The 111,535-nt window shown below is 66.2% G+C and carries 107 protein-coding genes and 2 pseudogenes (2 of these 109 only partly in view); 58 read left to right on the top strand and 51 right to left on the bottom strand.

Features of this window, described 5'->3' with window-relative positions; genetic code table 11:
• Positions 1–489: the beginning of a branched-chain amino acid ABC transporter substrate-binding protein gene (locus QYL93_RS09715; RefSeq protein ID WP_305743532.1), read on the bottom strand. The gene continues 627 nt to the left of window position 1, outside the view; only the first 489 of its 1,116 coding nucleotides appear in the window; the start codon lies at positions 487–489; its stop codon lies off the left edge, out of view.
• A gap of 59 nt (positions 490–548) precedes the next feature.
• Positions 549–1,463 carry a dihydrodipicolinate synthase family protein gene (locus QYL93_RS09710; RefSeq protein WP_305743458.1) on the bottom strand — a complete coding sequence of 305 codons (915 nt, stop codon included), beginning with the start codon at positions 1,461–1,463 and terminating at the stop codon, positions 549–551.
• Between the two features lie 484 nt (positions 1,464–1,947).
• On the opposite strand from QYL93_RS09710, the gene alaS reads away from it, so the two are divergent.
• Together alaS and QYL93_RS09700 are read left to right on the top strand one after the other, a co-directional pair.
• On the top strand, positions 1,948–4,581 hold the full coding sequence (alaS, locus tag QYL93_RS09705) for an alanine--tRNA ligase (RefSeq protein ID WP_305743457.1): 2,634 nt from the start codon (positions 1,948–1,950) through the stop codon (positions 4,579–4,581).
• A gap of 22 nt (positions 4,582–4,603) precedes the next feature.
• Positions 4,604–5,542 carry a dienelactone hydrolase family protein gene (locus tag QYL93_RS09700; protein ID WP_305743456.1) on the top strand — a complete coding sequence of 313 codons (939 nt, stop codon included), beginning with the start codon at positions 4,604–4,606 and terminating at the stop codon, positions 5,540–5,542.
• Positions 5,543–5,576: 34 nt separating this feature from the next.
• Here the strand turns inward: QYL93_RS09700 and QYL93_RS09695 are convergent, their stop codons facing one another.
• The 5 genes from QYL93_RS09695 to QYL93_RS09675 all read right to left on the bottom strand — a co-directional run bounded on the left by QYL93_RS09695 (position 5,577) and on the right by QYL93_RS09675 (position 10,527).
• The gene (locus QYL93_RS09695; protein WP_305743455.1) at positions 5,577–6,620 is read right to left on the bottom strand and encodes a GGDEF domain-containing protein; all 1,044 of its coding nucleotides are present in this window, start codon (positions 6,618–6,620) and stop codon (positions 5,577–5,579) included.
• Positions 6,621–6,656: 36 nt separating this feature from the next.
• Positions 6,657–7,460: a tRNA (guanosine(46)-N7)-methyltransferase TrmB gene (gene trmB / locus QYL93_RS09690; RefSeq protein ID WP_305743454.1), complete on the bottom strand. Its 804-nt coding sequence runs from the start codon at positions 7,458–7,460 to the stop codon at positions 6,657–6,659.
• A complete protein-coding gene (gluQRS, locus tag QYL93_RS09685) occupies positions 7,418–8,359 on the bottom strand; it encodes a tRNA glutamyl-Q(34) synthetase GluQRS (protein ID WP_305743453.1) in 942 nt (313 codons plus the stop codon). Before gluQRS ends, trmB begins: the two co-directional genes overlap by 43 nt.
• The gene (locus QYL93_RS09680; RefSeq protein WP_305743452.1) at positions 8,356–9,513 is read right to left on the bottom strand and encodes an NAD(P)/FAD-dependent oxidoreductase; all 1,158 of its coding nucleotides are present in this window, start codon (positions 9,511–9,513) and stop codon (positions 8,356–8,358) included. The genes gluQRS and QYL93_RS09680 overlap by 4 nt, the downstream gene beginning before the upstream one ends.
• A gap of 75 nt (positions 9,514–9,588) precedes the next feature.
• Positions 9,589–10,527: a LysR family transcriptional regulator gene (locus tag QYL93_RS09675; protein ID WP_057269757.1), complete on the bottom strand. Its 939-nt coding sequence runs from the start codon at positions 10,525–10,527 to the stop codon at positions 9,589–9,591.
• A 105-nt stretch (positions 10,528–10,632) separates the two neighbouring features.
• Here QYL93_RS09675 and QYL93_RS09670 point away from each other — a divergent pair, with 105 nt between their 5' ends.
• From QYL93_RS09670 to QYL93_RS09655, 4 genes are all read left to right on the top strand, one after another.
• Positions 10,633–11,334 (top strand): pirin family protein, encoded by a 702-nt coding sequence (locus tag QYL93_RS09670; protein WP_305743451.1) that lies wholly within the window; start codon positions 10,633–10,635, stop codon positions 11,332–11,334.
• A 52-nt stretch (positions 11,335–11,386) separates the two neighbouring features.
• Positions 11,387–11,800 (top strand): DoxX family protein, encoded by a 414-nt coding sequence (locus QYL93_RS09665; protein ID WP_305743450.1) that lies wholly within the window; start codon positions 11,387–11,389, stop codon positions 11,798–11,800.
• A 51-nt stretch (positions 11,801–11,851) separates the two neighbouring features.
• Positions 11,852–12,406 carry a flavodoxin family protein gene (locus QYL93_RS09660; RefSeq protein ID WP_305743449.1) on the top strand — a complete coding sequence of 185 codons (555 nt, stop codon included), beginning with the start codon at positions 11,852–11,854 and terminating at the stop codon, positions 12,404–12,406.
• A gap of 83 nt (positions 12,407–12,489) precedes the next feature.
• Complete coding sequence (locus QYL93_RS09655) at positions 12,490–13,389, top strand: pirin family protein (RefSeq protein WP_305743448.1); 900 nt, start codon at positions 12,490–12,492, stop codon at positions 13,387–13,389.
• A 274-nt stretch (positions 13,390–13,663) separates the two neighbouring features.
• Here the strand turns inward: QYL93_RS09655 and QYL93_RS09650 are convergent, their stop codons facing one another.
• The 4 genes from QYL93_RS09650 to QYL93_RS09635 all read right to left on the bottom strand — a co-directional run bounded on the left by QYL93_RS09650 (position 13,664) and on the right by QYL93_RS09635 (position 17,966).
• Positions 13,664–14,410: a sulfurtransferase gene (locus tag QYL93_RS09650; protein WP_305743447.1), complete on the bottom strand. Its 747-nt coding sequence runs from the start codon at positions 14,408–14,410 to the stop codon at positions 13,664–13,666.
• 142 nt (positions 14,411–14,552) lie between these two features.
• On the bottom strand, positions 14,553–15,407 hold the full coding sequence (locus QYL93_RS09645) for a MinD/ParA family protein (protein WP_305743446.1): 855 nt from the start codon (positions 15,405–15,407) through the stop codon (positions 14,553–14,555).
• A gap of 10 nt (positions 15,408–15,417) precedes the next feature.
• On the bottom strand, positions 15,418–16,185 hold the full coding sequence (locus QYL93_RS09640) for a GGDEF domain-containing protein (protein ID WP_057203757.1): 768 nt from the start codon (positions 16,183–16,185) through the stop codon (positions 15,418–15,420).
• A gap of 83 nt (positions 16,186–16,268) precedes the next feature.
• On the bottom strand, positions 16,269–17,966 hold the full coding sequence (locus QYL93_RS09635; RefSeq protein ID WP_305743445.1) for a SulP family inorganic anion transporter: 1,698 nt from the start codon (positions 17,964–17,966) through the stop codon (positions 16,269–16,271).
• A gap of 129 nt (positions 17,967–18,095) precedes the next feature.
• Between QYL93_RS09635 and QYL93_RS09630 the strand changes: the two genes are divergently transcribed.
• From QYL93_RS09630 to QYL93_RS09615, 4 genes are all read left to right on the top strand, one after another.
• A complete protein-coding gene (locus QYL93_RS09630) occupies positions 18,096–18,554 on the top strand; it encodes a BON domain-containing protein (RefSeq protein WP_305743444.1) in 459 nt (152 codons plus the stop codon).
• A 281-nt stretch (positions 18,555–18,835) separates the two neighbouring features.
• Positions 18,836–20,062: a PLP-dependent transferase gene (locus tag QYL93_RS09625; protein WP_305743443.1), complete on the top strand. Its 1,227-nt coding sequence runs from the start codon at positions 18,836–18,838 to the stop codon at positions 20,060–20,062.
• Positions 20,063–20,153: 91 nt separating this feature from the next.
• The gene (locus QYL93_RS09620) at positions 20,154–21,002 is read left to right on the top strand and encodes a DUF2189 domain-containing protein (protein ID WP_305743442.1); all 849 of its coding nucleotides are present in this window, start codon (positions 20,154–20,156) and stop codon (positions 21,000–21,002) included.
• Positions 21,003–21,060: 58 nt separating this feature from the next.
• Positions 21,061–21,246: a hypothetical protein gene (locus QYL93_RS09615; RefSeq protein ID WP_305743441.1), complete on the top strand. Its 186-nt coding sequence runs from the start codon at positions 21,061–21,063 to the stop codon at positions 21,244–21,246.
• A gap of 69 nt (positions 21,247–21,315) precedes the next feature.
• Here QYL93_RS09615 and QYL93_RS09610 read toward each other — a convergent pair whose 3' ends face one another.
• Positions 21,316–21,990: an arylesterase gene (locus QYL93_RS09610; protein WP_305743440.1), complete on the bottom strand. Its 675-nt coding sequence runs from the start codon at positions 21,988–21,990 to the stop codon at positions 21,316–21,318.
• Between the two features lie 15 nt (positions 21,991–22,005).
• On the opposite strand from QYL93_RS09610, the gene QYL93_RS09605 reads away from it, so the two are divergent.
• From QYL93_RS09605 to QYL93_RS09590, 4 genes are all read left to right on the top strand, one after another.
• Positions 22,006–22,701: an ABC transporter ATP-binding protein gene (locus tag QYL93_RS09605; RefSeq protein WP_007859298.1), complete on the top strand. Its 696-nt coding sequence runs from the start codon at positions 22,006–22,008 to the stop codon at positions 22,699–22,701.
• A 73-nt stretch (positions 22,702–22,774) separates the two neighbouring features.
• On the top strand, positions 22,775–23,521 hold the full coding sequence (rlmB, locus tag QYL93_RS09600; RefSeq protein WP_305743439.1) for a 23S rRNA (guanosine(2251)-2'-O)-methyltransferase RlmB: 747 nt from the start codon (positions 22,775–22,777) through the stop codon (positions 23,519–23,521).
• A gap of 8 nt (positions 23,522–23,529) precedes the next feature.
• Entirely contained in the window at positions 23,530–24,267 is a 738-nt protein-coding gene (locus QYL93_RS09595) for an NAD-dependent deacylase (RefSeq protein WP_305743438.1), read from the top strand.
• Between the two features lie 140 nt (positions 24,268–24,407).
• Positions 24,408–25,574, top strand: a complete 1,167-nt coding sequence (locus tag QYL93_RS09590) for an ABC transporter substrate-binding protein (RefSeq protein WP_305743437.1) — start codon at positions 24,408–24,410, stop codon at positions 25,572–25,574.
• Positions 25,575–25,600: 26 nt separating this feature from the next.
• Here QYL93_RS09590 and QYL93_RS09585 read toward each other — a convergent pair whose 3' ends face one another.
• Positions 25,601–26,203: a hypothetical protein gene (locus QYL93_RS09585; protein WP_305743436.1), complete on the bottom strand. Its 603-nt coding sequence runs from the start codon at positions 26,201–26,203 to the stop codon at positions 25,601–25,603.
• Between the two features lie 148 nt (positions 26,204–26,351).
• Between QYL93_RS09585 and QYL93_RS09580 the strand changes: the two genes are divergently transcribed.
• The 4 genes from QYL93_RS09580 to QYL93_RS09565 all read left to right on the top strand — a co-directional run bounded on the left by QYL93_RS09580 (position 26,352) and on the right by QYL93_RS09565 (position 32,880).
• The gene (locus QYL93_RS09580) at positions 26,352–28,190 is read left to right on the top strand and encodes a PAS domain-containing sensor histidine kinase (RefSeq protein WP_305743435.1); all 1,839 of its coding nucleotides are present in this window, start codon (positions 26,352–26,354) and stop codon (positions 28,188–28,190) included.
• A 2-nt stretch (positions 28,191–28,192) separates the two neighbouring features.
• Positions 28,193–28,588: a response regulator gene (locus QYL93_RS09575; protein WP_305743434.1), complete on the top strand. Its 396-nt coding sequence runs from the start codon at positions 28,193–28,195 to the stop codon at positions 28,586–28,588.
• Between the two features lie 25 nt (positions 28,589–28,613).
• A complete protein-coding gene (locus QYL93_RS09570) occupies positions 28,614–32,267 on the top strand; it encodes an EAL domain-containing protein (protein WP_305743433.1) in 3,654 nt (1,217 codons plus the stop codon).
• Positions 32,268–32,340: 73 nt separating this feature from the next.
• Complete coding sequence (locus QYL93_RS09565) at positions 32,341–32,880, top strand: TIGR02281 family clan AA aspartic protease (protein WP_305743432.1); 540 nt, start codon at positions 32,341–32,343, stop codon at positions 32,878–32,880.
• Positions 32,881–32,921: 41 nt separating this feature from the next.
• Here the strand turns inward: QYL93_RS09565 and mmsB are convergent, their stop codons facing one another.
• From mmsB to QYL93_RS09535, 6 genes are all read right to left on the bottom strand, one after another.
• Positions 32,922–33,809, bottom strand: coding sequence for a 3-hydroxyisobutyrate dehydrogenase (gene mmsB / locus QYL93_RS09560; RefSeq protein ID WP_305743431.1), 888 nt, complete (start codon positions 33,807–33,809; stop codon positions 32,922–32,924).
• 40 nt (positions 33,810–33,849) lie between these two features.
• Positions 33,850–34,242 (bottom strand): DUF488 domain-containing protein, encoded by a 393-nt coding sequence (locus tag QYL93_RS09555; protein ID WP_305743430.1) that lies wholly within the window; start codon positions 34,240–34,242, stop codon positions 33,850–33,852.
• A 24-nt stretch (positions 34,243–34,266) separates the two neighbouring features.
• Positions 34,267–34,722, bottom strand: coding sequence for a TfoX/Sxy family protein (locus QYL93_RS09550; RefSeq protein WP_305743429.1), 456 nt, complete (start codon positions 34,720–34,722; stop codon positions 34,267–34,269).
• Between the two features lie 13 nt (positions 34,723–34,735).
• Positions 34,736–35,902, bottom strand: a complete 1,167-nt coding sequence (locus QYL93_RS09545; protein ID WP_305743428.1) for an acyl-CoA dehydrogenase family protein — start codon at positions 35,900–35,902, stop codon at positions 34,736–34,738.
• 41 nt (positions 35,903–35,943) lie between these two features.
• A complete protein-coding gene (locus QYL93_RS09540; RefSeq protein ID WP_305743427.1) occupies positions 35,944–36,351 on the bottom strand; it encodes a lysozyme inhibitor LprI family protein in 408 nt (135 codons plus the stop codon).
• Positions 36,352–36,533: 182 nt separating this feature from the next.
• The gene (locus tag QYL93_RS09535) at positions 36,534–38,057 is read right to left on the bottom strand and encodes a CoA-acylating methylmalonate-semialdehyde dehydrogenase (protein ID WP_179680955.1); all 1,524 of its coding nucleotides are present in this window, start codon (positions 38,055–38,057) and stop codon (positions 36,534–36,536) included.
• A gap of 165 nt (positions 38,058–38,222) precedes the next feature.
• Between QYL93_RS09535 and QYL93_RS09530 the strand changes: the two genes are divergently transcribed.
• The 5 genes from QYL93_RS09530 (at position 38,223) to QYL93_RS09510 (ending at position 41,263) form a co-directional block, all read left to right on the top strand.
• On the top strand, positions 38,223–39,143 hold the full coding sequence (locus QYL93_RS09530) for a LysR family transcriptional regulator (RefSeq protein WP_305743426.1): 921 nt from the start codon (positions 38,223–38,225) through the stop codon (positions 39,141–39,143).
• On the top strand, positions 39,140–39,688 hold the full coding sequence (locus tag QYL93_RS09525) for an NUDIX hydrolase (RefSeq protein WP_305743425.1): 549 nt from the start codon (positions 39,140–39,142) through the stop codon (positions 39,686–39,688). The genes QYL93_RS09530 and QYL93_RS09525 overlap by 4 nt, the downstream gene beginning before the upstream one ends.
• Positions 39,685–40,137, top strand: coding sequence for a YiiD C-terminal domain-containing protein (locus tag QYL93_RS09520; protein ID WP_305743424.1), 453 nt, complete (start codon positions 39,685–39,687; stop codon positions 40,135–40,137). Before QYL93_RS09525 ends, QYL93_RS09520 begins: the two co-directional genes overlap by 4 nt.
• Positions 40,138–40,175: 38 nt before the next feature.
• Complete coding sequence (locus QYL93_RS09515; RefSeq protein WP_305743423.1) at positions 40,176–40,553, top strand: PH domain-containing protein; 378 nt, start codon at positions 40,176–40,178, stop codon at positions 40,551–40,553.
• 152 nt (positions 40,554–40,705) lie between these two features.
• Positions 40,706–41,263: a hypothetical protein gene (locus QYL93_RS09510; RefSeq protein WP_305743422.1), complete on the top strand. Its 558-nt coding sequence runs from the start codon at positions 40,706–40,708 to the stop codon at positions 41,261–41,263.
• A gap of 88 nt (positions 41,264–41,351) precedes the next feature.
• Here the strand turns inward: QYL93_RS09510 and QYL93_RS09505 are convergent, their stop codons facing one another.
• The 5 genes from QYL93_RS09505 to QYL93_RS09485 form a co-directional block, all read right to left on the bottom strand.
• Complete coding sequence (locus QYL93_RS09505) at positions 41,352–41,510, bottom strand: DUF3309 family protein (RefSeq protein WP_007856361.1); 159 nt, start codon at positions 41,508–41,510, stop codon at positions 41,352–41,354.
• Positions 41,511–41,713: 203 nt separating this feature from the next.
• Positions 41,714–43,345: a DHA2 family efflux MFS transporter permease subunit gene (locus QYL93_RS09500; RefSeq protein WP_305743421.1), complete on the bottom strand. Its 1,632-nt coding sequence runs from the start codon at positions 43,343–43,345 to the stop codon at positions 41,714–41,716.
• A gap of 15 nt (positions 43,346–43,360) precedes the next feature.
• Positions 43,361–44,671 (bottom strand): HlyD family efflux transporter periplasmic adaptor subunit, encoded by a 1,311-nt coding sequence (locus QYL93_RS09495; protein ID WP_305743420.1) that lies wholly within the window; start codon positions 44,669–44,671, stop codon positions 43,361–43,363.
• A gap of 67 nt (positions 44,672–44,738) precedes the next feature.
• Entirely contained in the window at positions 44,739–46,211 is a 1,473-nt protein-coding gene (locus tag QYL93_RS09490; protein WP_305743419.1) for an efflux transporter outer membrane subunit, read from the bottom strand.
• Between the two features lie 42 nt (positions 46,212–46,253).
• Positions 46,254–46,799, bottom strand: coding sequence for a MarR family winged helix-turn-helix transcriptional regulator (locus QYL93_RS09485; RefSeq protein ID WP_305743418.1), 546 nt, complete (start codon positions 46,797–46,799; stop codon positions 46,254–46,256).
• Between the two features lie 159 nt (positions 46,800–46,958).
• On the opposite strand from QYL93_RS09485, the gene QYL93_RS09480 reads away from it, so the two are divergent.
• Both QYL93_RS09480 and QYL93_RS09475 read left to right on the top strand, forming a co-directional pair.
• Positions 46,959–47,903 carry a ketopantoate reductase family protein gene (locus QYL93_RS09480; protein ID WP_305743417.1) on the top strand — a complete coding sequence of 315 codons (945 nt, stop codon included), beginning with the start codon at positions 46,959–46,961 and terminating at the stop codon, positions 47,901–47,903.
• A gap of 119 nt (positions 47,904–48,022) precedes the next feature.
• Entirely contained in the window at positions 48,023–49,312 is a 1,290-nt protein-coding gene (locus tag QYL93_RS09475; RefSeq protein WP_305743416.1) for a M20/M25/M40 family metallo-hydrolase, read from the top strand.
• Positions 49,313–49,384: 72 nt separating this feature from the next.
• Here the strand turns inward: QYL93_RS09475 and QYL93_RS09470 are convergent, their stop codons facing one another.
• The 4 genes from QYL93_RS09470 to QYL93_RS09455 form a co-directional block, all read right to left on the bottom strand.
• Positions 49,385–50,341, bottom strand: a complete 957-nt coding sequence (locus QYL93_RS09470) for a 2-hydroxyacid dehydrogenase (protein WP_305743415.1) — start codon at positions 50,339–50,341, stop codon at positions 49,385–49,387.
• 93 nt (positions 50,342–50,434) lie between these two features.
• On the bottom strand, positions 50,435–50,896 hold the full coding sequence (locus tag QYL93_RS09465; protein ID WP_305743414.1) for a nuclear transport factor 2 family protein: 462 nt from the start codon (positions 50,894–50,896) through the stop codon (positions 50,435–50,437).
• Positions 50,897–51,029: 133 nt separating this feature from the next.
• Positions 51,030–51,941, bottom strand: coding sequence for a 5-dehydro-4-deoxyglucarate dehydratase (kdgD, locus tag QYL93_RS09460; protein WP_305743413.1), 912 nt, complete (start codon positions 51,939–51,941; stop codon positions 51,030–51,032).
• A 37-nt stretch (positions 51,942–51,978) separates the two neighbouring features.
• Positions 51,979–52,956: a tripartite tricarboxylate transporter substrate binding protein gene (locus QYL93_RS09455; protein WP_305743412.1), complete on the bottom strand. Its 978-nt coding sequence runs from the start codon at positions 52,954–52,956 to the stop codon at positions 51,979–51,981.
• Between the two features lie 433 nt (positions 52,957–53,389).
• On the opposite strand from QYL93_RS09455, the gene QYL93_RS09450 reads away from it, so the two are divergent.
• Together QYL93_RS09450 and QYL93_RS09445 are read left to right on the top strand one after the other, a co-directional pair.
• Entirely contained in the window at positions 53,390–54,487 is a 1,098-nt protein-coding gene (locus QYL93_RS09450) for a beta-propeller fold lactonase family protein (RefSeq protein WP_305743411.1), read from the top strand.
• Between the two features lie 41 nt (positions 54,488–54,528).
• Complete coding sequence (locus QYL93_RS09445; RefSeq protein ID WP_305743410.1) at positions 54,529–55,521, top strand: tripartite tricarboxylate transporter substrate binding protein; 993 nt, start codon at positions 54,529–54,531, stop codon at positions 55,519–55,521.
• A 26-nt stretch (positions 55,522–55,547) separates the two neighbouring features.
• Here QYL93_RS09445 and QYL93_RS09440 read toward each other — a convergent pair whose 3' ends face one another.
• Entirely contained in the window at positions 55,548–55,880 is a 333-nt protein-coding gene (locus QYL93_RS09440) for a DNA-binding transcriptional regulator (protein WP_305743409.1), read from the bottom strand.
• A 185-nt stretch (positions 55,881–56,065) separates the two neighbouring features.
• Here QYL93_RS09440 and QYL93_RS09435 point away from each other — a divergent pair, with 185 nt between their 5' ends.
• The 10 genes from QYL93_RS09435 (at position 56,066) to QYL93_RS09390 (ending at position 71,036) form a co-directional block, all read left to right on the top strand.
• Positions 56,066–56,455, top strand: a complete 390-nt coding sequence (locus QYL93_RS09435; protein WP_305743408.1) for a thioredoxin family protein — start codon at positions 56,066–56,068, stop codon at positions 56,453–56,455.
• Between the two features lie 314 nt (positions 56,456–56,769).
• Positions 56,770–60,348 (top strand): DEAD/DEAH box helicase, encoded by a 3,579-nt coding sequence (locus QYL93_RS09430; protein ID WP_305743407.1) that lies wholly within the window; start codon positions 56,770–56,772, stop codon positions 60,346–60,348.
• 251 nt (positions 60,349–60,599) lie between these two features.
• The gene (rimP, locus tag QYL93_RS09425; protein WP_305743406.1) at positions 60,600–61,193 is read left to right on the top strand and encodes a ribosome maturation factor RimP; all 594 of its coding nucleotides are present in this window, start codon (positions 60,600–60,602) and stop codon (positions 61,191–61,193) included.
• Between the two features lie 88 nt (positions 61,194–61,281).
• Positions 61,282–62,769 (top strand): transcription termination factor NusA, encoded by a 1,488-nt coding sequence (nusA, locus tag QYL93_RS09420; protein WP_305743405.1) that lies wholly within the window; start codon positions 61,282–61,284, stop codon positions 62,767–62,769.
• Positions 62,770–62,793: 24 nt separating this feature from the next.
• Positions 62,794–65,667 carry a translation initiation factor IF-2 gene (infB, locus tag QYL93_RS09415; protein ID WP_305743404.1) on the top strand — a complete coding sequence of 958 codons (2,874 nt, stop codon included), beginning with the start codon at positions 62,794–62,796 and terminating at the stop codon, positions 65,665–65,667.
• Between the two features lie 3 nt (positions 65,668–65,670).
• Positions 65,671–66,045 carry a 30S ribosome-binding factor RbfA gene (gene rbfA / locus QYL93_RS09410; RefSeq protein ID WP_057203714.1) on the top strand — a complete coding sequence of 125 codons (375 nt, stop codon included), beginning with the start codon at positions 65,671–65,673 and terminating at the stop codon, positions 66,043–66,045.
• A gap of 3 nt (positions 66,046–66,048) precedes the next feature.
• The gene (truB, locus tag QYL93_RS09405) at positions 66,049–67,041 is read left to right on the top strand and encodes a tRNA pseudouridine(55) synthase TruB (protein ID WP_305743403.1); all 993 of its coding nucleotides are present in this window, start codon (positions 66,049–66,051) and stop codon (positions 67,039–67,041) included.
• Complete coding sequence (gene typA, locus QYL93_RS09400; RefSeq protein WP_057268817.1) at positions 67,038–68,858, top strand: translational GTPase TypA; 1,821 nt, start codon at positions 67,038–67,040, stop codon at positions 68,856–68,858. The genes truB and typA overlap by 4 nt, the downstream gene beginning before the upstream one ends.
• A 145-nt stretch (positions 68,859–69,003) precedes the next feature.
• Positions 69,004–69,921 (top strand): DMT family transporter, encoded by a 918-nt coding sequence (locus tag QYL93_RS09395; protein ID WP_370876954.1) that lies wholly within the window; start codon positions 69,004–69,006, stop codon positions 69,919–69,921.
• An 11-nt stretch (positions 69,922–69,932) separates the two neighbouring features.
• The gene (locus QYL93_RS09390) at positions 69,933–71,036 is read left to right on the top strand and encodes an enoyl-CoA hydratase/isomerase family protein (protein ID WP_305743402.1); all 1,104 of its coding nucleotides are present in this window, start codon (positions 69,933–69,935) and stop codon (positions 71,034–71,036) included.
• A gap of 41 nt (positions 71,037–71,077) precedes the next feature.
• Here the strand turns inward: QYL93_RS09390 and QYL93_RS09385 are convergent, their stop codons facing one another.
• The 5 genes from QYL93_RS09385 to QYL93_RS09365 all read right to left on the bottom strand — a co-directional run bounded on the left by QYL93_RS09385 (position 71,078) and on the right by QYL93_RS09365 (position 74,227).
• Positions 71,078–71,287, bottom strand: coding sequence for a hypothetical protein (locus QYL93_RS09385; RefSeq protein WP_305743401.1), 210 nt, complete (start codon positions 71,285–71,287; stop codon positions 71,078–71,080).
• A gap of 112 nt (positions 71,288–71,399) precedes the next feature.
• Entirely contained in the window at positions 71,400–72,293 is an 894-nt protein-coding gene (locus QYL93_RS09380) for an anti-sigma factor (RefSeq protein ID WP_305743530.1), read from the bottom strand.
• The gene (locus QYL93_RS09375; RefSeq protein WP_305743400.1) at positions 72,293–72,865 is read right to left on the bottom strand and encodes an RNA polymerase sigma factor; all 573 of its coding nucleotides are present in this window, start codon (positions 72,863–72,865) and stop codon (positions 72,293–72,295) included. The genes QYL93_RS09380 and QYL93_RS09375 overlap by 1 nt, the downstream gene beginning before the upstream one ends.
• 19 nt (positions 72,866–72,884) lie before the next feature.
• On the bottom strand, positions 72,885–73,253 hold the full coding sequence (locus QYL93_RS09370) for a hypothetical protein (RefSeq protein ID WP_305743399.1): 369 nt from the start codon (positions 73,251–73,253) through the stop codon (positions 72,885–72,887).
• A gap of 104 nt (positions 73,254–73,357) precedes the next feature.
• Positions 73,358–74,227, bottom strand: coding sequence for an AraC family transcriptional regulator (locus tag QYL93_RS09365; protein WP_305743398.1), 870 nt, complete (start codon positions 74,225–74,227; stop codon positions 73,358–73,360).
• 102 nt (positions 74,228–74,329) lie between these two features.
• On the opposite strand from QYL93_RS09365, the gene QYL93_RS09360 reads away from it, so the two are divergent.
• Entirely contained in the window at positions 74,330–75,274 is a 945-nt protein-coding gene (locus QYL93_RS09360) for an alpha/beta fold hydrolase (protein WP_305743397.1), read from the top strand.
• A gap of 70 nt (positions 75,275–75,344) precedes the next feature.
• On the opposite strand, the gene smpB is transcribed toward QYL93_RS09360, so the two are convergent.
• A complete protein-coding gene (gene smpB, locus QYL93_RS09355) occupies positions 75,345–75,818 on the bottom strand; it encodes an SsrA-binding protein SmpB (protein ID WP_305743396.1) in 474 nt (157 codons plus the stop codon).
• 148 nt (positions 75,819–75,966) lie between these two features.
• Here smpB and QYL93_RS09350 point away from each other — a divergent pair, with 148 nt between their 5' ends.
• A complete protein-coding gene (locus QYL93_RS09350) occupies positions 75,967–76,407 on the top strand; it encodes a type II toxin-antitoxin system RatA family toxin (RefSeq protein ID WP_057203708.1) in 441 nt (146 codons plus the stop codon).
• On the top strand, positions 76,400–76,759 hold the full coding sequence (locus QYL93_RS09345) for an RnfH family protein (protein WP_305743395.1): 360 nt from the start codon (positions 76,400–76,402) through the stop codon (positions 76,757–76,759). The genes QYL93_RS09350 and QYL93_RS09345 overlap by 8 nt, the downstream gene beginning before the upstream one ends.
• A 61-nt stretch (positions 76,760–76,820) precedes the next feature.
• On the opposite strand, the gene QYL93_RS09340 is transcribed toward QYL93_RS09345, so the two are convergent.
• Entirely contained in the window at positions 76,821–77,363 is a 543-nt protein-coding gene (locus tag QYL93_RS09340; protein WP_305743394.1) for a DUF4124 domain-containing protein, read from the bottom strand.
• A 140-nt stretch (positions 77,364–77,503) separates the two neighbouring features.
• Between QYL93_RS09340 and guaB the strand changes: the two genes are divergently transcribed.
• The 4 genes from guaB to guaA all read left to right on the top strand — a co-directional run bounded on the left by guaB (position 77,504) and on the right by guaA (position 81,472).
• The gene (gene guaB / locus QYL93_RS09335) at positions 77,504–78,979 is read left to right on the top strand and encodes an IMP dehydrogenase (protein WP_305743393.1); all 1,476 of its coding nucleotides are present in this window, start codon (positions 77,504–77,506) and stop codon (positions 78,977–78,979) included.
• Positions 78,980–79,089: 110 nt separating this feature from the next.
• Complete coding sequence (locus tag QYL93_RS09330; protein ID WP_057203704.1) at positions 79,090–79,362, top strand: type II toxin-antitoxin system Phd/YefM family antitoxin; 273 nt, start codon at positions 79,090–79,092, stop codon at positions 79,360–79,362.
• On the top strand, positions 79,359–79,793 hold the full coding sequence (locus QYL93_RS09325; RefSeq protein ID WP_057268806.1) for a type II toxin-antitoxin system VapC family toxin: 435 nt from the start codon (positions 79,359–79,361) through the stop codon (positions 79,791–79,793). The genes QYL93_RS09330 and QYL93_RS09325 overlap by 4 nt, the downstream gene beginning before the upstream one ends.
• A gap of 59 nt (positions 79,794–79,852) precedes the next feature.
• Positions 79,853–81,472 carry a glutamine-hydrolyzing GMP synthase gene (gene guaA, locus QYL93_RS09320; RefSeq protein ID WP_305743392.1) on the top strand — a complete coding sequence of 540 codons (1,620 nt, stop codon included), beginning with the start codon at positions 79,853–79,855 and terminating at the stop codon, positions 81,470–81,472.
• 116 nt (positions 81,473–81,588) lie between these two features.
• Here guaA and QYL93_RS31935 read toward each other — a convergent pair.
• Positions 81,589–81,744 (bottom strand): annotated as a pseudogene (locus tag QYL93_RS31935) (IS481 family transposase); the annotation flags it as partial.
• Positions 81,745–81,846: 102 nt separating this feature from the next.
• On the opposite strand from QYL93_RS31935, the gene QYL93_RS09315 reads away from it, so the two are divergent.
• Positions 81,847–82,833, top strand: coding sequence for an AAA family ATPase (locus tag QYL93_RS09315; protein ID WP_305743391.1), 987 nt, complete (start codon positions 81,847–81,849; stop codon positions 82,831–82,833).
• An 84-nt stretch (positions 82,834–82,917) separates the two neighbouring features.
• The gene (locus QYL93_RS09310) at positions 82,918–85,404 is read left to right on the top strand and encodes a S8 family peptidase (protein ID WP_305743390.1); all 2,487 of its coding nucleotides are present in this window, start codon (positions 82,918–82,920) and stop codon (positions 85,402–85,404) included.
• A 286-nt stretch (positions 85,405–85,690) separates the two neighbouring features.
• Here the strand turns inward: QYL93_RS09310 and QYL93_RS09305 are convergent, their stop codons facing one another.
• Positions 85,691–85,837: a hypothetical protein gene (locus QYL93_RS09305; RefSeq protein WP_305743535.1), complete on the bottom strand. Its 147-nt coding sequence runs from the start codon at positions 85,835–85,837 to the stop codon at positions 85,691–85,693.
• A gap of 209 nt (positions 85,838–86,046) precedes the next feature.
• Between QYL93_RS09305 and QYL93_RS09300 the strand changes: the two genes are divergently transcribed.
• The 4 genes from QYL93_RS09300 to QYL93_RS09285 all read left to right on the top strand — a co-directional run bounded on the left by QYL93_RS09300 (position 86,047) and on the right by QYL93_RS09285 (position 88,343).
• Positions 86,047–86,430, top strand: coding sequence for a hypothetical protein (locus QYL93_RS09300; protein WP_305743389.1), 384 nt, complete (start codon positions 86,047–86,049; stop codon positions 86,428–86,430).
• A gap of 82 nt (positions 86,431–86,512) precedes the next feature.
• Positions 86,513–87,565, top strand: coding sequence for a hypothetical protein (locus QYL93_RS09295; RefSeq protein ID WP_305743388.1), 1,053 nt, complete (start codon positions 86,513–86,515; stop codon positions 87,563–87,565).
• Between the two features lie 371 nt (positions 87,566–87,936).
• Complete coding sequence (locus QYL93_RS09290; RefSeq protein WP_057268797.1) at positions 87,937–88,215, top strand: hypothetical protein; 279 nt, start codon at positions 87,937–87,939, stop codon at positions 88,213–88,215.
• Positions 88,212–88,343, top strand: a complete 132-nt coding sequence (locus QYL93_RS09285) for a hypothetical protein (RefSeq protein ID WP_305743387.1) — start codon at positions 88,212–88,214, stop codon at positions 88,341–88,343. The genes QYL93_RS09290 and QYL93_RS09285 overlap by 4 nt, the downstream gene beginning before the upstream one ends.
• A 77-nt stretch (positions 88,344–88,420) precedes the next feature.
• Here the strand turns inward: QYL93_RS09285 and QYL93_RS09280 are convergent, their stop codons facing one another.
• Complete coding sequence (locus QYL93_RS09280) at positions 88,421–89,065, bottom strand: protocatechuate 3,4-dioxygenase (protein ID WP_305743529.1); 645 nt, start codon at positions 89,063–89,065, stop codon at positions 88,421–88,423.
• Positions 89,066–89,111: 46 nt separating this feature from the next.
• Positions 89,112–89,972 (bottom strand): MurR/RpiR family transcriptional regulator, encoded by an 861-nt coding sequence (locus QYL93_RS09275; protein ID WP_305743386.1) that lies wholly within the window; start codon positions 89,970–89,972, stop codon positions 89,112–89,114.
• A gap of 125 nt (positions 89,973–90,097) precedes the next feature.
• Between QYL93_RS09275 and QYL93_RS09270 the strand changes: the two genes are divergently transcribed.
• Together QYL93_RS09270 and QYL93_RS09265 are read left to right on the top strand one after the other, a co-directional pair.
• Complete coding sequence (locus tag QYL93_RS09270; protein ID WP_305743385.1) at positions 90,098–91,102, top strand: tripartite tricarboxylate transporter substrate binding protein; 1,005 nt, start codon at positions 90,098–90,100, stop codon at positions 91,100–91,102.
• 4 nt (positions 91,103–91,106) lie between these two features.
• The gene (locus QYL93_RS09265) at positions 91,107–92,063 is read left to right on the top strand and encodes a succinylglutamate desuccinylase/aspartoacylase family protein (protein WP_305743384.1); all 957 of its coding nucleotides are present in this window, start codon (positions 91,107–91,109) and stop codon (positions 92,061–92,063) included.
• A 6-nt stretch (positions 92,064–92,069) separates the two neighbouring features.
• Here QYL93_RS09265 and QYL93_RS09260 read toward each other — a convergent pair.
• Positions 92,070–92,390: pseudogene (locus QYL93_RS09260) on the bottom strand (helix-turn-helix domain-containing protein); the annotation flags it as partial.
• 35 nt (positions 92,391–92,425) lie between these two features.
• Between QYL93_RS09260 and QYL93_RS09255 the strand changes: the two are divergent.
• On the top strand, positions 92,426–92,584 hold the full coding sequence (locus tag QYL93_RS09255; RefSeq protein ID WP_305743383.1) for a hypothetical protein: 159 nt from the start codon (positions 92,426–92,428) through the stop codon (positions 92,582–92,584).
• Between the two features lie 18 nt (positions 92,585–92,602).
• Here the strand turns inward: QYL93_RS09255 and QYL93_RS09250 are convergent, their stop codons facing one another.
• The 3 genes from QYL93_RS09250 to QYL93_RS09240 form a co-directional block, all read right to left on the bottom strand.
• Positions 92,603–94,237 (bottom strand): methyl-accepting chemotaxis protein, encoded by a 1,635-nt coding sequence (locus QYL93_RS09250; RefSeq protein WP_305743382.1) that lies wholly within the window; start codon positions 94,235–94,237, stop codon positions 92,603–92,605.
• 206 nt (positions 94,238–94,443) lie between these two features.
• On the bottom strand, positions 94,444–96,159 hold the full coding sequence (locus QYL93_RS09245; RefSeq protein WP_305743381.1) for a PAS domain-containing methyl-accepting chemotaxis protein: 1,716 nt from the start codon (positions 96,157–96,159) through the stop codon (positions 94,444–94,446).
• A gap of 48 nt (positions 96,160–96,207) precedes the next feature.
• Positions 96,208–96,927 (bottom strand): helix-turn-helix domain-containing protein, encoded by a 720-nt coding sequence (locus QYL93_RS09240; protein ID WP_305743380.1) that lies wholly within the window; start codon positions 96,925–96,927, stop codon positions 96,208–96,210.
• Between the two features lie 153 nt (positions 96,928–97,080).
• On the opposite strand from QYL93_RS09240, the gene QYL93_RS09235 reads away from it, so the two are divergent.
• From QYL93_RS09235 to QYL93_RS09220, 4 genes are all read left to right on the top strand, one after another.
• Entirely contained in the window at positions 97,081–98,631 is a 1,551-nt protein-coding gene (locus QYL93_RS09235; protein WP_305743379.1) for a PAS domain-containing sensor histidine kinase, read from the top strand.
• Positions 98,628–99,269, top strand: coding sequence for a response regulator transcription factor (locus tag QYL93_RS09230; RefSeq protein WP_057203681.1), 642 nt, complete (start codon positions 98,628–98,630; stop codon positions 99,267–99,269). Before QYL93_RS09235 ends, QYL93_RS09230 begins: the two co-directional genes overlap by 4 nt.
• 219 nt (positions 99,270–99,488) lie before the next feature.
• Positions 99,489–101,456 (top strand): bifunctional diguanylate cyclase/phosphodiesterase, encoded by a 1,968-nt coding sequence (locus QYL93_RS09225; protein WP_305743378.1) that lies wholly within the window; start codon positions 99,489–99,491, stop codon positions 101,454–101,456.
• Positions 101,457–101,497: 41 nt separating this feature from the next.
• On the top strand, positions 101,498–101,830 hold the full coding sequence (locus tag QYL93_RS09220; protein WP_305743377.1) for a hypothetical protein: 333 nt from the start codon (positions 101,498–101,500) through the stop codon (positions 101,828–101,830).
• 65 nt (positions 101,831–101,895) lie between these two features.
• Here QYL93_RS09220 and QYL93_RS09215 read toward each other — a convergent pair whose 3' ends face one another.
• From QYL93_RS09215 to QYL93_RS09190, 6 genes are all read right to left on the bottom strand, one after another.
• Positions 101,896–103,185: an HD-GYP domain-containing protein gene (locus QYL93_RS09215; RefSeq protein WP_305743376.1), complete on the bottom strand. Its 1,290-nt coding sequence runs from the start codon at positions 103,183–103,185 to the stop codon at positions 101,896–101,898.
• A gap of 44 nt (positions 103,186–103,229) precedes the next feature.
• Positions 103,230–104,852, bottom strand: coding sequence for a chemotaxis protein CheW (locus QYL93_RS09210; protein WP_305743375.1), 1,623 nt, complete (start codon positions 104,850–104,852; stop codon positions 103,230–103,232).
• 4 nt (positions 104,853–104,856) lie between these two features.
• Positions 104,857–106,218 carry a PAS domain-containing methyl-accepting chemotaxis protein gene (locus tag QYL93_RS09205; protein WP_305743374.1) on the bottom strand — a complete coding sequence of 454 codons (1,362 nt, stop codon included), beginning with the start codon at positions 106,216–106,218 and terminating at the stop codon, positions 104,857–104,859.
• A gap of 151 nt (positions 106,219–106,369) precedes the next feature.
• On the bottom strand, positions 106,370–108,121 hold the full coding sequence (locus tag QYL93_RS09200) for a methyl-accepting chemotaxis protein (protein ID WP_305743373.1): 1,752 nt from the start codon (positions 108,119–108,121) through the stop codon (positions 106,370–106,372).
• An 85-nt stretch (positions 108,122–108,206) separates the two neighbouring features.
• Positions 108,207–108,725 carry a chemotaxis protein CheW gene (locus tag QYL93_RS09195; RefSeq protein ID WP_305743372.1) on the bottom strand — a complete coding sequence of 173 codons (519 nt, stop codon included), beginning with the start codon at positions 108,723–108,725 and terminating at the stop codon, positions 108,207–108,209.
• 335 nt (positions 108,726–109,060) lie between these two features.
• The gene (locus QYL93_RS09190) at positions 109,061–110,641 is read right to left on the bottom strand and encodes a PAS domain-containing sensor histidine kinase (protein WP_305743371.1); all 1,581 of its coding nucleotides are present in this window, start codon (positions 110,639–110,641) and stop codon (positions 109,061–109,063) included.
• 138 nt (positions 110,642–110,779) lie between these two features.
• On the opposite strand from QYL93_RS09190, the gene QYL93_RS09185 reads away from it, so the two are divergent.
• A complete protein-coding gene (locus tag QYL93_RS09185; protein ID WP_305743370.1) occupies positions 110,780–110,977 on the top strand; it encodes a hypothetical protein in 198 nt (65 codons plus the stop codon).
• A 191-nt stretch (positions 110,978–111,168) separates the two neighbouring features.
• Here the strand turns inward: QYL93_RS09185 and QYL93_RS09180 are convergent, their stop codons facing one another.
• On the bottom strand, positions 111,169–111,535 hold the 3' portion of the coding sequence (locus QYL93_RS09180; protein WP_305743369.1) for a hypothetical protein. It continues 50 nt past the right edge of the window; the window shows 367 of its 417 coding nt (coding positions 51–417); its start codon lies off the right edge, out of view; the stop codon is at positions 111,169–111,171.

The raw sequence follows: 111,535 nt of genomic DNA, 5'->3' as shown, positions 1-111,535 counted from the left end.
CACCTGCTTGACCTTGAGCACCTGGGCGGCATACACGGCCATGTTCGAGCCGATCTGGGTGTCGCTGGCGATGATGCGAAACAGGTTCTTGTAGCCGCCCTCGGTGACCTTGGGGTTGGTGCCCACGGTGGAGACCATGGCCCCGCCGTCGCTGTAGACGCGCGAGGCGGGGATGGCCACGCCCGAGCAGTACGGCCCCATGACGAACCTGACGCCGCTGTCCACCAGCTTCTGCGCCACGCTCACGCCGGTGCGGGCGTCGCACTGGTCGTCCTCGGACACCAGTTCGAACTTGATCGTCTTGCCCCCCACCACGATCTTCTTCGCATTCAGTTCCTCGACGGCCAGGCGCACGCCGTTCTCGTTGTCCTTGCCCGCGAACGCATTCGGGCCCGACAGCGGGCCGCTGTGGCCGATCTTGACGACCTGCTCCTGCGCGAATGTCGGTGCAGACAGCAGCACGAGGGCTGCCAGCGCCGAGGGGGTCATGAGTCTGGATGTCATGGGAAGCCTTTGAGAAGAGGAGGGGAGTGGGGGAAGGCGGGCTGTCAGGCGACCGACCGGTACTCGGTGGGGCGCGTGTCCAGCGCCTTCTTCACGACGCGCTCGATGAAGGCACGTTCCTCACCGATCAGCGGCAGGCGCGGGCGGCGCATGTGCTCGGTGCCCACGCCCACCAGCACGTCGATGAGCTTGAGGTTCTGCACCAGCTTGGTCGATACGTCGAGGTGCAGCATGGGGGTCATCCACTGGTAGAGCTTCAGGGCTTCGGCGAAGCGGCCGGCCTTCATCAGGTCGTACAGCGCCACGGTCTCGCGCGGGAAGGCGCAGCCCACGCCGGCCAGCAGGCCGTCGCAGCCCAGTGCCAGGCCTTCGTAGGCCAGGTCGTCCACCCCCAGGAAGAGCTGGTAGCGGTCGCCCACGGTGTTGCGCAGGTCGGTGATGCGGCGGATGTTGTCCGTGCTTTCCTTGATGGCGGCGATCCACTCGCAGTCGGCCAGCTCCAGCATGTGCTCTGGCTTGAGGTCCACGCGGTAGGCCACGGGGTTGTTGTAGACCATGAGCGGCTTTTGCGCCACCTTGGCCATGGCGCGCACATTGGCCATGGCTTCGCGCGCATCGGCCACGTAGATCACCGAGGGCATCACCATGTAGCCGGCCACGCCAAGCTTGTTGCCGCCGTCGATGTAGCGCAGCGCTTCGCGGGTGCTGGTCTCCGACACGTTGGCCAGTACGGGAACGCGGCCGTCGGCGGCTTCCAGTGCGATCTTCGCGACCTGCAGCTTTTCTTCCAGCGTGAGGGTGCTGGCCTCGCCCAGCGAGCCGCAGGTCACGAGGCCGTGTATGCCGTTGCGGATCTGGAAGTCGATGTGGCGCGCCGTGCCCTCGGCATCGATGCTCTCATCGGCGTGGAACTTGGTGGTGATGGCGGGGAAGATGCCTTGCCAGCGGGGATTGCTCATGGGGTGAACTCCTGGGGAAGAAAGAAGGAAGGAACGAAGGGGGTGAAGGAAAGCAGTGGCTGGGATGGATTGGTGTCGTTGTTAAATATATTAAGAAAATATTTGAAATATCTTGCGAGGGTATTTAGCAGCTTGCGTGCCAGCCGAATTTGCGCTTGGATGGGCTGCATCCGGGTTTTCGGGGGCTGAAGAGGACCTGCCAGGGGGCTTTATGCATCGTTGTTGGGCGCAGTGGCACTGCAATAGGGCACGCACTGGGTGCGGCCGGATGTGAAGGCCCCCAGACCCGCAACTCCGTCGCGACAGTGCTGCAGGGCCCCTTGCCAGCCGCGTTCGATGCATTCAAGTGCAGTGTCTCTACAGGCCGCAAGCCGTTTCAGCTTGCTGCCTCGATAGAATCTGTGGTTATCTCCAAAAAATGGGGTTGCCGCGCCCTGCGCGAGCGGCCCATCATTCGTTCCAGGCCCGTTGCCCCTTTTCGCCCATGACCAACAACACCACGCCTTCGATCTCGGTTGCAGACATCCGCAAGTCCTTCCTGGACTTTTTCGCCTCCAAGGGCCACACCATCGTGGCCTCGAGCTCGCTGGTGCCGGGCAACGACCCGACGCTGATGTTCACCAACTCCGGCATGGTGCAGTTCAAGGACGTGTTCCTGGGCACGGACAAGCGCCCCTACAACCGCGCGGTATCGGTGCAGGCCTGCCTGCGCGCCGGCGGCAAGCACAACGACCTGGAGAACGTGGGCTACACCGCGCGCCACCACACCTTCTTCGAGATGCTGGGCAACTGGAGCTTTGGCGACTATTTCAAGCGCGAGTCGCTGCACTGGGCCTGGGAGCTGCTGACCACCGTGTACAAGCTGCCGCCCGAGCGCCTGCTGGCCACCGTCTACCAGGAGGACGACGAGGCCTACGACATCTGGACCAAGGAGATCGGCCTGCCGCCCGAGCGCGTGATCCGCATCGGCGACAACAAGGGCGGCCGCTATAAGTCCGACAACTTCTGGATGATGGCCGACACCGGCCCCTGCGGCCCCTGCAGCGAGATCTTCTACGACCACGGCGACCACATCCCCGGCGGCCCCCCGGGCAGCCCCGATGAAGACGGCGACCGCTTCATCGAGATCTGGAACAACGTGTTCATGCAGTTCGACATGGCCGAAGACGGCTCGGTCAGCCCGCTGCCCGCGCCCTGCGTGGACACCGGCATGGGCCTGGAGCGCCTGGCCGCCATCCTGCAGCACGTGCACAGCAATTACGAGATCGACCTGTTCGACGCACTGATCAAGGCCGCCGGCCGCGAGACCGGCGTGGCCGACCTTAACAACAAGAGCCTGCGCGTGATCGCCGACCACATCCGCGCCACCGCCTTCCTGGTGAGCGACGGTGTGATCCCCAGCAACGAAGGCCGCGGCTACGTGCAGCGCCGCATCGTGCGCCGCGCCATCCGCCACGGCTACAAGCTGGGCAAGAAGACCCCGTTCTTCCACAAGCTGGTGGCCGAACTGGTGCGCGTGATGGGCGACGCCTACCCCAAGCTGCGCGAGCAGGAGCAGCGCATCACCGAGGTCCTCAAGGCCGAGGAAGAGCGCTTCTTCGAGACCCTGGCCAACGGCATGGAAATCCTGGACACGGCCCTGGCCGGTGATGCCAAGGTGCTGCCCGGCGACGTGGCCTTCAAGCTGCATGACACCTACGGCTTCCCGCTGGACCTGACCAACGACGTCTGCCGCGAGCGCGACGTCGAGGTGGACGAGGCAGGCTTTCGGGTCGCCATGGAAGAGCAAAAGCGCAAGGCCCGCGCGGCCGGCAAGTTCAAGATGGACAAGGCGCTGGAGTACACCGGCGATGTGAACCGCTTCACGGGCTACGAGCAACTGGCCGAGACCGCCAAGATCACCGCCATCTACGTCGATGGCACCAGCACCGCCGCCCTCAAGGCCGGCCAGAACGGCGTGGTGGTGCTCGACACCACCCCCTTCTACGCTGAAAGCGGCGGCCAGGTGGGCGACGAAGGCAACATCACCAGCGGCTCGGCGCGTTTTTCGGTGGGTGACACGCTCAAGATCAAGGCCGATGTGTACGGCCACCACGGCACGCTCGAAGAGGGCACGCTGAACGTGGGCGACACCGTGCAGGCGGAGGTCAACACGGCTGTGCGCGCGGCCACGGTGCGCAACCACTCGGCCACCCACCTGATGCACAAGGCCCTGCGCGAAGTGCTGGGCACGCATGTGCAGCAAAAGGGGAGCCTGGTGAACGCCGAGCGCACGCGCTTCGACTTTGCCCACAACGCCCCCGTGACCGACGCCCAGGTGCGCGAGATCGAGCGCCTGGTGAACGAGGAAGTGCTGGCCAATGTGCCCACGCAGGCGCGCGTGATGGACATCGAATCGGCTCAGAAGACCGGCGCCATGATGCTCTTTGGCGAGAAGTACGGCGAGACCGTGCGCGTGCTCGATATCGGCACCAGCCGCGAGCTGTGCGGCGGCACGCATGTGCAGCGCACGGGCGATATCGGCCTGTTCAAGGTGGTGGCCGAAGGCGGCGTGGCTGCGGGCGTGCGCCGCATCGAGGCGGTGACCGGCACCAACGCGCTGGCTTACCTGCAGCAGCTCGAAGACACGGTGAACCAGGCAGCCGGCACCTTCAAGACCCCGGTGGCCGAGCTCAACCACCGCATCGGCCAGACCCTGGATAGCGTGAAGGCGCTGGAAAAGGAAATCGCGGCCTTGAAGGGCAAGCTGGCGTCGAGCCAGGGCGATGAGCTGGTGGGCCAGGCGGTGGACGTGAACGGCATCAAGGTGCTGGCTGCGGCCTTGCCCGGTGCCGACGCCAAGACCCTGCGCGACACCATGGACAAGCTGAAAGACAAGCTCAAGACCGCTGCCATCGTGCTGGCCGCCGTCGATGGCGACAAGGTGCAGATCGCCGCGGGCGTGACGGCCGACAGCATCGGCAAGGTCAAGGCTGGCGAGCTGGTCAACTTCGTGGCCCAGCAGGTCGGCGGCAAGGGCGGCGGCAAGCCCGACATGGCCATGGCCGGTGGCACTAACGCGGCCGGCGTGCCTGCCGCGCTGGCCAGTGTCGAGGCCTGGGTGCGCGAGCGCGCCTGAGGTTGATCGGCAGGTACACCGGATGGACCTGCCTGTGCTGATCTTCAAGCCGGGCCGGTGCCTGCTCGCCATGGCTTTGGGGCTATGGGCGGCCTGTGCCTCAGGCGCCCCTTCGGATGCCGTCGAGCGCGTGCAGTTCCAGGCGCCTGCCGGTGACTCGGGTGGCACGGTGACCCTGCAGGCCTGGTGGTACCGCCCGCCCGTAGCACTGGCCCCGGCCACCGGCAAGGACACCAGGCCCCTGCCTGCCGTGGTCATGCTGCACGGCTGCGGCGGCATGCTCAACCGGCGCGGCCAGCCAGCCGAGCGCATGCGTGAGTACGCCGACCTGCTCAACCAGCAGGGTTGGCATGCGCTGGCCGTGGATTCGCTGACACCGCGCGGCGAAAAGGAGTTGTGCACCCAGCGCGTGGGCACGCGCAAAATCACCCAGAACGACCGCCGCCGCGATGCGCTGGCCGCCCTGCAGTGGCTGGCCGCCCAGCCGGGTGTGGACGGCCAGCGGCTGGCGCTGCTGGGCTGGTCGCACGGCGGCAGTGCCGTGCTGGCCGCCAGCAACCTGCGCCATGCCGACGTGGCGGCGGCAAAGGTGCTGCCCCGCCTTGCCGTGGCGTTCTACCCCGGCTGTGGCTCCGACCTGCGCGGCGGCTACCGGCCGGCGACCGACACGCTGATGCTGGTCGGCAAGGCCGACGATTGGACCCCCGCCGCACCCTGCCAGGCCCTGGCTGCGCCGCGCGGCACACCACGCGACGATATCCCGGGCAGCCGCGAGGTGCGGGTGGTGGCCTACGAAGGCGCCTACCATGGCTTCGATGGCACCGTGCCCTTGCGCCTGCGCACCGACGTGCCCAACGGGGTGTACCCGGGGCAGGGCGTGCATGTGGGTGGCCACCCGGTGGCGCGCGAGCAGTCGCGCAAGGAGTTGCGGGCCGCCCTGGGCAAGGCGTTCAGCCGCTGACCAGCACAAAGGCCTGCTGTAGGCCCTCGGCGGGTCAGAACAGCTCTACATCGTCGTTGGAGACCTTGGCCGTGAGGTGCCCGCCTGCGATCAGGTCTTCGTAGAAGCAGACCTGATTGCGGCCGTGCTCCTTGGCGTAATACAGCGCCTGATCGGCCTGGCCCAGAATTTCGACCGGCGAGCCACGCGAGGTGCCCACGAAACCCAGGCTCACCGTCACGCGGCCCACCTGCGGAAAGTCGTACTCCTGCACGGTCTCGCGGAAGCGGTTGAACACCTTGTGCGCCCGTGCCAGCGTGATGTTGCGCAGCAGCACCACGAACTCCTCGCCACCAAAGCGGAAGATGCGGTCGTGCGAGCGGAACGAGGTGCGCAGGATGTTGGCGATCAGGATCAGCACCTCATCGCCGTAGAGGTGGCCGAAGCGGTCGTTGACCAGCTTGAAGTGGTCGATGTCCACCACGGCCAGCCAGTTCTGCGCGGGCTCGCTGTCGGAGGCCACTTCTTCGGTGACCAGCGCTTCTGCGCTTTGCGGGCGGTTGCTGCTCAGGCCGCTGGCGGTGCGGGAGAACTGCTCGTCGAAGGTCTTGCGGTTGAACAGGCCGGTCAGCGCGTCGCGCTCGCTGTAGTCCAGCAGGTTCTGGTAGTTCTGGTAGACCAGGAACACGCCCTTGATGACCTCGAGCTTGTGGGCAGAGAACGGCCGCGACTGCGTGATCTCCAGGCAGGTGCTGACCTTCTCGTGCATCCATACCGGCAGCCACAGCGTATGGCGCCCGGGGCGGTGCGAAAGCGCGCTGTCGCCCTGGCTCTTCACGCATTCGCACAGCTCGGGGTACTGCTCCAGCAGTTCGCGCCGGGGGTCGGCGGCAGCCTCGGAGTCGGTGGAGACCAGTTGCCCGTCCTCCACCCAGGTGCGTGGGCGCACATGGGCCACACCCTTGTCGGTGAACAGCTCCAGCGCCCGGACCGCCTTGATGCCGCTGAGTTTTTGCAGGGTGGAGAGCACCGACACCTCCAGCCGCAGGTGGTCGCGGTGGCCGGTCATTTCAACCAGGTGTTGCAGGATGGGCTTCATAGGCGCGGTGATGGCGGTCGTCCGGTGGAGGGGGCGCTAATTGCGTCGCACAAACACAATATCCCACACACCATGCCCGAGGCGCAGGCCGCGGTTCTCGAACTTGGTCAGTGGGCGGTAGTCCGGCTGCGGCGCAAAGCCGCTGGCGGTGTTGGCCAGCAGGGGCTCGGCACCCAGCACCTGCAGCATCTGTTCGGCGTAGGGTTGCCAGTCGGTGGCGCAATGCAGGTAGCCGCCGGGCTTGAGCCGGGCGGCCAGCTTGGCCACCAGCGGCGACTGGATCAGCCGGCGCTTGTTGTGCTTGGTCTTGTGCCAGGGGTCGGGAAAGAAAATGTGCACGCCATCGAGGCTGGCCGGTGCCAGCATGTGGTCGATGACTTCCACGGCATCGTGCTGCAGGATGCGGATGTTGCCGATCTCCTGCTCGCCGATGCGCTTGAGCAGGGCACCCACACCGGGCTCGTGCACCTCGCAGCACAGAAAGTTGTCATCGGGGCGCACACGCGCAATGTGGGCTGTGGCTTCGCCCATGCCAAAGCCGATCTCCAGGATCAGCGGGGCCGTGCGGCCAAAGGCGGCAGCGGCGTCGAGCGGCGCGGCGGTGTAGGGCAGCACGAAGCGCGGGCCCAGGTCTTCGAAGGCCTTGGCCTGGCCCGTGGTGGTGCGCCCGGCGCGGCGCACAAAGCTCTTGATGGTCTTGGGGTGGGCAACGCCAGCGGGCGCGGTGTTGCCGACTTGGGGGCCCCTGGCGGCGGGCGCCGCACTGTCGGGGGCGGGGGAAAGGGATGGCAGTTCGGTCACGATGGGCCATTGTAGTTTCTGAACCACGCCTTGGCCCATTGCGCCAGCGCATCCCCCGTGCAAGTGTTGTGCGGATGTGCCAGCGCAGGCAGCCCCAGGGCCTGTGCCGCCTGGGCCAGGGCCTGCAGGGGATCGTGCAGGTCCAGGGCCTGGGCGCCATTCTGCTTGGAGAGTTTCTCCCCGTTGTCGCCACGGACCAGGGGGGTATGCAGGTACTGCGGCGTGGGTGCGCCCAGGGCGTGCTGCAGAAGGATCTGGCGCGGGGTGTTGTCGGCCAGATCCTCCCCACGAACGATGTGGGTAATGCCCTGGGCCGCGTCATCCACCACCACGGCCAGTTGGTAGGCCCACAGGCCGTCGGCGCGGCGCAGCACGAAGTCGCCGATCTCGCCCGCCACCTCTTGTCGCTGTTCACCCAGGCGCCTGTCGTTCCAGCGCGTGGGCAAGAGGCCTTCGGGCACCCGAAACCGCCACGACCGGCCGCCCCGCCCATTCAGGCCATGGCGGCAGGTGCCGGGATAGGGCAGGGCCGCATGGCGCTCGCGCGCATGGCCGAGCGCGAGCTGCGCCTCCTCGATGTCCTTGCGTGAGCAGGCGCAGGGGTAGGCCGCGCCTTCGGCCACCAGGCGATCCAGTGCCTGCTGGTAGAAGGCACCGCGCGCGGACTGCCACAGCGGCGGCTCGTCGGGCACCAGCCCGCAGGCGGCCAGCTGCTGCAGGATGATCTCGCCCGCGCCCGAGATGCAGCGCGGGGTGTCGACATCCTCGATGCGCACCAGCCAGCGTCCGCCGTGCCCGCCGTTGAAGGCCCGAGCGTCGAGCCAACTGGCCAGGGCGGCAACCAGCGAGCCTGCATGCAGGGGCCCTGTCGGCGACGGCGCAAAGCGGCCGATGTAGCCGGACCCGGGGCCCTGCACAGGGTCCTCGCCTTCTTTCATGCCACGGCCAGGGCCAGCTCCAGTCCGGACACGAAGGCATCTTCCAGGCGGTGGCCCAGGCACCAGTCGCCGCAGGCACCGAGGCCCAGCTGGGCGTCCCACAGGTGGCTGCGGCCCAGGGGGTGGGTGGTCTGGGCATAGCGCCAGCGCTGGGTCTGGGCGTGCGCGGGTTGCGCGCGGATGCCGGTCACTTCGGCAAAGGCCTTGATCAGCTTGGCCTGCACGCGCTCGGCATCGTCTTCGAGGTGCTCGGCCGACCAGGCGGGGCTGGCCTGCACGGTCCAGCGCTCCACGCTGGGGCGGCCGGGCTTGGAGGATTCCCGGGCCAGCCAGGCAATGCGGTGGTGCGTGCTGCGCGCGGCATTCCACTGCGGGCCCAGGGTGGTCAGGCCCGGGCGCACGGCCTGCGGATAGGCCAGCATCAGCGTCCAGCAGGGGGCGATGGCAACGCTGGACAGGGCCGCTGACAGGCTGCTGTCGATGGCCGAGGTGGACAGCAGGGCCTGCGCGGGCGTGGCGGGCTGGGCCAGCAGCACGGCGTCGAAGCCGGCGTACACGTGGTGGCCGCCGTCGGGCCCTTCGGTGCGCAACTGCCAGCCGGGGGCGTTCAAGGCGTCATGCTCGATGCGCGTGACGCGGGTGTCGGTGATCAGCCGGCCGGCCTGGGCCAGCGGTTCGGCCCAGGTGGCCACCAGCGATTGCATGCCGGGGCTGGCGACCCAGTGGGCTTCGCGCGTGGGCAGGCCGGCGGCGGTCACGCGGCCGGCAGCATCGAGCACGCGCACGGAATTGGCGCTCCAGCGCTTGCACACGCCGGGCACGGTGTCGATGGCGCGCGCAAAACGCGCATCGCGCACGGTGAAGTACTGCACACCGGCATCGAAGCCGCCAAAGGGTGAGTCGATGGTGGTGGTGCGCCCGCCAGCGGCGGAGGATTTCTCGAAGACGGTGACCTGGTGGCCCGCCTGCACCAGGGTGCGGGCGCAGGCAATGCCGGCCATGCCGGCGCCGATGATGGCGAAGTGCCGGGGGGCCTTGGCACTGCCGGCGGGTTGGCGGGTGGAGGGGGTTGTCGTCGTGGTCGCCGCAGCAGCCACAGGGCTGGATGCAGGGCGTCGGGGCCGTTTGGCAGGGCGAGAAACAGGTTTGCTCATGGGAGGCCTTTCGGGAACGGTTGGCAGGAAAACTCCGACACCGACCACTCTACACGCCCCGCGCAGGGCTGCGCATCAGAAATGATGGTGGTTTTCCAGCAGTGCGCGGCGTGTGGCGGGGCTTTGCAGCTGGTTGAGCCACCACTGCAGCGCGCGGCCGGGCGCGGTGAAGCCTGGGCCTCCCCAGGCGTAGTGGATGGGCACGCGGCGTTCGGGCCGCGCCACCTTGCGTGTCACCAGCCGGCCGGCTTCGAGGTAGGGGCGCACCATGGGTTCGGGCAGAAAGCCGCCGCCCAGGCCGCGCAACTGGGCGCGCACCTTGGCCTGCATGGTGTCCACCGTGAGCACGTCCTGCCCGCCCAGCAGGCCCATGGTGGCGCCGCCGCGCAGGGCCGAGTCGGCCACTGCCACCGCGCGGTGCTGCAAAAGGGTGGCATCGGTGATGGGCTCGGGCACCGAGGCCAGTGCATGGTGCGGCGCCACGACGTAGATGAACAGCAGGTCGCCCAGCGTGGCCTGCTGCAGGCCTGCGACGCTGGATCCTGCAATGGTGACGCCGATGGCTAGGTCCGCCCGGCCCGAGGTCAGGGCCTCCAGCGTACCGGTCATGATGCCGTCGCGCAGCTTCAAGCGGGTGGGGGGCGCCATGGCGTAGAACGCATCCACCAGCTCCATCATGGTGTGCGGGGAAATGGCACCATCGACCGAGATCGTGAGCTGCGGCTCCCAGCCCGTGGCCACGCGGCGCACGCGGTGGGCCACGGCGTCGATGTCCTGCAGCAGCCGCGCGCCCTCGCGCAACAGCTCCACGCCGGCCTCGGTGGGGCGGGCCTGGCGCGCGCTGCGGTCAAAGAGCAGCACGTCCAGCGCATCCTCGATCTGGCGCACGCGGTAGGTCAGCGCGCTGGGTACCAGGCCCAACTGGCGCGCTGCGGCCGCAAAGCTGCCGGCCTCGGCGATCACCTGCAGCATGGCCAGGCTGTCGGGGGTCAGCACATCGCGTGGGTTTTGCATGGTGGTGCCATGGTAGTTCAATTTTTTTGAATCGTGCCATCAATGCGCCAGCGCCCGGAACAGGGTGCACGGGCCTAAAGTTGCGTCTTGAAAGGGCTACACACCATGTTGACTGTTCGCAAATCCCAAGACCGCGGCTACGCCGACCATGGCTGGCTGTATTCGTACCACAGCTTTTCGTTCGCCGGCTACCACGATCCCGAGCACATGGGTTTTGGCAACCTGCGCGTGATCAACGAAGACCGCATCGCCGCGGGCATGGGCTTTGGCACCCATGGCCACCGTGACATGGAGATCATCAGCTACGTGCTGTCAGGCGAGTTGGCCCACAAGGACAGCATGGGCAACATCAAGGGCATTCCGCCCGGCGACGTGCAGCGCATGAGCGCGGGCACGGGCGTGCAGCACAGCGAGTTCAACCATGCACAGGGTCAGACCACGCATTTCCTGCAGATCTGGCTGCTGCCCGACGTGCAGGGCATTGCACCCGGCTATGAGCAAAAGGCCTTTACCGATGCCGAAAAGCGCGGCACGCTGCGCCGGGTGGCCTCGCCCGATGGGGCCGAAGGCTCCGTGACCGTGCACGCCGACGCCACGATCTACGCGGGCCTGTTCGACGGCGGTGAGTCGGCCACCTTGGCGCTCGACCCGGCCCGCAAGACCTATGTGCACCTGGTGCGCGGCGCGCTGCAGGTCAACGGGCAGGCGCTGTCGGCCGGTGATGCCGCGCTGATCGAGAAGGAAACGGCCCTGGCGCTGGCCGAAGGCCGCGATGCCGAAGTGCTGGTGTTCGATCTGGCCCCCTGACCCGTTTTTTGTTCGCCCCCTGTTCTTTACCTGTTACCTCAAGGAGTCCACCATGTTCAATTCCCTGCAAAACCCCCTGGCCCTGGCCTCGCGCCTGCTGCTGGCCGCCCTGTTCCTGCCTGCCGGCATCGGCAAGCTCACCGGCTTTGCCGGCACCGTGGGCTACATCACCTCCGTGGGCCTGCCCATGCCCACCGTGGCGGCCGGCCTGGCTGCTGCCGTAGAAGTGCTGGGTGGCCTGGCGCTGGTCTTCGGCTTCGGTACCCGGTTCGCGGCCTTGGCCCTGGCGTTCTTCACGCTGGTGGCCAGCTTCTTCTTCCATGCTTACTGGGCCCTGCCGGCCGACAAGCAGATGATGCAGCAGCTGATGTTCTTCAAGAACGTGGGCGTGACAGGTGGCCTGCTGGCCCTGGCGGCCTTCGGCGCCGGTGGCTGGAGCGTGGACGCACGCCGTTCTTCCAACTGACATCGCCATCCTGCGGCATGATGGCGTCTTAACCTTGCAAGGAACCGCCGCATGCTGCAGATCGCTGTCGTCTACCACTCGGGCTACGGCCACACCCAGCGCATGGCCCAGGCCGTGGCCGATGGCGCGGGTGCGCAGCTGATCGCCATCGATGCGGACGGCAGCCTGCCCGAAGGCGGCTGGGAAGCCCTGGCCGCCGCCAGCGCCATCATCTTCGGCTCACCGACCTACATGGCCGGGCCCAGCTGGCAATTCAAGCGCTTTGCCGACGCATCGTCCAAGCCCTGGTTCAGCCAGGCCTGGAAGAACAAGCTGTTCGCCGGCTTCACCAACAGCGCCGCCACCAATGGCGACAAGCAGATCACGCTCGACTACCTGTTCCACCTGGCCATGCAGCATGGCGGCCTGTGGGTGGGGGCGGGCGTGCTGCCATCGAACTCCAAGGCCGCCACGCGCAACGACGTGAACTGGCTGGGCGCTTACAGTGGTGCCATGGCGCAATCCCCGTCCGACGCTTCGGCCGGCGAGATGGCGCCGGGCGACCTGGACACCGCGCGCGTGCTGGGACAGCGTGTGGCCGAGCTGGCTGCGCGCTTTCAAGACTGACGATCCATCGCTGCCATCCCCACAGGAGCCCCCATGACCCGACACCTCCATCACCTTCCCGTCCAGCGCTCTGGAGCATCGTCATGAGCGGCGTGCTGCGGCTGTCCGGCCATGCCAAGGACCTGGGCGGCGGCTTCACCGTGCGCCGTCTGCTGCCTGCTGTGCAGTGCCGCTCGGTCGGGCCGTTCATCTTCTTCGACCATTTCGGCCCGGTGTCGGTGGTGCCCGGCGCGGCGCACGATGTGCGGCCCCATCCGCACATCGGCCTGGCCACGGTGACCTACCTGTTCTCCGGCGCCATCATGCACCGCGACAACCTGGGCTATGTGCAGCAGATCGAGCCCGGCGCCATCAACTGGATGACGGCCGGCAACGGCATCGTGCACTCCGAGCGCCGGCCCGAGAGCCTGGCCGAGACGACCTATGTGAACCACGGCATCCAGCTGTGGGCGGCGCTGCCGGTGGCGGCCGAGGAGGTCGATGCCTCCTTCGTGCACACGCCGGCCGCTGCCATTCCCGAGGCGCAGGTGGGTGATGCGGTGGTGCGCGTGCTGATCGGCACGGCCTTTGGCCAGACCTCGCCCGTGGCCACCTATGCGCCCACGCTGTACCTCGACGTGCAGCTGCCTGCGGGCGGCGTGCTGGAGCTACCGGCGGCCCTGGCGCAGGAAATGGCCCTCTACCCCGTGGATGCCGAGCTGCTGCTCGATGGCGAGCCCTTGCCCGACCACACCCTGGCGGTACTGCCCGCAGGTGCTGCGGCGGCCCCCGTGCGGCTGCAGGCCGGCGACAGCGCTGTGCGCCTGATGGTCATCGGTGGCGACGCGCTCGACGGGCCGCGCCACATGTGGTGGAACTTCGTCTCCAGCCGCAAGGAGCGCATCGTGCAGGCCGCCGGGGACTGGGAAGCAGGGCGCATGAAGGTGGTGCCAGGCGAGATGGAATTCATCCCGCTGCCGGAGCACCGTTTCCGCGCGGACTGAGCAAGGGTCCACTGAAACCGAGAAATCGGCGGTGCGTGAGGGCCTGGCAGGGCCGCAATCTAGGCGGCGGGCGCAGCCGGGTTGTGCACCCGGCGAGCACGGCAACGACGAGTGCGGCCCTGCCAGGCCCTCACCCTGCGTGCCGGGGTGGCAGCGGGCGCATCGCGGAGTTGCAGGCTTTGCCAAGGTGGCCAGCCTTGGCAAAGCCCGCGCCTTGCGCTGCATCCCGCTGCCACCCCGGCGCACTGCCGATTTCTCGGTTTCAGTGGACCAGTCAGGCCCCTTCCGGCTTGTCGGTGGACAGGTCGGCGGCCAGCACCCGGCGCTCGTCGAAGACGAAGCAGCCGCCATGGTAGTGGGCGCCATCGGTTTCCTCGAAATACTTGAGGATCCCGCCTTCGAGCTGGTAGACATGCGGCAGGCCTTCCTCGCGCATGAGGATGGCGGCCTTCTCGCAGCGGATGCCGCCCGTGCAAAAGCTCACCACCGTCTTGTCGGCGAGTTCCTCCTTGTGGGCACGCAGGGCGGGGGGGAACTCGGTGAACTTGTCGATGCGCCAGTCGATGGCGTTGTCGAACGTGCCGTGGTCCACCTCGAAGGCATTGCGGGTGTCGAGCGTCACCACCTCGCGGCCTTCGTCGTCGTGGCCTTGCGCCAGCCAGCGGTGCAGCGTGGCCGGCGTCACCGCCGGGGCGCGGCCTGTGGAGGGCTGGATGGTGGGGTGGTCCATGCGGATGATCTCGCGCTTGACCTTGACCAGCATCTTGCGAAAGGGCACCGTGTCCGACCAGCTCTCCTTGGGGGCCAGGTCGGCAAAGCGCGCGTCGGTGCGCAGTGCATCCACGAAGCCGCGCACCGCTGCGGCCGGGCCCGCCAGGAAGAAGTTGATGCCTTCTTCGGCCAGCAAGATGGTGCCCTTGAGCTGCGCCGCAGTGGCGCGTTCGTGCAGCAGGTCGCGCAGCGCATGCGCGTCGGGCAGCGGCACGAATTGGTAGCAGGAGATATTGAGGACGTCGTTCACGGCGATGGCCTGTTTACACGGGTTCGGGGAAGGGAGTGTTCGCCGGGGGGGGCGACTCTCCGGGCGGGCGTGGTCACGGCCCCGATTGCGATTGTCGCGCGGCTGCCGGCCTGTAGCCTGGCGGGTTGCCCGCCAGGCTCCCTCAGGGAGCCGGTACCAGCAGCGTGGTCTCGATCTTGTTGGCCAGCTGGGCGATGGCCAGTGACGCGGGGCAGCCCGGCGTATTGAGCAGCAGCAGCTGGCGGCGCATCACGGCGTCGCGCACCGACGGGTCGGCCGGGATGTCGCCCATGTGGATCAGGCGCACGGCCCGGCCCGACTCGGTGCTGACGAAGCGGTCCAGCACCTGCTGCAGTTGGCTGGTGATGGCCCGGCCGTCGCCCGGGCGCGCGGCCTGGTTGATCACCATGCGCACATGCTGGCGCTTTTGCTGCATGGCCAGCACCTTGATGGCGGCGTAGGCGTCGGTCAGCGAGGTGGGCTCGGGCGTTGCCACGATCAGCACCTCGGAGGCCAGCGAAATGGAGAACAGCACCACGTCCGAGATGCCGGCGCCGGTGTCCAGCAGGATCACGTCGTAATTGGGCGCCAGTGCCTGGATCACGTTCAGGAACTGGTTGCGCACCTCGGGCGTGAGGCGCGAATACTCCACCATGCCCGAGCCGGCCAGCAGCACCGAGAAGCCGCCGGGCGCCTGGATCACGGCGTCTTCGAGCAGCGCCTTGCCGGTGAACACGTCGTGCAGGGTGATCTTGGGGTGCAGGTTGAGCACCACGTCCAGGTTCGCCAGGCCCAGGTCGGCATCGAGCACCAGCACGCGCTGGCCGCGCCGCGTGAGCGCCGCCGCGAGGTTGGCCGAGACGAAGGTCTTGCCAACGCCGCCCTTGCCGCTGGTGACGGCAATGATGCGCGCACCGGTGGCCGCAGCGCCAGGTGGGCGGCCGGGCGAGGGTGGGGCGTCGGAGGATGTGGGTGGGGGGGACAGCGCGTCGCTCATCTTCTAACTTTCAGTTGGCGCTGCCTGTTGGGTCCAGCGGGGGCAGATCGCCCCAGCCCGAGGGGGTGTACAAGGGGCCGAACAACAGGCTCTTTTCTTCGGCACTGACGGTGCTGTCGGGCTGCTCTTCGATGCTCACCCGGTTGCGGCCCGACGATTTGGCCTGGTAGAGCTGGTGGTCGGCCCGATCGGTCCACAGCAGAGTGGTCGAGCGGATCCATTGCAGGGCGAAGGCCCCGCCAACGCTCACCGTGACATTCAGTTCCACGGAAGGCGAGATTCTGACAGGTGTGTTGGCCACTGCACGGCGGATGCGTTCTGCCACCACCTTGCCAAAGGCGGCCTGGCAGGCAGGCAGCACCACGGCGAACTCCTCGCCGCCGTAGCGCGCCAGGGTGTCCATGGGGCGTACGCAGGCGCTCAGGGTGCGCGCCACCGACTGCAGCACCACGTCACCGGCCAGGTGGCCATGGGTGTCGTTGACCGCCTTGAAGTGGTCGATGTCCAGCATCAGCAGCAGGGCAGCCTCGCCCGAGCGTGTCACGCGGTCGATCTCGCGCTCGAGCACGGCGCGAAAATGCCGACGGTTGGCCAGCCCGGTGAGGGGGTCCTTGAGGGAGAGCTCGCACAGACCGTCGATCAGGCCCTGGAGATAGCGCGACGGTGCTTCGCGTTGCAGGGAGGCTTCGCTGCCTGCCGCCTGCGCCACGAGGGCGTGTGCAATGTCCAGACGCAGATCGCGCAGGTCTACGAGATGAGAGGCCGCAGAGTCAGACACAAATGGATAAGGCAGAGTTCGTTGAGTGTAGCAGCGGGACGGCCTGAAATGCAGCTTCTGGGCGGGCCGTGGGGTGATACGGCTCAGGTGGCTGCACCTTCGGGGGCGGCAGGAGGTATCTGTTGCAGCGCCTGCAGGGCCTCGGCGTCGGTGCGGTACATCTGCAGCCCCGGGCCGGGTTCGAGCAAGCCGGCGCGGCGCAGCACCTGGTCCACCGGCAGTTTCATGCCGCTCACGTGCAGTATGCCGCCACGCGCCTGCATCAATGCGCGCAGCGCGGCAAAGGTCTCCACACCGGTGATGTCGATGCGGTTGATGGGCTGGGCCATGAGGCACAGGTGGACGATGGCGGGGTCGGCGGCCAGGTGGTCGGTCACATGCCGCTCCAGCGCGCTGGCCGAGCCGAAATCGAGCTCCGCATCCATGCGCAGTGCCAGCAAATGAGGGGCCAGGGGCGGCAGGTGCCACAGGTGGCGGTCGCGCAGGCTGCCATCGGGGTGCAGGCCGACCTCGATGATGCGCGGGTGCAGACGCTGGTACAGAAAGTGGCTCAGGTTCATCACCAGACCCACCAGCACACCCCAGTACATGCGCGGCGCGGTGGCCAGCGTCAGCGCAAAGGTCACGCCGGCCATCACGGCCTCGACACGCGAGATGCGCCACAGCCGCAGCAGGGTGGCGGGCTTGATGAGGCTGGTTACCGCCGTCACCACCACCGCCGCCAGCACCGACTGCGGCACGTGGTAGAGCGCCGGCGTGAGCCACAGCAGCACCACCAGCACCAGGGCGATGGCGAACACCGTGGCCCAGCCGGTGCGGGCACCGGCATACAGATTGATGGCCGAGCGCGAGAACGAGGCGCTGGTGGCAAAGCTGCCGCACAGCCCGCTGCTGATCTTGGCCAGGCCCTGGCCGATCAGGTCCTGGTTCTCGTTCCAGCGCTCGCCCGAGCGCTGGCTCTCCACCTTGGCGCTGGAGGCGGTTTCGAGAAAGCTCACCAGCGTCACCACCAGCACCGGCATCACCAGGGCGGAAAACTGCGACCAGGACAGCAGGCCCGGCCAGTACAGGGACGGCAGCCCCTCGGGCAGCGTGCCGACCACCGAACCGCCACTGTCGGCATAGCCCAGCGCCCAGCTCAGCGCCCCGGCAGCACCCACGACCACGATGGCGGCCGGAAAGTTCGGGCGCCAGCGCCGGGCAAGCACCAGCAGCGCCAGGCTGCCCAGGCCGAAGGCGGCAGCGATCAGGTCGAAATGGCCCAGCGACGGGGTGGACCACAGGGCCCCGAGGTCCGAGCGCAGGCCGGTGAAGGCGCGCAGCTGCGAAGCCAGGATCAGCAGCGCCGCTGCCTGGGTGAAGCCGCTGAGCACCGGGGAGGTCACCAGGTTGAGCAGCCAGCCAAAGCGGGCCACTCCCATCACCAACTGCAGCAGGCCCGAGAGCAGGGCCATCCAGGCCGCCAGGGCCACCCATTGCGCGCTGCCCGGCTCGGCCAGCCCGGTCAGGGAGGCGCCGATCAGCAGGCTGGTGAGCGCCGTGGGCCCCACACCCAGCCGGGTGGAGGAGCTGAACAGCACGGCCACCAGGGCCGGGATCAGCGAGGCATAGATGCCGGTCACCAGCGGCATGCCGGCCAGGGCCGCGTAGGCCACGCCCTGGGGCACCAGCATCAGCCCCACGGTCATGCCGGCAGAAAACTCGCCCTTCAGGAGGTGGCGATCGGGGCGGGGCCAGGCAAGAAACGGAAACCAGCGGGACAGGGAAGACAAGGAAGGCATGGCCCCGATTGTCGCGCGCCTGAGCGAGGCTGCCTTGCGTCCTACAGCCACTTCGGAGCTCTCTGACTCCCGGCGCGGGCCAGGGTGCCTAAAGTACCAACCATGTTCCCAAACGCAAGGAGTTATTCCATGAACACCGCAACAACCGCTCAGCGCCCCCTTCACCGCATCGCCAGCGTGCTGGCCGTCAGCGCCCTGGCGCTGGGTCTGGCTGCTTGCAGCAAGACTGAAGACGCCACCGTGGGCCAGCGCCTGGACTCGGCCGTTGACCGCACCGAACAGGCCGCCACCGAAGCCCGCGTCAAGGCCGAAAGCGCCATGCAAAGTGCCGGCAACAAGATGGAGCAAGGCTCGCAGACCGCGATGGAAAAGGTCGATGACGCGACCATCACCGCCCAGGTGTCCGCTGGCCTGGCCAAGGACCCTGACCTGAGCGCCATCAAGATCAATGTGGACACCGTCAATGGTTCCGTGACGCTGAACGGCCCCGCCACCACGCCTGCCGCCAAGGAGCGCGCACAGACGATTGCCAGCGCCGTCAAGGGCGTGACCTCGGTCAACAACCAGTTGACCGTGACACCGAGCTAAGGCACAGCCTTATCTGACGGCTTGCACCGGGCCCCGGGACTGTAAAGATACCGGACCCCACGCGCACCGGGCAGGGATGGACTTGCGACCCGCCAGTCGGGCAGCGAGCAGGCTGCCTCCTTCATCTTCATTGCGAGGACTGGCATTCGAAGACCGCCCATGCAAGTGATGCGTGCAATGCAAGCCATCGGCCATGCCTTTGCCTGGCCCCGAACAGGGGCCGTGGCAAAGGAGCCGCGCCGCACAAGGTGACCCTTGTGCGGCGCGCTACCATTGGCTGCATGCAAGACCATGCCACCGACATCGCCTCCCGCCTCGTCCACCACGACTACCTTCCGCCTGCGGGCTTTCAGGCTCCCCAGACTGCCGTCTACAAGGCCTCGACCGTGATCTTCCCCAACGTGGCCGCCATGCGCAGCCGCGAGTGGAAGGACAAGAGCGGCTACACCTACGGCCTGCACGGCACCCCCACCACCTTCATCCTCGAAGAGCGCCTGTGCGCCCTGGAGGGCGGCCTGCAGTGCCTGCTGGTCCCCAGCGGCCTGGCGGCGATTGCCAACGTGGCGCTGGCGCTGCTCAAGCCCGGCGATGAACTGCTGATTCCCGACAATGTCTATGGCCCGAGCAAGGACCTGATCCACGGCGAGTTGCGCCGCTTCGGCATCACGCATGCGGTCTACGACCCGCTCGATCCGTCCGATCTGGCCGCGCGCATCACGCCTGCCACCCGCCTGGTGTGGCTTGAAGCGGCCGGCTCGGTCACCATGGAATTCCCCGATCTGTGTGAGCAGGTGCGCATCTGCCGCGCGCGCGGCATCACGACGGCGCTGGACAACACCTGGGGTGCGGGCCTGGCGTTCGCGCCCTTCGACCTGCTGGGAGACGGCAGCCTGGGCGTGGACATCTCGGCCCATGCCCTCACCAAATACCCCAGCGGAGGCGGTGACGTGCTCATGGGTAGCATCGTCACGCGCGACGAGGCGCTGCACATGCAGCTCAAGCTCACCCACATGCGCCTGGGCCTGGGCGTGGGGGGCAACGATGCCGAGGCGGTGCTGCGCTCGCTGCCCAGCATCGGCCTGCGCTACCGCGCGCACGACGAGGCGGCGCGCTCCCTGGCGGCGTGGTTGCAGCAGCAGCCGGCCATCGCCCAGGTGCTGCACCCGGCATTGGCCGGTGCGCCGGGCCATGACCACTGGAAAGCGCTGTGCGGCGCGGCCTATGGCGGCGCGGGCGCGGCGGCCGGCCTGTTCAGCGTGGTGGTCGATGCGCGCTTCGGTCAGCACCAGGTCGACGCCTTCTGCGACGGCCTGCGCCTGTTCAAGCTGGGCTACAGCTGGGGTGGGCCCATGAGCCTGGTGGTGCCCTATGAGCTGGCGCGCATGCGCGGCCGGCCCACGGCGCACCTCCAACCCGGGACGCTGGTGCGGTTTTCCATCGGACTGGAGGCTGTGGACGATTTGCGCCAGGATCTGCAGCAGGCCCTCGAACGGGCGTTGTCGGCCTGAGCCCGCGCGCCTCGCGTCTTGATCCGCATCAAGGTGGGGGTGGTGGTTTCCGCACTGGCGGGTTGGGCTGGACAGGCTTAGCGTGGAGCCCATGACAAACACGCCCATCAAGCCTGCGCCCGAGGCTGCAGCCTCCTCGCCCTCCCTTGCCCCGGACGCGCACGCAGCCCAGCCTGTGCAGGTGCAGGTGCAGCGACTGGGCTTTGCGGATCCGTTTCGCTGGCTGGCCAAGGGCCTTCAGGACCTGCGTGCCGCCCCGGGCATTGCCGTGTTCTACGGGACGGCCTTCTGGGGCATGGCGCTCGTACTGGGTTGGGTATTTCGCACCCGGCCGGAATACGCCATGTCCCTGGCCAGTGGCTGCCTGCTGATCGGCCCGTTCCTGGCCATGGGCCTGTACGACACCAGCCGCCGCCGCGAGGCAGGGCTTGCCCCCGAGCTCAGCGAGTCGCTTACCTGCTGGGATAGTCACATCGGCAGCATGGGCATGCTGGTCCTTGTGCTGGTGGTGCTGGAGCTGCTGTGGGGCCGGGCCTCGCTCGTGGTGTTCGCCGTGTTCTTCCACACCGGCATGCCCTCTACCACCGGTGTGCTGCAGGCCATCTTCCACCCGCAGAACTGGAGCTTCGTGGTGGTGTACACGGCGGTAGGTGGCGTGTTTGCCGCACTGGTGTTCTCCACCACGGTCGTCTCCATCCCCATGGTGCTGGATCGCGGCACCGATGCGCTGACGGCTGGCATCACCAGCCTGCGCGTGGTGGCGGACAACACGGCGGTGATGCTGCTCTGGGGCGCACTCATCGCCGCCCTGGTGACCGCCTCGCTCTGGTTCTGGGGTGCGCCGTTGCTCCTGGCAGGGCCCTGGTTGGGCCATGCCAGCTGGCATGCCTACAGGGCCTCGGTTTCTCCCTCTCCAGCGGCTGCCGCAGCAGGCCCTTGAATGGCCCGCAAGGGGGCCATGCTGTTACAGTGGGCCTCTACTTCAGGAAGCAAACACCTTGGCAACACCCAACTACGGATACGAAAAGCGCCAGCGCGAGCTCGCAAAAAAGCAAAAAAAAGAAGAGAAGCTGCGTTCCAAAACCCAGCGCAGGCCGGATGACCCACAGGGTGACCAGCCTGCCGGTGGCAATGGCGATGGCGCACCGGGCGGCAACCAGCCCACGGGCGCACAGGGCGGCTGAGCCTTCGATCGCCGTGTCCGGCACCCTGCCGCGCCGCAAAGGCTGCAGGCAGGCCCGCAGACACGGCGCTCAGCGCAGCAGCTTTTTCAGCTCTGGCCACACGTTGGCCAGCATCTGCGGGTGCGCCTCTGCACGCGGGTGAATGCGGTCCGCCTGGAACAGGCGGGTAGGGTCCGGGCCATCGGCCACGCCCTTGAGGAAAAACGGCACCACGGCCACTTTTTTGGCCTGGGCCACGGTGGTGAACAGGCCGGCAAACCGGTTCGCGTAGTCGGTGCCATAGTTCGGCGGCACCTGCATCCCCACCAGCAAGACCTTGGCCCCGGCCTTGAGCGCCGCATCGGTCATGGCCGTCAGATTCTCTTGGGTGTTCTTGAGCGGCAGACCGCGCAGCGCGTCATTGCCGCCGAGCTCGATCACCACCACGGCGGGCTTGTGCTGGGTCAGCAGGGCGGCCAGGCGCGAGCGCCCGCCCGAGGTGGTCTCGCCGCTCACGCTGGCATTGACCACGCGGCGCTCGATCTTTTCCTCCTGCAACCGCTTTTCCAGGAGGGCCACCCAGCCGGCGCCGCGTGCCAGGCCGTACTCGGCGCTCAGCGAATCGCCCAGCACCAGAATGGCCGGCGCGCCTGGCGCGGAAGATGCAGGCGCCTGGGCCCAGGCAGCAGGGGCACAAACCCCTGCCAAACCCAGGATGCCCGCCGAGAGGATAAAGTGGCGCCGATACTGCAGATGTCGAATCAAAGCAAAGAACCTTTCATGTCCGAATCTTCCCCATCGCCCGTGACCCCCATTATTGCCGTCGAGCATGTCTTCAAGTCGGTCACGGATTCGACCGGTACGCTGGACATTCTGCGGGATATCGATTTCCGCCTGGCGCCAAGGGAAACTGCGGCCATCGTGGGGGCTTCGGGCTCTGGCAAGAGCACGCTCCTGTCCATCATCGCCGGGCTCGATACGCCCACGCGCGGCACGGTGCGCCTGGACGGCCATGACCTCTTCGCCATCGACGAGGACGAGCGTGCCGCGCTGCGCGCGCAGAAGGTGGGCTTCGTGTTCCAGAGTTTCCAGCTCATGGGCAACCTCACCGCGCTGGAGAACGTGATGCTGCCGCTGGAGCTGGCCAACCGGCGCGACGCGCGCAAGGCCGCCGCCGACATGCTGGCCCGCGTGGGCCTGGGGCAGCGCCTGTCGCACTACCCCAAGGTGCTCTCGGGTGGCGAGCAGCAGCGCGTGGCGCTGGCGCGCGCCTTCGTGGTGCACCCGGCCGTGCTGCTGGCCGACGAGCCCACGGGCAGCCTGGACTTTGCGACGGGCGAAACCATCATGCAGCTCATGTTCGAGCTCAACCGCGAACAGGGCACCACGCTGGTGTTGGTCACGCATGACCGCGGCATTGCCGCGCGCTGCGAGCGGCGCATCACCATCGATGCAGGCCAAGTGGCCGAGAACTGATTCTTGGGGCTGAGAAAAGGCCTGCCCGGCGCTATTAAAAAGATAGTTCCTCCGCGCAGCCGATAATCGGAGCATGTCTTCCCCCAAAGTTCTTTTCGGCTTCCACGCCGTGGGCGTGCGTCTGAAGACCGCGCCCAAATCCGTCATCGAGATCTACTACGAGGTCACGCGGCGCGATGCGCGCATGCGCCAGTTCCTCGACCGGGCCCGCGAGGCCGGTGCCCGCCTGATCGAAGCCGACAGCGAGCGCATCGCCAAGCTGGCCGGCAGCCATGGCCACCAGGGCGTGGCGGCGCGGGTGGAACCCGTGGCCCAGATCACTTCGCTCGACGAGCTGCTGGAGAACCTCGAAGCCGCCGGCATCGAGAACCCGCTGCTGCTGGTGCTCGACGGCGTGACCGACCCGCACAACCTGGGCGCCTGCCTGCGCGTGGCCGATGGTGCCGGCGCCCATGCCGTCATCGCCCCCAAGGACCATGCCGTGGGCATCAACGCCACGGTGGCCAAGGTGGCCAGCGGAGCGGCCGAGACCATGCCGTATTTCATGGTCACCAACCTGGCGCGCACGCTGGGTGAGCTCAAGGAGCGCAACATCTGGTGCATCGGCACGAGCGACGATGCGCCCAAGACCGTCTACCAGGTGGACCTCAAGGGCCCCGTGGCCCTGGTGCTGGGCGCCGAAGGCGACGGCATGCGCCAGCTCACGCGCAAGACCTGCGACGAACTGGTCAGCATCCCCATGAAGGGCGCGGTGGAGAGCCTCAACGTGTCCGTTGCCAGCGGCGTCTGCCTTTACGAGGCCCTGCGCCAAAGGACCTGACAATAGCCATGCAGGAGGATCGCCTGGACACCGTGCGCACCTGGGTGCAGGAGGCCCGGCACATCGCCGTGCTCACCGGCGCGGGCGTGAGCGCCGAGTCGGGCGTGCCCACCTTCCGCGATGCGCAGACGGGCTACTGGGCCCAGTTCCGCGCCGAGGACATGGCCACCGAGGAGGGCTTTCGCTCCCACCCGGAGCGGGTCTGGAACTGGTACCAGCACCGGCGCCAGCTGATGGAGGGTGTGAAGCCCAACGCCGGGCACCTGGCGCTGGCGGCCTTCCAGGCGGCCCACCCGGGGCGGCTCACGCTGATCACCCAGAACGTGGATGGCCTGCACCAGCGCGCGGGCAGCACCGGCGTGCTGTGCCTGCATGGCGACCTGTTCGCCAACCGCTGGCTCGACACGCCGCGCAACTGCTGCCACATCGACGATGCGGTTGCCGGCAGCCCGCCGCATTGCGACCGCTGTGGCAACCGGCTGCGCCCCGGTGTGGTCTGGTTTGGCGAAATGCTGCCGCTGGCCGTGTTCGAGGCCGCTGAGCGGGCAGCGCAGGATTGCGACCTGATGCTGGTCGCCGGCACAGCGGGGGCTGTGTACCCGGCTGCGGGCCTGGCGCGCCAGGCGCGTGCGGCCGGTGCCCGTGTGGTCGTGGTCAACCCGGCCCCCAGCGAACTCGACGATGCCGCCGATGCCGTGCTGCGCGGTACGTCGGCAACCCTGCTGCCGCAGTTGCTGCAAGCCTGATCGGGCCACGCCGGGTCCGGGGGGGCATGCCCCAAAGTTGTGCGCTTTGTGCGACAGACTGTCGCAGACCGGACAAGTTGTCACTGGCCCTGCCTGTAGCCTGCGCCACCTTTGCACAATTCTCCGGGCACCTTCACACCATGAGCCGTCGTCACTTTCTCCTGCGCGCCACCCAGATGGCTGCGGCCACCAGCCTGCCTGTGTGGGCTTCCACAGCGAGCGCTGCCGAAGAGCCGATGTCGGCCAGGCACATCAACCTGGGCTGCTCCATTGCCCTGACCGGGCCTCTGGGCCAGGCCGGCATCGAGCAGGTGGCGGGCATGAAGGCCGCGTTTGCCGAGCTGAACCAGGCCGGCGGCGTGCACGGCCGGGAGATCCGCATGGACGCCAGGGACGATGCCTACGTCGCCAGCCGCACCCTGCAGAACGTGACGCAGATGCTGGAGGCGCAGTCCATCTTCGCGCTGATCTCGCCCCTGGGCACGGCCAACACGGCCGCCATCCTGCCGCTGATCGAAGGTAAGGGCATCCCCACCGTGGGCCCCATCACGGGCGCGCCCTCGCTGCGTTCGGCCGAGCAGCGCAACGTGTTCTTCGTGCGCCCGAGCTACCGCGACGAAACCCAGCGCCTGGTCAAGCAGGTGGTGGAGATGGGCCTCAAGCGCATTGCCGTGGTCTACCTGGACAACCCCTTCGGCAAGGAAGTGCTCAAGGACATGTCGCGCGCACTCGACGAGATCAAGGTCGAGCGCGCCGGTGAATTCGCCCTGGCGGTGGATGGCAAGAACGGTGCCGAGCTGGCCGAGAAGGTGGCCGCCGAGCGCCCGGGCGCCGTGCTGCTGGCCACCACCGGCACGGCCAACACCGCCTTCGTGCTGCCGTTCCGTGCCAAGGCGGCCGGCGTCCCGCTGGCCGGCATCTCGGTCACGGTGATCTCGTCGGAGCTGCCCAAGCTGGCGGCCGCCACGCGCGGCATGGCCCTGGTGCAGGTGTTCCCGGACGCGAATTCGCAAAAGTCGGTGGTGGTGCGCAAGTTCCAGAGCACCATGAAGGCCACAGGGGCCAATACCGCCTTTATCAACAGCGGCAGCTCCCTGGAAGGCTGGGTCAATGCCCAGATCATGATCGAAGGCCTGAAGAACGCGGGCAAGGATCTGACCCGCGACAAGCTGCGCAATGGCCTCGCGGGCATCCGCTCGCTCTCGTTCGGCGACTTCAATGTCGGCTTTGGCAGCAAGGCACCCTACGTGGGCTCCGACTCGATCTACCTGGCCATCTACGCCGAGAACGCGCGCCGACTGAGCTGAGCCAAGACCTTTCCCCTGCTGCACCCTCACAGGTACCACCGCCACGCCTGCAGCATGCCTTGCGCGGTGTCTTCACTGCCCGTGAAGGCCGCGAGCGCGCGGGCCACCTGCGCGCGGCTGCTGGCCTTGAGCTCATAGGTGTCGTCGAACGCATCGTCGCCCAGGGCCGCCAGGGCGTTGGCCACCGTGGCGATGGCGCCCAGCGCGGTGGGCAGGTTATCGGCAAACCGGCTCGGGTCGTTGTAGTGCCCCCGGCCGGCCAGGTCGAACCAGACGCTGCCGTCGTTGCGGTCCAGAATGAACGGGTTGGCGCCTTCCTGCGCGATCACCAGCCAGTGTGCAGGCCAGCCCGTGATCGGGTTGTCGGGGTTGCGTGACCAGGCATAACCGTCCTGCCGGGCCCAGAGCTTGTGCAATGGCGGCACATCCACCGGATTGCCCCCCGCGTTGATGGTGAGGCCCACCGGGCCGACCGACCCATGCCAGGTCTCGCCCCAGGGACCCACCTCGCGGTAGAAGGCCTCCACGATGGCGGGCAGAGGGAAGGGCCCTTGCCAGTCGCTGGCGGGCTGGGGCTGCAGGCGGCCCCAGGGGGCGAGCAGCGGGCGTATGCGGTCGAATGGTGCCATGGGTCACTCCGAATGTACGCCGGTGAAGCCGCTCCGGTCGGGGAATATTTGGCTTGGAGTTTGCCTGCCCCATGCCTAAGATGCTTCAAAAGGGGCGGGAGCCGGGTGGGCGCAAGCGATGGCGAGGCCCCTTCACGAAAAGGGCTGTATGGCATCTGATTTCTCCGGGGCCTACTGGGAGCACAACCCTGACGCGCTGCTGGTCATCGCGCCAGACGGTGCTGTCCTGCACTGGAACCCGGCAGCGGAAGCCACCTTCGGCTACACCGAGGCCGAGGCCCGCGGCCGCAGCCTCGCGCAACTGATCGTGCCGCCGGACCAGGTGCACGATGAAGAGTCGATCTGCGCCGAGGCCCTGCAGTCCGGGGTGGCCGTGCACGAGTCGGTGCGCCGGCGCAAGGACGGCTCGCTGGTCCATGTGAACGTGTCCACCCGGGCCGTCTTTGGCGAGGGCGGCCAACTGGCGTACTTCCTGTCGAGCATGAAGGATGTCACCCAGCTCAAGGTGCTGCGCGATGCCAAGCTGGTCGAAGCGCGCTTTCGCGACCTGCTCGAATCCACGCCCGATGCCATCGTGATGGTCAACGCCACCGGGCGCATCGTGCTCGTGAACTCGCAGGCCGAGCGCGTATTCGGCTATCCCCGGGCCCAGTTGCTGGGGCAGGCGGTCGAGGTGCTGTTGCCCCAGCGCTACCGCAGCGCCCACCTGGGGCACCGCAGCGGCTATTTCGTTCAGCCACGCACGCGCACCATGGGGGCGGGCCTGGAGCTCAATGGCGTGCGCAGTGATGGCAGCGAGTTTCCGGTGGAAATCAGCCTGAGTCCGCTGGAAACGGAAGAGGGCACGATGGTGATGAGCGCGATCCGCGACATCACGGCGCGCAAGAAGGCCGACCAGAAGTTCCGCGACCTGCTCGAATCGGCGCCCGATGCCATGGTGATCGTGAACCGGGATGGGCACATCGTGCTGGTCAACTCCCAGGCCGTCAAATTGTTCGGCTGGGCGCGCGAGGAACTGCTGGGCCAGCCGATCGAGCTGCTGGTGCCCACGCGCCACCGCGGCCAGCACCCGCAGCACCGGGGCGGTTTCTTCACCGAGCCGCGCACCCGCTCCATGGGCGCGGGTCTGGACCTGTACGGCTTGCGCAAGAATGGCTCCGAATTTCCGGTCGAGATCAGCTTGAGCCCGCTGGAGACCGAGGAGGGGCTGTTCGTCTCCAGCGCCATCCGCGACGTGACCGAGCGCAAGCGCTTCGAGCAGGCGCTGCGCGACAAGAACCTGGAGCTGGAGAACGCCGCGCTGGTCAAGGACCGCTTCTTGGCCAGCATGTCGCACGAGCTGCGCACGCCGCTCAATGCCGTCATCGGTTTCACCGGCACCCTGCTCATGCGCCTGCCGGGGCCCCTCAACACCGAGCAGGAAAAGCAGCTGCGCATCGTGCAGACGGGCGCGCGCCACCTGCTGTCGCTGATCAATGACCTGCTGGACGTGGCCAAGCTGCGCGATGGCAAGCACGCGTTGCAGTGGGAGATGGTGGATTGCCGCGCGGTGGTGGAGGAGGTGGCTGCGACCCTGGGCCCTGATGCGCAGCGCAAGGGCCTGGCCTTCGTGGTGAGCATGCCCGAGCAGGCAGTCCTTGTCCGCACCGACCGGCGCGCCCTCGCCCAGGTGGCCATCAACCTGGTGGGCAATGCCATCAAGTTCACGGGCGAGGGGCGCGTGCTGGTGCAGCTCGATGCGCCGGACCCGGCGAGCCCGCGGCTGAGCCTGCGCGTGCAGGACACCGGCCCCGGCATCCCTCTGGCGGACCAGTCGCGGCTGTTCGAGCCGTTCTCCCGGGTGGAGGGTGCCGAGCGGAACCAGGAGGGCTCGGGCCTGGGCCTGCACCTGAGCCGCAAGCTCGCCCAGGCGCTGGGCGGCGACATCACGCTGCACAGCCGGCCCGGCGAGGGCAGTACGTTCACCCTCGAACTTCCAGGTACATAGCCATGGTCGCCTGCATCCTGGTCATAGAAGACGACGAAGCCAGCCGCATGCTGCTGGTGTACCTGCTGGAGGCCGATGGCTACCGCGTGCACAGCGCGTCCAACGGTCGCGAGGGCGTGCGCGCCGCGCTGGAGCATTGGCCCGATCTCATCCTGTCGGACCTGCAGATGCCGGTCATGGATGGCTACGAGGTGGCCCGGCTGCTGCATGCGGACCCCGGCTGGCGCCGGGCTCCGCTGGTCGCCGTGACGGCTTTTTCCATGCCCGGAGACCGGGAGAAGGCGCTGGAGGTGGGCTTCCAGGACCACATCTCCAAGCCCATCGACCCGGAGCGCTTCGTGCGCCAGGTCGAGGCCTATCTCTCGCCGGCATCGCGGGCGGTACGCCCGCCGCGATGATCAACAAGCAAGGAGGGCGGCAGCCATGGCAAAGATCCTCGTCGTGGACGACCAGGCCCCCAACCGGGCCCTGATCGTCACGCTCGTGCGGCATGGCGGCCATGAGGCCCTGGAGGCCGTGGACGGTGCGCAGGCGTTGGCCCTGGCGCGCGCCGAGCGGCCGGCGCTGGTGATCTCGGACATCCTTATGCCGACCATGGATGGCTACGAGTTCGTGCGCCAGCTGCGAGCCGACGCTGCGCTGGCGGGCACGCGCGTCATCTTCTACAGCGCCCACTACCAGGGCGAGGAGGCGCGCAGCCTGGCACTGGCGGGAGGCGTCTCGGAGGTGCTGGTCAAGCCCTGCGAGCCGCAGGACATCCTGCGCGCCATCGAACGCACGCTGGCGCAGGCGGAACGCGGCCCCGAGGGCGCGCCCCGGGTAGTGGAGCCGGCCTTCCGATCCCAGCACCTGCGCCTGGTGACCGACAAGCTGCGGGGCAACGTGGTGGAGCTGGAGGCCACCAACCGCCGGCTGGCGGCGCTCACCGAGCTCAATCTGCAGCTGGCGTCCGAGCGTGACCCGGCCATGCTGCTCAACAAGGTCTGCACCGGGGCGCGCGAACTCATCGGCGCCCAGTACGCCGTGCTGTGCGCCGTGCGCAAGCCGGGCGATGCGTCGTTGGTGTGCACCAGTGGCATCGACCCGGTGCTGGCACGGTCGCTGCCTGCGCCCGATGCCTCGTCAGGCCTGCTGGGGCGGCTGCAGACGGAGCGCCGCTCGCAGCGGCTGCTCAACCCCGGCGGCGACCCCACCATGGCGGGCCTGCCGCCGGGCTACCCGCCGCTGTACTGCGCCCTGGAGGCGCCGGTCACCTCGCTGGCCTCGTCCTACGGCTGGATCTGCCTGGCCAACAAGGAGGGGGCCGACCACTTCAGTGCCGAGGACGAGCGCATCCTGTCCATCCTGGCGGCCCAGGTGGGGCGCATCTATGAAAACGGCAGCCTCTACCTGGAGGTGCAGCGCCATGCAGAGCAGCTGCACATCGAGGTGATCGAGCGGCGCCGGGCGCTGGAGGAACTGCGTGCCAGCGAGGCCGGGCTGCACCGGGCCCAGTTGCTGGCCAAGATCACGCACATCATCAGCGGACCGGGCGGCCAGTTCGAGAGCTGGCCCGCCACGCTGGCGCAGATGCTGCGGCGCGATCCGAACACCATGCCGGCATCTGCTCGGGAATGGATCGGCATGGTGTATGCCGACGACCGTGCTCTGGTGCGCAGCATGGCCTTGCAGGCGGTGCGCGAAGGCCTGCGCATGGACTTCACCTACCGCCTGTGGCGCGCCGATGGGGCGCTCTTGCACCTGCGCCAGGTGATGGACCCGCTGCCGGGCGAAGGCGGCGCTGGCGAAGGCCTTCGCTGGTTCAACACCATCCAGGATGTCACGGCGCAAAAGCGGGCCGAAGAAGCACTGCGCGAGAGCGACCGGCGCTTCAACGAACTGCTCGACAAGGTCGAGATGGCCTCGCTGATGCTGGACCGCAACGGCTGCATCACCTACTGCAACGACTGCCTGCTGCGCCTGACGGGCTGGGAGCGCGGCGAGATCTTCGGGCGCAACTGGTTCGAGCTGTTCCTGCCGCCGGGCATGGACGGCATGCAGCGGGGGTTCGAGGACATGCTGGCCGACCGGCCGGCCGTCTGGCATTTCGAGCAGGAAATCCTTACGCGGTCCGGCGGGCGCCGGCTGGTGTACTGGAACAACACGGTGCTGCGCTCCGTCGATGGCGAGGCCATGGGCATCGCCTGCCTGGGCGAGGACATCACCGAGCGGCGCGAGGCCGAGCACAAGATCAAGCGCCTCAACCGGGTCTATGCGGTGCTCAGTGGCATCAGCACGCTGCTGGTGCGCATGCGCAGCCGCCAGGAGCTGTTTGCCCAGTCCTGCGACATCGCGGTACGGCACGGGCAGTTCCGCATGGCCTGGATCGGCCGGGTCGACCGGGCGGCGCAGCAAGTGATTCCCATGGCCATCGCCGGCACCGACCCAGACTTCTTCGACGACCTTGCCGGCCGCCTGTCGTATGCGGACGAGCCCTCGGGCATCTACAGCCTGACGGCCACGGTGGTGCGCGAAAAGCGCGCCGTGGTTTGCGACCGGGTCGAGGGCGATCCCCGCGTGCTGCTGCCGGCCAGGCTGCTGGCCCGCTCGGTGGCCTCCCTGGCAGTGCTGCCCTTGTTGGTGGCACACGAGGTGGTGGGCGTGATGGCGCTGTTTTCCGACGAGGCCAGCTTCTTCGATGCCACCGAGATGAAGCTCCTGGGTGAGCTGGCCGGCGACATCAGCTTTGCGCTCGACCACCTCGAGAAATCCGATCGCCTGAACTACCTGGCCTACTACGACGACATCACCACCTTGCCCAACCGCACGCTGTTTCTGGACCGCGTGAACCAGCACATGCGCGCGCGCGAGGGCCACCGGCCGCAGGGTGCTCCCTTCCTGGGGGTGGCGCTGATCGACGTGAACCGCTTTCGCATCGTCAACGACACGCTGGGGCGCTCGCTGGGCGACGAGCTGCTCAAGCTGGTGGCGCAGCGCCTGCAGTTGCATGCCAGTGCGATGGACATGCTGGCGCGCATTGGCGTCAACAGCTTCGGCGTGGCCGTGTGCGAGGCGCGCGATGCGAGCGCGGTGGCCATGGCCGTGGACCACCTGATGCGCGCCTGCTTCGATGAGCCCTTCCAACTGGGCACGCAGGAGCTGCGCATCACCGCCAAGGCGGGCGTTTCCCTGTTCCCCATGGATGGTGGTGATGCCGAGGCGCTGCTGCGCAATGCCGAGGCCGCGCTCAAGAAGGCCAAGGCCTCGGCCGATGCTCTGATGTTCTACACCTCGGAGATGAACCTGCGCGTGGCCGAGGCGCTGAGTCTGGAGAACCACCTGCGCGAAGCGCTCGAGCGCGGCGAGTTCGTGCTGCACTACCAGCCCAAGCTCCACCTGGCCAGCGGCGAGGTGACCGGTGCCGAGGCCCTGATCCGCTGGAACGACCCGCGGCGCGGCCTGGTGCCGCCGGGGCAGTTCATCCCCATCCTCGAAGAGACCGGCCTGATCTACGACGTGGGCCGCTGGGCCCTGGGCCAGGCGCTGGCCGACAACCTGCGCTGGCGCGCCGCAGGCCTGGCGCCGATACGGGTGGCGGTGAACGTCTCCTTCCTGCAACTGCGCCACCGGGGCTTCATCGAGCAGGTGCGCTCGGCCGTGGCGCACGGCCCACAGGCCGCTGCCGGGCTGGAGCTGGAGATCACCGAGAGCATGGTGATGGACGACGTGCAGCACAGCACCCAGAGCCTGCATGCCATCCGCGAGATGGGCATCACCGTGGCCATGGACGACTTCGGCACCGGGTTTTCCTCGCTGAGCTACCTGGCCCGGCTGCCGCTCGACACGCTCAAGATCGACCGCTCGTTCATCCTGCACATCGCCGCCGGCCCCCAGGGCAGCGCGCTGGTGTCCACCATCATCAACCTGGGCCATTCGCTGGGGCTCAAGGTCGTGGCCGAGGGGGTGGAGACCGAGGAGCAGTCGCGCCTGCTGGCACTGCTGGGCTGCGACGAGATCCAGGGCTTTCTCTACAGCCGGCCCGTGCCGGCCGATGTGTTCGAGCAGCAGTTCCTGCGCGGCCTGCAGCCCACCAACTGATGAGGGCATTGCCGCCCGGCGGCGGTCCGCACCTGCCCTATGATTTGGGGCTCTGCATTTGAATGCCAGGCCCATGGGCGAAGAACACGACTACCAGCGACCATCCCCAGCGGACGACCAGACGCGCCGCGCACTGCGCACCAACACCCTGGCCATCCTGGCCTTCTGGCTGGTGGTCATGGGGCTTCTGTACTTCGGCATGAAGCAGTTCATGGCGCCGCGCGGCGCCACGGTCACCTCCACCGGCTCGCTGGTGATACCGCGCCACAACGATGGCCATTTCCGCGTGGCGGGCACCGTCAACGGGGTGCCGGTGAACTTCATGGTGGACACGGGCGCGAGCCTGATCGCAGTGACCGATGCGGTGGCCAAGAAGGCAGGCCTCACGGGCGGTGTGCCTACCACCTTCCGCACGGCCAATGGCAACCGCGAGGGGAGGGTGACCCCATCGCAGTCGGTGACGGTGCGCAACCTGGAGGTCGCTGGCCTGCGCGTGGGCACGGGCTATACCGGCGAGAGCGAGGACGATGCGCTGCTGGGCCAGAACTTCCTGCGCCAGTTCGACGTGGAGATCAAGCGCGACAGCATGGTGCTCAACCCGCGCGGGGGCTGAGCTGCACCGGACAAGGCTGGCCGGCGCAGTCCGTCAGGACATCAGCCCTTTTTCTGCACCGACTTGATGATGCTCGAGAAGTCCAGCGCGCCATGGCCCGCCAGGCTGTGCGCCGCATACAGGTTGCGCGCCAGGCCACCCAGGGGCGTGGCAGCCTTCACGGCGGCGGCGTTCTCCTGTGCCAGGCCCAGGTCCTTGAGCATCAGGTCGGTGCCGAAGCCGCCGGCGTAGCCCTTGCTGGCGGGTGCGGTCTCCATCACGCCGGGCATGGGGTTGTACTTTTCCAGCGCCCAGTTGCCGCCCGAGCTGCGGCGCATGATCTCCGACAGCACTTTGGGGTCCAGGCCATTGGCGACACCCAGGGCAATCGCTTCGCTGGTGCCTGCCATCAGGATGCCCAGCAGCATGTTGTTGCAGATCTTGGCCGTCTGGCCCGCACCCACGCCACCGGCGTGGAAGATATTGGCGCCCATCTTCTCGAGCACGGGGCGAGCACGCTCCAGGTCGGCCTCGTCGCCGCCGACCATGAAGGTCAGCGTGCCGGCAATGGCGCCGCCCGTGCCGCCCGATACCGGCGCGTCGATGAAGGCCACGCCCTTGGCCTTGGCGGCCTCGGCCACCTTGCGCGAGGTCGCGGCGGCGATGGTGGAGCAGTCGATCACCAGTGTGCCGGCCGGCAGCTGGGCCAGCAGCGCGCCCTGGCCCAGGAACAGGCTGTCCACATGCTGACTGGCGGGCAGCATGCTGATGACGACTTCGGCGCTCTGCACGGCGGCTGAGGCATCGGCTGCGATGGCCACGCCATCGGCGGCCAGCTTGTCGCGCGCGGGCTGCGAAAGGTCGAAGGCCCGGACTTCGTGGCCTGCCTTGTGCAGGTTGACGGCCATGGGGCCACCCATGTTGCCCAGACCGATGAATGCGATTTTCATGTTCGTATCTCCTTGGTGTCGTTGTGATGTGGAAAGGGGGTCAATCCGTGGCGATGTCCGCGCCCCGGCTGGCAAGTTCCTCACGCAGCACGGAGCGGTGGCAGCGCGCCTCGCTCTCGCAGTAGCAGCCGACCGACATGGCGCCGTGGTGCGACAGGGTGGCCAGCAGGTCCAGCGTTCGGCTGGCCTCGGGCTGGGCGAGCTCCTTGCGGAAGTGTTTGACGAAGGCTTGCCACTCCTGGTCGCTCTGCGCCTGCTGCCCCTGGGCCATGAGTTCGGCGCTCGGTGAGAGCAGCGGGTACCACACGTCGTACCAGTTCTGGCTGCCGAACTCGGCCTTGGGCACGCCGCGTGGCGGCCGGCGCACGGTGCCGATGCGGGTGCCTTCACTGGGGGCGCGCGGCGTGCCGAGGCGAACGATGCGAAGTGGCATGGTGGTGGCTTCCTGGGCGGCGGTTCAGTCGTCGGCCTCGAAGATGCTGTGGCGCTTGGCCGCAGGCTTCTTCTTGGTGGCAGGGCTTTGCTTGGCTGCGGCCTTGGTCGTCTTCACCGCTGCGGGCTTGCGTTTGGGTGTGGCCTTCGCCAGCGGGTTGTAGGCCAGGGCCTCCTGCACCCAGAAGTTCCACTGCGCCCGCGTGGCGTAGCCATTGGGCTCGATCCAGAAATAGCCCTTCATGCCGCCGCCAGGCGAGAGCTCGCGCGTGTTCTGCATCTCCTGGAACTCCTGGTGGAGACTGGGTGGCAGGCGCACCAGCAGCTCGTCGCCCTTGACGCCGATGCACAGCTTGCCGTCCACGAAGAAGCAGTGGCAGCCGAACATGGTGCGCTCATCCACATCGCTGCGCGCTTCGAGCGCGGTGCGCACGGCGTCGATCAGGTGCAGGGTCTCGTCGGAGAGCGGGCGGGCTGGCATGTTGCGTGGGGGCTCAGCGGATCACGTCAGGGGCATCGCCGTCGAGCATGCGGCGCGCAATGATCACGCGCATGATCTCGTTTGTGCCCTCCAGGATCTGGTGCACGCGCGCATCGCGCAGCAGGCGCTCCAGCGGGTACTCGCGGATATAGCCGTAGCCGCCATGCAGCTGCAGGGCCTCGTTGCACACTGTAAAGCCCGCATCGGTGGCAAAGCGCTTGGCCATGGCGCAGTAGGTGCTTGCATTCGGGTCGCCGGCATCGAGCTTGCTGGCGGCCATGCGCACCATCTGGCGCGCGGCCACGAGTTCGGTGGCCATGTCGGCCAGCTTGAACTGCAGCGCCTGGAAGCTCGCGATCGGCTTGCCGAACTGCTTGCGGTCGTGCATGTACTGCTGGGCCTGCGTGAGCGCGCCCTGGGCCGCGCCCACCGAGCAGGTGGCAATGTTGATGCGCCCGCCGTCCAGGCCCTTCATGGCGATCTTGAAACCCTCACCCTCGCGGCCGAGCAGATGGTCGGCCGGGATGTGCACGTTGTCGAAGCTGATGGTGCGCGTGGGCTGGCTGTTCCAGCCCATCTTCTCTTCCTTCTTGCCGTAGCTGACGCCCGGCGCATCGGCCGGCACCACGAAGGCCGAGATTCCCCCCGCGCCCGAGGCCGCATCGCCGGTGCGCGCCATCAGCACCAGCACATCGGTGGCGCCCGCGCCCGAGATGAAGGCCTTGGAGCCGTTGATCACATACTCGTGGCCCACCAGCTCGGCCCGGGTCTTGAGCGAGGCCGCGTCCGAGCCCGCTCCGGGCTCGGTCAGGCAGTAGGAGGCGAGCTTTTCGCCCGTGGTCAGCAGGGGCCCCCAGTGGTCGCGCACGGCCGGCGTGGCCCAGGTGCCCAGCATCCAGGTGGCCATGTTGTGGATGGTGATGAAGGCCGTGGTGGACGGGTCCACGGCCGCCATTTCCTCGAAGACCAGCGTGGCATCGAGCCGGGGCAGGGCCAGGCCACCGGCAGCCTCGGGCGCGTACAGGCCACAAAAGCCCAGCTCGCCGGCCTTGGCGATGGCCTCCTTGGGGAAGATGCCTTCGGCGTCCCAGTGCGCAGCATACGGCGCGAACTCGGCCCGCGCAAAGTCGCGGGCCGTCTGGGCAAATGCGCGTTGTTCTTCGGAGAGCTCAAAGTCCATGGTGTCTGTCTCGCTGTCGTCTTTGTTGTTCTGTGCATGCGTCAGGGCTTTGCCGGGCTGTCCATGCTCAGCCAGCGCATCAATCCTTTGCGGCGCTCCTGCGTCTCGCGGGTCAGGCACTCGTGGTAGAGCCGCGGGCCCTCGGGCTGCTGCTCCACTGCTCGCGTGGCCTGCTTGCACTGCGTGGTGCGCGCGCGCAGCCAGGCCGTGTGTTCCTGGCGCAGCTGGGGGCGCTCATGCGCCGACAGGGCGCGCATCACATCGCCGTAGAGCACGGCCATGGTGGTGTCGGCCGCCTGAAAATCCTGTACTGCACAGGCATTGGTCTCGGCCACCGTACCGCCTTGCCGGCACGCGGCGCCGGCCTGGGCGAAGGCGGTGGAAGAGCCCATGAGCAAGGGCAGGCTGCAGGCTGCGGCGCGCAGCAAGGAGGGGAGATCACGGTGCATGCACCGATTTCACCATGCCCCTTAAAAGCCCTTGATTCACTTCGGTTCTCCACGGCGCCACGCACCATCGGCGGGCCTTGGAACCGGCACGGCCCAGGCCAGTGCCGCCGCGCAAGGGCCGCCCCGCCGCGCTGGCGGCGTCCCCCTGAGGGGGAAGGCGCGAAGCGACTCAGGGGGCTGCTTCACTTCAGGCTGATGGTGGTGTTCACACCATGCGAGGTCGTGCTGTCGTCGAACCAGCGGGCCGTCACGGTCTTGGTCTGGGTGTAGAACATCACCACCTGCTTGCCGTAGGGGCCCAGGTCGCCGAGCTTGGAAGCGCGCGAGCCCGTGAACGAGAACAGGGGCACCGGCACAGGGATCGGCACGTTGATGCCGACCTGGCCCACGTCGATCTCTTCCTGGAACTTGCGCGCTGCGGCACCCGACTGCGTGAAGATGGCCGTGCCGTTGCCGTTGGGGTTGCTGTTGATGAACTCGATGGCTTCGTCGATGTCGGCCGCAGGCACCAGGGCCAGCACCGGCCCGAAGATTTCCTGGTCGTAGATGGCCATGCCGGGCTGGACGTTCGAGAAGATGGTCGGGCCCACGAAGTTGCCCTTTTCGTAGCCGGGCACCGTGGGCTTGCGGCCGTCCAGTTCCAGCGTGGCGCCGTCGGCAATGCCGCGCGCGATCAGGCTCTCCACGCGCTCCAGGGCGGCGCAGGACACCAGCGGGCCCACGTCGGTGCCCTTTTCGGTGCCGCCGTTGATCTTGAGCGTCTTGGCCTTGGCCACCAGCTCGGGAATCCACTTTTGCGACTCACCCACCAGCACCACCACGGGCAGTGCCATGCAGCGCTGGCCGGCAGCACCGAATGCGGCGCCGGCGATGGCGTTGAGCGTCTGCTCCTTGTTCGCGTCGGGCAGGATGATGGCGTGGTTCTTGGCGCCCATCATGCACTGCGCACGCTTGCCGGCCAGGGTGGCGCGGTTGTACACATGCGTGCCCACCTTGGTGGAGCCCACGAACGATACGGCCTTGATGTCCTTGTGGTCGCAGATCGCGTTCACGGCCATTTCGCCGCCGTGGATCACGTTGAGCACGCCCGGGGGAATGCCGGCTTCCAGTGCCAGCTCCACCAGGCGCATGGTCACCATCGGGTCCTGCTCGGAGGGCTTGAGCACGAAGGTGTTGCCCGTGGCGATCGCCATGGGGAACATCCACAGCGGGATCATGGCCGGGAAGTTGAAGGGCGTGATGCCGGCGCACACACCGAGCGGCTGCAGCAGGGTGTAGGTGTCCACGCCACCGGCCACGTTGTTGGCCAACTCGCCCAACTGCAGGTTGCCGATGCTGGCGGCGTGCTCCACCACTTCCAGGCCACGGAACACATCGCCTTCGGCGTCGGGCAGGGTCTTGCCTTGCTCGGCCGTCAGGATGGCGGCCAGCTCGGCCATGTTCTCGCGGATCAGCTGCTGGTACTTGAGGAAGATGCGGGCGCGTGCGCCGATGGGGGTCTTCTTCCAGGTCTTGAAGGCGTCCTTGGCCGAGGCCACGGCGGCATCGATCTCTTCGGCCGTGGCAAACGGCACACGGGCCAGCACCTGTTGCGTGGCCGGGTTCACCACGTCACGCCACTCGGTGGTCTTGGACTCGACGAACTGGCCGCCGATCAGCAGCTTGACGGTAGGGGCCAGTACGGCCGAAGAGGTAGGTGCGTTCATCGGGTTGTCTCCTGAAAAATAAGGGGCGCGAAAGCGTGCAACCTGCGCATGGTAGCTGTGCAAAATTGTGAAGACAATAGACAATACTGCGCACGAGGTTTGCAAAAATGCACATGATGCGTTTGCCGCTGTGCATGTGCACCCGCACGCTTGACGAGAGCTTCCATGGACTGGGACAACCTGCGCTATTTTCTGGAACTGGCCCGTGCCGGCACCCTGGTGGGTGCGGCGCGCCGCCTCACCGTGGACCACACCACGGTGGCGCGCCGCATCCAGGTGCTGGAAAAGCAGGTCGGCTCGGCGCTGTTCGCGCGCGAGGCCGGCGGCCACCGGTTGACCGAGGCAGGCCGCGCACTGTTGCCCCAGGTCGAGGCCATGGAGGCCGCCTTCCTCGCGGTGGAAAACGCCGCCCCCGGCGTGCGCCAGGGCCTGCAGGGCCTGGTGCGCATCGGCACCACCGAGGGCTTTGGCAACCTGGTGCTGGCGCCGCAACTGGCGCACTTTGCCCTGCAGCACCCGGGCCTGGTGCTTGACCTGCTGGCCCTGCCGCGCCTGGTGCACCTGTCGCGGCGCGAGGCGGACATCGTGATCTCGCTGGAGCGCCCCGCGCGCGGCGCGGTGCTGGTGGTGAAGCTCACCGACTACGTGCTGCAACTCTACGGCACGCGCGACTACCTGGCCCGCCACGCGCCCATCCGCACGGCGGACGACCTGCGCGGCCACAGCTTCATCAGCTATGTGGACGACCTGCTGTTCACCAAGGAGTTGCAGATCCTCGATGAGCTGCACCGCCCCGCACGCTTTGCGCTGCGCAGCACCAGCATCCTCGCGCAGTACGAGGCGGTACGCGCTGGCGCTGGGCTGGCGGTGCTGCCGGCCTTCGTCGCCGCGCAGGATCCGGCCCTCACGCTCGTGCTGCCAGGCAAGGCTCGCTTCACGCGCACCTTCTGGATGTCCATGCCCGAGGAGAACAAGCATGTGGCGCGCATGCAGGCCACCTGGGCCTTTCTGCGCGAGACGGTGGCGGCGCAGCAAGCGGTGCTGCTGCCTGGGCTGGGGGATTCCAGCGATAGCATCGGCCCATGACCCTGTCTGCCGTCGTCTCCACCCCTGCCACGCCCCTGCAGCCCCTCATGCGCCTGCGCGCCGCGGCCATCATCACGCGCCCCGGGCAGGTGCTGCTGCACCGCGCCGAGGGCGATGCCTTCTGGGCACTGCCCGGTGGCGGCATTGAGCCCGGCGAGAGCGCCGGCGAGGCCCTGGTGCGCGAGATGCAGGAAGAACTGGGCCTGGCGGTGGTGCCCGGCGCGCTGGCTTGCGTGGTCGAGAACTTCTTTGTCTATGCCGGCGTGGCCTACCACGAGACCGGCCTGTACCTGCATGTGCACCCCGCGCCGCAGGGCCTTCTGGACCAGTCCGCAGGCCCCTATGAAGGTGTGGAGGGACGGCGCAGGCTGGAGTTCGCCTGGTTCGAGCGCGCCGAACTGGCGGGGATCGACCTGCGCCCACCCTTCCTGTGCGATGCCCTGGCGCGCGACACCGCGCAGGTGCTGCACATCGTCTACCGCGACCCGCTGCCCCCAGGGGTGCTGCCGTCTCCTTCGCCATCCCCCTCGAAAGCCCCAGCGTGAGCCCCAACGACCTGCAGGACTACCTGCACCAGCACATTCCCCTGTCCAGCGCGATGGCCGTGTCCGTGATGGAGGCATCGATCGAGCGCGTGGTGCTGAGCGCGCCGCTGGCGCCCAACATCAACCACCGCGAGACGGTGTTCGGCGGCAGTGCTTCGGCCGTAGCCATCCTGGCTGGGTGGTCCATGCTGCACATGAAGCTCTCGGCACAGAACCTGGGCAGCCGCCTGGTGATACAGCGCAACACCATGGAGTACGGGCTGCCCATCGACGGGACGTTCACGGCCGTGGCCGAGGCGCCATCGGAGCAGGCCTGGCGGGCCTTCGTGCGCATGTTCGAGCGCAAGGGGCTGGGCCGTATCGAGCAGGCCTCGGTGCTGATGTACCAGGGGCAACCGGCTGGACGGCTCACCGGAGAATTCGTCGCCTTCGGGCCGGGATATTCGTAGCCAGATTACGATGGATCTCCTTGCAACAGGAGACCACCATGGGATTGCTGGACGGTGTGATGGGCAACGCATCCAAGATCGATGCATCGAAGATTCAGGAAGAGTTCGCCCGCATCCTGATGCCGGGCGAGGTCGTGGAGCATGCCTACCAGCTCATCCGCGATTACTTCGTATTCACCAACAAGCGCCTGGTGCTGGTGGACAAACAGGGCATCACCGGCAGCAAGGTCGAGTACCACTCCTTGCCCTACAAAAGTATCACCCACTTCAGCATCGAGACCGGTGGCCCCTTCGACCTCGACGCCGAGCTCAAGATCTGGATCTCGGGCAGCGCCACCCCGTTCCAGAAGCAGTTCAACAAGAAGCTCAGCATCTACGACGTGCAGAGCGTGCTGGCCAGCTATGTACTGAAGTAGGCGCGTGGCCGCGAAAAGCGGCTGTGCAGCGCCGCTTTTCTGCCCATTGCCTGGAGCGGTTGCGGGATATGCTGGACCACCGGGCGATGGCCTGCCCTGGTGCTTTGTCGGAAAGCACCGGCAGCCAGCCCCTGCACAGGAGTCCAGTGGCCATGTCCCCCCTCATTTCCGGCCTTGCGTCCGTTGCTTCCTTTATCTACAACGCCGCCTCGGGCAGCAAGTCGGCGGCCTCTTCGCGCGCCAGCCAGCCGGCTGCGGCCGAACCCTCGGCCGTGGTCACCCTGAGCAAGGAGGCCGAGGCCCTGACCGGCTTTGCCGGCAAGGGCATCCTGATGGCCTCCGGCAAGCTCGACGGCCCGCTGGGCACACGCGCGGCTGCCGATGCGGGCACGGCGCTGACGGCATCGCAGGCAGACCGTTCGGTGTCCAAAAAGGATTTCCAGGAACTGCTCGCCAGCTTTGGCGCCAGCGATGCGCAAAAAGAGCAACTGGCGGCCGGCTTCGACGCCAACCAGGACGGTGCGATCTCGCGCGACGAATTCCTCAAGGGCATTGCCGCCACCTCGGGCACCAAGGGCGGCAGCGAGCTGTCGCAGTCGCTGCTGCAACTGGTGGACCGCCATGGCAATGCCAACGGCGTGGTGAACCAGACCGAGCTGGCGCAGCTCACCACGGCGTTTGCCAACGCGCAGATGCGCAAGGCGGCCTGACCGCCTGCACCCTTCGGGCACATCCGGAAAGCAAAAAGCGTGGCCATGCCACGCTTTTTGCTTTAAGGCCTCAGAGGCCGCCGGAGGTTTATATCCTGCCCATGAGCAGCAGGATCACCAGGATCAGCACCACCAGGCCGATGCCGCCGCTGGGTCCATAGCCCCACGAACGGCTGTGGCCCCAGGTGGGCAGCGCGCCGACGAGGATGAGGATCAGGACGATCAGGAGAATGAGGGAGAGCGACATGGCAGTTCCTTTTGTTGTGGTGACTGCATTGTTCGTGTCCGTCCTCAAGTCGCCAGAAGGCCATCAGCGCGGGGCTGTGTCAGCCTTTTCCGACACGCGGTGTGGGATGCACGCCTTCGGTCGCCCGCGCCATCTGGCACGGTGAAAAGCGGCGGCCTGCGCGATGCGGGCCACCGTTTTTCAGATCTTTGGGCGAGGCGCTTTCAGTGCGCGCCCGCCGCGTCGGCCGAGCCTGCGCCGCCCTGCGCGGGCCGCCGGGTCAGCCAGATCAGCCCGATCAGCAGCACGAACAGGCCGGCCGATCCGAGGAAGATGTCGTCTGCCGCGCGGGTAAAGGCCTGCTGGTCGATCAGCCGGTTCACCTGCGCCAGTGCCTGCAACTGCGTCATTCCAGACGCCATCAGGTTGTCCAGCGTAGCGCCGAACACGCCCTGGCCCTGGATCAGGCCCTCGGTCAGGTGGGCATGGTGCATGGCGGCCCGGCTCTCCCACAGCGTGGTGGCGATGGACGTGCCCATGGCCCCGGCGGTGATACGCACGAAGTTGCTCAGGCCGGCAGCGGCCGGGATGCGCTCGGGCGCAATGCCCGCCAGCGTCAGCGTGGTCAGCGGGATGAAGAAGAACGCCATGGCCGCGCCCTGCAGCAGGGTGGGGATCAGGATGTGCACGAAGTCGGTCTGCACGGTGAACTGCGAACGCATCCACAGCACGATGCCGAACACGATGAACGCGCCCGTCGCCATGCGCCGTGGATCCCACTGGCCCACCTTCTTCCCCACCAGCGGCGTGAGCAGGATGGCGAAGATGCCCACCGGAGCCAGCGCCATGCCGGCCGAGGTGGCGGTGTAGCCCATCCACTGCTGCAGCCACAGCGGTAGCAGCACCACGTTGCCGAAGAACAGCGCATAGGCCACCGACAGCGCCAGCGCACCGAAGGTGAAGTTGCGGCCCTTGAAGAGCTTGAGGTCCACCACCGGGTGCTTGTCGGTGAGCTCCCAGACCAGGAACACGGCGAACGCCACAACGGCCACCACCGCCATTAGGATGATCTCGTTGGAGGCGAACCAGTCGAGCTCCTTGCCCTTGTCGAGCATGAGCTGCAGCGCACCCACCCACAGCACCAGCAGGGACAGGCCCACGGTGTCGATCGGCAGCTTGCGGATCGGTGTCTCGCGCTTGCGGTAGATGCCCCAGGTCAGCAGGCCTGCGAGCAAGCCCACCGGCACGTTGATGTAGAAGATCCACGGCCAGGAGATGTTGTCGGTGATCCAGCCGCCCAAGAGCGGCCCCACCACGGGCGCGACCAGCGTGGTCACGCCCCACAGGGCCAGCGCCGTGCCCGCCAGGGCGCGCGGGTAGCTGGCCAGCAGCAGGGTCTGCGACAGCGGGATCATGGGCCCGGCGACCAGGCCCTGCAGCACGCGGAAGAAGACCAGCATCTCCAGCGACGAGGCAAAGCCGCACAGCCAGGAGGTGAGCACGAACAGCAGCACGCTCATGGTGAACAGCCGCACCGCGCCAAAGCGCTGCGTGAGCCAGCCCGTGAGCGGTACCGAAATCGCATTGGCCACGCCGAAGCTGGTGATGACCCAGGTGCCCTGGCCCGGGCTGACGCCCAGGTCACCGGCAATGGCAGGGATGGAGACGTTGGCGATGGACGAATCGAGCACGTTCATGAACGTGGCCAGCGACAGCGACAGCGTGCCCAGCAGCAGGGCCGTGCCCTGCAGCGGTGGATACGCCGCAGGCGGCCCGGGCGGGGCGGCTGGCGGCGTCGTCACAGCAGGCGACGCCGAGGCGCCGGCCTGGTCTGCGGTGGGGTTGGCGGCAGTCATGGAAAAGACTCCGGCTTACTGCACCACAGGGGCGCGCATGGGGGCCGAAGCGTGGTTCTGTGCCTGCGCTGCGCCGCTGGCCTGTGCGTGGGTCACCTTGGGTGAGGCCGCGGCCACGGCCTTGCGGCCCAGGTTGGCGGCGATGATGTTCGCCACCTCGTCGTCTGCGGCCTTGAACTGCTCGTCGAACACGGCGGTGGCGGCCACGGGCGTGGTGCGCTGGGTGTCGGACAGGGTCTTTCCGCTCTGGTCGGCGGTGTCCACCTTCACGTCCATCGACAGGCCCACGCGCAAGGCGTGTTCACTCACTTCCTTGGGGTCCAGCGCAATGCGCACGGGCACGCGCTGCACCACCTTGATCCAGTTGCCCGTGGCGTTCTGCGCGGGCAGCAGGGCAAACGCGGCGCCGGTGCCGGCACCCAGGCCGGTCACCTTGCCGTGGTAGACCACCTTGGTGCCGTACACGTCGGCCACCAGCTCGGCCGGCTGGCCGATGCGCAGGTTCTGCAGCTGGCTTTCCTTGAAGTTGGCGTCCACCCACAGATCGTTCAGGGCCACCAGCGTCATCAGTGGGGCGCCGGCCTGCACGCGCTGACCGACCTGCACGCCGCGCTTGGCCACGTGGCCGTCGAGAGGTGCCAGCAACTGGGCGCGCTGCACGGCCAAGTAGGCCTCACGCACGCGGGCCGAGGCACGCTGCACGTTGGGGTGCTGCTCAATGGAGGTGCCTTCGGTCTGCGTCTGGCTGGCGGCCAGCTGTTCCTGCGCGGCCACCACGGCGGCCTGGGCCGCTGCCACCGTGCTCTTGGCAGAGGTCACCTGGGCGTTGGCGTGCTGGAACTCTTCCTTGCCCACGGCGCCGCTGGCCATCAGCGGTGCGCGGCGGGCCACGTCGTCCTGCAGGCGCGCGGTTTCGGCCTGGGCGCGGGCCAGGTCGGCGCTGCGCAGGCTGACCTGGGCCTTCAGGGTGGAGTTATTGGCGAACAGCGTGCGCACTTCGCGCACCGTTTGCGCCAGCTGCGCTTCGGCCTGTTCCAGCGCGACGCGGGCGTCGGCCGGGTCGAGCTTGACCAGCAACTGGCCGGCCTTCACGTAGTCGGTGTCGTCCGCACCGATGGAGACCACGGTGCCGCCGACCTGCGGCGTGATCTGCACCACGTTGCCTGCCACGTAGGCGTTGTCGGTGGTTTCCATGTGGCGGCCATTGGCCCAGTGCCATGCGCCCCAGCCGATGGCGGCAAGGGCCACGGCGGCAGCGATCAGGGTCAGGCCGCGGCGGCGCGCGGGGTTGGTGGCTTCTTTGTTGGAGGCAAGGGGTTCGCTCATGGCAAGGGTCCTTCGGGAATGTGCTGTTGTGTGTGGTTTTTTATGCGTCGTATCGGGGTGCTGGCGCTCAGCGGGCTGCGGTCTGCAGCGTGGCCGTGTCGTCGGTCCAGCAGCCACCCAGGGCCTTCATCAGCTGCAGGCGGGTGTCGAGCTGGCGTGCGCGCAGGTCCACGGCCAGGCGGCGCTGGGCCAGCACCTGGCTTTCGGTGGAGAGCACCACCAGGTAGTTGCCCAGGCCCGCGCGGTAGCGCTCCTGCGCGAAGCGGTAGGCCTTTTCGGCGCTGGCGGCGGCGTCGTCCTGCAGTGCCTGCTGGCGCGTGAGCGACTGCACCGAGGCCATCGCATCGCCGGCTTCCTTCACGGCGTCCAGCACCATGCCGTTGTACTGGGCAATGGCAGCGTCGAGCTCGGCCTGGCGGCCGCCCAGTTGCGCACGCAGCCGGCCGCCGTCGAAGATCGGCAGGCGCAGCGCGGGCGTCACGCCCATCTGGCGCGAGCCGGCGTTGAACAGATTGTCCAACCCCAGCGAGTTCAGGCCGATGAAGGCGGCGATGTTGATGTTGGGGTAGAACTCCGTGCGCGCAACCTTCACGCCCTGGGTCGCGGCTTCCACACGCCAGCGCGCGGCCACCACGTCGGGGCGGCGGCCCAGCAGGTCGGCGCCCAGCGCGTCGGGCACGGCCGCGGGCTGCAGGGCGGCCAGTTGCGGGGTCAGCTTGGTCAGCGCATCGGGCGCCTGGCCGCTGAGCACGGCGACCTGGCGGCGCGCCAGGGTGATCTGCTCGTCCAGCGCCTCGATCTGGGTGCGCGCATCGGGCACGGCGGCCTGGGCCTGGGTCAGCTCGACCTGGCTATCGAGGCCTGCGGCCACGCGGTCGTTGGTCAGGCGGCGCTGCTCTTCACGCTGCGCGAGCGCGCGCACGGCCACCTCGCGCTGCGACACCAGGCGGGCCAGGGCCACGTAGCTGCGGCCCACCTGGGCGGCCAGGGTGTTGGCGGCAGCGGCGGCATCGGCTTGGGCGGCGCGGGCCTGGCCCAGGGCCGCCTCCAGCTCGGCCGCGTGCTGGCCGAAAAAGTCGGGTGACCAGCTGAAGCTGGCCTGCACCGTGCCGCTGTTGTAGGTGTTGCCGGCCACCGGGGCGGGCACCAGGCCGTGGGCGGTGTAGCGCTGGCGCGTGGCGTCCACGCCCAGGCTCACCTGCGGGCCGTTGGCGGCTTCGCGCACCTGGCTCAGTGCCACGGCCTGTTCCAGCCGGGCGCGGCTCACGGCCAGGCTGGGGCTGCCCTGCAGGGCCTTGTCGACCAGGGCGTTGAGCTGGGCATCGCCCAGGGTGGTCCACCACTGCGAGGGGGTGGCCGACTCGGCGGCCGCTGCATTCAGGCCCAGCGCGGCCGGCGTGGTCTGTGCCAGTGGCGTGTGCGCTGCGCCGGGGCTGGCGCAACCGACCAGGAGGAGGGCGGCCGCCAGCGCGACGGCCGACACGGCGAAATGGGCCGCCACGGCGGCACGGGTGGAAAGGGGAGTGGTGGATGAGGACATGTCTGCTATCTCTTGGGGGGATACGGGGGCAGGGCGGCCGGGTCAGGCGGCCGGTGGCTGTTGTTGTTGTTGTTGTTGTTGTTCCTGGCGCACGGCGTCGCCGTTGGCCAGCATGCGGCGCAGCATGCTGAGCAGCAACTGCCATTCATCGCGGGTGAAACCGCGCAGGTGGTTGTTGAGCACTTCGGCGAGCACGGGGGGCACCTTGGCGGCGACGGCCTCGCCTTCGGGCGTGAGCACCACGTGCACCACGCGCCGGTCGGTGGTCGAGCGTTCGCGCAGCACCAGGCCCTTGGCTTCCAGGCGGTCCAGCGTGCGCGTCATGGACGCCGCATCCGTCTCCAGTTCCCGGGCCATCACGGCCACCGTGGCAGCGGCCTGGCCCGTCAAGGCCTGGAACTTGGAGATTTTGAAAAGCGGCAGCCATTGCGCGAAGGTCAGGTCGTGGGTGGACAGCTTCGCGTCTGCCTGCGTGCGGATGGACGACATCACCTTGCGCATCAGGTAGCCCACGCTTTCCTCGGCAGGGCTGTGGCCGTTGCCATAAAAGGACACGTCGGACGAGGAAGGGGGTGGTGTCGATGTCATAGGCAGGAATTTAATTGACTAGACAATCATTGTCTCAGCAATGAATTAATTCCTGAGTTATTACCAGGGGTTATTTCGGGGCCGGGCGGGCGGGCAGCCGGCGGCCCGAAGACACTGCCTGGCGCCTGCCGGCCATCCCTTTTCTTCCTGGAACCCTTCATGACCACGACCGCTTCGCCTGATACCCCTCCGACTTCCTTGCTGCGCATTGCCGTCATGGGGGCCGGTGCCGTGGGCTGCTACTACGGTGCACTGCTGGCGCGGGCGGGCCACCCTGTCACGCTCATCGGCCGCCTGGCCCATGTGCAGGCAGTGCAGCAGCAGGGGTTGCGCCTGCAGACGGCGGTGCTCGACGTGCAGGTGCCTCTCGCAGCCAGCACCGAAGCCAGCGCGGTGCAGGGGGCCGACGTGGTGCTGTTCTGCGTCAAGTCCTCGGATTCGGAGGACGCGGCGCGCGCGATACGCCCGCATCTGGCGCCGGGGGCGCTGGTGCTCACGCTGCAGAACGGGGCGGACAACGACGAGCGCGTGCGCGCCGTGCTGGACGCCAGCACGCCCGTGGCGGCTGCCGTGGTCTATGTGGCCACTGCCATGGCCGGGCCTGGTCATGTGCAGCACCATGGCCGGGGCGAGCTGGTGATCGCGCCGTCGCCGCGCAGCGAGGCGGTTGCCGCACAGTTTGCCGCCGCCGGTATTCCCACGCAGATCTCGGACAATGTGCGCGGCGCGCTGTGGGCCAAGCTGGTGCTCAACTGCGCCTACAACGCGCTGTCGGCCCTGGCGCAGCAGCCCTATGGCCCGCTGGTGCAGGTGCCGGGCGTGACGGATGTGATCGCCGACACCGTGGCCGAGTGCCTGGCCGTGGCGCAGGCCGATGGGGTCACCATTCCCGGCGACATCGACGCGGCCGTGCGCGGCATTGCGGCCACTATGCCGGGCCAGTATTCGTCCACCGCGCAGGACCTGGCGCGCGGCAAGCCCAGCGAGATCGACCACCTCAACGGCTATGTGGTGCGCCGTGGCGCGGCGCTGGGCGTGCCCACGCCGCTGAACCGCGCGCTGCAGGTGCTGGTGAAGCTGGCGGAGCAAAAGAAGGCGCCTTGAGCTGCCGGCATCGCCGTTTTGGCATGACTGTCGCAAAAATGACGGGCGCGTGAAATTTCTGTTTCAGAGCTCCATAATCGCGTTTCCCAACACCCTGTTGCTCGCTGCAAATCCACGCCATGACCTACCCGACCGTTGCCCCCTCCCTGATCCGCCCCCTGGTCGCCTCGCTCTCGCTGGCCTTCGCTGCCGCCCTGGCCCATGCCGCGCCCGTGGCTGAAGTCCATGCCCTGGCACAGAAGGAGCAGCAACCCCTGCTCGACACCCTGCGTGACCTGGTGCACATCGAATCGGGCAGCAAGGACATCGAGGGCCTGAACCAGATCGCCAACCGCATCGCTGCCCCGCTCAAGCAACTGGGCGGCACGGTCGAGGTGCTGCAGACGAACGACGTCTACCGCCTGGACGACACGCCCGAGAAGGTAGGCCCCGCCGTGCAGGCCGTGTTCAAGGGCACGGGCAGCAAGAAGATCATGCTGATCGCGCACATGGACACGGTGTACCTGAAAGGCATGCTCAAGGACCAGCCCTTTCGCATCGAGGGCGACAAGGCCTATGGCCTGGGTATCTCTGACGACAAGCAGGGCGTGGCCCTGATCATCCACACCGTGGCATTGCTGCAGAAGCTCAATTTCAAGGACTACGGCACGCTCACGGTGCTGATCAACGGTGACGAAGAAATCAGCTCGCCCGGCTGGCGCAGCACCATCACCCGCGTGGCCGCGGACCAGGACGTGGTGTTCTCGTTCGAAGGCGGCGGCACCGACGGCACCCTGCGGCTGGCTACCAGCGGCATCGGTGCGGCCTACATCACGGTGCAGGGCAAGGCATCGCACGCCGGCGCCAAGCCCGAGGACGGAGTGAACGCGCTGTACGAGCTGTCGCACCAGTTGCTGCAGATGAAGGACCTGTCCAAGAGCGACGAGGGCCTCAAGCTCAACTGGACCGTCTCCAAGGCCGGCACAAACCGCAACGTGATCCCCGCCGAAGCCACGGCCCAGGCCGATGCGCGCGCGCTCAAGGTGGCGGATTTCGACGGGCTGGAAAAGTCGCTGCAGGAGAAGATCAAGACCAAGCTCATCCCCGCCTCCAAGGTGGAAGTGAAGTTCGAAGTGCGGCGCCCGCCGCTCGAAGCCAGCGAGGCATCGCGCCGCGTGGCCGGCTACGGCAAGGTCATCTACCAGGAACTGGGCCTGCCGCTCAGCGTGGTCGAGAAGGCCACGGGCGGCGGTACCGATGCGGCCTTTGCGGCCTTGAAGAACAAGGGCGCCGTGGTGGAGGGCATGGGCCTGTCGGGCTATGGTGCCCACTCCAACGATGCCGAGTACGTGCAGGTCAACACCATCGTGCCGCGCTTGTACCTGGCCACGCGCATGATCATGGACATTTCCAAGGGCGTATTGAAGTAACGCACCCACGCGCCCTGGACGCGCGTGTTTTATGGGCCCTCGCCGGTGCATGCCGGCGGGGGCCTTTTCACATCAGGCGACCGGAACGGGCACGCGCACCGCGCCCGTGGCGTAGAAGGATTCCAGGTTCTCCAGCACCAGGTCGGCCATGGCGCGGCGGGTTTCGTGCGTGGCGCTGGCGGTGTGCGGGGTGAGCACCACGTTGTCCAGCGCCATCAGCGCCGCAGGCACCTGGGGTTCGTTCTCGAACACGTCGAGCCCGGCACCGGCGATGCGGTTCTGCTGCAGGGCCTCCACCAGCGCGGCCTCGTCCACCACGCTGCCGCGCGCCACGTTGACCAGGTAGCCCTTGGGGCCCAGAGCGTCCAGCACTTCGCGGTTGACCATGTGGCGCGTGGAGGCGCCGCCGGCCACGGTGAGCACCAGGTAGTCGGTCCACTGCGCCAGCGCCAGCAGCGATTCGAGGCGGGGCAGCGCGCAACCTTCGACCGGGCGGCGGTTGTAGTAGCCGACCTCCATGCGAAAGCCCGTGGCGCGCTCGGCCACGGCCAGGCCGATGCGGCCCATGCCGACGATGCCCAGGCGCTTGCCCGACACGCGCGTGAGCGGCGCGTAGCGGGCCTTGGGCCATTCGCCGCGGCGCACGAAGCGGTCGCTCGCGGCCACGCCGCGCGACACGTCGAGCATCAGCGCAAACGCCATGTCGGCCACGCAGTCGTTGAGCACGTCGGGTGTATAGCCGACCGGAATGCCGCGCGCCCGCGCAGCGGCGATGTCCAGCGCATCGAAGCCCACGCCGAAGCTGCTGATCACCTGCAGGCGGGGCAGGGCCGCAATCACTTCGCCCTTGAGGCCAATGGATGCGGACGTGACCACCCCGGTGAAGCTGGCGCCGTGCTCTGCCAGAAAGGCCACCGGGTCGGCCTGGTCGGACAGGCACACCACGTCGTAGCGGGCGGCCAGCTCGGTATCCAGCGCGGGCAGGGGCAGGCGGGCGATTTGCAGGAGGCGGGGCTTGGGCTGGGTCATGAAGAAAAGAAAATGGGCCAGTCCCGGGAAGCCGGGCCGGCCGTTGTAGAGGGCGGGCCGCAGTGTTGGTGCTGCAGCCCCATGGTGGCGATCTTATGCCGCTACACGCACTGCCTGGCGGGCCAGCAGCTTCCAGCTGCCGCCCTGCTGCTGCCACACGCCCAGGATCTTGATCAGCACCTTGCCGGGCTTGCCCGAGTCGTTGGTGTCGGCCGTGAGGGTGTGGCGCACGATGGCGGTGTTGCCCACGACCTTGATGGTCTGGTCGCTGATGGCGATGGTCACGAAGTCGGACTTGCCGGCGAGCAGGTCGCCGATGAAGCTGTCCTTGGTGTCCACGCGGCCGCCCGAGTGGCCGTAGCTCAGGTCATCCGCCACCAACTGGGCCAGTGCGGCCTGCGTGGGGTCGACCATGGCCACGCGCAGGCGCTCGGCCGCAGCCGCCACCGATTGCTCGGACGCGGCGGACGAGGCTGCAGGCGAGTTGCTTGCGCAGCCGGTAAGGGCTGCGATTGCCACGGCAGCAGCGGCTGTGAGGACGATTTTCTTGAACATCTTGTCTGTCTCCATTGTTGTGTTTGAGGATGTAGGTACGTGCCGCAGGAAAAATCCACGCGCCCGTGCACGGCCAGGCGAATGGAGATCGTGAAATGAAAAAGGGCCTGGTGATCCAGGCCCTTTCAGGCGCTTACTGCGGGCCGAGCTTGTCGATCAGCGCTTTCAGCTGCTCCATCTCGGCAGACTTCAGGTCCGTCAGCGGCGCGCGCACAGGTCCTGCGTCGTGGCCCACCAGCTTGGCGCCGGCCTTGATGATGCTCACGCCATAGCCTTCCACCTTGTTGCGGATGTCCAGGTAAGGCATGAAGAACTCCTTGAGCAGCCGGTGCTGCGTGGCCATGTCGTCGGACGCCACGGCCTTGTAGAAATCCATCGCCGTCTTGGGGATGAAGTTGAACACCGCCGAGGAGTAAACCGGCGTGCCCAGCGCCTTGTACGCCGCCGCATACACCTCGGCCGTGGGCAGGCCGCCCAGGTAGGAAAAACGGTCACCCATCTTCATGAAGATCGAGGACATGGTCTCGATGTTGCCCACGCCGTCCTTGAAGCCGATCAGGTTCGGGCAGCGCTCGGCCAGGATGGCCAGCGAGTTGGCCGTGAGCTTGGTGCGGTCGCGGTTGTAGACGATGACGCCGAACTTCACGCTGTTGCAGACCGCAGCCACATGCTCGATCAAACCCTCCTGGCCGGCTTCGGTCAGGTAGTGGGGCAACAGCAGGATGCCGTGGGCACCCAGGCGCTCGGCCTCCTGGGCATGGGCGATAGCGGTGCGGGTGGGGCCGCCGGCACCGGCAATGATGGGCACCTTGCCGCGGCAGGTGTCCACGGCGGTCTTGACGACCTGGCCGTACTCGGCGCCCGAGAGCGAGAAATACTCACCCGTGCCGCCGGCGGCGAACAGGGCGGTGGCGCCATAGGGGGCCAGCCATTCCAGGCGCGCGGCATAGCCCTTGGGGTTGAAGTCGCCCTGGGCATCGAAGTCCGTGACGGGGAACGAGAGCAGGCCGGAGCCCATGATGGATTTGAGTTCTTGCGGGTTCATGGTGGTGGCGGGGCTGGTATGAAAAAACGGGGCAAGCTCAGTCGAGCTTGATCTTGGCGGCCGTGACCACGCTGGCCCAGCGTGCGCGCTCCTTGGCGAAGAACTGGTCCTGTTCGGTGGGGGTCATGGTCACCACCTCGGCGCCCTGGCCGGCCAGGCGCGAGCGGATGTCGGGCGAGCGGATGGCGGTGATCAACGCCTTGTTCAGCCGCTGCACCACGGCTTCGGGCGTACCGCGGGGCAGCAGAATGCCTTGCCAGGTGCCGGACTCGTAGCCGGGCACGCCTTGCTCGGCGATGGTGGGCACGTCGCCGATCAGCGGCATGCGCGTGGACTTGGACACGCCCAGCACCTTGAGCTTGCCGTTCTGCACCTGGGGCAGGGTGGCCAGCATGCCGTTCATCAGCACCTGGGTCTGGCCGGCCACCGTGTCCTGGATGGCCGTGACCCCGCCCTTGTAGGGGATGTACTGCCAGCGCGCGCCGCTGGCACGCTCCAGCGCCACACCGGCCAGGTGCGGTGCGCTGCCGGTGGCGGTGACGGCGAAGTTCAGGTCCGCTGTCTTGGACAGTGCGATCAGTTCCTTGAGGTTGTTGGCCTTGACCGAGGGGTGCACCACCAGCAGGTGGGGCGAGTAAGCCAGCATGGTCACGCCACGCAGGTCCTTGGAGGGGTCGAACGCCAGCTTGGTATAGACCGAGGGGCTGATGGCCAGGGCACCCACGTCGCACAGCAGCATGGTGTAGCCGTCCGGCTCGGCCTTGGCCACGAAGTCCGCGCCCAGGTTGCCGTTGGCGCCAGGCTTGTTCTCCACGATCACGGTCTGCTTGAGCAACTCCGACAGGGGCTGGCTGATGGAGCGGGCAATGATGTCCGAGCTGCCGCCGGGAGGGTAGGGCACGATCAGCTTGATGGTTTTGGTGGGTTGCCACTCGGCGGCGGTCTGGGCCGTGGCGGTGGTGGCGGCAAGGGCGGCGGTGCACGCCAGGATGGCGTCGCGGCGGGTGAGTGTCATGTGTTGTCTCCTGGTTTCACTGTTGTTGCTAGTCATCGTACAACTAAGCGCGCAGAAAAACAATTGCCCTTACAAAAAAAGAGCGCATTAAAGTGCCGGTGGGCTGACTGCCTGGGGTGCCGGATGCCCCGCGGCAGCGGAGCCGATCGCGCGGTGCCTGTTGTCGGAGGGGTGTGGATGGTGCCGCATTCTCCTATAGGAATGACTGGTCGGTGGCGGTTTCGTCGCTGCATGCACTGCAAGCCCCGGGAGCATGCAATCGGGTTCGGGTAATCCCTTTGGTCAGATGCGCTGTGCGGCTCCACAATCCGCCATGTTGTATGACAACATATGACGCGCAGTCCTTTTTCATGGAGAGCGGGACCCTGCTGCGTCGTGTCGCCCGCATGCCCGTGTCCCTGTCTGTGCGGACCCCGTTTGAAAGGAAATACTGATGACCCGTGTAATTCATTGGCGCGGCCTGGCGCTGCCCCTGGCTGCCAGCGCCCTGTGGCTGGGTGCGTGCTCTGCGGCAACGGCCGCTACCTGGGTGTATGTGTCCAATGCCGACAGCCAGGATCTGTCCGTGCTGGAGCTCGACCGCAGTGCCGGCACGCTCAAGCCCGTGGAGACGGTGCCCCTGGCCGGCATGGCCATGCCCCTGGCGGTCAGCCCGGACAAGCGCGTGCTCTATGTGGCGCTGCGCTCCCAGCCGTTCCGGGTGGTCAGCCTGGCCATCGACCCCGCCAGCGGAAAGCTGCGCAAGCTGGGCGAGGCGCCGCTGGCCGACAGTATGGCCAATATCGACACCGATGCCACGGGCCGGTGGCTGTTCGCCGCCTCGTACCCGGGCCACAAGATCACGGTCAACTCCATCGGCAAGGACGGCGCCGTGGGCGCCGTGCAGCAGCTCATCCCCACGGCACCCCATGCGCACGCCATCCATGCCGACGCGGCCAACCGCCATGTGTTCGCCACCAGCCTGGGGGGCGACAACCTTTCGGCCTGGCGCTTCGATGCCGAGACCGGGCGGCTCACGGCCCACGAGCCGGCGCTGACCACCGTTGTGCCCGAGAAATCGGGCCCGCGCCACTTCGTCTGGGACCGTGCGCAGCGCCACATGTATGTGCTCAACGAGCTCGATGCCGCCGTGCACGTGATGGCCTACGACGCCGCGCGCGGAACCCTGCGGTCCGTGCAGCGCACCACGGCGCTGCCCGCCGGCTTTGCCGGCAAGCCCTGGGCGGCCGACCTGCACCTGTCGCCCGACGGCCGCACGCTGTACGCATCCGAGCGCACGTCGAGCACGATCAGCAGCTTTCGCGTCGACGCCTCCACGGGCCAGTTGCAGCCGCTGGGTCAGGTGCCCACCGAAAAATCGCCGCGCGGCTTTGCGGTGGATTCCTCGGGCCGCTTCCTGATTGCCGCAGGGCAGGAGTCGCACAGCCTCTCGCTGCACCCCATCGATGCGGCCACGGGCATCCCGGGCGCGCCCACCCGCGTGCCCGCCGGCAAGAACCCCAACTGGGTCGAGATCGTCGACTTCCCCTGAAAACCGCTTTTCATCCGCTTCACCATCAGGAGACAACCGCCATGCAACGCAGAACCCTCATCCACACGGCAGCCCTGGCCGCAGCCTGCGGCCTCGCCGGCCTGCCCGCCGCTGCCCAGGGCACCTGGCCCACGGGCAAGACCATCAGTTACGTGGTGCCCTTTGCCGCAGGCGGCACCACCGACACGCTGGGCCGCATGATCGGCCAGCAACTGGGCACGGCCCTGGGCACCACCGTGGTGGTCGAGAACAAGGCCGGCGCTGCGGGCAGCGTGGGCTCGGAGGTGGTGGCGCGCGCGGCGCCCGACGGCTACACCTTGCTGGGCGGCACCGTGAGTTCGCACGCTATCAATGCCAGCCTGTATCCCAAGCTGGGTTACGACGCCATCAAGTCCTTCAGCCCTGTGACCTTGATCGGCACCAACCCGGTGGTGCTGGTGGTGGCGGCCAACAGCCCCTACAAGACGCTCAAGGATGTGCTGGCCGCCGCAAAGGCCAAGGAGGGCGGCCTGTCCTCCGCCTCGGCCGGCACGGGCAGCTCGCAGCACCTGGCTGTGGAACTGCTGGGCTTCAGGTCGGGCGTGAAATTCACGCACATCCCCTACAAGGGCAGCGGCCCGGCGATCCAGGACGTCATTGGCGGCCAGGTCGACATGATGTTCGACACCACCGTGGTGGCGGCTCCCCACGTGCAAAGCGGCAAGCTGCGTGCGATTGCCGTGACCTCGCCCAAGCGCCTGGCGTCCATGCCCGACGTGCCCACGGTGGCGGAGTCCGGCATCAAGGGCCTTGAGGACTTCCAGGTCCAGTCCTGGCAGGCCATCTTCGTGCCCGCCGGCACGCCCGCGCCGGTGGTGGGCCGCCTGCACGACGAGATCCGCAAGATCCTCGGGCAGCCGGACATGCAAAAGCGCCTGGCAGGCTTCGGCATGGAGCCGGCCGACCTGAACGTGGGGCAGATCGCCGCCTTCCAGAAGGCCGAGGTCGAGAAATGGGCCCAGGTGATCAAGGCCGCCAACATCAAGGTGGACTGATCGAGCGGTTGGGCGGCGCGGCGCCTCTACTCGGGGGAAATGGCTTCCTCGCCGTCGGTCGCTGTGTCTTTCACACTGCCTGCCGGCAGCTTGCGTTCCAGTCGGAACTCGGGGTGCTGGCCCGTGAGCAGCAGGAACATGGCGAACACCGGGCCCTGCATGCTGCGCTCGTCGCTAGTGCTCTCCAGGGCCTGCCAGGTGCGTGACTGCAGGCCGCCCCGGCTGCCGGTCTGCAGCGGATAGCCCAGCAGCTCTGCCGCCTGCGCCTGGCTCAATCCGGCGGCCGTGCGCGCGGCCTTGAGTTGGTCGCCGCTGGGGATCGGCATGTTCAGCGCAAGGGTGTCGGGGCGATGGCTCATGGGTGCGGTGGTGCGTGGGTGTGCGGGATGCGTGGATTGTCGTCCAGCACCCGCGTGGCGTGCATGGATGCCGTGCATACAGGCCCTCAGCGGGCATTCTGCCTCTGCCGGCTGCCCGTGTTGTGCCTGCAGCCTGCCCCAAGCCGTTGTACAGTGGCACGCCACAGCCCTGAAGGATTTCGCAGATGCACAGCCCGGCCGCCTTGCCCAACGCCACGCCCACCGCCAGCACCTCCGGGGGCTGGTGGGCCGTGTGCCTGTGCGCCAACTGGTGCGGCACCTGCCGCGACTACCGTGCCATCTTCGACACCCTGGCCCTGGCCCACCCGGATGTGCGTTTCGAGTGGGTGGACATCGAGGATGAGTCCGAACTGGCGGGCGACCTGGACGTGGAGACCTTTCCCACCCTGCTGATCGCCGATGGCGCGAGTGCGCGCTTTCTGGGCCCTCTGCTGCCCCAGGCCCCTGTGCTGGCGCGGCTGCTCTCCAGTCTGCAGGCGGAGCAGGGCGGGCCAGCGGCGGGCGGTGATGCGCAAGAGGTGTTTGAGCGCGTGCGCGCAGCACGCGGGGGCTGAGGTAGGGGTCTAGTGCAGTGTTTCACGCTATCTGGCACATAAAAAGTCGTCTTTTCGGCCCTGGCCGCGTTGCAAATCCTCGCGATACGCCCGGTATCGCTGTGGTTTGCGCCTTTCCAGGACCAAAAATCCGCCCTTTTTATTTGTGCCATCAAGCATGAAACACTGCACTGGCGGCCACCTCCATGGGGCAGGTGGGGGTTCTGGTCTGCTATTTTTTGAATAGCAGTTTGTGCAGTACCATGAATCGATAGCCGCTGTCGGCTTCCTCCGATAGCCCCTGTCGGCCCCCTGGTTGTGTATTGAATTTTTCCATGTCCCTGGAGTTCTGGTTCGAGCCTGAGTCATTGCGTGCGCTGTGCGACGATGGTGTGTGGGCGCGGGGCACGGCGCTGTTCAAGGCGCGTGCGGTGCGGCGGCTGGCCGTCAGCGCCCAGGGCGACCACTGGCGCCTCGAAGGCGACGTGCAGGGCACTCAGCTGGCGCCTTACCAACTGTCCGTCTCGATGGCGCTCATGCCCGATGGAGCGGTGGACTACTGGCGCAGCCAGTGCAGTTGCCCCGTGGGCCTGCAGTGCAAGCACGGCGTGGCGCTCATGCACCAGGCGGCGCGCCAGGGGCCGAGCGAATCCGACCGCGCCAGGGGCCTTTCCGCGCCCGCAGCCGGGTTGAACCGCCCGCCGCCCGCCCGCAGCGACGTGCAGCAGCGCATGGCCGAGGTGCACCGCATGGAGTCGGAGGCGCGTCTCATGAACTGGCTGCTGGCGCTGGACAAGGCCGCAGGCCTTGCCGATGGCGATGCGCCAGCAGGTACCGGCGGCGCGGTGGATCGCCCTGAGCAATATGTCTACCTGTTGTCCGTGGTGGGGGCGCCGCGGGCGGCACCGCTGCTGCAGCTGGAGGCCGTGGTGTCCTACCCCAAGGTCACCGGCGGCTGGGCCAAGCCCAAGTTGGTGCGCACCCAGCCGGGCAAGGGCCAGGCGGTGTTTGACCGCGCCGGCGACACCGACCGCCAGGTGCTGCAGCTGCTGCGGGCGTTGCCGCGCCACCAGAACTATTACTCCGCCTACAGTGGCGCGCCCTGCGCGGTGCTGGAGGGGCAGATCGGCCTGCTGGCCGTGCAGCAGGCCGCCAGCACCGGGCGCCTGTTCGCCGATGCGGGCGGCTCCACGGTGGGGGCGCCCCTGCGGTGGGGCGAGCTGTTGCCCATCGAGTGGGCCTGGCAGGCCGTCTCGGGCGGTGCGGCAGGCGCACAGGCGCAGGACAGCGGCTGGGCGTTGCAGGCGCGCCTGCCCCAGGCGGGCGCCACGCTGTGCCATAACAACCCGCCGATGTACCTCGATGCCGCCGCCGGCCTGTGCGGTCTGGCGCATGCCCCGGGCATGGAGCCCGCGCAGCTGGAGGTGCTGCTGCACGCGCCCACCCTGAGTGCTGCCGCGCTGCAAAAATACCAGGCCGACGTGGCCCGGCGCCTGGGCCCCGTGCCGCTGCCGCCCTTGCTGCAGGGCTTGACCCGGCTCGACGGCGTGCCCCCCGTGGCGCGCCTGCACCTGGCGCCGACACCGGCGGCCGGGGTAGCCTACATGGGGCTCATCACGGCGCAGTTGCGCTTCGACTACCTGGGCCACGTGGGCTGGTGGGTGGGACAGCCCCTGTCGGTGCTGGTGGACGGCCTGGACGGTGAAGGCGGCAAGGTGCTGCTGCAGCGCGATGGCCGTGCCGAGATCGACGCCGTCTCGCGCCTCATGGACCTGGGCCTGCTGGGCGTGGACGAGGGTTTGTTCGGCATCCCGGGCGAGCGTCCGCAGGGCGCCTGGATGCTCTGGGCCGATGAAGGCTTCGCTGCGCTGCGCGACGCAGGCTTTGTGCTCACCGTGGCGCCCGAGCTCGATGGCTGGATCACGCACGCGCAGACCATCCATGTGCACCTGGGCCCAGAGGGGGCTGCGGGCGCCGAGGAAGACGATGCATTCGGGCTGGACGACGATGCGGATGGCGCAGAGCCAGGTGGCGGTGCAGGCGCACGCGGCGATGGCGGCGAGCCCAATCCGTCCCCCTGGTTCGAGCTGTCGCTGGGCATCGAGATCGATGGCCAGCGCCACAACATCCTGCCCTGGCTGCCCGACCTGATCGCGGCGGCTGCATCGGCAGCGCCCGACCCCGCCGAGCCCGGTGGCGGTGCCAAGGGGCTGGCGCTGCCTCCGTTTCTGTACCTTCCGGCGCCCAGCGGCCATGGCTTCGTGCGCCTGCCCACCGACACCCTGAAGCCCTGGCTGGCGGCGCTGCTTGACCTGGCGGGCGACCGCGCACACGATTTTTCGGGCGAAAGCCTGCGCCTGTCGCGCCTGGAGGCGCTGCGCACCAGCGCCTCGCTGGGCGATGGCGTGGCATGGGAGGGGGCGGCCAGCCTGCACGCCCTGGTGCAGCAACTGCAGGGGCAGGGCCAGCTGCCCGAGGTGCCGGTGCCTGCGGGAGTGCAGGCGCAGCTGCGGCCGTACCAGCAGCAGGGGCTCAACTGGCTGCAGTTCCTGCGTGCCAATGGCCTGGCGGGCGTGCTGGCCGACGACATGGGCCTGGGCAAGACCTTGCAGACACTGGCGCACATCCAGGTCGAGAAGGATGCCGGCCGCCTGGTGCAGCCCGCGCTCATCGTGGCGCCCGTGAGCCTGATGGGCAACTGGGAGCGCGAGGCCGCGCGCTTCACCCCGGGCCTGCGCAGCGTGGTGCTGCACGGCAAGGAGCGCCACGCCCTGGCCGAATCCATGGCCGAGCACGACCTGGTGATCGCCCCCTATTCGCTGCTGCAGCGCGACCGCGAGCGCTGGCTGGAGGCGCGCTGGCACATCGTCGTGCTCGACGAGGCGCAGAACATCAAGAACGCCACCACCAACGCCGCGCAGGTGGTGGCGCAGTTGCAGGCCAACCACCGGCTGTGCCTGTCGGGCACGCCCATGGAGAACCACCTGGGCGAGATCTGGAGCCTGTTCCACTTCCTCATGCCGGGCTTTCTGGGCAGCCAGCAGCGCTTTCGCGACCTGTTTCGCAACCCCATCGAGCGCCAGGGCAGCACCGAGCGGCTGGCGCAGCTGCGCGCGCGCATCACCCCCTTCATGCTGCGCCGGGCCAAGTCGGTGGTGGCGCATGAGCTGCCGCCCAAGATCGAGACCGTGATGCCGGTGGACCTCTCGGGCGGCCAGGCAGACCTGTACGAGACCATCCGCCTGGGCATGGAAAAGACCGTGCGCGAGGCGCTGCAGGCCAAGGGCCTGGCGCGCTCGCAGATCACCATCCTCGACGCGCTGCTCAAGCTGCGCCAGGTGTGCTGCGACCCGCAGCTCGTGCCGCTGGAGGCGGCGCGCAAGGTGCACACCTCGGCCAAGCTCGCGCAACTGATGGAAATGCTGCCCGAGATGCTGGCCGAAGGGCGGCGCATCCTGCTGTTCTCGCAGTTCACGAGCATGCTGGCGCTGATCGAGGCCGAGCTGTCCAAACACGGCCTGCCCTGGGTCAAGCTCACGGGCCAGAGCCAGAAGCGCGACGCCATCATCGACCGGTTCACCAGCGGCGAGGTGCCGCTGTTCCTCATCAGCCTGAAGGCCGGCGGGGTGGGGCTGAACCTGCCCCAGGCCGACACCGTGATCCACTACGACCCCTGGTGGAACCCCGCCGTGGAGGCCCAGGCCACCGACCGCGCCCACCGCATCGGCCAGACGCAAAGCGTGTGGGTGGTCAAGCTGGTGGCGCGCGGCACCATCGAAGAGCGCATCCTGGCCCTGCAGGAAAAGAAGGCCCAGTTGGCGACCAGCCTCTACCAGGGTGCAGCAGGGCGAAAGCAGCCGCTTTTCACCGAAAGCGACCTCGCCGAGCTGCTGCAGCCGCTGTCACTGCCGTAGCGAACAGGGGTTGGCAAAGGCGTTTTTCCGCGCAAACCCGCGCCGGGCGTTGTTCTGCCGCACATGCAGGCTGTTTGCGGCGTGCTCGTGGCCCCGCAGCTTGGCAAATCAACGCTTTACGGGCTACAATACATTTCTCACGACCAAGCGGGCGGGTACCAACCGCCCGTTTTTTTTGGTCGTTTGCTTTTGGAGCTCGAAGCCTCTGGGGGTTATCGGGTTTTTTGTTTTTCCGGGATTGAATAGAACACGTGGCACTGCAGCAAGTCGTTGAACAAATTGTGATTGGCCTGGGGTATGACCTGGTGGAGATCGAACGCTCCGCTGGTGGTCTGCTGCGCATCACCATCGACTTGCCCTGGGTACAGCCTGCCGCCGATGCACCCGCGCCGGCCGCCGAGCAGTACGTCACGGTCGAAGATTGCGAGAAGGTCACCCGCCAGCTGCAGTTTGCGCTGGAGGTCGACGGCGTTGAATACAAGCGCCTGGAAGTGTCTTCTCCCGGAATCGATCGACCCTTGCGCCACGAGCAGGACTTCGTGCGTTTCGAAGGCTCGATCATCGACATCACATTGAGGGCGCCCATCGGCGCGGCAGGAGCGGGGCAGGTGAACGCCACGCGCAAGAAATTTCGCGGCACGCTGGAGCGGGCCGAGGCAGGGGGCTGGCAGATCGTCTGGAGCGAAGAGCCCGCTGCCAAGCCAGGTCAAAGAATCAGCAAGAAGCGCGTGCCCGCCCCGTTGCAGGCGCTGGGCTTCACCCTGGATGAAACACGGGACGTGCGCCTGGCGCCGATCGTGGATTTCAAGGGGCGTAGCAACAAGCCAGGGGTCGAGCCCGCCTGAGCTGCAAGCAGGCTGCTGAATGAATTGGGCAGATGGCCGCCGCGTGCAGCCTTTGCTTATCGGGTGATTGAACTAGGAGAGTCGTCGCATGAATCGCGAATTGTTGATGTTGGTTGAGGCCATTTCGCGCGAAAAGAACGTGGAGCTGGACGTGGTCCTGGGCGCCGTGGAAGCGGCCCTGGCCCAGGCTACCAAGAAGCTGTACCAGGGCGAGGTGGACATTCGCGTGTCCGTCGATCGCGACAGCGGCAACTATGAGACTTTCCGCCGCTGGCTGGTGGTGCCTGATGATGCGGGCCTGCAAAATCCTGAAGCCGAAGAGCTGCTGATGGATGCGAAAGATCGCATTGCCGACATCGAAGTCGGCGAGTACATCGAAGAAGGCGTCGACTCCGTGCCTATCGGCCGCATTGGCGCCATGGCGGCCAAGCAGGTCATCCTGCAGAAGATCCGCGACGCGGAGCGCGAAATGCTGCTCAACGACTTCATGTCGCGCGGCGAGCGCATCTTCACCGGCACCGTCAAGCGCATGGACAAGGGCGACATCATTGTCGAGTCCGGTCGCGTGGAAGGCCGCCTGCGCCGCAGCGAGATGATCTCCAAGGAAAACCTGCGCAGCGGTGACCGTGTGCGCGCCATGATCATGGAAGTGGACCTGACGCTGCGCGGCGCGCCCATCATCCTGTCGCGCTCGGCGCCCGAGTTCATGATCGAGCTGTTCCGCCAGGAAGTGCCCGAGATCGAGCAGGGCCTGCTGGAGATCAAGAGCTGCGCCCGTGACTCCGGCTCGCGCGCCAAGATCGCCGTGCTCTCGCACGACAAGCGCGTGGACCCCATCGGCACCTGCGTCGGCGTGCGTGGCACCCGCGTGAATGCGGTGACCAACGAACTCGCCGGCGAGCGCGTGGACATCGTGCTGTGGTCCGAAGACCCGGCCCAGTTCGTGATCGGTGCGCTGGCCCCTGCCAACGTCTCCTCCATCGTGGTGGACGAGGAAAAGCACGCCATGGACGTGGTGGTGGACGAGGAAAACCTCGCCATCGCCATCGGCCGCGGCGGTCAGAACGTGCGCCTGGCGTCCGACCTGACCGGCTGGAAGATCAACATCATGGACGCCGCCGAATCGGCGCAAAAGCAGGCCAACGAGTCCGACACGGCCCGCAAGCTGTTCATGGAAAAGCTCGATGTGGACGAGGAAATCGCCGACATCCTGATCTCCGAAGGTTTCGCCAGCTTGGAAGAAGTGGCCTATGTGCCGCTGCAGGAAATGCTGGAAATCGAAAGCTTCGACGAAGACACCGTCAATGAGCTGCGTGCCCGTGCCAAGGATGCGCTGCTCACCATGGAAATCGCCCGTGAGGAAAGCGTGGAAGAGGTCTCCCAAGACCTGCGCGACCTCGAAGGCCTTAACCCGGAGCTGATTGCAAAATTGGCCGAAGGCGGTGTGCACACACGTGACGACCTGGCCGATCTGGCCATTGATGAGCTGACCGACCTGACCGGACAGTCTGCAGACGATGCCAAAGCCTTGATCATGAAGGCGCGCGAACACTGGTTCGCGGGGCAGCAAGAGTAAGGGTCAGGGAGGCACGAACCACATATGTCCAGTAATACTGTCGCCGAGTTTGCAACCGAACTCAAAAAATCGCCTGAAACCCTGCTCGACCAGCTCAAGGCTGCCGGCGTGGGCAAGGCCGCCCCATCGGACGCGTTGACCGAGTCCGACAAGCAAAAACTGCTCGTGTACCTGCAAAACAGCCACGGCACCGCTGCGGTTGATCGCAAGAAGATCACGCTGACGAAGAAGTCCACCAGCGAGATCAAGCAGGCCGATGCCACGGGCAAGGCGCGCACGATCCAGGTGGAAGTGCGCAAGAAGCGCACCTTCATCAAGCGCGATGATGGCGTGGAGGGCTCTGTCGAGTCCGAAGATGCCGTGGTGGAAGAGGCCCCCATCTCGAGCGAAGAACTCGAGCTGACGCGCCGCGAGGAAGAAGCACGCCGCCAGGCCGAGCTGATCCGCCGCCAGGAAACCGAGCTCGCCGAAAAGCGTGCCGAGCGCGAAGCCCGCGAACAGCGTGAGCGCGAAGCCGAAGAGCGCGCCACCGCCTACGCCGCTCAGGAAGCCGAGAAGAAGGCCCAGGCCTCTGCCGTCAAACAGGAAGCCACGCGTGAGCAGGCCGCCGAGGCCGCCGCGCGCAACGCTGCCCAGACCGAAGCCCGTGAAAAGGCTGCAGCCGAGTCCAAGGCCCGCTCCGACGAGGAAGTGGCCCGCGCCGCCGACCTCGACGCACGCCGCCGCAAGGCCGAAGCCGAGGCAGCCGCCATCCGCTCCATGATGGCCACGCCCAAGAAGGCGGTCATGGTGGCCAAGAAGCCCGAAGAACCCAAGCCCGTGGCCAAGCCCGCGCTGGCCGGCGATGCCAAGAAGGGCACGCTGCACAAGCCCGCAGTGGGCACGGGCACCGGCCCGGCACGCCCCGGCGCACCTGCCACGGCGGCAGCGCCTGGCGCGGCTGCCGGCAAGGAAGTGAAGTCGGCCAAGCTGTCCTCCAGCTGGGCGGGCGACACGGCCAAGAAGAAGGAAATCAAGACCCGCGGCGACAGCAGCGGGGGTGTGGGGCGCAACAACTGGCGCGGAGGCCCGCGTGGCCGCCGTGGCAATGACCGCGACCACCGTGACGACCACCACCAGCAATCCGCTCCGGTGGAGGCGCGCATCATCGAAGTGCACGTGCCCGAAACCATCACGGTGGCCGAGCTGGCGCACAAGATGTCGATCAAGGCCAATGAAGTCATCAAGGCCCTGATGAAGATGGGCCAGATGGTCACCATCAACCAGCCGCTGGACCAGGACACCGCCATGATCATGGTGGAAGAAATGGGCCACAAGGCCGTGGTGGCTGCTCTGGACGATCCGGAAGCCTTCACCGACGACGACACCTTGCAAAAGGACGTCGAACTGCTGCCACGCGCACCTGTGGTCACCGTCATGGGCCACGTGGACCATGGCAAGACCTCGCTGCTCGACTACATCCGTCGTGCCAAGGTCGCCTCGGGCGAAGCCGGCGGCATCACGCAGCACATCGGTGCCTACCACGTGGAAACGCCACGCGGCATGATCTCGTTCCTGGACACCCCTGGCCACGAGGCGTTCACCGCCATGCGTGCCCGTGGTGCACAGGCCACCGACATCGTGATCCTGGTGGTGGCAGCGGACGACGGCGTCATGCCCCAGACCAAGGAAGCCATCAAGCACGCCAAGGCGGCTGGTGTTCCCATCGTGGTGGCGGTCAACAAGATCGACAAGCCCGATGCCAACGCCGACCGCGTCAAGCAGGAGCTGGTGGTCGAGTCCGTCGTGCCGGAAGAGTACGGTGGCGAATCGCCATTCGTCTCGGTGTCGGCCAAGACCGGCCAGGGCATTGACGACCTGCTCGAACAGGTGCTGCTGCAGGCCGAAGTGCTGGAACTGAAGGCCCCGGTCGACTCGCTGGCCAAGGGCCTGGTGATCGAAGCCCAACTGGACAAGGGCCGCGGCCCTGTGGCCACGGTGCTGGTGCAGTCCGGTACGCTCAAGGTCGGCGATGTGGTGCTGGCAGGCCAGACCTATGGCCGCGTGCGCGCCATGCTGGACGAAAACGGCAAGACCGCCAAGACCGCAGGCCCATCGATCCCGGTGGAAATCCAGGGCTTGACCGAAGTGCCCCAGGCCGGCGACGAATTCATGGTGCTCACGGACGAACGCCGTGCCCGCGAAATCGCCACCTACCGTGCCGGCAAGTTCCGCAACACCAAGCTGGCCAAGCAGCAGGCTGCGAAGCTCGAGAACATGTTTGCCGACATGACGGCAGGCGAAGTGAAGATGCTGCCCATCATCGTCAAGTCCGACGTGCAGGGTTCGCAGGAAGCGCTGTCGCAGTCGCTGCTCAAGCTCTCGACCGACGAAGTCAAGGTGCAGCTGGTGTACGCCGCAGTGGGCGCCATCAGCGAGTCGGACATCAACCTGGCGATCGCCTCCAAGGCCATCGTGATCGGTTTCAACGTGCGTGCCGATGCCGGTGCACGCAAGCTGGCCGAGAGCAATGGCGTCGATCTGCACTACTACAGCATCATCTATGACGCTGTGGACGAGTTGCGCGTGGCCATGTCGGGCATGCTGGCTCCCGAGCAGCGCGAAGAGATCATCGGTACGGCCGAGATCCGCACGGTGTTCGTGGCGACCAAGATCGGTACGATTGCCGGTTCGTACATCACCTCGGGCATGGTCCATCGCAATGCACGCTTCCGCCTGCTGCGCGACAACGTGGTGGTCTACACGGGCGAAGTCGACTCGATCAAGCGCCTCAAGGACGACGTCAAGGACGTCAAGGAAGGCTTCGAGTGCGGTATCAAGCTCAAGAACTACAACGACATCAAGGAAGGCGATCAACTCGAATTCTTTGATATCAAGGAAATCGCGCGGACGCTGTAACCGATGGCTGCGAAGAAGAAGTCCTCCACCCCGAACCGCGCCTTCAAGGTCGCCGATCAGATCCAGCGCGATCTGACGGAGCTGATCGCGCGCGAGTTGAAAGACCCGCGCGTGGGCATGGTGACGCTGCAGGGTGTGGAGGTGACTCCCGACTACGCGCACGCCAAGGTGTTCTTCAGCCTGCTGGTGGGCGACCCTGTGGAAACACAGGCGGCGCTCAACCAGGCGGCTGGGTTCCTGCGCAATGGCCTGTTCAAGCGCCTGCACATCCACACGGTGCCCACGCTGCACTTCGTGTACGACCGCACCTCCGAGCGTGCGGCCGACATGAACGCCTTGATCGCCAAGGCCGTCTCTTCGCGCGCCCAAGAGGAGTAGTCCATGCACTCGCCTCGCACCAGGGTGCAGCGGCGCCCTGTGCATGGGGTGTTGCTGCTGGACAAACCGCTCGGCCTGTCGAGTAACGACGCCTTGCAAAAGGCGAAATGGCTGTTGCGCGCCGAAAAAGCGGGCCATACCGGCACGCTCGATCCGCTGGCCAGCGGCGTGCTGCCGCTGTGCTTTGGCGCGGCCACCAAGTTCAGCCAGCTGCAGCTCGATGCCCCCAAGACCTATGAGGCTGTGGCCCTGCTGGGCGTGACCACCACCACCGGCGATGCCGAGGGCGATGTGGTCGAGCGCCGCCCCGTGGTGCTGGCCGAACTCACGCCCGAGCGCCTGGCCGCCGTGCAGCTGCAGTTCACCGGCCCCCTTCAGCAGGTGCCGCCGATGTACAGTGCCCTCAAGAAGGACGGCAAGGCCCTCTATGAATACGCGCGCGCCGGCATCGAGGTGGACCGGCCCGCACGCGACGTGGTGATCCATTCGCTTTCCCTCACGCTGCTGGCGGACAATCCGGATGCCATCGCCGTTAAAATGGTGGTGCAGTGCAGCAAAGGCACCTACATCCGCACGCTGGGTGAGGACGTGGGCGCTGCGCTGGGTTTCGGTGCGCACCTTACCTTTTTGCGCCGCATCGATACCGGGGGTATCGGGGTGGAGCGCTGTGTCACGCTGGCGCAGCTCGAAGCCATGGAGGAGGGGGAGCGCCTGGCGCAGCTGGAGCCGCCCGAGTCCCTGCTGGCGCAACACGTGCGTGTCACGCTGGACAGCGAGAATGCTGCTCGCTTCCTGTCGGGCGTACGCCGCCGAGGCACCTGGCCCGATGCCGGGGCTGTGGCGGTTTTTGGCGACAATCCCCCGGCACTGCTGGGGGTGGGCCACATCGTGGGCGGGGAGCTGGTGCCCGACAGGCTCCTGAGTCCGCTGGAAATTCAACAAATTTTGGAAGGTACGCCGCACCTGCAAGCCAGCGGCACATTGGAAAAACTATGACTAAACAGATCCGCAACATCGCCATCATCGCCCACGTTGACCATGGCAAGACCACCATGGTGGACCAATTGCTGCGCCAGTCCGGCACCTTCGCCGACCACGAAAAGGTCGTCGACACCGTGATGGACAACAACGCGATTGAAAAAGAGCGTGGCATCACGATCCTGGCCAAGAACTGTGCCGTGAGCTGGGAAGGCACCCACATCAACATCGTGGATACCCCTGGTCACGCGGACTTCGGCGGTGAAGTGGAGCGTGCCCTGTCCATGGTCGACAGCGTGGTGCTGCTGATCGACGCGCAAGAGGGCCCCATGCCCCAGACGCGTTTCGTGACCAAGAAGGCCCTGGCCCTGGGCCTGCGCCCCATCCTGGTGGTGAACAAGGTGGACAAGCCCGGTGCCAACCCCGACAAGGTCGTGAACGCCGCGTTCGACCTGTTCGACAAGCTCGGTGCCACCGACGAACAACTCGACTTCCCCGTGGTGTACGCCTCGGGCATCAACGGCTGGTCGTCGCTGGTGGAAGGCGCTCCTGGCGAGCAGTGGGGCCCCGACATGTCGGCCCTGTTCAACACCATCCTGAGCCACGTTCCCCCGAACACGGGTGACCCGGCCGCTCCGCTGCAGTTGCAGATCTCGGCGCTGGACTTCTCCACCTTCGTGGGCCGCATCGGCGTGGGCCGCATCAGCCAGGGCACCATCAAGCCCATGATGGACGTGGTCGTCATGGAAGGCCCCGATGGCAAGGCCGTCAAGGGCCGCGTCAACCAGGTGCTGACCTTCCAGGGCCTCGATCGCATGCAGACGCCCTCGGCCGGCCCTGGCGACATCGTGCTGATCAACGGCATCGAAGACATCGGCATCGGCGTGACCATCACCGACCCTGCCAACCCCGCGCCGCTGCCCATGCTCAAGGTGGACGAGCCCACGCTGACCATGAACTTCTGCGTGAACACCTCGCCGCTGGCCGGCCGCGAAGGCAAGTTCGTGACCAGCCGCCAGATCTGGGACCGCCTGCAAAAGGAACTGCAGCACAACGTGGCCCTGCGCGTGAAGGAAACCGACGAAGAAGGCATCTTCGAAGTGATGGGCCGTGGTGAGTTGCACCTGACCATCCTGCTCGAAAACATGCGCCGCGAAGGCTACGAAATGGCCGTGTCCAAGCCCCGCGTCGTGTTCCGCGACGTGAATGGCGAAAAGCACGAGCCCATCGAACTGGTGACGGCCGACATCGAAGAAGGCCACCAGGGCGGCGTGATGCAGGCGCTGGGCGAGCGCAAGGGCGAGCTGGTGAACATGGAGCCGGACGGCCGTGGCCGCGTGCGCCTGGAGTACCGCATTCCTGCGCGGGGCCTGATCGGCTTCACCAACGAATTCCTGAACCTGACGCGTGGCTCGGGCCTCATCAGCAACATCTTCGACAGCTACGAGCCGCACAAGGGCGACATCGGCGGCCGCAAGAACGGCGTGCTGATCTCCATGGACGACGGTGAAATCTTCACCTACGCCCTGGGCAAGCTCGACGACCGTGGCCGCATGTTCGTCAAGGCCAATGACCCCGTGTACGAAGGCATGATCGTCGGCATCCACAGCCGCGACAACGACCTGGTCGTGAACGCCACGCGTACCAAACAGCTGACCAACTTCCGTGTCTCGGGCAAGGAAGACGCGATCAAGATCACGCCGCCCATCGATGCCACGCTCGAATACGCCGTGGAATTCATCGAGGACGACGAACTGGTCGAAATCACGCCCAAGTCCATCCGCATCCGCAAGCGCCACCTGAAGGAAAGCGACCGCAAGCGCGCGGGCCGTTGATAGCGTTGCGTCCACCCTCCGTTGCGGAGGGTGTGGCGGCGACGACACCAGGCTGAGAGGCTTGCTGAAGGGCCACTGCTGTGGCCCTTTTTTCGTTCAGCGCCATCGGAATGCGTCATGGCTGTCGGATGTGGTCTGGAGATGAATGGATGGGGATACGGACAAGGATGCAGGCGATGGCGGTAACCCGGTGAAGCTAACCCATTCAAAGGCCGTGGCCCTGATGGTCGCCGTGACCCTGATGTGGTCCATCGCCGGCGTCGTCACGCGCCACCTGGAGCAGGCGCGCAGCTTCGAGGTCACCTTCTGGCGCAGCCTGTTCACGCTGGCTGCGCTGCTGGTCATACTGCCTGTGCTGCAGGGGCGCGCGGTGTTCGCCTCCATGCGCCAGAGCGGGCGGGCGCTGTGGATCTCGGGCCTGTGCTGGAGCGTGATGTTCACCGCCTTCATGGTGGCCATTCTGCTCATGCCGGTGGCCAACGTGCTGGTCACCATGGCGGCAGGGCCCTTGCTCACCGCACTGTTCGCGCGCGTGTTCATCGGCCACCGCATCGCGCCGCGCACCTGGGCTGCCATCGGTGTGGCAGGCTTGGGTATCGCCTGGATGTACGGCTCGCAAATGGCCGGGCTGCCCGTGGTGGGCACGCTGGTGGCCTTGTGCGTGCCCGTCGCCGCTGCCATCAACTGGACGGTGGTGCAGCACGCGCAGCGCCACGGCCATGCGGTGGACCTGGCGCCCGCTGTCCTGGTGGGGGCGGTCATCTCGGTGCTGACCACGCTGCCCCTGGCGCTGCCGTTCCAGGCCTCGGCGCATGACCTTTGGCTGCTGGCCCTGCTGGGCGTGGTGCAATTGGCCATCCCCTGCGTGCTGGCAGTGCGCTGCGGGCAGGTGCTCAAGGCGCCCGAACTGGCTCTGCTGAGCCTGCTCGAAGTGATTTTTGGTATTTTGCTGGCATGGCTGGGCGCGGGCGAAGAGCCCGCTGCCGCCGTGCTGACGGGTGGCGCACTGGTGATCGGCGCGCTGGTTTTCAACGAATTACTGGCTTTCAAGGAACAACAATGACGGAGACGACCATGACTGCAACAAATACGGCTGCCGCTGCCGAAGTGCTGAGCGAAGTGCGCGGCCAGGTGGGCTTCATCACGCTGAACCGCCCGCGCGCGCTCAACGCGCTGTCGCTGGGCATGGTGCGCGACCTCATGGCCATTCTGCTGGCTTGGCAGCACGACGATGCAGTGCTGGCCGTAGCCATCCGCGGCAGCAACAAGGAAGGCCCCTTCGGCGCCTTCTGCGCCGGTGGCGACATCCGCTTTTTGCACCAGGCCGGCAGCCAGGGCAACCCGCAGCTTGAGGACTTCTTCACCGAGGAATACGCGCTCAACCACCTGATCCACAACTACGCCAAGCCCTACATCGCCTTCATGGACGGCATCGTCATGGGCGGCGGCATGGGCATCAGCCAGGGCGCCGCGCTGCGCGTGGTGACCGAGCGCACGAAGATGGCCATGCCCGAGACGGCCATCGGCCTGTTCCCGGACGTGGGTGGCGGCTATTTCCTGGCGCGCTGCCCCGGCAGCGCGGGCGAATGGCTGGCGCTCACGGGCGACACCATCGGCGCCGATGCGGCCGTGGCCTGCAACCTGGCCGATGGCTGCATCCCGGTGGACCAGCAGGCCCCCGTGTGGGAGGCCCTGGGCACGCAGCAGTTTGCCGATGCGCAAGCCGTCAAGGCCTTCGTCGTTGCGCGCCTGCTGCCGAAGAACCAGGCTGTTGCGGTAGAACTGGCGCAGGCGGATACTTACTTCGCGTTGCCCACCGTGGGCGAGATCGTGCGCGCGCTCGAAGCCGCCGATTCCGACTGGGCGCGCGCCACCGTTGCCACGCTGCGCAAGCGCTCGCCGCTGATGCTGCACGTGGTGCTCGAACAGATCCGCCGTGCGCGCGGCATGGGCCTGGCCGACGACCTGCGCATGGAGCGCGACATGGTGCGCCACTGCTTTTACCTGCGCCCCGGCCAGAGCGAAACGGTGGAGGGCATCCGCGCCCTGGCCGTGGACAAGGACCATGCGCCGAAGTGGAACCCCGCACGCATCGAAGACGTAACGCCCGCGATGGTGGCACCGTTCTTCGCCAGCCCCTGGCCCGCGCACTCGCATCCATTGGCAGCCTTGGTGTGAGTGAGAACGCGGGGCCCGCTGACCTCGTCAGCGGGTTCTCGTCAGGCCCCTGCTGCCACGGCCTTTGGCGCCTGCGCCTGCGCGTGCATGCGCAGCAGCATCGACTCGAGCTTTTCGTTGGACAGCCCGGTGTGCGCAGTCGCACGTGCCGCCTGTGTGTCGGCTGCCCGCACCTCTGCTCTGCCCGATGGGTCGACGGCACGGCCCAACGTGGAGGCCGGAGAACCCGTGCTGCTGTGTGCTGTCGTCATGGCGAATCGATCCATCGGTGTTGCTGCGCGCAACAGTCTGATGGCAATCCGCGCCGGCCGGTCGCCGGAAAAGCAGGGCAAAACCGTGCCAGATCGGCGGATCGGGTGAGGGCTACCGCTGCCGGTGCACCGCCGCTGCCAGCGTAAGCAACTCCTGGCGCGACAGCTGGCCGCTCAAGGCATATCCAAAGCCCTGGTCCACCCAGTAGAAGCCAGGCACGGGCCCATCGCCGGTGAACTGGAAGGCGGTCTCTGCCGCACTGGGCGCTGCCGGCGCGCCGGGCTTGGCAGCAACGGGAGCTACCGGGGCGCCGGGCCGCGCGATGGCGCCCAGGTACAGGGTGATGCGCTCGCCCTTGGTGTTCTGGTACATGAACTGCGCGCGTGCGCCCGCATCGCCGGGCAGCAGGCGGCCACCCACCAGTTCGTAGCCTTCATCGGCCAGCACGGGCAGCTTGAGCGGGCGGCCCAGCCGCTTGGAGAGCCACTGCACCAGGTGCTCCTGCTGCGCGGCAGGCACCTCCACGGGGTGGCGCACCTCAGGTTGGTACACGGCATGCGCCACGGCGGCCTGCTGGGCAAAGCGCTGCCCCGTGGCGGCCAGCACCAGGGCCTGGCTGTCGGTGCGGCCCGTGGCTGGCCACAGGCTGCGCCCGGTCCAGCCCAGGGCAAACGCCAGCAGCACCGACGCTGCCATGCCCCCCCAGCGCCACCATTGGTCCTGCCGCTCCCTGCGGGCCGACGTGCGCAGTGCGGCGGCCACCAGGGCCTCGGGCACGGGCTCGTCCAGCACGCCCTGGTGCAGGGCACGCAGTTGCTGACGCTGCTGCTGCCAGTGCGCCAGGGTCTCTTGCGCGCCGGCCTGGCCTTCAAGCCGGCGGCGCAACGCGGCCGCAGCGGCTGGCGACAGGCGTCCATCCGCCAGCCCATGCCGTGCGGCTTCGTCGTCGGTGGGTGGGGCAGGGTGGTGGTGCTTGTCCATGGCGGGCTGGCGCTCGGGCTTCATCATTTGAGGCGGCGCAAGGTGGTTGGCTGGCCGGCAGGTGCACCGCGGTCCGGGTGATTCTCGGTGGCTGCCAGGGGCGCTGTGTTGGGGCTGGCCGAGGCGGCAGGCGCACGCTCCATCAGCAGGCGCAGACGGCTGCGCGCACGCGACAGGCGCGACATCACCGTGCCCACGGGGATGCCCAGAATGCGCGCCGTGTCGCCATAGTCCATGTCCTCCAGCGTCACCAGGAGCAGCACGGCGCGCTGCTCGGGCGGCAGGCGCTGCAGGCAGCGCTCCAGGTCCAGCGCATCATCGCCCATGCCGGTGCTGCCCTGCAGGCTGTCGTGCAGCTCGTCCAGGTCCAGGTGGGGCTGCGGCGGCTGGGTGCGCAACTGGTTGAGGTACAGGTTGTGCATCAGCGTGAACAACCAGGCACGCAGGTCGCTGCCCGTGCGCCACAGCAGCCACTTGCTGCAGGCCCGCTCCAGCGTGTCCTGCACCAGGTCGTCGGCCGCCCAGGCATCGCCCGTGAGCACCCGCGCATATCGGCGCAATGCGGGCAGCTGTTCGACGACCTGGGTGCGGTTCATGCCGAAGGGAGGGGGGCGATCAGGGGCGTGCCGTGCGCCACACCTGGTTCACGCCGTCGCCCGTCTTGTCTCCGGGCTTGGTGTCCTTGACCCAGTAGTACAGCGGCTTGCCCTTGTAGGCCAGTTGGGTCTTGCCATCGTCGCGCGTCACCACGCTGTAGTCACTGCCCGGTGCCTTGGCGGCCATCAGCGGCGGCCAGTTGGTGGCGCAGGGGCCGTTGCACACCGACTTGCCGCTGCCGGCAGCATCGCGGTCGAAGGTGTACAGCGTCATGCCGCCGGCACCCACGAGCACGCCATCCATGGTTTTCACGGGGCCATCGGCGGCCATGGTGGAGCAGCCGGCAATGGCAACGAATGCGGCGATGGACAACAGGGTCTTTTTCATGGTTTCTCCAGGTGGAAGAGGGATTGCAGGCAACGGCACATGCCGCCTTGCATCTGGGTAAACACATGGGCCTGGCGATTTATTCCACCGGGCGCGAATAAATTCTAGCTGCGGCCTGGTTGTACGTCCGGCGCACTGGCCTGTGGGTGCCCTTGCTGCGCCTGCTTCCACTCGCGCGGCGACAGCCCGCATTGCGCCTTGAAAGCCCGCGACAGAGCCGATTCGCTGCCATAGCCCACCTCCTCGGCAATCCACCGCAGCGACTGCCCTTGCCGCAACGCCTTCTGCGCCAGGCCTACGCGCCAGCGCTGCAGGTAGGCTCCGGGAGTGCAGCCCACCGTGTCGCGAAATTGGGTGGCGAACACGCTGCGCGACATGCCCGCCCGCTCGGCCAGTGCATCCAATGTCCATTCCAGGCGGGGGTTTTCGTGCATGTCCACGAGCGCATGGCGCAGCTTGGTGTGGGCCAGCCCTGCGAGCATGCCTGCACCCGTCTGGCCCTGCTCCATGAGCTGGCGCAGCACCTGGATGAAGACGATCTCGAAAAGGCGGTTGAGCATTGCCCGCCGGCCGCAATTGGCCGCAAATGCCTCGCCAAAGAGCAGCGAGAGTGCTTCGGCCGAGCCCTGGATCTCATCCAGTGGCCGGCATACGAACGGCGGCAGCGCGGCGCAGATGGGGTTGGCCGCGCCGCCTTCAAACCGCAGCTGCGCACACGCAAAGTCCGCGCCGTTCTGGGTGTCGGTGATGAAGCGATGCGCCATCGGCAAGGGGTACAGCAGCAGGCTCGGCCGGGTGATGCGCAGCACCTCGGCGCCCCCGTGGCTCACCCCCACCTCGCCCCGGCGCACCAGGTGCAGCTGACCGCAATCGCCGCCCCCGTCCAGCTCATTGACGCCACACAGCGCGCCGGTGTGGAACACGTTGGCCGTCACGCTGAAGTGCGCCAGAAGAGCGTCGAGTCGATCGGTCATTTAATACTCAAGGTCAAATTATTAAGACTTTTTATCACCAATCGTTCGTCTTGGGGCGATAAAGTTCTTTCTGTCGATTTGACAAGCCCACCAAGGACCGCCATGAAAGCCCTTCCCCGTATCTTCAGCATCGCAGCACTCGCCATCGCCTGCACCGCCGCAGCGACCGCCGCCGACAAGGCAACTGCCGGCCGCCCGGCTGCCGTGGTGCAAAGTGCCAGCACCATCACCACGCCCGATGGCGTGCAGCTGTATTACAAGGACTGGGGGCCACGCAACGGACCGGTGGTGACCTTCAGCCACGGCTGGCCGCTCGATTCCGATAGCTGGGAGTCGCAGATGATCTTCCTGGCCTCCAAGGGCTACCGTGTGGTCGCGCACGACCGCCGGGGCCATGGCCGCTCGGCCCAGCCCTGGGAAGGCAACGACATGGACCACTACGCCGACGACCTCGCCGCAGTGATCGATGCCTTGAAGCTCAAGGACGTGACCCTGGTCGGTTTCTCAACCGGCGGTGGTGAAGTTGCGCGCTACATCGGCCGCCACGGCACGGCCAAGGTGAAGAAGGCGGTGCTGGTCAGCGCGGTGCCGCCGCTGATGCTCAAGACGGCCAGCAACCAGGGTGGCTTGCCCATAGAGGTGTTCGACGGCATTCGCAATGGTTCGCTCGAAAACCGTTCGCAGCTCTACCTGGACATTGCCTCGGGGCCGTTCTTCGGCTTCAACCGCCCGGGCGCCAAGGTGTCGCAAGGCGCCATCCAGTCGTTCTGGCACCAGGGCATGCTGGGCGGCCACAAGAACACCTACGACTCCATCGCCGCGTTCTCGGCCACCGACTTCACTGAAGACCTCAAGCGCTTCGACGTGCCCACGCTGGTGATCCATGGCGATGACGACCAGATCGTGCCCATCGATGCGTCGGGCCGTGCCTCGGCCCGGTTGGTCAAGAACGCCAGGCTCATCGTCTACCCCGGTGCACCGCACGGGTTGACCGACACGCACAAGGACCGGCTCAACAACGACCTTCTGAACTTCATTCAGCAATAAGTAGATCGTGGCGGCCTCCGGGAGGCCGCGCAGCTGCGGCAGGCGCGTCGAAGAAAGGGCGCCTGCAGCCTTACTTATTGCGGCTTTTCATCGCGCGTTCCACCTCGCGCTTGCCTTCGCGGTCCTTGATGGTGTCGCGCTTGTCGTGCTCGGCCTTGCCCTTGGCCAGGGCAACCTCGCACTTCACGTAGCCGTTCTTCCAGTGCAGGTTCAGCGGCACCAGCGTGTAGCCCTTTTGCTCCACCTTGATGATCAGGTGCTTGATGTCATCCTTCTTGAGCAGCAGCTTCTTGGTGCGTATGGCATCGGGGCTCACGTGGGTCGAGGCGGTCTTGAGCGGGTTGATCTGGCAGCCCAGCAAGAACAGCTCGCCGTCGCGGATCAGCACATAGCCGTCGGTCAGCTGCACCTTGCCCTCGCGCAGCGCCTTCACTTCCCAGCCGTACAGGACCATGCCTGCCTCGTGGCGTTCTTCGAAGAAATAGTTGTAGGCCGCCTTCTTGTTATCGGCAATGCGGGCGGTTGGATCGGGTTTCTTGGCCATGAGTTATTAATTGAGGCGCAAACGAGGAGATAAAAGGCCTCCCTACAATGCTTGTGTCTCGCACCTGTCATTTTAGGGCGTGTCCTCGATCTTCTTTGCCCCATGCCACCGCATGTGGCGACGATCGTGGCCAAAGCCCTTCCCCTGCATGAAAACCGTCAACAAGTCCGTCCTCATCTGGTACAGCCCCGAAGAAATGTTCGCCCTGGTCACGGGGGTCGAAAAATACCCCGAGTTCCTGCCTTGGTGCGACAGTGCCACCGTGCTGGAGCAGTCGGACGAGGGCATGACGGCCGAGGTGGGCATTGCCTTTGGCGGCATCCATAAGGCCTTCGTCACGCGCAACACGCACGAGGCCGGACGGCGCGTGCAGATGCGCCTGGTCAAGGGCCCGTTCTCGCAGCTCGACGGTGACTGGCACTTCCACCCCGTGGGCGACGGCAGCCAGCGCGCCTGCAAGGTCGAGCTGGGCCTGAACTACGGCTTTGACAACGCCGCCCTGGCCGCCCTGGTGGGCCCCGTGTTCGACCGCATCGCCGGCAGCATGGTCGACGCCTTCGTGAAGCGCGCGGAGCAGGTGTATGGCTGATGGCGCAGGTGCCGCACCGGCGGTAGCGGCAGCCCTGCAGATCACCGTGGTGGTCTCGCTGGCGCCCCGGCAGGTAAGCGAATGCACACTGCAACTGCCCCCCGGCAGCACCCTGGCCGACGCCCTGCAGGCCGCCGGGCCCATGGCTGCGCAGCGCGAGGGCATGGTGTGCGGCATCTGGGGCCGGGTGCAGCCCGAGACCACTGTGCTCAAGGACCAGGACCGGGTCGAGCTGTACCGGGGCCTCAAGGTCGACCCCAAGGTGGCTCGCCGCGAGCGCTTTGCACGCCAGGGTGCACGCGCCACCGGCCTTTTCGCCCGGCAGCGGCCGGGCGGCAAATCAGGATACTAAATGAAACAAAAACGGCGCCCCAGGCGCCGTTTTTCTGCAACGAATAGGCCTTTTGCCGAGCTCAGCGCTTGCAGTCGGCGGCAATCACCGCGTTGATGCGTTTGGTCTCGGCCGCGCGCTGGGCCTCGTCGAGGAACACGCGCTCACCCTGCGCCGTGGTCTGCCGCAGCGGCGTACCTGAGTCCATCAGGGCCTTGGCATCGCGTGCTTTGGTGCAGTTTTCTGCCCTGGCCTTGGCAATCTTCTCGTCTTCGGCCTTCTTCTTGGCGGCTTCGGCGGCCTCGGCTTCGGCCTTGCGCTTCTCCAACTCCTTGTCCTTGCCACTGGCGGCGCTGGCCGCTGCTGCGGGGGCCGCTGCCGTGCCAGAGGCCGCAGCCGTCGCCGGGGCGGCTGCTGCTGCAGGTGCGCTGGCGGCAGCTGGCGTGGTCACGCGCGGGCCGCCAAAGCCCGGCTGCTTGAGCATGTTCTTTTCCGGAATGTCCTGCGGTGGCGGGCGGTCGCTGAAGACCTTGCGGCCGTCCTTGTCGATCCACTGCCATTGCGCGGCAGCACCCAGGGCCCAAGTGCAGGCGACGGCCAGTAAAACAATCTTGTGCAATTTCATACAGACAAGTTTAGCCGTGCAACAAGTCTGCCGCCAGTGCGGGCGCACGGGGTGGGGCATGCTGCAACGCCGCACGGGCGGGTGTGGCGCCCTGCAGCGCGTTGCGCAGGCGGGTACAATCCGTCTTTTGGAGCCTTCTCATGCGCCTTCTTGGAAAAGCGCTCACCTTCGACGATGTGTTGCTGGTGCCAGCGTACTCCCAGGTCCTGCCCAAGGACACGTCCCTCGCGACGAAACTCTCCCGTAACATCCAGCTGAACCTGCCTCTCGTGTCCGCCGCCATGGACACCGTGACCGAAGCACGCCTGGCCATTGCCATTGCCCAGGAGGGCGGCATCGGCATCGTGCACAAGAACCTCACGGCGCAGGAGCAGGCCGCCCAGGTGGCCAAGGTCAAGCGCTACGAATCCGGCGTGCTGCGCGACCCCGTGGTCATCACCCCCGAGCACACCGTGCTGCAGGTGCTGCAGCTGTCCGAGCAACTGGGCATCTCCGGCTTCCCCGTGTGCGACGGCGGCAAGGTGGTGGGCATCGTGACGGGGCGCGACCTGCGCTTTGAAACGCGCTACGACGTCAAGGTCCACCAGATCATGACCCCGCGCGAAAAGCTGGTCACCGTCAACGAAAAGGACGGCACCACGCCGGCCGAAGCCAAGGCGCTGCTCAACAAGTACAAGCTCGAGCGCATCCTGGTCGTCAACGACGACTTCGAGCTCAAGGGCGTGATCACCGTCAAGGACATCACCAAGCAGACCAGCTTCCCCAACGCCGCGCGCGACAGCGCCGGCCGCCTGCGCGTGGGCGCGGCAGTGGGTGTGGGCGAAGGCACCGAAGAGCGCGTCGAAGCGCTGGTGCGTGCCGGTGTCGACGCCATCGTGGTCGACACCGCCCACGGCCACAGCCGCGGCGTGATCGAGCGCGTGCGCTGGGTCAAGCAGAATTACCCCCAGATCGACGTCATCGGCGGCAACATCGCCACCGGCGCGGCAGCGCTGGCGCTGGTCGAGGCGGGTGCCGACGCGGTCAAGGTTGGTATCGGCCCTGGCTCCATCTGCACCACGCGCATCGTGGCCGGTGTGGGCGTGCCCCAGATCATGGCCATCGACAGCGTGGCCACCGCCCTCAAGGGCACCGGCGTGCCGCTGATCGCGGACGGCGGCGTGCGCTACAGCGGCGACATCGCCAAGGCCCTCGCCGCAGGCGCCAGCACCATCATGATGGGCGGCATGTTCGCGGGCACCGAAGAGGCGCCCGGCGAAGTCATCCTGTTCCAGGGCCGCAGCTACAAGAGCTACCGCGGCATGGGCAGCATCGGCGCCATGCAGCAGGGCAGCGCCGACCGCTACTTTCAAGAGTCGACCACCGGCAACCCCAACGCCGACAAGCTCGTGCCCGAAGGCATCGAAGGCCGCGTGCCCTACAAGGGCTCCATGGTCTCCATCGTGTTCCAGATGGCCGGTGGCGTGCGCGCCGCCATGGGCTACTGCGGTTGCGCCACCATTGACGACATGAACAACAAGGCCGAGTTCGTCGAGATCACCACCGCCGGTATCCGCGAAAGCCACGTGCACGACGTGCAGATCACCAAGGAAGCGCCGAACTACCGCGCTGAGTGACCGTTGGGGATGCAATCTGGCCTGATTGAAAATATCTGGTCAGAATGATATAGTCTGGTCTGAATTCGCCATTCAGGCCAGACTTTTTCTTTTTGGGGGTCCGCGCATCCATGCAGTCCGTCGGTATCTACGAAGCCAAGAGCAGGTTCTCCGCCCTGATCGAGCTGGTCGAGCAGGGCGAAGAAGTGCGCATTACCCGCCATGGCAAAGAAGTGGTGCGCCTGCTGCCCGTGCGCCGCCGCCCCGTCATCACCGACGAGCAGATCGCCCGCGAGCTGGGCCAGATGGACGCACTGCACGCCAGCATCCGCCCCGCAGGCGAGGCCGCCACTACCGCCGCCCCCGACACCTTGCGCCGCAAGGGCAGGGCCGCAGCAGCATGACCGCCTTCGTCCTCGACGCCTCCGTCACCGCCGCCTGGCTGCTGCCCGACGCGGCCAGCGAGCACACGCGCCGCCTGTACACCCTGATCCGCCGCGACGAGGTCGAGCCCCAGGCCCCCAACCTCTGGCAGTGGGAGTGCAGCAACCTCATCAGCAGCGGCGTGCACAGCGGCCGCATACCGCCCGCATCGGTCGAAGGCCTGTGGGGCGTGCTCGAAGCCATACGCCACCGCGTGGAGCTGCACGAACTGGCCCCCGCTCAGCACAAGGCCGTGCTCGACGTCGCGCTCGACACCGGCCTGCCCACCTTCGACGCCGCCTACCTCTGGCTCGCCCGCTCCCTGCGCCTGCCCCTGGCCACGTTCGATGCTGCCCAGGCCGCCGCCGCAAAGCGCAGTGGCGTGCAACTGCTGGACCTGTCCACCCTCTGACCGCTCCTCCCTCGATCAGCCCCGTTTTCTTTTTAATCCCCTTGACGCCACCCACCGCCATGCAACACCAGAAAATCCTCATCCTCGATTTCGGCTCGCAAGTCACCCAGCTCATCGCCCGCCGCGTGCGCGAAGCCAACGTGTACTGCGAAGTGCACCCCTGCGACGTGACGGACGAGTGGGTGCGTGACTACGCCAAGGACGGCTCGCTCAAGGGCATCATCCTCTCCGGCAGCCACGCCAGCGTGTACGAAGACACCACCGACAAGGCGCCCGAAGCCGTGTTTACGCTCGGCCTGCCCGTGCTCGGCATCTGCTACGGCATGCAGACCATGGCGCACCAGCTAGGCGGCAAGGTCGAAGGCGGCCACAAGCGCGAATTCGGCTTTGCCGCCGTGCGCGCCCGCGGCCACACCGCGCTGCTCAAGGACATTGCCGACTTCACCACCCCCGAAGGCCACGGCATGCTCAACGTGTGGATGAGCCACGGCGACAAGGTCACCGAGCTGCCCCCGGGCTTCAAGCTCATGGCCAGCACCGACAGCTGCCCCATCGCCGGCATGGCCGACGAAGAGCGCCGCTTTTATGCCCTGCAGTTCCACCCTGAAGTCACCCACACCGTACAGGGCAGTGCGCTGCTCGACCGCTTCGTGCTCGGCATCTGCGGCACCCGCCCCGACTGGGTCATGCGCGACCACATCGCCGAAGCCGTGGAACTCATCCGCCAGCAGGTGGGCAATGAAGAAGTGATCCTCGGCCTGTCGGGCGGCGTCGATTCGTCCGTGGCCGCAGCGCTTATCCACCGCGCCATCGGCGACCAGCTCACCTGCGTGTTCGTCGACCACGGCCTGCTGCGCCTGAACGAAGGCGACATGGTCATGGACATGTTCGTCGGCAAGCTGCAGGCCAAGGTCATCCGCGTGGACGCCAGCGACATGTTCCTCGGCAAGCTGGCCGGCGTGAGCGAACCCGAAGCCAAGCGCAAGATCATCGGCGGCCTGTTCGTCGACGTGTTCAAGGCCGAGGCCGCCAAATTGAAGGCCGGCGACGGTGGCCACAAAGGCGCCACCTTCCTGGCCCAGGGCACCATCTACCCCGACGTGATTGAATCCGGCGGCGCCAAGAGCAAGAAGGCCGTCACCATCAAGAGCCACCACAACGTGGGCGGCCTGCCAGAGCAGCTGGGCCTCAAGCTGCTGGAGCCCCTGCGCGATTTGTTCAAGGACGAAGTGCGCGAACTCGGCGTGGCCCTGGGCCTGCCGCCCGAAATGGTCTACCGCCACCCCTTCCCCGGCCCCGGCCTGGGCGTGCGCATTTTGGGCGAGGTGAAAAAAGAGTACGCCGACCTGCTGCGCCGCGCCGACGCGATCTTCATCGAAGAGCTGCGCAACCATGTCGACGAAGCCACCGGCAAAAACTGGTACGACCTCACCAGCCAGGCCTTCACCGTCTTCCTGCCCGTCAAGAGCGTGGGCGTGATGGGCGATGGCCGCACGTACGACTATGTCGTGGCCCTGCGCGCCGTGCAAACCAGCGACTTCATGACCGCCGACTGGGCCGAGCTGCCGTACGCTCTGCTCAAGAAGGTGTCGGGGCGCATCATCAACGAGGTGCGGGGCATCAACCGCGTGACGTACGACGTGAGCAGCAAGCCGCCAGCGACGATTGAGTGGGAGTGAGTCAGTTTTCTCGGAGATCAGTTATCTGAACGTTGCCGTGACTTTTCACTTTCAAAGAGTGAGTCTCGGCAACCATTGCAGCCGTCGCTGGGCGGCACGTTATGGCGGTACCCAAGTCGAGGGGAGCTGGTGGGCATAGAGGATGCATCGGCCACGGATGCCGAATCTCTCGCCGGATAGCGGCCGAGCCAACTTGCTGGCCGTTGGCGGGGTGACACCCTGCATTGCACGGCTTGCAAAGCGCTGAGGCTCTGCACGGTCTGCTGGACCATCTCTAGGCAACGCGCAAACGTAAGTCGGGCCAGATACGCCCTCCCGGGAGGGTGCTTCTCTGAGGATGGTGGGTATACTGAGGACACCACAAAAGCCAACACATGCCTAGAGCCGATCTAATCGTCAATCTCGTGCGCGCTGGCACGCAAGGCGATCAGAAGATGTTCAGGTCGACCGTTGAAGCCATCGCCGCCGAGGAGCGCGCTAAGCGCCACACATTGCTAGCCGACAGGTTGGAAGAAAACTTGCGTGCGGTCGCCGTGCCTCAGAAAGCAACAGAGGTCGTTCGCGCATTTGACGGCGGACACGGCGGGCTTCTTTACGAACTCCAGCCTAAGCGGAGCCTTGATTCGATCCTGCTTGCCGAAGAGGTTAGGGCTGCGGCGCGAGAGTTGGTCGAGGAGCAACAGCGTCAGGATCTACTTCGCTCTTATGGACTTGAGCCACGCCATAGAGTATTGCTGTCAGGGCCGCCTGGGAACGGGAAAACAACATTAGCTGAGGCCCTGGCCTATGAGCTGATGATTCCGCTTTTCGTCGTGCGCTATGAGGCTGTCGTAGGTAGCTTTCTCGGCGAAACCAGTGGGCGGCTGAAACGACTGTTTGATTTCGCGCGTACGCATCATTGCGTCCTCTTCTTTGATGAGTTCGACACGCTGGGCAAAGAGCGCGGGGACACACACGAAACCGGTGAGATAAAGCGGGTTGTCAGTTCGCTGCTTTTGCAGATCGACGGACTTCCAAGCCATGTGGTTGTCGTCACCGCTACAAACCATGCCGAATTGCTAGATCGGGCTGTTTGGCGCCGTTTTCAATTGCGGCTCACTCTGCCAGCCCCTACGCTAGCGCAGCGTACTCAATGGTTCGAGCGATTCCAGGGACGCCTCGGCGTGCCACTCGGCATGACGCCGAAGACACTGGCCAGTCGTTTGAACGTAACCAGCTTCTCCGACCTGGAGCAGTTCTGCCAGGACATTCACAGGCGCTATGTTTTAGCGCTGCCATCTGGTGACCTCAAGGAAATCATTGCCGAACGTATCGTGCAATGGAAACTGCGAGCAGCCATCGACGACGCCGTTGAGCGCTAAAGCTTGCCAGAAGGCGCAACCGGGCATTTGCCCCTGCTCATCTTCCCTCAACCGTCGGCAGTTGGGCGGCAGGGCGGCCAGAGAATGGTTCCCACCTTGCATGTGCCAAGCCATGGGCGCCAAGCGGAGCGACTTACGCCACAATTTCAAACTCTCCAAGCTGCCTTTGAGGCCCGGCGCCTTGAACTTCTGACTGCCGCAAGCAACAGCGATCCCGATCTTGTAGTGGTCTTTGAAACGGTTGGCGCTGTCGTCGACTTCATCAGCTCGGCCGAACGCATACCGGGGCTTGAATGGCTGGCAGGTATGGTCGACGCGCAAGTCGAACCCGATGAAGACTTCTATTCGACCCAAGACGCCACCAAAGCGCTCGGTGGGAGGTTGTTCTTAATGGGCAGTAACAGACAAGCGCTCGGCGAGGTAGTTCGCCTGTGGGGCATATACAAGGAGACGCCGACAGGAAATTTGGGCACCGGTCTTAGCGCTTGGAAGGAATTGTTCAAACACCTGAAGGATGTGCGTTTCTGGGGGCCACAAGATCGGCTGAACGACGAGCTCAAGCAAGCTTGGCGCTTTCGATTGGAGAACGGCACCACGGCTCTGAGGTTTGAGATCGAAGCCTGGTGCTTCGCATCGGCCGCAAAGAATGCTGCCTCGTCTGCCGAGATAAGAACGCTCGTCATTGAGCTTGGGGGACGGGTTCTTGACGAGGGGTTGATCGTCGACATCGCCTACCTGGGGTTCCTGGTCGAAGTGCCGGCCCCAGGCGTTCAGCGATTGTTAGACGCGGTACCTGCTCCTCTGCTGCGATCCGAGCGGGTTATGCTGCTCCGACCACAGGGACAAGCCATGTCGCGGATTTCCGACACAGCCCCGCGGCTGCCCGATGCTGCTGTGCCTCAGCAATTGACCTCGGGCAGTCCGATAGTGGCTATGCTTGATGGCCTGCCTTTGGCGAACCATCCACGCTTGCAGGGACGCTTGATCATCGATGACCCGGATCAATGGGCCGACACCTACCCAGTAGCCGCACGAGTGCATGGGACGGCCATGGCGTCCCTCATTGCGTGGGGTGAACTTGATAGCGCAAGTGGGGCGTTGGCTGCGCCAATCTACGTACGGCCCATCATGTGGCCTGAACTGGGTTGCAGTTCGCAGGTGGAATGTACGCCTGATGATCAGCTGCTCATAGATCTTGTACATGTCGCTGTACGCCGCATGTTTGAAGGCACTCCAGCCGTGCCGGCTGCAGCTCCGACAGTGAAGGTGATCAACCTCTCGGTCGGCGACGGTTATCGCCCATTTGCTGGCGAACTGTCGCCATGGGCGCGGCTGCTCGATTGGTTGAGCCACAAGTACAACGTGCTCTTCATCGTCAGTTGCGGGAACTGTTCAGACGACCTTGTCCTGAAGGTGGCGCGAGAATCTTTGGGGGCGATGCCGCCGGAGGAGCAAGCGGGCCATTCGATGCAGGCCTTGATGGGCCTAGACATGCACCGTCGGCTACTTTCTCCGGCGGAGTCGGTTAACGCGCTCACTGTCGGCGCAAGCTACAGCGATGGATCGATTTTCCCCTCTGTGATAGGACGGCATACCTTATTTCCAGAGCATGGTATAGCGCCTTACTCCCGTATCGGCCCGGGCTTCCGACGAGCAATTAAGCCAGAAATTCTGCTGCCAGGAGGCCGCGCGCTTTACCGGGAGCGGCCGGTTTCACCGGCGAATGAAACACACGTCTCCGGGGTTTGGAGCACACCGCAACCACCTGGTCATCGCGTGGCATCCCCCCCGGATGCGGTTGGCGATACAGCCTACACGCGTGGCACCAGCAACGCGACAGCCCTGGCGACGCGCGGGGCTGCTCAAGCGTTCTATGTGCTGGAAGCACTGCGTGCGGGCAACCCTCAGAATCTCCCCCGCCGCTACGACGCTGTGTTGATAAAGGCGTTGCTCGCTCATGGGGCGAACCTTGGGAGCATCCAATCACAAGTGCTGGCCGCGCGCCCAGATGTTGAGCATTGGCATGCGCAGCGTCGCCTTGTCAGTAGATATGCAGGTTACGGTGTGGCCGACGTCCAGCGTGCGCTAACTTGCACCGAGCAACGCGCGACGATGCTTGGCGTGGGCGAACTGCGAAACGACAAGGCTTGGGAGTTCAAGGTGCCTATCCCCGAAGCGTTGAACGCGACGTTGGTTCGCCGACGTTTGACAATAACGTTGGCATGGTTGACTCCGCCAAATCCACGGCACTCTAAGTACCGTGTCGCAAAGCTATGGATGGACTTGCCAAGCGATCCTTTGAATCTGACTCGCTTGGAAGGTGAGGCGCGTCAACTCCAGTTGGGAACGCTCCAGCACGAGACATTTGAAGGCGAAGGCGCTGTGCCGGTTGTATCAGGTCAGCACCTCATGGTACGAGTGAATTGTGTCGCGGAGGCTGGTCGATTGCTGAGTCCTGTCGAGTTCGCACTGTGCGTCTCACTTGAAGTCGCTGAAGGCGTTGCCCTGCCTATCTACAATCAAGTTCGTGCACGAATTGGTCAGCAAATCGTCATTGGAGCTGAAGGTTAATTTCGGTTATCGACGACTCAGTTTCCGCAGGCTGTTCTCCTTAGCGTCTATAGAGACTGGTAAATCTAAAAAGCCGTATTTAGATCATATGTCCCGCCCGTGATCGAGCCGTCGTGAATGCTCCGTACGGCTTCGTCGATGACATGCAGTGGCAGCAGGAACACTCGGGGAGTTTGACCAGATTTCCGGAGCGAGCTGTTGTTGTGAAGTCCCGCTGAGCCGCACCAAAAGGGCGATGGAAGAATGTTGAATCGCCCCGCGTTCCGCAGAGGCTGTTTGCTTTAAGTCAGGTCACCACAGCAGTGGCCTGATTGGCGAATTGCCGGTAGTAGTTTGCCTCAGCTTCAGCAGGCGGGATATACCCGATGGGTTCGAGCAGGGCCGACAGCAGGCGGGTGTCAGAGACAACGCCTGACGGCGCTGCATCCATCATGCCCTCACCTTCGAAGCATGGGTTCAACCAAGCAGCCGCTTGCGGATGTCGATCTTCTGCGTGGGTCCCCCGGCGAAACCCATACCTCAGTAGGGTTCCCGAGCCTGCAATGCGCTTCCACAATGGCCTGGACCGTATTGCTCTCGCTCGCGCATGGCAATGCGCAATGCAACTGGCCATTCTCTATCTCTACCTCCCAAATCATGCCCATGACCTTTCCGCGAATCTCCTCTGCGTGCGCCGCATCCCTCCTGGTACTGTGCGGCTGCGGCACCACCGTCACGCAGCAAGGCATCGAGCAGCGCACGTCGCAGGCCATTGGCCGCGAAGTCGGCACCTTCACCATCAGCGACCAGCAGAAGGAAGAAGGCAGCAACGGCCGCATCAACTACCGCGTTCGCACGCGCGAGGGCGCCAGCTATTCCTGCTACATGTATTCGCCCTCGCAGTTCACGAAGGCGATGACCTTCGGCCAGACGCCGCAGTCGGATGCGATCTGCACGGCCATGGCAGGGCAGGGCGGTGGTGGCTCTGCCACTACCCCCGCTCCCGCGTCGTGCAACGCCTTGCTGCGCGCGGCGAACCGTTGCTGAATGAGTGAATGAATGCGGTCGGCATCGCCGTTTCGCCCGTCACCCGAATAGTCAACGCTTCATGCATTTCACTCAGCCTCCCATGATCCAGCGCGCCCCTGCGCGTCTTTCTCTCACCGCGCTGTGCGCCCTGTCGGCCTGCGTGCTCACGGCATGCGGCGGGGGCGGGGACGATCCCTCGGGCGGCCTGGGTTCTGTATCCGGGGTGCTGTCCGGTCTGGAGCAGGGCAAGTCCCTCGTCTTGCAGAACAACGGCGGTGATGACCTGGCACTCAGCGCCAACGGTGCATTTGCCTTTGCGCAGCCGATGGCGCTTGGTGCTTCGTATGCCGTTACCGTCAAGACCCAGCCCGCTGGCCAGCAGTGCACTGTGGGGCAGGGTACGGGCACCTTGGCGGCAACGTCCACGAACGTGCGGGTTGATTGCGTTAGCGCAGGCGCCGGCTTCACGCTGGGTGGCACGGTGAGCGGCGTGCCCGCTGGCCAGGCTGTGGTGCTCACCACGGCGGGCGGTGAAGACCTTGCCGTTGCTGCCGACGGTGCGTTCACCTTCGCCAGGCCGCTGGCGAACGGCGCAAGCTACTCGGTGACGGTGAAGACGGCCCCTGCTGGCTCGGGTTGCGTGGTGCGCAATGGTTCTGGCGTGGTGGCCGCTGCTGCGGTGAACACGGTGGCGGTGCGGTGTGCGCCGCTGTCCACTCTGCCGGACGGTGAATGGCAGCACGACCGGTGCCAGGCCTCGGCCGGTGGTGGCTTGCGGGACCTGTGGCGCCTTTCAAGTCGGAGCGAGGGTTGGACGTCGGTTGACGTGAGCGTGGGCACTGTGAGTTACCCCAATGGGCAATGCGATGGCGTGGGTGTAGCGACCCCGGGTGCCTTGAGCCGCACCTTCTGGTTCCAGCCGCAACGCTCGGAGTTCGGGGCAGGCCTGGCGGTGTTCTGGGGCAACACCCAAGCCTTCCCATATGGCCATTTGTTGGCCCCGGTCTGGACGCGTGTGGCGCTGGTGCGCAAGGCCAATCACCTGTGCCTGCTGGACGACCCGTCAACGCTGTCGACCTTCTCCACTGCCGCCAGCCTGGAGCCTGTGGTCACTGCGGCCATCGCTGCGGGCCAGTGCTTTTCGCCGCGTTAGCGGCGGGGCGGCATGCCGGTCGTAGCCCGAGTCGCCGAAGCGGATGCTCGGGTATGGGATTGCAGGCCGGTGCGCGGGTCGGTGGTGGTATTGGGCCCGTGTTGCGCTGCGCCAGTTCATGACAATAGATAAATTGTGCTACCTGATCTTCTGGGCGATCAGCCCTCAAGCCCGCAGCCTCGGGTGCAGAACGTGTAGCTCGCCTTCACCCACGCATTGCGCGAACTGCCATACACGTGCGTGGCAATACCGCTCAGGTTGATGCGCTGCTTGTTGGCGTTGGCCCACTATCGGCAAAGCTGGGTCGCATATGAAACGCTGGTATTGACGTTGTATATACTTTATTGATACCAACGTTTGCGGAGCCGGGCATGTCCAAAGAAGCCGTGTTCACCATGAAGCTGGAGCCGGAGCTGCGCGACGCCTTCATGGCCGAGGCCGAGGCCAGCCACCGCCCGGCATCGCAGGTGGTGCGCGAACTGATGCGCGAGTTCATCGAGCGCCAACGGCAGGCCCGCGAGTCCGACGCGTTTTTGCGCACTAAAGTCGAGACGGCGCGCGCGCAGATTGCCTCTGGACAGGTGGCAAGTGATGCCGAAGTGAAGGCACGCGCTGCGCTGCGTACCAGAACGGGTGGCGCTGGCGCATGAAGGTTGGGTGGACCCTGTCCAGCACACCGGGCGCCTGGTGCGCCTGGGGCGCGCACTATGGAACGCCGGCCTTCACCGGCGCCCAGGCTGCGGCGCAGAAAGTCGTGCGGCGAGCCATGGTGGCTTGATCGCGGGAGGCGCCAAGACCCCTGCATCGGCACTGCTGGCGCTGCACGTGTGCTGCAGCGCCTGAACAATTTCTCTCTCAGGTCGTCACCACGATAGGAAAGCGCGCCTGCAGCCCATCCGCACCGCGGGTGAACGGCACCGTGAGCGCATCGCGCCCGGCTTCGGACAGGTTGCGCCACAGAAAATCGCGCGCATTGCCGGCGTCACCGGCCACGTAGAGCTGCGTGGTCAGCAGCTCGCGCGAGCCCAGGCGCACCTTGAAGTGCACGTGCGGCGTGCGCCCGCTGTAGGGCACGGGGCGGATGGTGCGAAAGCGGTAGCTGCCGTCGGCCCCCACGGTCACCTTGCCAAAGCCCTGGAAGGCGGCGTCGGCCTTGTCGCCGTCGCCCGGGTGGTGGTAGTGGCCGTGTTCATCGCACTGCCAGATCTCGACCTGTGCGCCGCGCACGGGCTTGCCGGCCAGGTCGGTCACCGTGCCCTCGACCCAGGCGGGCTGGCCGCCCCTGTAGCTCAGTTGGCCGTTGCGGAGCAGGTCGTGGTCGGCATCGTCAGGCAGGCGAACGGGATAGAAAGGCCCCTCGGTCTGCGATGGGGTAGCGATGCGTGTGGCAGCCGGTTGGGCCCGGGCGCCCAGCCAGAGCGCGGGGGCGACTACCAGGGCAGCGGCGACGGTGCGCCGGGGCAGGGCGGTGGTGGTGGGCGCTGGCGTGGTGGTGTGCATCGCCATGTGAGCGCAGGGCGGGGCGCGAGTTCCCGCACAGGTGCTGTCAGCCCGGGTTTTCATTCCAGTGCTTGGCCCACAGGGCCTCGCCGCGTTCCAGCGCAGCGCCCAGTTCCTTCTTGCGGCGCTGGGCCACGGCCATGATGAGTGCGTTGGAGACCGACAGGGCGGCGGTGTACGAGTCGAACGGCGATGCGCTGGAGGTGCGCACCAACAGCACCTGGTGCGCCGAGGCCACGGGCGGCGCAGTGGGCGCATCGGTCATCACCACCACCTGGGCGCCTTGCTCCCTGAAGTATTTTGCGGCGCGCGTGATGGCCAGCGAGTGGCGCCGGAATGTGGGGGCCAGCAGCACGTCGTGCTCGCCGATCCAGAGCATTTCATCCTCTACGAACAGGGGCGTGGTCGCGGCCATCAGCCGCACGTCGGGCAGGCACAGGTTCAGGTGCAGGGCCAGGTGGCTGGCAATGGGGGCGCCGTGGCGCTGGCCCAGCACGTGCACGCGCGCCTTGCGCTGGGTGAGCAGGCGCACCGTGGCCTCGAAGGCCGCCACGTCGAGCGCGGCGAAGGTGGTGGCCAGGTTGTGCTGGTCGTGCAGCAGAACGTTGTCCAGGCAAGAGCGGATGGAGATGTCGTCGCCGATCACGGCGCTGGCCCGCGTGCCGGGTGTGGCCAGCAGGGCTGTCACCTCAGAGCGGGCTTCCATCTGCGCCTGGGCATAGCTTTCGTAGCCCAGCTTGACGAGCAGGCGCACCACGGTGGAGGCGCTGGTGTTCACCTTGCGCGCTAGCTGCGTGGCCGACTCGAGCAGGCCCTGCGGGTGCTGGGCCTGCAGCTCGGCGACCAGGCGCTGCTCGCTCTTGGTGAGCTTCTTGCCGTAGCTGGCGATGCGTTGGTTCAGGTTCATGGCCATCCGATTGTGCGCAGATCTAGGCAATGTCCATTTTGCGCGTGTTGTTGCAAATTTGAAATCAAACTGCAAGAATATCTTCAAATTTTTCCATCCCACTGCTCTACCACCCCAGGACGCCAATGAACTCCACATCCCCTGCCTCCACCCTGCGCCGCCGCGAGCTCCTGGGTGCCGGCCTTGCTGCCGCCGCTGCCGCATTGCCTTTTGCGGCCCATGCGCAGGCCTTTCCATCCCGGCCGGTGACACTGGTGGTGCCGTTCCCTGCGGGCGGCTCGGTGGACCTGATCGCGCGGCTGTATGCCGAGCCGCTGGCCAAGGCGCTGGGCACCTCGGTGGTGGTCGACAACCGGGCCGGTGCCGGCGGCTCCATCGCCAGCGCCCAGGTGGCGCGCGCCAAGGCCGATGGCTACACGCTGGTCGTGTCCTCGCAAAGCTCGCACCTGGCCAACCCGCTCACCCAGTCCAACGTGGGCTACGACCCGATCAAGGACTTTGCCTCCATCGCGCAGCTGGCGCGCACGCCCAATGTGCTCGTGGTCAACCCGGCCGTGCCGGCGAAGAACCTCAAGGAGTTCATCGCGCACGTGAAGGCCAACCCCGGCAAGCTCAACTTCTGCAGCGCCGGGCCGGGCAGCATGGGCCAGCTCAATGCAGAGCTGTTCAAGAACGCCGCGCAGCTCGATGCGGTGCACGTGCCCTACCGGGGCGGTGGCCCGCTGGTCACGGCGCTGATGGCCAACGAGGTGCAGTTCGGGCTCGACAACCTCGCGCCCTTCCTGCCCCAGATCCAGGCCGGCAAGCTGCGTGCGCTGGCCGTGGCTGCGCCCACGCGCCTGTCGGTGCTGCCCGATGTGCCCACCTTCGAAGAACTGGCCTACCCCCTGAGCAACTCCACCTCGTGGATCGGCCTGGCCGCGCCCGCCAAGACGCCGCCCGAGGTGCTGGCCGCGCTGTACAAGGCCGTGCGCTCGGTGGCCGAGCAGCCCGCGATGATCGAAGCGCTGCAAACACGCGGCGCGCTGGTGCCCGAGGCCCTGTCGTCCGCGCAGTTCACCGCGATGATGGGTGAGCGCCTGGCGGTGTATGGCGACCTGGTCAAGCGCCTGGGCATCCGGGGTGAGTAAGCCGATGTCGACGCAAGCCGCCTTCGCCCCCGACAATTCGCCCCTGGAGGTGCTGCCGCGCGACCTGTCGGCCTACCGCCAGGGCAACACCGGCATCGCCTATGTGCACCGCTTCGAGTCGGGCCGGACCGGTCCGCACGTGCTGATCAATGCGCTCACGCATGGCAACGAGATCTGCGGCATGGTGGCCGCCACGCACCTGCTCGACACCGGCGTGCGCCCGAAGATCGGCACGCTCACGGTGGGCTTTGCGAATGTCGAGGCCTACGAGGCCTTCGACATCGACCGGCCGTACGAGAACCGCCAACTGGTACACAACCTCAACCGCATCTGGTCGCCCGAGATGCTGGACGGCACCGAGCAGAGCCCCGAGCTGCGCCGTGCGCGCGAACTGCGCCCGGTGCTGGCTGCGGCCGACAGCATTCTCGACATCCACTCCACGCGCGCGCCGGTGCAGCCCTTCTGGGTCTACCCGGAGTTCGAGCGCAATGCCGGCCTGGCGCTGGCCGTGGGCAACCCGCTGGTGCACCTGGTGATGCCACCGGGCTCGGCACCAGGCACAGGGGTGATGTCCTATGCCCGCCACGGCGACCCGGCCAGCGACAGCCTGGGCGCGGTGGTGGTGGAGTGCGGGCAGCATTTCGCCCGGTCATCTGCCGACCTGGCCACCGACGTCACGCTGCGCTTTCTGGCGCACCATGGGCTCATCGACGCCCTGCCTGCACCCGCCGACAGCGCGCCCGCGCGGCGCTTTCGGCTGCTGGAGGTGCACTTGGTGCAGACACCGCAATTTGCCTTCACGCGGCCGGTCATCGGCTTCGAAACCTTTGCCAAGGGCGAACTGATCGCGGTGGACGCCGACAAGGAAATCCGCTCGCCCTGCGACGGCTGCACCATTTTCATGCCCACCCGCGATCCGGTGGTGGGGCGCGAGGGGGTGTACCTCACGGTGCAGGTCTGAAGCTCCTCACAGCCGCTGCCGGTAGGCCGCAGGGGTCTCGCCGAAGCTGCGCTTGAACAAGGTGATGAAGGCGCTGGCCGTGGCATAGCCCAGGTCCAGCGCGATGCTGTTCACGGGCACGTTGGCAGCCAGCATCTCCAGTGAGCGCATGAGGCGCGCGCGCTGCCGCCAGGCGGTGAAGTTGAAGCCGGTTTCCTCCACGAAGCGCCGGCTCAGCGTGCGCGAGCTCAGGGCCGCCCACCGGGCCCAGGCCTCCAGGTCGCGCCCGTCCGCCGGGTCGGCGATGAGCGCACGCGCAATGCGCTGCAGGCGCACATCCTTGGGCATTTGTTCCCGCCGCGCACTGGACAAGCGCGCCCCACATGACCCTGTACTACAGCCCCCGCGACGTGCCGGAGCACCCCGTGGAGCCGCTGAGCTGGACGGTGCGCGAGTTCCAGCTGCTCTACAACCGGCTGGGCTCGGGCGGCCCCCACCGGGCGCTGGGGCGATGGCGGTGGGACCACCACCGGTTTCACTAGACCCGGACGCGGATGGGTTCAAGCGGCGCCAGGAGCGCGCGCATGGCCAATGAGGGAGAGGCGAGGCACGCCTCTGGCCAGAGGCAATGCGCGGGTGAGAGCATTGGGTAACTTGAACTGGGCAACGGTCTCCACAAGCCCGTGCGCCTGGTGGCTCAGACTCGACGCAGCAGCAGCCATCTCTTCGACCAGGGCGGCGTTTTGCTGGGTGGTCTGGTCCATCTGCGTCACCGCCTCGTTGATCTGGTCCACCCCCATGCTCTGCTCGCCGCTGGCGGCGCTGATTTCGCCCATGATGTCGGTAACGCGCCGGATGGAATCGACCACCTCGCCCATGGTCTGGCCTGCACGGTCCACCAGGGCGGTGCCGGCTTCCACGCGTTCCACGCTGGCACCGATCAGTCCCTTGATTTCGCGGGCCGCCGAAGCGGCGCGGCCTGCAAGGTTGCGCACTTCGGTGGCCACGACGGCAAAGCCCCGGCCCTGTTCGCCTGCGCGGGCCGCCTCTACGGCCGCGTTCAAGGCCAGGATGTTGGTCTGGAAGGCAATGGAGTCAATCACGCCGACGATGTCCGCGATCTGCACGGAACTCTCGTTGATACTCTTCATGGTGTGGACCACTTCGGCCACCACGGCACCGCCCTGCAGCGCTACCGTCGAAGCGCTCAACGCGAGTTCATTGGCCCTGCGGGCACTTTCAGCGTTCTGCTTTACCGCAGAGTTCAGCTGCTCCATCGAGGCCGCGGTTTCCTCCAGGGCGCTGGCCTGCTCTTCTGTGCGCGAGGACAGGTCGGTATTTCCCTGGGCAATCTGCTCCGAGGCGCTGGCCACGTTTTCGGAGCTCTGATGCACCGAGGAAACCATGGCCACCAGGCTGTCCTGCATGCGCTTGAGTTGTGCCATCAGGCTGGTGGTGTCTCCATCCTTCAGCGCGATGGCCACAGTGAGGTCGCCCTGCGCCACGCTCGTTGCCAGATGGGCAGCAGTGCCAGGCTCCGTGCCCAGCTGGCGGATGATGCTGCGGGCCACCAGGTAGCCGAAACCCAGCGCAAACAGAAGGCCCATGCCGATGGCCAGGGCGACGAAGAGCTGCGTGTTCTGGTAGGACGCGACTGCATGTTCGTATTCGGCGCGCGCAGTATCCAGCTGCACCTGCACCAAGCCCCCTAGCACGTCCTGCAAGGGGTCGAGTGCAGGGTACATGTCCTTGGCGGCAAATTGGGTCAATGCGGCCAGGTCGCCTTTCTGAAGGTGTCCCTCCAGGATTTTTACCGAGCCGTCGGCGGCGGGCAGCAGCTTTTTGAACTGCTCCACCAGGCGCACTTCTTCAGGCACCAGAGTGGTTGCCAGGTAGGCATTCCAGTTGTCGCCGATCTCCTTCTTGGCCTTGCTGATGGAGTCCAGGCCTTGCTGGGCTGTCAACGCACCGTCGCGCACCTTGTGCGCCGTATCAACGATGTTGACCGCATACGCGTCGGATACCAGTTTGATCTGCTTGAGTGGTACCACCCGGTCTTGGTAGACGGTGTTCAGGCCTGCGTTGGAGCGTTGCATGCCCATCAGGCCTGCTGAGCCAATGACAGCCATCAAAGTGCACATTGCTACAAGGAGCAGGGAGAGGCGGGTGGATATTTTGGTGTGCTGGAAGTTCATGGGAGGGTTCAGGTTGGGATGTGTTGATGGTTCGGAATAAAGAGTCAACGCTGGCCTGCCCCTGAGCGCGCTCCAATCAGGGTGGTGGACCGAAAGCCTCACCTAGATAGTGGTGATAATGATTCACATTGCGATTTTTTATCATTTCAATCAAATGAGTGAATTATTTTGTTTTTGTGCTTTTCTGAATCCAAAGCTGCCCAGCCCTAAGGCAGTTGGAGGGCGCGGCCCATTGCGGGCAACCCCGGGGCTATACGTGCCGCTTGGGGCTTTTTTCCTGCATACGCCAGCTCCCTTCCTTTGGCCTTGTGCTGCGCTGGCGTCTTCTGTTGAAGTGGGCGAGGGCGGCTCTCATTGCCATGAACATGGATCTGAAATACCGAAATGGCGCGCTGCACTGTCTCGGCGCTTTGGCTCAGGGTTCCAGCGGACGCGGCGGACTCTTCCACGAGTGCGGCGTTTTGCTGGGTGACGGTGTCCAGCTGCAGCACCGCCTCATTAACCTGTGAGATGCCCTGCGACTGTTCCCTGGTCGCACCGGTGATCTGTCTCACCATGTCGCCCACCTCGCGCACGGAGGTTGTGACCTCCACCAGTGTCTTGCCTGCGCCATGGATGCGTTCAGAGCCTTCGGCGATGCGCTGGGCGGCTTCCGCAGTCAACTGCTGAATTTCCTTGGCGGCAGTGGCGCTGCGTTGGGCCAGCGCACGCACTTCCGTCGCGACCACGGCAAATCCCCGGCCGCTTTCCCCGGCGCGAGCGGCCTCCACCGCTGCATTGAGGGCGAGAAGGTTGGTCTGGAATGCGATGCCTTCGATGACCGCCGTGATGCTGCCGATCTTGCGGGAGGTTTGCTCTATGGCGTCCATCGCCACACGGGCATCCTGCACCGCTTGTTCTCCGCGGCCTGCAATGAGGCCGCTGTCATCGCTGCGTGTCGCCATCACTGAGGCTGTTTCTGCGGTCTGGCGCACTGTGCTTGCCAGTTCCTCCATGGCCGCTGCGGTTTCCTCCAGGCTGGCGGCCTGCGTTTCCGTGCGGCCCGCCAGATCGAAACTGCCCTGCGCGATTTCCCTGGCGGAGGCGTTGAATCCGGTGATCTCCTTGCGAACATCGCCGACCACCGCACGAAGGTTGATCTGGACCTGGTTGAGCCGGCGCATCAAGGCACCCATGGGCTCGGGAAAGTCAAGGCGTGGGAGGCCCGTCAGATTGCACGCCGACAGTTCGCCCGCAAATCGCAAGGCTTCGTGCAGCGCCGCATTCAGGCGCCAGGTGAACCAGGCAAATACGATGCCGAGGCCGGTAGCGAGGATGCTGGTTCGCGCGATGGTCGCCAACGCGCCTTGCCAGTCCATGGCGTCGGGAAGCATCGACAGGGTGGCCACCAGTGCCAGTGCGAAGCCCATGCGCGATGTCAGCGATGACTGGATCGCCGAGGCAGCCAGGCCTCGCACACCCCGTCTGCGAACCTGGCCGGCTGCAATATAAAAGTCCTCCTTGCCGTTCTTCTCCTGCTGTGCCAGCCGCAGGTACAGCGACTGTGCTGCGTCGATCTGCTCCCGTGTCGGCTTGGTGCGAACGGACATGTAGCCGCTTGGCTTGCCCCCTTCCATGATGGGCGTGACGTTCGCCACCACCCAGTAGTGGTCGCCGTCTTTGCGGCGGTTCATGACCAGGCCGGTCCAGGGCTCGCCACCGCCTATGGTCCGCCACATGTCCTTGAATGCTTGCGCGGGCATGTCGGGGTGCCGGATCATGTGGTGCGGCTGGCCAATGAGTTCTTCGTACGCATAACCGGACACGTCGACGAAGGCGTGGTTGCAGTGCGTGATGACCCCCTGCCGATCGGTCATCGACACCAGGGAGTCGGTATCGGGATAGTCGTGCTCACGGTGGGTGACGGGAAGGTTGATCTGCATGGGGAATCCTTCTTAGGAATGGGTGGGTGGCAGTGGGGCCAAGCCCTGCTAGTGAATGGCTGCTTGCGACTCGTTGCCCAGCAGCCTTCCTGCGTCGGCGATGCAAACGTGCCGCTGGTGAACCGTCAGGATTCCTTCCTGGGTCAGCCTGGAGAACAGCCGGCTGACGGTTTCGAGCTTCATCCCGAGGTAGGAGCCGATTTCTGCCCGCGTCATGCGCAGCACCAGCTCCGACTCCGAGAATCCGCGCGCATGAAGGCGCTTGACCAGGTTCAGCAGGAATGTCGCGAGCCGCTCCTGCGCCCGCATGCTGCCCAGCAGCAGCATCATCTGGTGCTCGCGAACGATCTCCCGGCTCATCGCCTTGTGCAGGTGCTGCTGCATGGCGGGCAATTCACGCGAAAGCTCGGCCAGCCGGGTGTAGGGAATGGCGCATACCTCCGAATCCTCGAGGGCCACCGCGCTGCCCATGTGGCGCTCCGTGACGATCCCGTCCAGGCCAATCATCTCGCCGGCCATCTGGAATCCAGTCACCTGCTCGTGCCCTGTCTCGGTGGCCAGGCCTGTCTTGAAAAAGCCGCTGCGCACGGTGAAGAGGGCCTTGAACGCATCGCCGTCGCGAAACAGGTGCTCGCCCCGCTTGATCCGGATGCGCCGAATCGACAACTGGTCCAGACGCACCCGTTGCGATGGCTCCAGGTCCACGGGAAAGCACACATCGCGTTGTGTGCACTGGGAGCAGGTGGCGGTGGTAGAAGCGTTGGTCATGGTGCAGGTCCCCGGTTGGTGTCACGACTGTAGGCAGCCGGCCGGGATCTGGCTGTGGGGAGTTCTCCACTGCGCCTGACGGGAGCTTCGGTCATGTTTCCTTGGCCGCCCTGACAAAGCGAACCTACAATGACCGAAAGAGGGTGGAGCGGCATGGGTGGTGCATCGGTGCATGCGCTGCCTGCCGCCTGGTTCCAACAAGAGGCGTACCTCCATTTGACTGACATGCCGCCACTGCCGACCGAGGCACAGACCGGGCTTTCCGACAGCGAAGCCCGGCTGCGGGCGTTGTTCGAATCGGCCATGGATGGCATCGTCACGATCGATGCAACGCAGCGCATCGTGCTCTTCAACAAGGCGGCGGAGCGCATGTTCCGCTGCGAGGCTGCGCAAGCGCTGGGCCACCCGATCACCCGCTTCATGCCCCAGCGATTTCGTGGGCAGCATGCGGCGCACGTCGAAGCGTTCGGCACCACAGGCATCACCACCCGCCGCATGGGCTCCATCGGGGCCATCAGCGGCCTCAGGGCAGACGGGGAGGAGTTCCCCATCGAGGCATCCATCTCGCAGGTGGAGATTGCCGGGCAGAAGCTCTTTACCGTCATCCTGCGCGACGTCACCGAGCGGGTCCAGAATGAGCTGCGTCTGCGCGAGCAGCAGGAGACCCTGGCCGCGGTGATCGATGCGGCCAGCGACGCGGTGATCAGCTGCGACGAGGATGGGCGCATCGTGCTGTTCAACCCGGCGGCCGAACGCATTTTTGGGCGCACCGCAGCCAGCATGCTCAATCAACCGCTGGACTCCCTGATGCCCGAGCGCTATCGCAGCGGGCATGGCGCCGACCTGCATGGGTTTGTGGAATCCAAGGTCACGCGGCGCGCCATGGGCGCAGGCCGCGTCAAAGGCGTGCGCGCCGACGGAGAGGTTCTGGAGCTGGAAGCGTCCATCTCGCGTGCGGTGGTCAATGGCAAGCTGACCCTGACGGCGATCCTGCGCGATGTCACACAAAGGGCGCGGGCAGAAGAAGCACTGCTGCGCTACCAGAGCGAGCTGTCGGATCTGGCGCAGCAGCTCATGCACCAGGAAAAAGAGACGACGCAACGCCTGGCCCAGGCACTGCACGACCAGCTCGGTCAGACGCTCACCGCGATCCGGCTCACCTTCGACGCAAGCGCGGCGAACGCTCAGGATGTGCAGGCCAGCGGGAAGGCCAGACAGCAACTGGGCGGCCTGATTGACCAGGCAATCAAGCAAGTGCGTCAGGTTCTGGTGGATCTGCGCCCGCCATTGCTGGACGATGACGGGCTTGCAGCAGCCCTGGACAACGAATTGAGGTCGCGCGACCTCACCCTTCCGGGCATTGACCTGTTGCTTGAAGTCGAGCCCGAGGTCTCGCGCACGCGCTGGCCAGCCGATGCAGAGTACGCAGCCTTCATGGTTGCGCGAGAGGCCACCTCCAACGCAGTACAGCACGCGAAAGCCACCCTTGTGAGGGTTGTACTGGCAGGCGATGAAAGCCAGTTTCGGATCGAGGTGATTGACGATGGGCAGGGCTGGCCCCTGGATACGCAGATCGCTCGCCCCGGGCACCTGGGCGTGGTGGGCATGCGCGAACGGGCCCTTGCCACGGGTGCCCGCTTCAGCATTGCGCCGAACCCTGGCGGGGGCACCATCGTGCGGCTGGACTGGGGTGCGCACCGATGAGCAGGCTCTACCTGGTGGACGACCACCTGATGGTCCGCGAGGGGCTGCGGGCGGTGCTGCAGATCGCCGGCCATGAGGTTGTGGGCGAGACCGCCGACCCCACCGTGGCCGTAGCAGACATTCTGCGGCTGATGCCGGACGTACTTCTCCTGGACCTGAGCCTGGGCGGAAGGTCTGGATTCGAAGTGCTCGCCGACTTGCAGCGCCGCTCGCTGAGCGTGCGCACCGTCATGCTCACCATGTCGGCACAACCCCAGCATGTGGCCGAATCGTTGCGCATGGGCGCAGTGGGCTATGTGCTGAAGGGTGCGCCATCGAGCGAGGTGCTGCGCGCGATCGAGGTGGTGTTGCAGGGCCGCCGCTACCTTGGCCAGGAGGTGGCGGACCTGGCGGTGCAGGCCCTCACGGCGGATGCAGACGTCGACCCCTTCGGGGCGCTGTCACCGCGCGAGCGGCAGATTGTCGTCATGGTGGTCACAGGCCTGTCCAGTGCCGCCATCGGCCGCGAGCTGCACCTGTCTCCCAAGACCGTGGACACCTACCGCAGCCGTCTCATGAGCAAGCTGGGTACGCCCAATGTGACCGCACTGGTTCGTCTGGCAATGCGCCACCAATTGCTGGGGGCGGACCCTCAATAGCCTGCACCCGGGGGCCGGCGCAGTGCTGCTGCGGCTACCCGATGCCGAGGGCAGGGGAGGCCCGCGGCGGGCTCTTGCGCCTGTGTCGACCCGTTTCCTGTCGAGCTCCCCCCCACCCAGGCCATCGAGACTTCCCCACAGACCGGGCTGCCGGCAGTTCCTACACTGGGCCATCAGGAGCGCGACACGCCCGCTCCCGGTTCCTCTTCAAGGAAACATATGGCCGATCAATCCACAATCTCCATCGACGCACACAGCGCCCACCCCGCATTTGGCAGTGAGGTGGTCGGCATGCTGCTGCAGGCCATGCGGGAATCACCTGCACCGATGGTGCTCACCGAACCGGACGGATGCATCCTCAAGGTGAACGAGGCGTTTGAATGCGCGACCGGCTACGCCATGGACGAATTGGTCGGGCGCAGCCCGGGCATGCTGCGTTCGGGGCTGCAGGGGCGCAGTTTCTACAGCACCATGTGGGCGTCGCTGGGCAGCCAGGGGCGCTGGCAAGGAGAAATCTGGAACCGCCGCAAAGACGGCCAGCTGTCGCAGGAGTACCTGACCATCGTCACCCTGCGTGGATCGGATGGCGTGGCCGCATACCATCTGGGCACCTATGCCGGGCAAGCCTCGCAACAGCTGGGCAGCGGGCGTGCGAGCCGCGATGCCGCCACGGATGCAACCACCGGCTTGCTCAGCCGCAAGGCGTTCACCGAGGCCGCCGATCTCCTGAGCGAGAAGTCCCCCCTGGTGCATGTGCTCGCGCTGGACATCGATGGCTTCACGGAACTCAATGAACTGCACGGGCTGGTGTCGGGCGACGCCGTGCTGCGCCAGATGGCGCTGCGCTGCACGGAGGTCGCCGCTGCCGACGGCCGGCCGGCGGCGGTGGCCCGCGTCGGGCCCGATGAGTTCGCCATCGCGCTGGCAGACCCCCATGCGGGGGGCGGTGATGCGGTTCAGTCGTTCGCCTCGCGCCTGTATGCGAAGACGGCATTGCCCTTTGACCTCGGCGAGGGAAAGCACATCCAGATCTCGGTCAGTGTGGGCTTGTCATCGTTGGCGCAGGGGTGTGCAAGCGCTGCCGAAGCACTGCTCCATGCGTCGGCGGCCCGCCAGGAAGCCGTGCCGGGGTTGCCCATGTTGCAGTGCTATGAGGCTCAGGATGGACAGCGCCGCATGGCGCTCGCGCTGCGCGATGCGGTGCGCCTGGAGCAGATCACCGTAGCCTATCAACCCAAGGTGAATCTGGCTTCCGGGCAATTGTCGGGAGTCGAGGCATTGGCCCGCTGGGTGCTGCCCGATGGCAGCAGTATCTCCCCTGCTGAGTTCATTCCACTGGCGGAGCGCCGTGGCCTGATCGGATTGATTGGCGACAGCGTGATGGAGCAGGCGCTGGCGCAGCTCGCGGCCTGGCAGACGATGGGGCTGGCAGCGCCCGTGGTAGCGGTCAATTTCTCTGCGCTGCAGTTCCAGCGGCAAAACTACGTGCAGCACGTTGCGCTTGCGCTGGACCGCCACGGCATTCCTGCCCGGCTGCTCGAAATCGAATTGACCGAGTCGCTGCTGTTTGGCGATATCGATGCCGTGATGCAGTCGCTGCAGTCCTTTCGCAACCTGGGGGTTGCGCTGAGCATCGACGACTTCGGCACGGGCTATTCCTCCTTGGCCTACCTGCGCCGCTTTCCGGTGCAGTACCTGAAGATTGACCGGCAGTTTGTGTCCGCCATGGGGGACGACGCCAGTGCCTGCGAGATCGTGCGCCTCATCGTGGACATGGCGCACCGGCTGAACCTGCGCTGCATCGCCGAAGGCATCGAAACCGAGGCCCAACTGAAGTTGCTCCAATCCATGGGCTGCGACGAGGGGCAGGGCTTTCTGCTGGCGCGCCCGCTGGACACCGGCGCCATGCAGGCGGTGCTCGCCGGCCGTGTGCCCTGGGCAGCGCTTTTCGAATCGGGGCCTGTGGAATCGGTGCGGGTTGACATGGATCAAGGCGCCAACGGGGGCTGCAAACCACAATCACCCACTGCACGTTGCAATGGCGACGTTGCCAATGTTCCATTTCCTGAAGGGCCTTTCCAAGACATGCGAGCCGTAGCCGACATCTCGGGCGCCGCCTTTCTGTGCCCTCGTGAAGCAGCGCAGGGCCCTGGGCTCTTGAGGAGTGGCATGTGCCAGACAGGCTGAACGCCGTCGGGCAGAACACTGCACCCTGCAGGGTTCTGACCGTGTTGCCGACCCGCTGGCACAGGCAGGCGGTTCAGGCGGTTTGCCGGGTGCGCGATCCCGGCTGCGTCGTCACCGACGTACCCAGCGTGACGGATGCGGTGCTGGTGCTCTTGAGCGAGCCCGTCGATGTGGTGGTGGTGGATACGGGGCTCGCGGGCGATATGCTCGGGGTGCTCCAGCACCATGCCCGCCGCTCAGCGCCCAGGGCGAAGATGGGGTTGTTCAGTGCAGAGCTGCACTCCGGGAGCCCAGCAGCCACCGGCGATCTGTCGCAAGGGCATCCCTGGTCGGACATGGAGGCAATCCTGGATCGTCTGCTTCAGGATGCCTGAGAAGGAGCCGTGGTGAGGTCCGCCTAACTGGTGGTTTGGTGTGTCGCGCGGGGCGCCTCCTGCTTTCAGCGAGAGGCTGAAGGCAGGCCCGACCACAGCTCGTTGAGGTCCGGAAACTTCCATTGGTCAGGGTCCTCGCGGGCCACGATCTTCTCGGTGCAGCCCGGCTCGGCCAGATCGATGGTGGCGGGCGGAATGCGCATGTCTGACTTGGTGGAGAAGAACACCTTCACCCTGGGCGAGGTCAGGGACTGCTGGCCCTGCTCGGTCACCACGCCGATGCGCCCGGAGGTCAGCCGCACCAGCGAGCCCACGGGGTAGATACCGATGCTCTTCACAAACGCCTGGAACAGCCGGGGATCGAAGTGCCCCTTGGTCCACTCGGCCATGCGGCGCAGCGACTCCGCCGGGTCCCAGCCGCGCTTGTAAGGGCGGTCGGAGGTGATGGCGTCGTACACATCGCAGATGGCCGTCATGCGCGCGATCAGGCTGATCTCCTCGCCTTTGAGCTTGTCGGGGTAGCCTGAGCCGTCCATCTTCTCGTGGTGGTGGCGGCAGGCGTCCATCACCGAGTCCTCCACGCTGCCGCCCTCCTTGAGCATCAGGTAGCCCTGGACCGGGTGGCTCTGGATCACGGTGAACTCCTCATCCGTGAGCTTGCCCGGCTTGTTGAGCACCGCTAGCGGAATGGCCGCCTTGCCCAGGTCATGCAGCAGCCCGGCCATGCCGGCGCTGCGGGTGTGCTCTTCGTTGAGGTTGATCTGCTTGGCCAGAGCCACCATAAGCGCACACACGGCCACCGAATGCATGTAGGTGTAATCGTCTGCTGTCTTGAGGCGGGCCAGGCTGATCAACGCGCTCGGGTTGCGCGTGACGGAGTCGGAGATTTCTTCCACCAGGCTGCGCGCATTTTCGGAATTCACCGCCTTGCCCATGCGCGCCTCGCTGAACATCGAGACCATGGCCTGCCTGGCCTCCCCGCAGATGGAGGCGGCCGCCTGCAGCTCGCTGTGCATGCTGGCAGGTGCCCGGCCCCGCGCACGGCGGGGCGGCGGCGAGGGCGGGGGAGGCGGATCCACCACCAGGGGCGGCATGGTGTCGAGCATGCCGAAATCGGTCTCCACCTGAAAATCCGCCTCCTCGCGCGAGACGGAGCGCACACCGGCCGCCACGTCCAACCCCTTGGACGTATCGATCCAGACCTCTTCGATGGACGCGGCCTTGATGCGCGCCAGGTCCTTGGGCTCCTTCAAGACGAACTTGGCCCGCCAGAACGGGTGATCCATCCACGAACCGCAGAAATCGTGCACATACATGCCCAAGGTAAGGTGCTGAATGCTGATGCGCTTGAGCATGAAGAATTTCCCGTTTTGGCTGCGCTTCGGCAGCAATCAAGATTTCAAGATGGAAGAACGTCATTGTCAGCCAGGCAGGGCTTGCTCCGGCTGGAAGGCGTCGTGGCTGAGGTGGCGCCGGAGCCACTGTTTGGCGGGGAGGGCGTCGAATCCTGTGCATGCAGGCCATGGTCCTGGAATGCCTCGGCCTGGCGCCCGATGTCCACAATTTCATAGCTGCCTTGCTTGCCGGCTACTTCGGTGGTGAGCACGTTGAGGCTGCGGCCCTTGTTCAGGTGCAGCGAGACAATGCTGCCCACAAACGCGGGTACCAGATCGATGACAGCCTCCACCACCAGCGCGGTCAGCCGGTTCGCTTCTTTCACGATGAGCAGGCGTCGTTCCGGCCCGGTGATGCAATGCACCCCGTCTGTGGCAAGGCGCAGGTCCAGCAGCGGCACCAGTGTCCCCCGCCATTGGTAGTGGGTTGCCAAGGGCAGTGCGGCCTCTCCCTCGTCTGCTTCTGCCTTCACGATCTCCTGTATGCCCTTCAAAGGGGTCGCCATGGCACGACCTGCCTGAAAGACCAGGTGTGCTTCTGGTGAGACATTGGCCTCATCTCCAGACCGGCCATCGAGACCCTTGCCCAGGCTGGAGCCGGATTGGCCGAGCGTCTGCATCTCTTCGGAGCCGATGGCACCCATGGGCAAGGCGCTGAACAGTGCTGTGACCGACAGCAGCTGTATGGGGCGCCCGGCGGGGTCGCCGGGGTCTGAGACCACGCTGGAGCCCAGCGGGGTGACCGCGGGCTGAAGCCGGTTTGACTCAAACCGTTGTACCGCCACGAACTCGTCGACGAGTATCCCCAGGGCTTCGATTGGCGTGCGGAGCACCAGCAGCCACGGTTGAAGCGGGGTGTCGGGAGAGGGGAGTTGCAGACCCAGTTCGTGGTGGATCCCAACCACTGGTACCTTGCGCTGGCCCCAGGCAAACACGCCTTGCAAACCCTTGACCAGGCTCGGCAGCTTTTGCAGGGGCGGGGTCGGCATCAAGGTGCCCACCGACTGAACTGGCACCGCAAAGCGCAACCCTCCCAGCCCGACCACGACGTGGGCCTCCGTGGGGGCAGGGCGCGCATCGTCGATGCTGCCTTGCTGGGCGGGCGGGCTGTCGGATGCTGAAGACGTTTCCAGCGCCTGGCGCATGGCCAACTGTTCCTGCACCCAGACCTGGGTTAGCTGCAGAAGATGCTCGGTATCCAGCAGGGGAACCGGGTGCTCGAACCCCTTGACGTGAAGGACACTGTGGAACAGCTCTTGCGCAGCGCTGTCATGGTGTATCTGGTGCACGGCGCCAGGCTCAACCAGCACGATGCCCACCGTGCGTTCAATGGCGATGCCGGTCATCCGCCCCGATTTTTGCAGGATCATGACCTGCGCAGGCGTGGCGGTTTCATCCGCATGCAGCAGGCTGCCCCAGCAGGCCAGGTCCACGATGGGCACCACCTGTCCCCGGTGCTGGAATACGCCCACCAAAGCACGTTCGCTGCGCGGCAGATGGGCGGCCGGTCCGTTGAGCGGCAATGCCTGGCCCACTTCGTTGACCGGTAAGGCCAGGGTGATGCCTGCTGTTCGGACCATGGCATAGCGGTTGGCCCTGGGTGGGGGGAGAGAGGACGAAGTCGACACTGCTTCAGCCTCCGTTCGCCGAGCCATGCAACTCGGACAGCAGGCGCGCAGCGCTGTGCGTCGCCTGGGCCTGCTGCGCCGATGCCTTGTGGATATCCGTCATGGCGGAGCAGGAGTTGCCCACCGCGCGCGTGATGCGCGAAAACACGTCCTCGACCTGCTCCGAGAGCCTGCTTCCCTCTTCGATGCGCAGCAGGGTCTCGGTCATCAACTGGCTGATGCCTTTGGTCGCGGCGGAGGATTTCTCTGCCAGCTTGCGAACCTCGTCGGCCACGACCGAAAAGCCCAGGCCGTGGTCGGCGGCACGGGCGGCTTCAATGGCGGCATTGAACGCCAGCAGGTTGGTCTGGCTGGCAATGTCGCGGATGGTGTCCACAATGTCGTTGACGCTGCGCGATGCATTCTGTATCTGCCGCGTCGCTTCGCGTGAGCGCTCCAGCAGCGCCGTGCCGCCGGATGCCTCCTCCTGGGCCGAGAGAGCGAGCGCAAGCGACTGCTGCGAGCTGCTGGTGATGCCATCGGTAGAGTCCGACAGTTGTTCCAGTACCGCAGATATCTCGGGGACTTTTTCGCGAATCGTTTGTTCCCTGTGGACCTGTTCGGTCACGTCAATCGCGAACTTGACGACCTTGTAGGGATTGCCATTTGCATCCAGGATGGCGTTGTAGGTGGCCTGGATCCAGACCTCTGCCCCATGCTTGCCCATGCGCATGTAGCGTCCGCTCTGGAACTGGCCCAGCGACAGATCGGCCCAGAAGTTGCGGTACTCGGCAGACTTCACCAGCTCTGGCGTGCAGAACATGCTGTGGTGCTGGCCCTTTATTTCTGGCAGCGTATAGCCCAGGGCGCGCAGGAAGTTGGGGTTGGCGTCGATGACGTTGCCCTGCATGTCGAACTCGATGACCGCCTGTGAGCGCGACAGGGCATCGAGCTTTCCCTCGAATTCACTGCTGCGCAGCTTTTCGGCCGTGATGTCTGTGGCGAACTTGACCACGCTTTCAGGCCGCCCGTCGGCGTTCAGTACCGGGTTGTAGGACGCCTGTATCCAGATCTCTTTACCCTGCTTGTCCATGCGCCTGTATTCCCCCGCATCGAAATCGCCCCTTCCCAGTCGGTCCCAGAAGAGGGCGTACTCGCGGGACTTGGCAAACTCCGGCGCGCAGAACATGCGGTGGTGCTGCCCCTGCACCTCCTGCAGCGAGTAGCCAAAGGTCTGCAGAAAATTGTCATTCGCGTGCAGGACCCGGCCATCAAGCGAAAACTCGATGACCGCCTGCACGCGGTTGATGGCTGCGTACAGCGCCTGCGTGCGCGGGCCCTGTTCTGCCAGCAGTAAATCTGATGCGGCGATGGATGTGGAGTTCATGGAGAAGCTCTCGGGAGATGGATTGGTCAGGCGAATCGCTCGGTGTGGAGCCGGGCAAAAGTCAAATGACCAAGACTTGCTTTGTAGGTGGCGCTGCCCCTGCTGCGGCTACTGCACCACCGGGGCGAGACGGAAACCATGCAGCAGCCGGTCAGAAGTTTTCCCATTCGTCGTTGTTGCCTTGCGCGGGCTTGCCGGTGGCCAGGGCGGGGCTGGTCCGCAACGATGCCGGGCCCGTCAGTGGTTTGGCCTTGGCCTGCGTGAAGCCGCCATTGCCCTTGGGCAGCGCCTTGCGCTGTAACGTGGTGGGGCGCGGCGCGGCGGTGGCCGGGCGGGGCGCTGGGGCCGGCGCGCTGCGGGCGCTGGCATCGAGCTTGAACACCGCCACCGCGTTGACCAGCTCGCCTGCCTGGCCGTTCAGGCTGCTGGCTGCTGCCGCCATTTCTTCCACCAGCGCTGCGTTCTGCTGGGTGGCCTGGTCCATCTGCGTGACCGCTTCTCCTACCTGCGCGACGCCTGCAGCCTGCTCGCTGCTGGCAGCACTGATCTCACCCATGATGTCCGTGACGCGACGGATGGAGGCGACCACCTCGGTCATGGTGGTGCCGGCCTTGTCCACCAGCAGGGTGCCTTGTTCCACCCGTTCCACGCTGGCGGTGATCAGGCTCTTGATTTCCTTGGCCGCCTCAGCGCTGCGCCCGGCCAGGCTGCGCACTTCGCTGGCCACCACGGCAAAGCCCCGGCCCTGTTCGCCCGCCCGGGCGGCTTCCACGGCGGCATTCAGCGCCAGGATGTTGGTCTGGAAGGCGATGCCGTCGATGACCGAGATGATGTCGGCGATCTTGCTGCTGCTGGCGTTGATTTCCTTCATCGTCTCCACGACTTCGGACACCACATCGCCGCCCTGCACTGCCACCGTGGAGGCGCTGATGGCTAATTGGCTGGCTTGGCGGGCGCTGTCCGCGTTTTGCTTGACGGTGCTGGACAGCTCCTCCATGGACGCTGCAGTCTCTTCCAGCGCACTGGCCTGCTGTTCGGTGCGGCTGGAGAGGTCGTTGTTGCCCGATGCAATCTCTGCACTGGCCGAGGCTACGCCTTCGGCGTTCTGGCGCACGGCGCCCACGGTGGTCACCAGGCTTTGCTGCATGCGCTGCAGGGAACTGAGCAAGTGACCCGTTTCGTCCTGGCTCTGGACCACGATCTGGCCGCTCAGGTCGCCCTGGGCGATGCGATCGGCCGTTTCGACGGCCTGTTCCAGGGGGCGGGTGATGGAGCGGATCAACCACAAGGCTGCCAGCGTTGCAAAGGCCACGGCCAGGGCTGCCGCCGCTATCAGCACCACCCGTGCGGTTGCCTCAGTCTGTTTGGCATTTTCAGCTTCTTGCCGTGCTCCCTTGCTGTTGAGCTCCACCAGCTTACCGAGGGTGGCAGACGTCTTGTTGAACAACTGCAGGGATTCGCCACCCAGCAAGGCTGCCGCCTGGTCCTTGTCGCTCTTGCGCGAGAACTCGAATATTTTCGCTGTGAGTTCCAAGTACTTCTTGCTGTCGGCGATGAAATCGTCGTACATCTTTCGCTCTTCTGGCGAACTGATGAGGGCTTCGTAGGATTTTTTCAGTTTGTCCAGCTCTGCCTGCAACTCGCCCATGGATTTCTCGTGGGTGGCGGTGGCGGCTGCATCGGCGGCCATCACATGGCGCAGTTCAAAGAGTCGGGCCTTGGCAATGGCGGTGTCGAGCTGGTTCACCAGTTCCACACTGGGGAGCCAATTGCCGGTGATCTCGCGGGTCTGGGCGCCCATGGCAGCCAATTGCGACCAGGCGGCGATGACGACGGCCAGCAAAACGGCGACCAGTACCGCGAACGTGCCGGCCAGGCGGGTAGAGATTTTCAGGTTGTTCATGGGAATGCTTCTAGGAAGGTGGATCCGTGCCCAACTCGGCAATAGTGGGCGTTCTTTGGGAGGTTGTTGATTGCAGTGCGTTGGATCAGGCGGTCGCCGTGGACTCGACCAGCCCGATTTCCTCGTGGCTGAGCAGGGCGTTGATGTCCATCAGGATCAGCATGCGGCCGTCCACATTGGCGATGCCCTGCACGAACGAAGGGTCCACGTCGCCCTGGGTTTCGAACTGAGGAGCCGGCTTGATGAGTTCGGGCGCGAGAGACACCACGTCGGCCACCGAATCCACGACCGCGCCAATCACCGAGGTGCCGATGTCCAGGATGATGACCACGGTGAAGTCGTTGTAGGCGACCTCGGCGCACTGCAGTTTGATGCGCAGGTCCAGGATGGGGACGATGCGCCCGCGCAGGTCGATAACCCCCTTGATGAAGTCCGGCGCGTGTGCCAGGCGGGTCGGCTGCTCGTACGAGCGGATCTCCTGCACGCGCAGGATGTCGATGGCGTACTGCTCGGCGCCCAGGCGAAAGGCCAGGTACTCACCCGGTGCGGCGGAGTCCAGAGCGATGCCTGAGTTTTTGGGGGTGGTGGAAATTGTGGTGTTCATGATAAAAAAAGTGGTGTCTTGCGGGTTTTCCGTAATTTTAATGATAAAAATGATTTAAGCAAGAGATTTACGTGGTGCTTTGGCGATAAATTCATATTTGCTACCTTTGGGGGATTCCGCAGGCGGCGCCGTTGGGGTAGGGAGATGGCCCAGCGCGGGGCCGCCGCTGGCGGCCTGCGCACCACCGTGATCCTTGGAAAGCACTCACCAAAGTGCGCGGTGCCTGAGGGTTGTCGTGCGCGCGATACGACGCAGCTGCGCCCAGCAGGCCGTCGGCATGCACAAGCCACCCACCTGCCACCTTCTTGCCGGCTGTGCGGCTTTTGGAGGCCGGGCTATTCCAGCTCTGCCGGCATGGTCTCGCTGGCGCCGCGTGCGGGCAGGATGATGTGGAACACCGAGCCGCCTTGCCGCACGTTCTCGGCGTAGATCTGCCCGCCAAGGGCCTCCACGATCTTCTTGCAGATGGCCAGGCCCAGGCCTGTGCCCCCTGAGCCGTCCTTGGTCTTGCTGGACTGCTTGAAGGCCTCGAAGATGGCGCCGAGCTCTTCGTGCGGGATGCCCGGGCCGTGGTCGCGCACGGCCAGCCGTATCTGGCCCCGGCGGTCGACCCTGCCCAGCAGGGTGATGGACGATGCTTCGGGAGAGAACTTGATGGCGTTGGCCACCACGTTGCGTATGACCTGTTGGAACCGCACGGGATCGACCTTGGCCGTGAGCGGCAGGTCGCCCAGCGCCACCTCCAGGTGCAGCTTGCGTTGGGCCAGCAGCGGCTCCAGCTCGCGCAGCACGGGGTGGATGATGCCGCGCAGATCCACCCGCTCCAGGTGGAAGGTGCCCACGGTACTTTCCAGCTTGGCCACGTCCAGCAGGTCGTTGACCAGCGAGAGCATGCGTTCGCCAGAGCGGTGGATGTCCTCGAACATGCCCGCCAGCCGGGCGTCGGCCTTGCCGCGCAGCATGCCCAGCTCCGAAAAGCCCATGATGGACTGCAGCGGTGTGCGCAGCTCATGGCTCATGTTGGCCACAAACTCGGATTTGGAGCGGGATGCCTCCTCTGCGGCCTCGTGGGCCTCGCGGGTCAGCCGCTCGGCCTCGCGGAAGTCGCTGACATCCATCAACGTGGACAGAATGCCGGTGGCCTGCCCGCGGGCATCGTTCACCACAGCTTTCGTTACCCGCGTGTCTCGCCAGGTCTGGCCTCCGTGGAGCATCCTTGTCTCGAACATCACCTGGCCACCCCGGCGCCGAAGTTGCCGGTCTGCGGCTTCGTGGACTTCAGCTTCCTCAGCGGGCAGGAAGTCCGACAGGCGCAGGCCGATAACCTGTGCGCGAAAGCGGCCTTTGTATTCCTCCCATGCGCGATTGACGAGCAGAAGACGTCCTTGCATGTCGGTCATGGAGATTGGCAGGGGATTCATCTCCAGCATCAGCCCGCGGAACTCCAGCTCATTTTGAAGCGCTTTCTGGGCCACCCAGCGGTCCGTCACGTCAACGGCACTGCCGGCGTATCCCGCCAGTTTTTGGTCTTCCAGCAGGGGCACTATGGCCACGTCGAACAGCAACTGGCGACCGCCGTCGAGGCGGAACATGGCCTGGCAGGTGCGGACACCGCCTGCCTCTCCACGGGCAAAGAGCTTGTCTACCTCGGACCTGTAGCTGGGGTCCACCAACTCCTGCAGTGGGCGGCCAATGGCCGCTGATTCGCTGCCACCGGTGAGCAACGGTAGCCGCGCGTTGACGAAAGTGATACGACCAGCAGTATTCGTGCGGAAGATGACCTCCTGCACACTGCGCATCAGCACTGCCAGTTCGCGTTCGCTCTTGGCAATGAGGATCTGTGTTTTCTCAGTAAGGCGCTGTGCTGCTTCGCGTGAGCGCAGGCTGCGCCACACCACCAGAGAAAGCAGAAGCATCAGTGCACTGGCCGCAAAACCTACAGAGACATACCCCAAGGCGTCTTGCCGCCACCGATCCATGGCGCTGGCCATGGACTCCTCTACCAGTATGACCAAGGGCTGGGTCCTGGAGAGTCGATATGCAACGATCTGCTCTTGGCCGCCGAAACCTTGTCCCGTAAAAACGCCGTGCTGGTGTGCGGGCAGGTGGGTGCGAAATACCGGCAAGTGCCCAACGTCGGCACCTCGCACCGCAAGCGCACCGGAGGTTGCAAGAACCTTACCGTCGTACGAAGCGATCATGGAACTGAAGCCGACTTGCCCCACGGCCATCTGCTGCTGATTCGCGAGTGAATCGGGGTTGAGCAGGCCAACGAGCACCAGCGGCTGGCCATTCTGCGCCACGAACGGCCGCAAAAGAGGGATGAACCCTAAGCCCGCTGGCGTTGCGCGTTGGAGTTTGTCGGTGCTCAAACTTGCAATGCTGCGACCTGGAATAAGGGGGCCCAGCGCATGCACGCCTCTTGGGGGACGGTAGCCCAGCTTCAGCAGGTCAACAACCAGTCCCGCATCACCCGGTGCGCTGCTGGCAACAACGTACCCTCGCTGTCCACCAGCGCAAGACTGCGCATGAAGGGCAAGCCTGCCAATGATTGTTTCAAAAATGCCTCGGTACGTTCCCTGCCCCCGGCTGAAGCGTGCAACGAGGCAAATTCGACGAGGGTGTCCATTGCGAAGAATCCGGTCTCGACGGTGCGAGTTGTCTGGTCCTCCAGCATGCGCGCCAGCAGTTCCGCTTTTGCCTGCGCCGAGCGTACGGTGCCAGCCTTGTCGCTGGCGGCTACCCACAGGGTTGCACCCAGAACACTGGCGGTCAGCAGCAAACCGGCTATCAGCGCGATGGTGCTTAAA

Origin of the sequence: Acidovorax sp. A1169, from assembly GCF_030704685.1 — a bacterium.
GTDB lineage: Bacteria > Pseudomonadota > Gammaproteobacteria > Burkholderiales > Burkholderiaceae_C > Acidovorax.
Note: the sequence above shows the minus strand (reverse complement) of the source record. Positions and strands in the feature narration are given on the sequence as shown.

Coding starts and splice junctions, on each gene's coding strand:
- QYL93_RS09710 (WP_305743458.1), bottom strand. CDS start 1,463: ATGAGCAATCCCCGCTGGCAAGGCATCTTCCCCGCCATCACCACCAAG.
- alaS (WP_305743457.1), top strand. CDS start 1,948: ATGACCAACAACACCACGCCTTCGATCTCGGTTGCAGACATCCGCAAG.
- QYL93_RS09700 (WP_305743456.1), top strand. CDS start 4,604: ATGGACCTGCCTGTGCTGATCTTCAAGCCGGGCCGGTGCCTGCTCGCC.
- QYL93_RS09695 (WP_305743455.1), bottom strand. CDS start 6,620: ATGAAGCCCATCCTGCAACACCTGGTTGAAATGACCGGCCACCGCGAC.
- trmB (WP_305743454.1), bottom strand. CDS start 7,460: ATGGGCCAAGGCGTGGTTCAGAAACTACAATGGCCCATCGTGACCGAA.
- gluQRS (WP_305743453.1), bottom strand. CDS start 8,359: ATGAAAGAAGGCGAGGACCCTGTGCAGGGCCCCGGGTCCGGCTACATC.
- QYL93_RS09680 (WP_305743452.1), bottom strand. CDS start 9,513: ATGAGCAAACCTGTTTCTCGCCCTGCCAAACGGCCCCGACGCCCTGCA.
- QYL93_RS09675 (WP_057269757.1), bottom strand. CDS start 10,527: ATGCAAAACCCACGCGATGTGCTGACCCCCGACAGCCTGGCCATGCTG.
- QYL93_RS09670 (WP_305743451.1), top strand. CDS start 10,633: ATGTTGACTGTTCGCAAATCCCAAGACCGCGGCTACGCCGACCATGGC.
- QYL93_RS09665 (WP_305743450.1), top strand. CDS start 11,387: ATGTTCAATTCCCTGCAAAACCCCCTGGCCCTGGCCTCGCGCCTGCTG.
- QYL93_RS09660 (WP_305743449.1), top strand. CDS start 11,852: ATGCTGCAGATCGCTGTCGTCTACCACTCGGGCTACGGCCACACCCAG.
- QYL93_RS09655 (WP_305743448.1), top strand. CDS start 12,490: ATGAGCGGCGTGCTGCGGCTGTCCGGCCATGCCAAGGACCTGGGCGGC.
- QYL93_RS09645 (WP_305743446.1), bottom strand. CDS start 15,407: ATGAGCGACGCGCTGTCCCCCCCACCCACATCCTCCGACGCCCCACCC.
- QYL93_RS09635 (WP_305743445.1), bottom strand. CDS start 17,966: ATGCCTTCCTTGTCTTCCCTGTCCCGCTGGTTTCCGTTTCTTGCCTGG.
- QYL93_RS09630 (WP_305743444.1), top strand. CDS start 18,096: ATGAACACCGCAACAACCGCTCAGCGCCCCCTTCACCGCATCGCCAGC.
- QYL93_RS09625 (WP_305743443.1), top strand. CDS start 18,836: ATGCAAGACCATGCCACCGACATCGCCTCCCGCCTCGTCCACCACGAC.
- QYL93_RS09620 (WP_305743442.1), top strand. CDS start 20,154: ATGACAAACACGCCCATCAAGCCTGCGCCCGAGGCTGCAGCCTCCTCG.
- QYL93_RS09605 (WP_007859298.1), top strand. CDS start 22,006: ATGTCCGAATCTTCCCCATCGCCCGTGACCCCCATTATTGCCGTCGAG.
- rlmB (WP_305743439.1), top strand. CDS start 22,775: ATGTCTTCCCCCAAAGTTCTTTTCGGCTTCCACGCCGTGGGCGTGCGT.
- QYL93_RS09595 (WP_305743438.1), top strand. CDS start 23,530: ATGCAGGAGGATCGCCTGGACACCGTGCGCACCTGGGTGCAGGAGGCC.
- QYL93_RS09590 (WP_305743437.1), top strand. CDS start 24,408: ATGAGCCGTCGTCACTTTCTCCTGCGCGCCACCCAGATGGCTGCGGCC.
- QYL93_RS09585 (WP_305743436.1), bottom strand. CDS start 26,203: ATGGCACCATTCGACCGCATACGCCCGCTGCTCGCCCCCTGGGGCCGC.
- QYL93_RS09580 (WP_305743435.1), top strand. CDS start 26,352: ATGGCATCTGATTTCTCCGGGGCCTACTGGGAGCACAACCCTGACGCG.
- QYL93_RS09575 (WP_305743434.1), top strand. CDS start 28,193: ATGGTCGCCTGCATCCTGGTCATAGAAGACGACGAAGCCAGCCGCATG.
- QYL93_RS09570 (WP_305743433.1), top strand. CDS start 28,614: ATGGCAAAGATCCTCGTCGTGGACGACCAGGCCCCCAACCGGGCCCTG.
- QYL93_RS09565 (WP_305743432.1), top strand. CDS start 32,341: ATGGGCGAAGAACACGACTACCAGCGACCATCCCCAGCGGACGACCAG.
- mmsB (WP_305743431.1), bottom strand. CDS start 33,809: ATGAAAATCGCATTCATCGGTCTGGGCAACATGGGTGGCCCCATGGCC.
- QYL93_RS09555 (WP_305743430.1), bottom strand. CDS start 34,242: ATGCCACTTCGCATCGTTCGCCTCGGCACGCCGCGCGCCCCCAGTGAA.
- QYL93_RS09550 (WP_305743429.1), bottom strand. CDS start 34,722: ATGCCAGCCCGCCCGCTCTCCGACGAGACCCTGCACCTGATCGACGCC.
- QYL93_RS09545 (WP_305743428.1), bottom strand. CDS start 35,902: ATGGACTTTGAGCTCTCCGAAGAACAACGCGCATTTGCCCAGACGGCC.
- QYL93_RS09540 (WP_305743427.1), bottom strand. CDS start 36,351: ATGCACCGTGATCTCCCCTCCTTGCTGCGCGCCGCAGCCTGCAGCCTG.
- QYL93_RS09535 (WP_179680955.1), bottom strand. CDS start 38,057: ATGAACGCACCTACCTCTTCGGCCGTACTGGCCCCTACCGTCAAGCTG.
- QYL93_RS09530 (WP_305743426.1), top strand. CDS start 38,223: ATGGACTGGGACAACCTGCGCTATTTTCTGGAACTGGCCCGTGCCGGC.
- QYL93_RS09525 (WP_305743425.1), top strand. CDS start 39,140: ATGACCCTGTCTGCCGTCGTCTCCACCCCTGCCACGCCCCTGCAGCCC.
- QYL93_RS09515 (WP_305743423.1), top strand. CDS start 40,176: ATGGGATTGCTGGACGGTGTGATGGGCAACGCATCCAAGATCGATGCA.
- QYL93_RS09510 (WP_305743422.1), top strand. CDS start 40,706: ATGTCCCCCCTCATTTCCGGCCTTGCGTCCGTTGCTTCCTTTATCTAC.
- QYL93_RS09505 (WP_007856361.1), bottom strand. CDS start 41,510: ATGTCGCTCTCCCTCATTCTCCTGATCGTCCTGATCCTCATCCTCGTC.
- QYL93_RS09500 (WP_305743421.1), bottom strand. CDS start 43,345: ATGACTGCCGCCAACCCCACCGCAGACCAGGCCGGCGCCTCGGCGTCG.
- QYL93_RS09495 (WP_305743420.1), bottom strand. CDS start 44,671: ATGAGCGAACCCCTTGCCTCCAACAAAGAAGCCACCAACCCCGCGCGC.
- QYL93_RS09490 (WP_305743419.1), bottom strand. CDS start 46,211: ATGTCCTCATCCACCACTCCCCTTTCCACCCGTGCCGCCGTGGCGGCC.
- QYL93_RS09485 (WP_305743418.1), bottom strand. CDS start 46,799: ATGACATCGACACCACCCCCTTCCTCGTCCGACGTGTCCTTTTATGGC.
- QYL93_RS09480 (WP_305743417.1), top strand. CDS start 46,959: ATGACCACGACCGCTTCGCCTGATACCCCTCCGACTTCCTTGCTGCGC.
- QYL93_RS09475 (WP_305743416.1), top strand. CDS start 48,023: ATGACCTACCCGACCGTTGCCCCCTCCCTGATCCGCCCCCTGGTCGCC.
- QYL93_RS09470 (WP_305743415.1), bottom strand. CDS start 50,341: ATGACCCAGCCCAAGCCCCGCCTCCTGCAAATCGCCCGCCTGCCCCTG.
- QYL93_RS09465 (WP_305743414.1), bottom strand. CDS start 50,896: ATGTTCAAGAAAATCGTCCTCACAGCCGCTGCTGCCGTGGCAATCGCA.
- kdgD (WP_305743413.1), bottom strand. CDS start 51,941: ATGAACCCGCAAGAACTCAAATCCATCATGGGCTCCGGCCTGCTCTCG.
- QYL93_RS09455 (WP_305743412.1), bottom strand. CDS start 52,956: ATGACACTCACCCGCCGCGACGCCATCCTGGCGTGCACCGCCGCCCTT.
- QYL93_RS09450 (WP_305743411.1), top strand. CDS start 53,390: ATGACCCGTGTAATTCATTGGCGCGGCCTGGCGCTGCCCCTGGCTGCC.
- QYL93_RS09445 (WP_305743410.1), top strand. CDS start 54,529: ATGCAACGCAGAACCCTCATCCACACGGCAGCCCTGGCCGCAGCCTGC.
- QYL93_RS09440 (WP_305743409.1), bottom strand. CDS start 55,880: ATGAGCCATCGCCCCGACACCCTTGCGCTGAACATGCCGATCCCCAGC.
- QYL93_RS09435 (WP_305743408.1), top strand. CDS start 56,066: ATGCACAGCCCGGCCGCCTTGCCCAACGCCACGCCCACCGCCAGCACC.
- QYL93_RS09430 (WP_305743407.1), top strand. CDS start 56,770: ATGTCCCTGGAGTTCTGGTTCGAGCCTGAGTCATTGCGTGCGCTGTGC.
- nusA (WP_305743405.1), top strand. CDS start 61,282: ATGAATCGCGAATTGTTGATGTTGGTTGAGGCCATTTCGCGCGAAAAG.
- infB (WP_305743404.1), top strand. CDS start 62,794: ATGTCCAGTAATACTGTCGCCGAGTTTGCAACCGAACTCAAAAAATCG.
- rbfA (WP_057203714.1), top strand. CDS start 65,671: ATGGCTGCGAAGAAGAAGTCCTCCACCCCGAACCGCGCCTTCAAGGTC.
- truB (WP_305743403.1), top strand. CDS start 66,049: ATGCACTCGCCTCGCACCAGGGTGCAGCGGCGCCCTGTGCATGGGGTG.
- typA (WP_057268817.1), top strand. CDS start 67,038: ATGACTAAACAGATCCGCAACATCGCCATCATCGCCCACGTTGACCAT.
- QYL93_RS09395 (WP_370876954.1), top strand. CDS start 69,004: ATGGATGGGGATACGGACAAGGATGCAGGCGATGGCGGTAACCCGGTG.
- QYL93_RS09390 (WP_305743402.1), top strand. CDS start 69,933: ATGACTGCAACAAATACGGCTGCCGCTGCCGAAGTGCTGAGCGAAGTG.
- QYL93_RS09385 (WP_305743401.1), bottom strand. CDS start 71,287: ATGACGACAGCACACAGCAGCACGGGTTCTCCGGCCTCCACGTTGGGC.
- QYL93_RS09380 (WP_305743530.1), bottom strand. CDS start 72,293: ATGAAGCCCGAGCGCCAGCCCGCCATGGACAAGCACCACCACCCTGCC.
- QYL93_RS09375 (WP_305743400.1), bottom strand. CDS start 72,865: ATGAACCGCACCCAGGTCGTCGAACAGCTGCCCGCATTGCGCCGATAT.
- QYL93_RS09370 (WP_305743399.1), bottom strand. CDS start 73,253: ATGAAAAAGACCCTGTTGTCCATCGCCGCATTCGTTGCCATTGCCGGC.
- QYL93_RS09365 (WP_305743398.1), bottom strand. CDS start 74,227: ATGACCGATCGACTCGACGCTCTTCTGGCGCACTTCAGCGTGACGGCC.
- QYL93_RS09360 (WP_305743397.1), top strand. CDS start 74,330: ATGAAAGCCCTTCCCCGTATCTTCAGCATCGCAGCACTCGCCATCGCC.
- smpB (WP_305743396.1), bottom strand. CDS start 75,818: ATGGCCAAGAAACCCGATCCAACCGCCCGCATTGCCGATAACAAGAAG.
- QYL93_RS09350 (WP_057203708.1), top strand. CDS start 75,967: ATGAAAACCGTCAACAAGTCCGTCCTCATCTGGTACAGCCCCGAAGAA.
- QYL93_RS09345 (WP_305743395.1), top strand. CDS start 76,400: ATGGCTGATGGCGCAGGTGCCGCACCGGCGGTAGCGGCAGCCCTGCAG.
- QYL93_RS09340 (WP_305743394.1), bottom strand. CDS start 77,363: ATGAAATTGCACAAGATTGTTTTACTGGCCGTCGCCTGCACTTGGGCC.
- guaB (WP_305743393.1), top strand. CDS start 77,504: ATGCGCCTTCTTGGAAAAGCGCTCACCTTCGACGATGTGTTGCTGGTG.
- QYL93_RS09330 (WP_057203704.1), top strand. CDS start 79,090: ATGCAGTCCGTCGGTATCTACGAAGCCAAGAGCAGGTTCTCCGCCCTG.
- QYL93_RS09325 (WP_057268806.1), top strand. CDS start 79,359: ATGACCGCCTTCGTCCTCGACGCCTCCGTCACCGCCGCCTGGCTGCTG.
- guaA (WP_305743392.1), top strand. CDS start 79,853: ATGCAACACCAGAAAATCCTCATCCTCGATTTCGGCTCGCAAGTCACC.
- QYL93_RS09315 (WP_305743391.1), top strand. CDS start 81,847: ATGCCTAGAGCCGATCTAATCGTCAATCTCGTGCGCGCTGGCACGCAA.
- QYL93_RS09310 (WP_305743390.1), top strand. CDS start 82,918: ATGGTTCCCACCTTGCATGTGCCAAGCCATGGGCGCCAAGCGGAGCGA.
- QYL93_RS09305 (WP_305743535.1), bottom strand. CDS start 85,837: ATGATGGATGCAGCGCCGTCAGGCGTTGTCTCTGACACCCGCCTGCTG.
- QYL93_RS09300 (WP_305743389.1), top strand. CDS start 86,047: ATGACCTTTCCGCGAATCTCCTCTGCGTGCGCCGCATCCCTCCTGGTA.
- QYL93_RS09295 (WP_305743388.1), top strand. CDS start 86,513: ATGATCCAGCGCGCCCCTGCGCGTCTTTCTCTCACCGCGCTGTGCGCC.
- QYL93_RS09290 (WP_057268797.1), top strand. CDS start 87,937: ATGTCCAAAGAAGCCGTGTTCACCATGAAGCTGGAGCCGGAGCTGCGC.
- QYL93_RS09285 (WP_305743387.1), top strand. CDS start 88,212: ATGAAGGTTGGGTGGACCCTGTCCAGCACACCGGGCGCCTGGTGCGCC.
- QYL93_RS09280 (WP_305743529.1), bottom strand. CDS start 89,065: ATGCACACCACCACGCCAGCGCCCACCACCACCGCCCTGCCCCGGCGC.
- QYL93_RS09275 (WP_305743386.1), bottom strand. CDS start 89,972: ATGAACCTGAACCAACGCATCGCCAGCTACGGCAAGAAGCTCACCAAG.
- QYL93_RS09270 (WP_305743385.1), top strand. CDS start 90,098: ATGAACTCCACATCCCCTGCCTCCACCCTGCGCCGCCGCGAGCTCCTG.
- QYL93_RS09265 (WP_305743384.1), top strand. CDS start 91,107: ATGTCGACGCAAGCCGCCTTCGCCCCCGACAATTCGCCCCTGGAGGTG.
- QYL93_RS09255 (WP_305743383.1), top strand. CDS start 92,426: ATGACCCTGTACTACAGCCCCCGCGACGTGCCGGAGCACCCCGTGGAG.
- QYL93_RS09250 (WP_305743382.1), bottom strand. CDS start 94,237: ATGAACTTCCAGCACACCAAAATATCCACCCGCCTCTCCCTGCTCCTT.
- QYL93_RS09245 (WP_305743381.1), bottom strand. CDS start 96,159: ATGCAGATCAACCTTCCCGTCACCCACCGTGAGCACGACTATCCCGAT.
- QYL93_RS09240 (WP_305743380.1), bottom strand. CDS start 96,927: ATGACCAACGCTTCTACCACCGCCACCTGCTCCCAGTGCACACAACGC.
- QYL93_RS09235 (WP_305743379.1), top strand. CDS start 97,081: ATGGGTGGTGCATCGGTGCATGCGCTGCCTGCCGCCTGGTTCCAACAA.
- QYL93_RS09230 (WP_057203681.1), top strand. CDS start 98,628: ATGAGCAGGCTCTACCTGGTGGACGACCACCTGATGGTCCGCGAGGGG.
- QYL93_RS09225 (WP_305743378.1), top strand. CDS start 99,489: ATGGCCGATCAATCCACAATCTCCATCGACGCACACAGCGCCCACCCC.
- QYL93_RS09215 (WP_305743376.1), bottom strand. CDS start 103,185: ATGCTCAAGCGCATCAGCATTCAGCACCTTACCTTGGGCATGTATGTG.
- QYL93_RS09205 (WP_305743374.1), bottom strand. CDS start 106,218: ATGAACTCCACATCCATCGCCGCATCAGATTTACTGCTGGCAGAACAG.
- QYL93_RS09200 (WP_305743373.1), bottom strand. CDS start 108,121: ATGAACAACCTGAAAATCTCTACCCGCCTGGCCGGCACGTTCGCGGTA.
- QYL93_RS09195 (WP_305743372.1), bottom strand. CDS start 108,725: ATGAACACCACAATTTCCACCACCCCCAAAAACTCAGGCATCGCTCTG.
- QYL93_RS09190 (WP_305743371.1), bottom strand. CDS start 110,641: ATGCTTCTGCTTTCTCTGGTGGTGTGGCGCAGCCTGCGCTCACGCGAA.